The sequence below is a fragment of the Streptomyces sp. NPDC001410 genome (assembly GCF_042895235.1).
Lineage (GTDB): Bacteria > Actinomycetota > Actinomycetes > Streptomycetales > Streptomycetaceae > Streptomyces.
Map to the genome: position 1 here is coordinate 57,672 of NZ_JBIAWE010000010.1, position 113,007 is coordinate 170,678.

Here is a 113,007-nt window from a genome sequence, read left to right on the forward strand (position 1 = left end):
GGGCCCGCTTGTACGACCGCACGCCGTCGATCTTGATGGCGCTGACCTTGGACGGCACCTGCATGATGTCGCCGGTCAGCTTGGCGATGCCGGCGTCGATGGCGTCCCGGGTCACCTTGGACGCGTCGGTGGAGGAGGTGATGTCCCCCTCGGCGTCGTCGGTGAGCGTGTTCTGGCCCAGGCGGATGGTGCCCAGGTATTCCTTCTCGGTGAGGGCGAGGTGCCCGAGGAGCTTGGTGGCGCGCTCCACACCGAGGACGAGGACGCCGGTCGCCATCGGGTCGAGGGTGCCGGCGTGGCCGACGCGGCGGGTGCGTGCGATGCCGCGCATCTTGGCGACCACGTCGTGCGAAGTGAAGCCCGACGGCTTGTCGACGATGACAAGGCCGTCGGGCGTGGTGTGCTTCTGGGTCATTCCGCGGCGTCGCCGTCCGTCTCGGCGCTCTCGTCCTCGGCCGGCTTGCGGTACGGGTCGGCGCCGCCCGCGTACGCCGCGCCCGCGGAGGCCTCACGGACCTTCGCGTCGGACTGCCGTGCCTTGTCGAGGAGGTCCTCGATGGTCCGGGCGGTGTCCGGAAGGGCGTCCGCGACGAAGGTGAGGGTCGGCGTGAACTTCACGCCCGCCGCGCGGCCGACCTCGGAGCGCAGGATGCCCTTGGCGCTCTCCAGGCCGGCGGCCGCGGCCTGCCGCTCCTCGTCGTCCCCGTAGACCGTGTAGAAGACGGTCGCCTCCCGCAGGTCACCCGTGACCCGGGTGTCCGTGATGGTGACGTGCGAGCCGAGCCGCGGGTCCTTGATCCCGCGCTGCAGCTTCTGGGCCACCACCTCCCGGATGAGGTCCGCCAGCCTTTTCGCCCGCGCGTTGTCGGCCACTGGTCCGTCTCCCGTTCTTTCTTCTTGTTGCGTTCTGTGGTCAGTCGTCGTCGCCGTGGAGGCGCCGCCGCACGGACAGCAGCTCCACTTCGGGGCGGCCGGCGACCAGCCGTTCGCACCGGTCCAGTACGTCGGTGAGGTGCGCCGCGTCGCCGGAGACCATGGCCAGGCCGATGATCGCTCGCCGGTGGAGGTCCATGTGGTCCACCTCGGCCGCGCTCACCGCGTACTTCCGCTGGAGTTCGGCGACGATCGGGCGGACGACGGAGCGCTTCTCCTTCAGCGAGTGGACGTCGCCGAGGAGGAGGTCGAAGGACAGAGTCCCCACGTACATGTGTGTAGCCGGTTCACCCGCCGGTACGGGATCGATGGCCCCGGGTCCGTGTGGCCGGGGACATCAAGAACGGTACCCCGTTCCTGCCGGAGGCTCGACGGGGTTTTACCGCACCCTGGACTGCGCTCGGAGCCCGGGAACGGCGCGCTGGCCGACAGGACCGGGGTCCCGTCGGCCAGCGCGAACCGTGGGCGTTACGCCCGCGGCTTCTCCCGCATCTCGTACGTCGCGATGACGTCGTCGACCTTGATGTCGTTGAAGTTTCCGAGGTTGATACCACCCTCGTAGCCTTCGCGGATCTCGGTGACGTCGTCCTTGAAGCGACGCAGGCCCTCGATGTTGAGGTTCTCCGCGACCACCTTGCCGTCGCGGATGAGGCGGGCCTTGGTGTTGCGGCGCACCTCGCCGGAGCGGATGAGGACACCGGCGATGTTGCCCAGCTTGGACGACTTGAAGACCTCGCGGATCTCCGCCGTACCGAGCTCGACCTCCTCGTACTCCGGCTTGAGCATGCCCTTGAGGGCCGCCTCGATCTCCTCGATCGCCTGGTAGATGACCGAGTAGTACCGGACGTCCACACCCTCGCGCTCGGCCATCTGCGCCGCGCGGCCGGCCGCACGGACGTTGAAGCCGATCACGATGGCGTCGGAGCCCATCGCCAGGTCGATGTCGGACTCCGTGACCGCACCGACGCCGCGGTGCAGGACGCGGATGTCGACCTCTTCGCCGACGTCCAGCTGGAGCAGGGAGGACTCGAGGGCCTCGACGGAACCGGAAGCGTCACCCTTGATGATCAGGTTCAGCTGCTGGATCTCGCCGGCCTTGAGCACCTTGTCCAGGTCCTCGAGGGACACGCGGCGCGTGCGCTTCGCGAAGGCCGCGTTGCGCTCACGGGCGGCGCGCTTCTCCGCGATCTGGCGGGCCGTACGGTCCTCCTCGACCACGAGGAAGTTGTCGCCGGCACCCGGGACGTTGGTCAGACCCAGGACCTGGACCGGCGTCGACGGGCCCGCCTCGGCGACGTTGTTGCCGTTGTCGTCGAGCATGGCGCGGACTCGGCCGTAGGCGTCGCCCACGACCATCGTGTCGCCGACCCGCAGCGTGCCTCGCTGGACGAGGACCGTCGCCACGGCACCACGGCCGCGGTCGAGACGGGACTCGATCGAGATGCCCTGCGCGTCCTGGGCCGGGTTGGCCCGCAGGTCGAGCGAGGCGTCCGCGGTGAGGACCACGGCCTCCAGCAGCGAGTCGATGTGCAGACCCTGCTTGGCGGAGATGTCGACGAACATCGTGTCGCCGCCGTACTCCTCGGCCACCAGGCCGTACTCGGTCAGCTGACCGCGCACCTTGGTCGGGTCGGCACCCTCGACGTCGATCTTGTTGACCGCGACGACGATCGGGACGTCGGCCGCCTTGGCGTGGTTGAGCGCCTCGACCGTCTGCGGCATGACGCCGTCGTTGGCCGCGACGACCAGGATCGCGATGTCGGTCGACTTCGCACCACGGGCACGCATGGCGGTGAACGCCTCGTGACCCGGGGTGTCGATGAAGGTGATCTTGCGCTCTTCGTCGTTGACCTCGGTCGAGACCTGGTAGGCACCGATGTGCTGGGTGATGCCGCCGGCCTCGCCCGCGATGACGTTCGTCTTGCGGATGGCGTCGAGCAGTCGGGTCTTACCGTGGTCGACGTGACCCATGACGGTGACGACCGGCGGACGAACCACCAGGTCCTCCTCGTCGCCCTCGTCCTCGCCGAACTCGATGTCGAAGGACTCGAGCAGCTCGCGGTCCTCTTCCTCCGGGCTGACGATCTGAACCTCGTAGTTCATCTCGCCGGCGAGGAGCTGCAGCGTCTCGTCGGAGACGGACTGCGTAGCCGTGACCATCTCGCCGAGGTTCATCATGACCGCGACGAGGGACGCCGGGTTGGCGTTGATCTTCTCCGCGAAGTCGGTGAGCGACGCGCCGCGGGAGAGACGGATGGTCTCGCCGTTGCCGCGCGGCAGCATCACGCCGCCGACGCTCGGGGCCTGCATGGCCTCGTACTCCTGGCGACGCTGCCGCTTCGACTTGCGACCGCGACGCGCGGGACCACCAGGACGACCGAAGGCGCCCTGCGTGCCACCGCGGCCACCGGGACCGCCGGGACGGCCACCGAAGCCGGGACGGCCACCGCCGCCACCGCCGGGACCACCGGGACCACCGGGACGACCGGCGAAGCCGCCGCCACCACCGGGAGCACCGGGGCGACCGGCGAAGCCGCCGCCACCGCCACCGGGACGACCGGCGAAGCCGCCGCCACCCGGACGACCGCCACCGCCACCGGGACGCCCACCGCCACCGGGACCGCGACCGCCGGGGCCACCGCCACCGGGACGCGGGCCGGCAGCGGGACGCTGCGGCATCATGCCGGGGTTCGGGCGCGGACCGGCCGGGCCGGGACGCGGACCACCCTGCGGACGGGGCATACCGGACGGCGACGGACGGGAACCGCCCGGAGCCTGCGGACGCGGACCGCCACCCTGGGCACCGGGACCCTGCGGACGGGGACCGGCGCCGGGAGCACCGGGACCGCCATGGCCGCCAGGACGAGGTCCGCCCTGCGGGCGCGGGGCCTGCGGACGAGCCATGCCGGTGGAGCCACCGGAGGTGAAGGGGTTGTTACCCGGGCGCGGACCGGACGGACGGGCACCGGGACGCGGGGCCTGGCCACCTGCACGCGGGGCACCCTGACCCGGACGGGCCTGGCCCTGGCCGGGACCGGCCGGACGACCGCCGGGCTTCGGGGCACCGGGACGGGCGCCGGGACGCGGACCCTGCGCGGCCGGAGCCTGCGCGGCCGGAGCGGCCGGCGGAGCGGTGAACTCCGGGGCGGCCGGGGCCGGACGCGGCGCGGGCTTCGGACCCGGAACCGGACGCGGGCCCGGGGCCGGCGAGGGGGTCAGGGGGGCCGACGGAGTCGCGGCCACCGCCGGAGCAGCGGGCTGCGGTGCCGTCGGAGGCTTGGGGGCCGCCGGCTTCGGGGCAGCCGGACGGGCCGCCTGCGCCGGAGAGGGCGCGGCGGGCTTGGGGGCGGCCTTGCGCGGGGCGGGCTTGCCGGCGGACTTGCCGGAGCCGCCCTGGAAGGCGTCGGTCAGCTTACGTACAACGGGCGCTTCGATGGTGGAAGACGCCGAACGGACGAATTCACCGAGTTCCTGGAGCTTGGCCATGACGACCTTGCTCTCAACGCCGAACTCCTTGGCGAGTTCGTAGACCCGGACCTTAGCCACTTCGCTCCTTTGAGGTCCGGGTTGAAGCCGGACCGTCGTTAGTTCATGGGCGTACTCATCGCGTACTCATCGAGTGCTCATCGCAATCTCGACCTGCTTTCGACTCGCGAGGTACCGGGCCGCACGGGGGGTTCCGCACGGCTCGCTTTCCTACTGTGTTGCCTGCTCAGCAACTGTCTGTCTGCTCGATGTACTGACGCAACGCCTTTATGTCGAGCGGCCCGGGGACGCGTAGCGCCCGAGGGAACGCCCGGCGGCGCACCGCCTGGTCGAGACAGACCGGGTCGGGGTGCAGATACGCACCCCGGCCGGGCAGCGTACCGCGAGGATCGGGAACGCACTGTTCCTGTTCCGCCACGGTCCGCAGCAGATCGTCCTTGGCCGCTCGCTGCCTGCACCCCACACAGGTGCGCTCAGGGCATGCGCGGGCTCGCGTCCGGCCAGACACTGCTAAGTCTACCTCCCCGCACCGACCTCACCCCTTCGGGGGAAAAGTCGAACAGTTGCTTGCTACAGGCTGACGTGATCTCAGCGACAGACGGCCGAGATCTATTCCCCGGGACGCTCCCCGGCCTGCTCGGTGTCCGGACGGATGTCGATCCGCCAGCCGGTGAGCCGGGCCGCGAGCCGGGCGTTCTGTCCTTCCTTGCCGATCGCCAGCGACAGCTGGTAGTCCGGCACGGTCACCCGGGCGGAGCGGGAGGCCATGTCGACGACCTCCACCTTGCTCACCCGAGCGGGTGACAGGGCGTTCGCCACCATCTCGGCCGGGTCGTCCGACCAGTCGACGATGTCGATCTTCTCGCCGTTCAGCTCGCCCATCACGTTGCGCACCCGGCCGCCCATGGGGCCGATGCAGGCACCCTTGGCGTTCAGACCCGAACGGGTGGACCGTACGGCGATCTTGGTGCGGTGACCGGCCTCACGGGCGATGGCCGCGATCTCGACCGACCCGTCGGCGATCTCCGGCACCTCCAGGGCGAAGAGCTTCTTCACCAGGTTGGGGTGCGTACGGGAGAGGGTCACGGACGGGCCGCGCACACCCTTGGCCACCCGTACGACGTACGAGCGCAGCCGCATGCCGTGCGGGTACGTCTCGCCGGGCACCTGCTCCTGCACCGGCAGGATGGCCTCCAGCTTGCCGATGTCCACGAGCACGTTCTTCGGGTCGCGGCCCTGCTGGACCACTCCGGTGACGATGTCGCCCTCGCGCCCCGCGTACTCGCCGAGCGTGGCGTCGTCCTCGGCGTCACGCAGCCGCTGCAGGATCACCTGCTTGGCGGTGGTGGCGGCGATCCGCCCGAAGCCCGAGGGGGTGTCGTCGAACTCGCGCGGCTCCTGCCCCTCCTCCAGGTCCTCGGGATCCTCCTTCGCCCACACGGTCACATGCCCGGTCTCCCGGTTGAGCTCCACGCGCGCGTGCCGGCGGCTTCCCTCGGTGCGGTGGTAGGCGATGAGGAGGGCCGACTCGATCGCCTCGACCAGCAGGTCGAAGGAGATCTCCTTCTCCCGAACCAAGCCCCGCAGGGCGCTCATGTCGATGTCCACGGCTACGCCTCCTCCTCTTCCTTCATGTCCTTCTTGTCCTTGCGGTTGAACTCGACCTGAACGCGCGCCTTGGCGATCTCCGGGAAGCCGAGCCGACGGGTGGTCGCCTTGCGGCCCTTCACCCCGGGCACCTCGACGTCGAGACCGTCCTCGTCGGCCTTCAGGATCCGGGCGACCAGCTCGCCGCCCTCGGTCAGCTGGAACTTCACGAGCCGGTCGGTGGCGCGCACGAAGTGCCGGTACTCGGTGAGCGGGCGCTCCGCGCCGGGGGTTCCGACCTCCAGGTCGTACGCGGCGTCGCCCATCGCGTTGGTCTCGTCGAGCTTCGCCGAGAGCGCGCGGCTCACATCGGCGATGGCGTCCAGATCCGCTCCGTCGTCGGAGTCGACGACCACGCGCAGCACCCGCTTGCGTCCGACGGAGTCCACGGCGATCTCCTCGAGATCCAGCCCCTGGGAGGTGACGAGCGGTTCCAGAAGCTCTCGCAGCCTCTCGCTCTGGGTGGTGCTCATCCGGGTGACTCCTCGGCCGCGTGTGCTGTTGTGGGATGGGTCGCGTGTCTGGTCAAAGGGTATCCGGTCGAGGGGAGTGTTGCCGTCCACCTGTGTACGCGCGGTGCCGGTGAGTGGTGTGCGCGGGGTGCGCGGGTACCGTGATCACGGGCGTGCCGCCCTTCGGCTGTCTTCCTTTCGTAGTTATTCCTTTCGTAGTCTCCTTTCGTACGAGTTCCCCGAGGACGTCTGCAGTGCCGTACCCCCCGCCGCCGCGCACCCCCTCGGGGCCGCGCAGAAGGACCCTTTTCGCTTCGGCCGCCGGGGCCGCCCTGCTCGTGGGCTGTTCGGCCGATCCGGACTCCGGGGGCGGTGGCGACACTCCCTCGGCGACCGAACGGGCACGCGCGCGTGCGGCCAAGGACAGCGCGGGGCTGCTGGCGCGCTACGACGCCGTCCTCGCCGCCCATCCGGCGCTGGCCGAGCGACTGCGCCCGCTGCGCGCCGAAGTCGCGGCGCACGCGAAGGCGTTCGGTGGCACCACGGCCACCGGGTCACCCTCCCCCACGGCCACCGGATCCCCTTCCCCGGCGGCCTCCACGGCGACGCCTCAGGCCGTGCCGGCCACCGAGAAGGACGCCCTCGCCGATCTCGCCGCCGCCGAGCGCGACCTCGCCGACCGGCGGACCAAGGCCCTGCTGGACGTGCCGGGCGAACTGGCCCGGCTGATGGCGTCGGTGGCGGCGGCCGGGGCGGCCCACGCGTACCTGCTGACCGAGGGGGCCAGGTGAGCGACGAGACCCGCAAGGCCGAACTGACCGCGCTGCAGGCGGCACTGGCCGCGGAGCACGCGGCGGTGTACGGCTACGGCGTCGTCGGCGGGCGGATCGACCAGCGGCGGCGGACCGACGCACGGGCGGCGTACGACGCGCACCGGGCCCGCCGGGACGCGCTGGTGCGAGAGGTGCGCGACCTGGGCACCCAGCCGGTCGCCGCGAGCGCCGCGTACGCGCTGCCGTTCCAGGTGCCGGACGCGGCCGCCGCGGTGCGGCTGGCCGCCGAGTTGGAGGAGCGGGTGGCCGGGGTGTACGCGGACCTGGTGCGGGCGGCGACCGGCGCGCGGCGCGCCTCGGCGGCCGCGGCGCTGCGCGAGGCAGCGGTGCGGGCGGTGCGCTGGAGCGGGGAGAGCGTAGCCTTCCCTGGGCTCGCCGAGCGGGCCGGTGACGAATCAGGTGCGGCCGGACCCCGTACCTCGGCGTCCCCGACGACGTGATCGTGTAGCCGCCCCTACGGCAGGCCCAGGAGGAAGGGAACAACTCGCGCATGGCTTTCGAACCGCCCCAGCGGCTGGTGCGGGCGCTCGGTGAGACGGCACCGGCCGGGGACGACTGGCTGACGCGGCTGCCCGGGGCGGCCGAACGGGCGGTCGCCCGGCGCGAGTTGACCGTGGAGCGGGTCCAGGTGCCCGGCGGGCGCAGCAGCCTGGTGGTGCTGGTCCGGCGGACGGACGACAGCCCGGCGGTACTGAAGCTGGCCCCGCCCCGGGCCCGCCCCGAGAGCGAGCGGGCGGCGCTGGCGCACTGGGCCGGCCTGGGCGCCGTACAGCTCCTGGAGACGGACACCGAGGACGCCGCCGAGGGGGTACTGCTGCTGGAGCGGCTGCACCCGGACGTGTCGGTGCGGTCGCTGCCGGAGGCGAAGGCGCTGCTGGAGGCGGCGGGGACGCTGCGGCGGCTGTGGGTGGAGCCACCCATCGGCGACACGGCCCACGCGTTCGAGACGGTGGCCGAGCGGACGGGACGGCAGGCGGAGGCGATGCGGGCGACTGCGTCCGCGTTCGCCGAAGTGGCGGACCTGGTCGACGCCGCTGTGGGTGCGCGCGAGGAGTTGTCGGCGTCCGCGCCTGAACATCGGCTGCTGCACGGCACGTTTCGGCAGAGCAAGGTGCTCGCCGGGGAGCGGATGCCGTGGCTGGCCGTGGGGCCGGATCCGGTCGTCGGTGAGTGTGCGTTCGATCTGGCCCGGCTGGTGCGGGATCGGGTGGAGGATCTGATCGCGACGCCGTCGGGGGCGGCGACCACTCGGCGGCGGATCAAGCGGCTTGCCGAGTCGCTGGATGTGGATCTGGAGCGGCTGCGGGGGTGGACGTTGTTCCGGGCCGTGGAGTCGGGCGTTCGCGCGCTTCGGGTTGGCCGGCCGAAGGATGCGGAGCTGTTGTTGGAGTTTGCGGGTTGGCTTTAGCGGGTTGGGTTGAGGGGGTGGCGCGGGTCATTGAGTCACCTGCGGCCCGGTGGGGGCTGGTCGCGCCCACGCGGCGGAGCCGCACATCAGACACCGCCCCGCGCCCCTGGGGTGTTGAACTGGCCCTCCTTCTGAGGGCAGGCCGGTGCGTGGGTCGACGATGTCGTACGAGCCCTGCTCGGGCGGTGGGCCGACCGGTCCCGTGACGTCCTGCACGCGGATCCGCCAACCGTCGGCCGGTGCCTCGCCTCGCCTCGCCTCGCCCGCGACGGCGGTGTCCCACCGAGGCTCACCAGCACCCCGCAGCCCGCCGCACGCGCCAGTGTGGCCGCGGCCCGGTCGGCCGCCCATGCAGCGTGAGCGCGGCCGCGGCGTTCGCCGTCCAGCGGGCTCCGCTGCGGACCGCTGCCGCGGCGCCCCGTTCCCTGGTGTCCATGGCCGTTCCCCTCCCGTGGTGATCGTGACGCTGTGTCACGTCCCACGGTCGGGGAACGGCCTGAGAGAACCCTGTTTCCCTTACTGCGCCGTCAGGCGGGCGATGGCGTCCTCGACGGACAGCTCCTCGCGCTCACCCGTCTTGCGGTCCTTCAGCTCCAGCACGCCCTCGCCGGAGCGGCGGCCGGCCACCAGGATCTGCGGTACGCCGATCAGCTCGGCGTCGGTGAACTTCACGCCCGGGGAGACCCCGGCCCGGTCGTCCACCAGGACGCGGACGCCCGCGGCGGCCAGCTTGTCGGCGACGTCGAGCGCCAGCTCGGTCTGCAGGGCCTTGCCGGCGGCGACGACGTGCACGTCGGCCGGGGCGACCTCCTTGGGCCAGCACAGGCCCTTGTCGTCGGCGGTCTGCTCGGCGAGCGCGGCGACGGCGCGGGAGACGCCGATGCCGTAGGAGCCCATGGTGACGCGGACCGGCTTGCCGTTCTGGCCGAGGACGTCGAGCTTGAGGGCGTCGGCGTACTTGCGGCCCAGCTGGAAGATGTGGCCGATCTCGATGGCGCGGTCCAGCTTCAGGCCGGTGCCGCACTTCGGGCAGGGATCGCCCTCCAGGACCACGACGACGTCCACGTACTCGTCGACCTCGAAGTCACGGCCGGCGACGACGTTCTTGGCGTGCGTGTTCTCCTTGTTGGCGCCGGTGATCCAGGCGGTGCCGGGGGCCACGCGCGGGTCGGCGACGTACTTGACCTTCTCGCCCAGGCCCTGCGGGCCGACGTAGCCACGGACCAGGTCCGGGCGGCCCGAGAAGTCCGCCTCGGTGACCATCTCGACGACCGCCGGGGCGAAGTGCTCCTCGACCTTGCCCAGGTCGACCTCGCGGTCACCGGGCACGCCCACGGCGACGATCTCGCCGTCCACCTTGACCAGCAGGTTCTTCAGCGTGGCGGAGGCCGGGACGCCGAGGGAGGCGGCCAGCGTCTCGATGGTCGGGGTGTCGGGGGTGGGGATCTCCTCCGGCGCGGGCACGGCCGAGCCGTCCACCGGCTTGAGCTCGTAGCTGATCGCCTCGGTGTTGGCGGCGAAGTCGCAGTTCGGGCAGTCCGCGAAGGTGTCCTCGCCGGCCTCGGCCGGGGCCAGGAACTCCTCGGACTTGGAGCCGCCCATCGCGCCGGCGGTGGCGGCGACGATGCGGTAGTCGAGGCCGAGGCGCTCGAAGGTGCGCCGGTAGGCCTCGCGGTGCAGGGCGTAGGACTTGCCGAGGCCCTCGTCGTCCAGGTCGAAGGAGTAGGAGTCCTTCATCTGGAACTCACGACCGCGCAGGATGCCGGCGCGGGGGCGGGCCTCGTCACGGAACTTGGTCTGGATCTGGTACAGGATCACCGGCAGGTCCTTGTAGGACGTGCACTGGTCCTTGACCAGCAGGGTGAAGATCTCCTCGTGGGTGGGGCCGAGGAGGTAGTCGCCGCCCTTGCGGTCCTTGAGCCGGAACAGCTCCTGGCCGTACTCGTCCCAGCGGCCGGTCGCCTCGTACGGCTCCCGGGGCAGCAGCGCGGGGAGCAGCACCTCCTGGGCGCCGATCGCGTCCATCTCCTCACGGACGATCCGCTCCACGTTGGAGAAGACCTTCTTGCCGAGGGGCAGCCAGCTCCAGATGCCGGCGGCGGTGCGACGGACGTAGCCCGCACGGACGAGGAGCTTGTGGCTGAGGACCTCGGCGTCCGCCGGGTCGTCGCGCAGCGTCTTCGCCATCAACTGGGACATGCGCTGGACCGGTGCGTTCGCCATGGTTCTCGTACTCCTGCCGGGTAAGGGTGATGGCATAGGAGGTTAGCCGGGCTGCCTGTTCCGGTGGAAATCGGTTAACGCCGACGCAGTGGCAGAGGGGCGCCCATCACGGCGTACGGCCGGGGGGCGCTCGGGAAGTGGACCTGCCGGGCGAGGTCGACGTAGCCGAGGGAGTGGTAGAGGCCGCGGGCCGGGCTGTCGGTGTCGATCGCGGAGAGGATCGAGCGGGGTTCGGCGGCGCCGTCGGTGATGGTGGTGATCAGACGGCGGCCGATGCCGCGGTTCTGGTGGTCGGGGTGCACGTGCAGCTCGGTGATGACGAAGGAGTCGTCCAGCCAGAGGTCGTTGTGCTGGGCGCGGAGATAGGGCTCCACGACCGTGGACCACCAGTGGGTGCGGGAGTTGGGCATGCCGTAGACGAAGCCGACGAGCAGTCCGCCGACGGTCGCACCTAGGGCTCTGGCACCCGGGTACTGCATGTGGCGCTGGACGATCTGGCGGCGTACGGCGACCTCGTCCGGGCCGAGTCCGAAGGCGACGGCTTGGACGGCGAGGGCCTCGTCGACGTGCGCCGAGAGGTCCAGGGGGCCGATCACGAGGTCCATGCGGGGAGCGTACAGGGGGCGCCCCTGGGGCGGCCGCCCCCTCGGTTGTCTCAGAAGAGAACGCTCATGAAGGCGCCGACCTCCTGGAAGCCCACGCGCCGGTAGGTCCGCCTCGCCGCCGTGTTGAAGTCGTTGACGTAGAGGCTCACCACCGGAGCCACGTCGGCCAGCGCGTAGCGCAGGACGGCTGCCATGCCGGGTGCCGCGAGGCCCCGGCCGCGGTACTCGGGTGCCACCCACACGCCCTGGATCTGGCAGGCCTGGGACGTCGCCGCACCGATCTCCGCCTTGAAGACGACCTTGCCGTGTTCGTCGAGGCGGGCGAAGGAGCGGCCGGAGCCGACCAGTTCGGCGACCCGGGCCTGGTAGAGCAGGCCGCCGTCGCCGGCCAGCGGCGAGACGCCGACCTCCTCGGTGAACATCGCCACGCACGCCGGCATGATCGTCTCCATCTCGTCCTTGCGGATGCGGCGGACGTAGGGATCCGGGGCGATGTCGGCGGGCATGCGGTCGGTGACCATCAGGGGCTGGTGGGCGCGGACCTCGCGGGCCGGGCCCCAGTGCGGTTCGAGCAGGCGCCACAGCTGGGCGGTGGATTCGGCGGGCCCGACGATCGAGGAGCAGCGGCGGCCGGCCCTGCGGGCGCGGTCGGCGAAGGCGCGGACGGCGCGCGGGGAGGCGCAGATCGGGACCAGGTTGGCGCCCGCGTAGCACAGGGACGTGAGCATGCCGTCCTCGTACCAGCCCCACATCTCGCCGCCGAGGCGCCAGGGGTCGAGCCCGGCGATCTGCACCCGGGACGTCACGAAGGCGTTCGCGACCGGCTCACGGTCGAGGACGGCGAGCGCGGCATCCAGGTCGCTCGGTTCGAGGACCCGGGAGGTCGTCTGGGTCAACACGCGCGGGGCCTCACACTGGGGTCTGCTGATCTCCGCACTGTACCTGCCGAATTTGTGCCGCGCCGCCCCGTCGAGCCGGGCCCTGTGCTACGAACGGCGCATGATCTTGACAGCCGAACGTGCCGACGCCCGCAGCCGCCCCGAGGAGCAGCTCGCGGAACTGTTCAGTGAGGGATTTCCGCAGTTCATCACGGCCGATCGGCTGGTGAAGGAGTACATCGGCCGGGTGCGGGAGTTCTTCGCGGCCCTGGATCTGATGCTCGTGGACGAGGACGGGGTACCGGTCGCCGCCGGGTGGGGTGTGCCGGTGCGGTGGGACGGGCGGGTCGACGGGCTGCCCTCGGGATACACGGACGCGCTGGTGCGGGCCGTGGAGGGGCGGGAGCAGGGCGTCGAGCCGGACACGCTGGTGATCTGCGGGGCCGTCGTCACCCCGTCGCTGAAGGGGCGCGGGCTGGCGGGCCGGACACTGACAGCGCTGCGGGAGACGGCCCGGGAGGCGGGGCTGGGCCGGGTGATCGCGCCGGTGCGGCGGACGACGAAGGCGCGGTATCCGGTGACGCCCGTCGAGACGTTCATGCGGTGGCGGCGGCCCGACGGTGCCGCACTCGACCCATGGATACGGACGCACGAGCGTCTCGGTGCCGAGATCCTGGCGGCGGCGCCACAGTCGCAGACGATGACCGGCACGGTCGCCGAGTGGGAGGGCTGGACGGGCCTCGCCCTCCCGGAGTCCGGTGCGTACGTGATCCCGGACGGGCTGAGCCTGCTGCATGTCGACCGGGATACGGACGAGGGCGTGTACCGGGAGCCCAACGTCTGGATGCGCCACTGCTGAGAAGGCGGCGGGGCGATCGGCCTCGCAGGAGGCCGACCGCCGAAGCGGTACCGCGTCAGCCCGCGACCGAGACGGACGGCTCGCCGGACGCGATGCCCTCCGCCTCCATCTGCTCGGCGAGCTTCATGGCCTCCTCGATGAGGGTCTCCACGATCTTGGACTCGGGGACGGTCTTGATGACCTCGCCCTTGACGAAGATCTGGCCCTTGCCGTTGCCGGAGGCGACGCCGAGGTCGGCCTCGCGGGCCTCGCCGGGGCCATTGACGACACAGCCCATGACGGCGACGCGCAGCGGGACCTCCATGCCGGTCAGGCCGGCGGTGACCTCTTCGGCGAGCTTGTAGACGTCGACCTGGGCGCGGCCGCAGGACGGGCAGGAGACGATCTCCAGGCCGCGCTGCTTGAGGTTCAGGGACTCCAGGATCTGGAGGCCGACCTTGACCTCCTCGGCGGGCGGCGCCGACAGGGACACGCGGATGGTGTCGCCGATGCCCTGGCTGAGCAGTGCGCCGAAGGCGACCGCGGACTTGATCGTGCCCTGGAAGGCCGGGCCCGCCTCGGTGACGCCCAGGTGGAGCGGGTAGTCGCACTGCTCGGCGAGCTGGCGGTAGGCCTCGATCATCACGACCGGGTCGTTGTGCTTGACCGAGATCTTGATGTCGCGGAAGTCGTGCTCCTCGAAGAGGGAAGCCTCCCACAGGGCGCTCTCGACCAGGGCCTCGGGGGTCGCCTTGCCGTACTTCTGGAGCAGGCGGCGGTCCAGGGAGCCGGCGTTGACGCCGATGCGGATCGGGGTGCCGTGCTCCTTGGCGGCCTTGGCGATCTCCTTGACCTTGTCGTCGAACTGCTTGATGTTGCCGGGGTTGACGCGGACGGCGGCGCAGCCGGCCTCGATCGCCGCGAACACGTACTTCGGCTGGAAGTGGATGTCGGCGATGACCGGGATCTGCGACTTCCTGGCGATGGTCGCGAGGGCGTCGGCGTCGTCCTGGGTGGGGCAGGCGACGCGGACGATCTGGCAGCCGGACGCGGTCAGCTCGGCGATCTGCTGGAGGGTGGCGCCGATGTCGGACGTACGGGTCGTGGTCATCGACTGGACCGAGACGGGCGCGTCTCCGCCGACCGCCACGGATCCGACCTGGATCTGCCGGCTCTTCCGGCGCTCGGCGAGCTTGGTCGGAACGGACGGCATGCCGAGAGAAATCGCAGTCATCTGCTGTGCAACCCCAAGTCGTGGATCAAGGTCCGGTCCCGTGAACGGCGGGCTCCAGGCTTCGAGATTACGGCACGGGCCCCGGGCCGAGCACATCCCACCCGGCAAACCCACTCATTGGAAGGCGGCCCGGAACACAAGGCCCCGGGCCGCCTCGAACGTCGGATGGCTACGAGATTTTCACGGGGTTAACCACGTCCGCGATCAGCACCAGGACGGTGAAGCAGACGAAGATCCCGGCCACCACGTACGCCACCGGCATCAGCTTGGCCACGTCGAACGGGCCGGGGTCCGGGCGGCGCAGCACCCGGGCCACGCTCTTCCTGAGGGACTCCCACAGGGCGCCCGCGATGTGCCCGCCGTCGAGCGGAAGCAGCGGGAGCATGTTGAACAGGAACAGGGAGAGGTTGAACCCGGCGACCACGAAGACGGCCATGGCCAGCTGCTGCGAGGCCGGGATGTCCAGCGTGGCGATCTCGCCGGTGACCCGGGCCGCGCCGACGATGCCCATCGGGGAGTCCGGCTCGCGCGGGCCGTTGCCGAAGGCCGCGTCCCACAGGGCCGGGATCTTGCCGGGCAGGGCGACGAGGGAGTCGACGGCGTCACCGACCCGGTCGGTCATCCAGGTCACGGACTGGCCGAAGTCCTGCTTGACGACACCCTGGGCCGGGCTGAAGCCGAGGAAGCCGGCCTTGACGTACTCACCCTGGACGTAGGCGCCACTGGAGTCCTTCTTGGCGACCTGGTTGGTGGCGATCTTCGCGTGCAGGGTCAGCTCCTGGCCCTTGCGGTCGACGACGATCGCGACGTCCTTGCCGGCGCTGTCGCGGATGAGGTCGGACAGCGTGTTCCACTCCTCGGTCGGCTTGCCGTCGAAGGAGACGATCTTGTCGCCGTTCTTCACGCCGGCGGCCTGGGCCGGGGAGGCCGGGTCGGACTTCTTGCAGGTGTCGCGGTGCTGGCTCTGCGCGATGACGCAGGGCGAGACGGACTCGACGGTGGTGGTCTCCTGCTGGATGCCGAAACCCATCAGCACGGTCAGGAACAGGCCGATCGCGAGGATCAGGTTCATGAACGGGCCCGCGAACATGACGATGACGCGCTTCCACGGCTTGCGCGTGTAGAACATGCGCGTCTCGTCACCCGGCTTGATCTCCTCGAAGGCCGCCGAGCGGGCGTCCTCGATCATGCTGCGCCACGGGGAGGTGGAGCGGGCGGAGACCCGGCCGGACTCGTCGGGCGGGAACATGCCGATCATGCGGATGTAGCCGCCGAGCGGGATGGCCTTGATGCCGTACTCGGTCTCGCCCTTGTGCCGCGACCAGATGGTCGGGCCGAAGCCGACCATGTACTGCGGGACGCGGATGCCGAAGAGCTTGGCCGTGGACAGGTGCCCCAGCTCGTGCCAGGCGATCGAGACCAGCAGGCCGACCACGAAGACCACTATGCCGAGGATGAACATCAAGGTCGTCATGCACGCGCCTCCGCGGTCCGGTCTGTCAGTTCGCGCGCCCGGGCCCGTGCCCAGGTCTCCGCTTCGAGGACGTCCGACACGGTGAGTGAGGTTCCCGTGACCGGGGTGCCGTGCTCCTCGACCACCCGGGTGACGGTCTCCATGATGCCGTTGAAGGGCAGTGCGCCGGTGCGGAAGGCCTCGACACACTCCTCGTTGGCCGCATTGAACACCGCCGGGGCGGTCCCCGCGAGCTGCCCCACGTGTCGGGCGAGGTTCACCGAGGGGAAGGCCTCGTTGTCCAGCGGGAAGAACTCCCAGGTGGAGGCCTTGCTCCAGTCGAAGGCGGGCGCCGCGTCGGGAACGCGTTCGGGCCAGCCCAGACCGATGGCGATCGGCCCTCGCATGTCGGGGGGCGTCGCCTGGGCGACCGTGGATCCGTCGGTGAACTCGACCATCGAGTGAACATACGACTGGGGATGCACGACGACCTCAATGCGGTCGAAGGGAATGTCGTAGAGCAGGTGCGCCTCGATGACTTCCAGGCCCTTGTTGACGAGGGTCGCGGAGTTGATCGTGATCACCGGGCCCATGGCCCAGGTGGGGTGCGCGAGGGCGTCCTCGACGGTGACGTTCGCCAGCTCGGCCTTGGTGCGGCCGCGGAAGGGGCCGCCGGAGGCGGTGACGACCAGCTTGCGCACGTCGGCGCGGGTGCCGGAGGCGAGGGCCTGGAAGAGCGCGGCGTGCTCGGAGTCGACCGGGATGATCTGCCCGGGCTTGGCGAGGGCCTTGACCAGCGGGCCGCCGACGATCAGCGACTCCTTGTTGGCGAGCGCGAGGGTGCGGCCCGCCTCCAGGGCGGCCAGGGTGGGCGCGAGGCCGATGGACCCGGTGATGCCGTTGAGCACGGTGTGGCAGTCGGAGGCGGCGACCTGGGTGGCCGCGTCCGGTCCGGCGAGGATCTCGGGGAGCGGCTCCCCGGCGCCGTACCGCTCGGTCAGCGCCTCGCGCAGGGCCGGTACGGCGTCCTCGCGGGCGACCGCCACGGTCCGTACCCGCAGCCGGTGCGCCTGCTCGGCGAGCAGGGCCGTGCGGGCGCCGTTCGCGGAGAGAGCGGTGACCCGGAAGCGGTCGGGGTGGCGCAGCACGAGGTCGATGGCCTGGGTTCCGATGGACCCGGTGGAGCCGAGGATCACCACGTCCTTCGGGCCGTCTCCCGCGAGGGGGTCGTACACGAGGTGCGGGTCGGCGAGGGGTGCGGGACTGGCGGGACTGTCGGTCATCCCCCCATTGTGGCCGCTGGCCGCGGGCGATCGGACAGGGCATCCCTCGGGCGGGTGCGTTGACAGCTTTCGTTGCCGGATGGGGTGGTTCTCCGTTTGTGAAGTCGGAGTGAAGATCGTGTGATAACACTTCAGTCGGGCCGGTGGTCAGCCGGTCCAGGTACGACTTCGCGGACGACATCCTTGGGGGGATCTCTTCATGCGTACTGTGCGCATACGCGCCGCCCTGCCCGCCCTCGCGGGCGCGGCCCTGCTCACCGGAACCCTGCTCAGCACCCCGGCCCAGGCGGCCGGCGGCGTGCACATCCATCACGTCTGGTTCGACAGCCCGGGCCCGGACAACCGCTCCAACACGAGCCTCAACGCCGAGTGGGTGCAGATCAAGAACAGCGGCAGTTCCGCGGTCTCGCTCAAGGGCTGGATCCTGAAGGACGCCTCGAACCACAAGTACGTCTTCCCGAACGTCAAGATCGGCGCCGGGAAGTACATGAAGATCCACACCGGCAGCGGCTCGGACACCGCGTCGAACAAGTACCAGGACCGCCGTGCCTACGTCTGGAACAACGACAAGGACACGGCCACGCTGACCAAGGCGAGCGGCACCAAGGTCGACTCCTGCTCCTGGACGACGCGGGATCCGAGCGACAAGTACTGCTGAGCTACGCGCCGTACGGGCGGCGCGCGTTCTCACGGGTGGAGGGTCCGGGGGTCGCGTCGGCGATCCACGGGCCCTCGCCCGAGGGGTCGACGATCCCTTCCTCCAGCCACTCGTAGGCCCCGCCGAGCACGCCCTTGACCACCTTGCGGTCGAGGTCGTCGGTGTTGGCCCACAGCCGGTTGAAGAGTTCCTCGACACGGAGGCGGGACTGGCGGCAGAAGGCGTCGGCGAGCTGGTAGGCCTCGCGGCCGTGCTCGCCCTCGCCGCGCAGCCGCTCGGCGCGCACACAGGCCGCGCTCATCGCGAACAGCTCCGCGCCGATGTCCACGATCCGGCCGAGGAAGCCCTGCTTGGTCTCCATCCGGCCCTGCCAGCGGGACATGGCGTAGAAGGTGGAGCGGGCCAGCTTGCGGGCGTGCCGCTCGACGTAGCGCAGATGGCCGGAGAGATCCGTCTCACGCTTGAACTCGTGGTACGAGGAGGGCAGTTGACCGGGTCCGGCGACCAGCTTCGGCAGCCACTTGGCGTAGAAGACGCCCGCGCCCACGCCCGCCCGCGCCTTGTCCGACAGGGACTTGTCGGGGTCGATGAGGTCACCGGCGACCGAGAGGTGGGCGTCCACGGCCTCGCGGGCGATGAGCAGGTGCATGATCTCCGTCGAGCCCTCGAAGATCCGGTTGATGCGCAGGTCGCGCAGGATCTGCTCGGCCGGGACGGAGCGCTCTCCGCGCTCCTTGAGGGACTCGGCCGTCTCGTAGCCGCGGCCGCCGCGGATCTGGACCAGTTCGTCGGCCATCAGCCAGGCCATCTCGGAGCCGTAGAGCTTGGCGAGGGCGGCCTCGATGCGGATGTCGTTGCGGTCCTCGTCGGCCATCTGCGAGGACAGGTCGAGGACCGCCTCCAGGGCGAAGGTCGTGGCCGCGATGAAACTGATCTTGGAGCCGACGGCCTCGTGCAGCGCGACGGGCTTGCCCCACTGCTCGCGCTCGGCGGCCCACTCGCGGGCGATCTTCAGGCACCACTTGCCGGCGCCTGCGCACATCGCGGGCAGCGACAGCCGGCCGGTGTTGAGGGTGGTGAGCGCGATCTTCAGGCCCGCGCCCTCGGGGCCGATGCGGCTGGCGGCCGGGACCCGGACCTGGTGGAAGCGGGTGACGCCGTTCTCGATGCCGCGCAGACCCATGAAGGCGTTGCGGTTCTCCACGGTGACGCCTTCGGCGGTCGCCTCCACCACGAAGGCGGTGATGCCGCCCTTGTGCCCCTCGGACTTCGGCACCCGCGCCATGACGACCAGCAGGTCGGCGACCACCCCGTTGGTGGTCCACAGCTTCACCCCGTCGAGGACGTAGTCGTCCCCGTCCGGGACGGCCGTCGTCGCGAGGCGGGCCGGGTCGGAGCCGACGTCCGGCTCGGTGAGCAGGAAGGCGGAGATGTCGGTGCGGGCGCAGCGGGGCAGGAAGGCGTCCTTCTGCTCCTGGGTGCCGAAGAGCTTCAGCGGCTGGGGTACGCCGATCGACTGGTGGGCGGAGAGCAGGGCGCCGACCGCGGGGCTCGCGGAGCCGACCAGCGCGAGGGCCTTGTTGTAGTACAGCTGGGTGAGGCCGAGACCGCCGTACTTGGGGTCGATCTTCATGCCTAGCGCGCCGAGTTCCTTCAGCCCGGCGACGACCTCGTCGGGGATGCGTGCCTCGCGCTCGATGCGGGCCGAGTCGATCGTCGTCTCGCAGAAGACGCGCAGCTTGGCGAGGAACTCCTCGCCGCGGCGCACGCTCTCGGGCTCCGGGAGCGGATGGGGATGGATGAGGTCGAGCCGGAAGCGCCCGAGGAACAGTTCCTTGGCGAAGCTGGGCTTGCGCCAGTCCTGTTCCCGGGCGGCCTCCGCCACCTGGCGTGCCTCGCGCTCAGTGACGGTCTTGCGTTGGGTGGTGAAGGCGGACATGAGGCTCACCTCGCCGCAATAGGGATGTTGAGGACCGATCCTTACCGACCAGTGCTACTGGATCGTTGGTACCCGAATCCGGCCGACCCCACCAGTCCTCGCGCGCCGCTCGGTCGACGCCGGCGGGCGGGTTCAGCCGATGTCGACCGAGTACGACTTCGTGTCCAGCCGCCCGGAGCCCTTGAACACCTCGGTTCCGGCCTCGATCCCGGAGAGGTACTTGTCGTTGCTCAGCAGCTTGCGCCGAACGAGTGCCTGGGTGAAGTCGTCCAGGTTCAGCGTGGCACTCGTGGTGTTGGTACGGCGAACGAAGGAGTAGACCTTCCAGCCGGTAGATGTCCCACATGGCGCCGTCGAGGCTGACGCTGCCGTACTTGGTGCCGAGCGGGCCCGCGCCGCCCTGCCGGTCGAGCCAGATCATGACCTCGTCGGTGGGCTGGTCGGGCCAGTCCGCGCTGCCCTTGGCGTGCAGCCACAGGTCGTAGGCGACGTTCATCGTTCCGGGGTTCGAGCTGAGCGCGAAGCTCCACTTGGCGGTGATCTTCTTGCGGTCGCCGACCCGGACCGGCAGCCCGGTGCTCGCCCGGTCCGTCTTCCAGCCCCAGTGCCGGCCGAGGACCGTGCCGGCGTAGGACTTCACGTCGGAGTCCTTGCCCTTGCTGCTGTTGGCCCAGGTGTAGTCCGTGCCCCAGGAGATCGTCGAGCCGCTCCGGGAGTTGTCCCAGACGCACTGGGTGCCGGTGCCCTTGTCCTGGCCCCACAGGTTGTTGTTGACGTAGTACTTGCCGAGCGTGACGGTGTCGAAGGCCGTGCACTTCTTGCTCGACTCGCCGGCCTGCGCCATGGTGACGCCTGCGGCGGCGGCCAGGGCGACGGAGGCGGCGACAAGCGTCTTCGCCTTCTTCGACAGGCGCGGTCTGCGGTGTTGCATCGAGGGTCCTTCCGGGGGACGGTTCGTCTGCCGCCTCCCTGTGGTCGCCGGCCCGCCGAAAGGTTGCCGAACCCTTGGCTTCGGAATTGGTGTCGAAGCGCTTCGACAGCCTATGGACACCCACCTCCGCTGAAGCTACTGTCAATACACCCTCACTCGCCCTTGTCAGCAATGCGCAATGTCGAAGCGCTTCACAAAGCTTGGAGAGCTGGATGGTCACCCTTGCCGAGGTCGCCCAGCACGCCGGAGTCTCGGCGAGCACGGTGAGCTATGTCCTCAGCGGCAAGCGGTCCATCTCCGCCACCACCCGGCAGCGGGTCGAGCAGAGCATCCGCGAGCTCGGCTACCACCCCAACGCGGGCGCGCGCGCCCTGGCGAGCAACCGGTCGAACATCATCGCGCTGATGATCCCGCTGCGCACCGACATGTACGTGCCGGTGATGATGGAGATCGCCATCGCGGTGGCCACCACGGCCCGCACCCACGGGTACGACGTCCTGCTGCTCACCGGCGAGGAGGGCCCCGACGCGGTGCGCCGGGTCACCGGCAGCGGTCTCGCCGACGCGATGATCCTGATGGACGTCGAGCTGGAGGACGAGCGGCTGCCGCTGCTGCGGGAGACCGACCAGCCCTCGGTGCTGATCGGACTGCCCGCCGACACCATCGGTCTGACCTGCGTGGATCTGGACTGGAGTGCGACGGGCGCGCTGTGCGTGGAGCATCTGGCAGGGCTCGGGCACCGTGACATCGCTGTCATCGGCGAGGCCCCGGCCGTCTACGAGCGGCACACCGGCTTCGCCGAGCGCACCCTCGACGGGCTGCGCTCCCGCGCCCGCGAGACGGGCGTGCGGGTGCTGCACCGCCCGTGCGAGGGCGGGTACGACGCGATGGCCCTGACCCTGGCCCGGATCCTCGACGAGCGCCCGGGCACCACCGGGTTCGTCGTGCAGAACGAGTCCGCGGTGGAGCCGCTGCTCGCGCTGCTGCGCCAGCAGGGGCGGGCCGTGCCCGAGGACGTGTCCGTGGTCGCGATCTGCCCGGACCAGGTGGCGGTGCAGGCCTCGGTGCGGCTGACCTCGGTCGCCGTACCCGCGCAGGAGATGGGCCGGCACGCCGTGGAGCACCTGGTGGCCAAGCTGGACGGGCGGGGCGGCGACGAGGTCGTGCTGATCGCGCCCGAGCTGACGGTACGGGCGAGTTCGGGACCGGCGCCCGCCGCGTCCTGACGTAGCTGCTCCCGGTGCCCCGGACGTCCGGGGCACACCTCTGCCTGCTGTCCCTGTCTGCACTCCTCTCTTCAGGAGCATGCCGTGAATCAGCCTGCCGGAATTCAGCCCAAGGTCAGCCTCGCGCAGTCCTCCCCCACCGTCGGCACCTTCCGTGAGCGGGACGGGGCGCTGGAGTGGAGCGGCCGTCAGGAGACGGTGCGGATCGAGCCGTGGGGTCCGGACGCGGTCCGGGTGCGCGCCCGGCTCGGCGGCCCGCTCCTGGACGGGCTGCCGGGCGCACTGCTGGACGCCCCGCCGGCCACCGAGAGCACCGTCAAGGTCACCGAGGAACAGGGGCTGTTGACGGTCGGCACACTCACCGTCGAGGTGAGCGCCGAGGGGCTGATCCGCTTCCTTCGCACCGACGACCGCTCGGAGCTGCTCGCGGAGGAGCGCGCCCACTTCTGGTGGCCCGGCTCGCGCCTGTACACGGCCGTCGGCAACGGCCACCACCGGCTGGAGCAGCGCTTCGCCGCCTACGAGGGCGAGAAGCTGTACGGCCTGGGCCAGCACCAGCACGGCCGGCTGGACCAGAAGGGCCTGGTGCTGGACCTGGTGCAGCGCAACGCCGAGGTGAGCGTCCCGGTGCTGGTCTCCAGCCGGGGTTACACCCTGCTGTGGAACAACCCGGCGATCGGCCGGGTGGAGCTGGCGGCCAACGGCACCCGCTGGGTGGCCGACTCGGCCCGGCAGCTCGACTACTGGATCACCGCGGGCACCCCGGCCGACGGACAGCGCGCCTACAGCGCGGCGACCGGGCGTTCGCCGATGCTGCCTCAGTGGGCGGCGGGTTTCTGGCAGTGCAAGCTGCGCTACCGCACCCAGGACGAACTCCTGGAGGTGGCGCGGGAGTACAGGCGTCGGGGCCTGCCCCTCTCCGCGATCGTCTGCGACTTCTTCCACTGGACCCACCTCGGCGAGTGGAAGTTCGACCCGAAGGAGTGGCCCGACCCGGCCGCGATGGTCCGCGAGCTGGACGAGCTGGGCGTCAAGCTGGTCGTGTCCGTGTGGCCGTCGGTGTCGCCGCTGTCCGAGAACCACCCGCTGATGGAGCAGCGCGGCTGGTTCATCGGCACCCAGTACGGCCCGATGGCGCACGCCGACTGGCCGGACAAGGAGGTCGCCTCGACCGTCCAGGTGGCCTTCTACGACGCCACGAACCCCGAGGCGCGGGAGTTCGTGTGGTCCCGCGTCCGCGACAACTACCTCGCCCCGTACGGCATCACGGCCTTCTGGCTGGACGCCTGCGAGCCGGAGCTGAAGCCGGGCTTCCCGGAGAACCTGCGCTACTGGGCGGGCCCGGGTCTGGAGGTCGGCAACCTCTACCCACGGGAGAACGCCCGCACCTTCCACGAGGGTCTGCTGGCGGCCGGCGAGACGGACGTGGTCACGCTGAACCGCTCGGCATGGGCGGGCAGTCAGCGCTACGGCGCCGCCCTGTGGTCCGGTGACATCGGCACCGACTTCGCGACCCTGCGCCGCCAGATCGCGGCCGGCCTCAACACGGCGCTCTCCGGCATCCCCTGGTGGAACACCGACATCGGCGGCTTCCACGGCGGCGACCCGGACGACCCGGCGTACCGCGAGGTCATGATCCGCTGGTTCCAGTTCGGCGCGCTGTCCCCGCTGATGCGTCTGCACGGCTTCCGCGACCCGGGCATGCCGCTGGGCCCGGACATGACCGGCGGCCCGAACGAGGTGTGGTCGTACGGCGAGGAGGCCGGCACGATCCTGGAGAAGTACCTGCGGCTGCGCGAGCGCCTGAAGCCGTATGTGCTCCAGGTGATGCGGGAGGCCCACGAGGAGGGCCTGCCGGTGCTGCGCCCGCTGTTCCTGGAGTTCCCCGACGACCAGGCGGCCTGGTCCGTCGACGACGCCTACCTCTTCGGCCGCGATCTGCTGGTCGCCCCGGTGCTGACGGCGGGCGCCACGGCCCGGACGGCGTACCTGCCGGCGGGCGCGCGCTGGACGGACGCGTGGACGGGTGAGACGTACGAGGGTGGTACGGCCGTGACGGTGGACGCCCCGCTGGACCGCATCCCGCTGTTCCTGCGGGACGGCGCTCAGCTGCCGATCACCGGCTGAGCGCACGAGAAGGGCCGGTCCCATCCGGGACCGGCCCCCTGCACGCCGCTGAGCCGCTGCTGACGCCGTAGCTGTTGGTGGTCATCTTCTCGGCCGTGAAAGGCCGAGTCGTCCGCTCGGCGGTTCACACCTCGTCGCGCTCCTCGGCTGCCGCCGGCCGCGGCATCAAGGTCGCATCCGCCCTGACGGGCGCGGGACCGGTGACAAGGCCCCACACCGGGAGGACACTTGTTGCCATGGGTGTCCCTTCCATGGGTGGGGGGAGTTTCCTCGGTTACCGCGCCTCCAGGGTGAGGACGCGGTCTTCTCCGGCGACGAGGTCGAGCGGCTGCGCGCCGGAGGAAGTCCGCAGTTCGACGCGGTGGGTGCGGCCGGGCCGCACGACGGCTCGGGCACCGTCGGGGGTCCAGCCGATGTCGATCTCCGCGCCGAACCGGGTGCGCACGCCCCGCAGTTCGCCCCGGGGGCAGCCGTTCGGGACGGCCGGCAGCAGGACGAGCCGGTCCGGGGTGGACTGCACGAGCGTCTCGATCAGCACGGCGGGGAGGGTGTGCGCGGCGTCCGCGTTGTAGACGTCCCGGTTCGGGTAGTGGGCGCTCATCAGGGAGGCGTGGAAGAAGTCGCCCTCCAGGACCTGACGCAGGGCGTGCGCGACCCGGTCGGCGTCCCGCAGCCGGGCCGCGATCAGGGCGTGGTGGAGATGGCCGTGGGCCGAGTGGTTCTCCGCGCCGCGCAGTTCGAGGGCGCGGTGGGCGGCTGCGGCCAGGTCCGGGGTGTCGTAGGGGGTGATCTCGTCCAGGGGCCAGACGCCGTAGAGATGGCTGAGGTGGCGGTGGTCGTAGGTGTCGTCCAGACCGGGCCAGGCCCATTCGGCGAGGGCGCCGTCGGCGTTGATCCGCTGCGGGGGCAGACGGCCAGCCAACTCCCGCCATTTATCTGCCCGTTCAGGGTGGTAGCGGGCGGCGGTCAGCAGGGCGTGCCGGGCGGCGGAGAGGTCCATGGCCGCGTTGAGCACGCCCCAGCCGGCGTTCGCGGGCCGGTTCTCGGGCGAGTAGGACGGGACGACGACGAGGTGGCCGTCGGCGTCGGTGCGGGTGAGGAAGTCCTCGTAGAACGCGGCGATCTCGGCGAGGACGGCGGCCGTGCGCGGATCCTGCGCGCCGCGGGTCTCGTCGTGGTCGACCAGCGGTTTGAGCAACCAGTCGGCGCCGGCCGTCCACAGGTGCAGCGGGTACTCGCGGCTGAAGTGGTACGACAAGCCGGACTCTCCGTCGCTGTGGGCGGGCGCGACGACGCCCCGCGTGCCGAAGACCGAGCGGGCGTTGTCCTGCCAGTCCGGGAGCTGACGGTGGATCAATGAGGCATGCGCTTCGGTCACTTCGGGGAGGGCGGACGCCGCTGCGGAGGCGATCTGTAGGTTCAGGTTGGCGTCGTTGGTGAACGCCCCGGACCAGGCCGTGTTCCAGTCGCCGGTCCACAGGCCGGTCAGGCGCGGCGGGCACAGACCGCTGCTGGAGAGCAGGTGGTAGCGGCCGGCGGCGAAGAGCCGCTCCAGCAGGGCGGTGCTGTGCGGGTGCTTCAGCAGCTCCGAGCCGGGCAGGGCGCGATCGGCCGGGTCGCCGCCCAGGTCGAGGGTGACCCGCTGGTAGGCGCTGCGGTGGCGGTCCAGGTGGCGGCCGAGGAGAGCGTCGTACGTCCCCTCACGGCTCCCGAGGAGCGCGCGCAGCTCCCGGCCCTCGGCGACTACGTCCAGGTCGCCGGTGTGGCGGCGCACCCGGGTCAGCAGCAGCACCGAGCGGGCGCCGGTGACGCGGACGCCCGGCGGGACCAGTTCGGCGGTGCCGCCGAAAACGGCGGCCAGGGTCACGCCGGTGTAGGCGCGGTCGCTGTCCGGGTAGCGGGCGCGCAGGCTCAGCAGGGCGCCCTCGGGGGTGAGGAGCGCGCCGTGGCCGACGCCGAGGCCGGCCGGGGCGCCGGGGAGCCGGTGGTCCAGCGAGACGACCAGGTCGCCCGCCATGACCTCCTGCACGATCACGTCGTCGGCGCGGGAGACGAAGACGCGGCTGTTCCAGTCGGCGCAGGCGGCCGTGGCCTCGCCGGTGGTGAAGTCGAGGGCCCGGCGGTAACCGCGCACGCTGCCGGCGGGCCTGCTCACCCGTATCTGGAAGGCCGGGTGGAACGGCTGTACCCACTGGAGCGGGCGGCCGTCGGTGAAGCTCCCGGCCGCGGTGAGGTCTCCCGCGAGCAACCGGACCTGGAGGGCGGGAAGTTCGGCGGCGAGGCGGGGCGGCCGGGCGCGTTCGCCTCCGTTGGGGCGGACCAGGGTGTGCTGGGTGACGATGACCCGGTCATTGTTCGGATCACCGAACACAAGGGCGCCGTGGTGGCCGTTGCCGCTCAGGAAGGCGTCCTCCCAGCGGGCGGCGGGGGCCGGTTCCCAGGTGCCGTGGACGGGGACGTGGCTCATGACCGCAGCACCGCCACGCCGTAGCGGCCGAGGGTGACCTCGCCGGTGACGGTTGTGTCGCCGAGCAGCTCGTGGTGGGTGCCCGGGACCTCGACGGCGACCGGCTCACGCCCGTGGTTGAGCAGGAACAGCAGCTCGCCCCGGCGCACCGCCTCGACTCCCGCCGGGAGCCCGTCGAGCACCGGGCGCACGCCCGCCTCGGCCGCGATCCGGGCGAGCAGCGCGCGCAGTGCGTCCGGTTCGGGGAGCGTGGAGACGTACCAGGCGCGCCCCCTGCGCAGCACGGCGGGCAGTCCGTCCAGCTCGCCGCCCTTGTACGGCACCGTCTCGGCGGCACCGGGTTCCGGTTCGATCTCCTCCGACCACAGGGTGCCGCGGAAGCCGTCGCACTCCACCGTCTCCCCCGCCTCCAGCGGCCACCACTCGTGCAGCGTGCGGATGCCGAACAGCTCGCGCAGCCGGGCGTCCATCCCGCCGGGCCTGACCCGGTCTTCCTCGTCGGCGACGCCGGTGAGGAAGCCGGAGACCAGGGTGCCGCCGGCGCTGACGTAGGCGAGGAGGTTGGCGATCGTGGTGTCGGTGAGGAGGTAGAGCTGGGGGATCACGACGAGCCGGTAGCGGGACAGGTCGTGCTCCGGGTGGGCGAAGTCGGTGCCGAGGTGGGACTCCCACAGGGCTCGGTGCCAGGCGTGCAGCACGTCCGGCAACTCGACCTCGGTGGACAGCCGGCCCTCGTGGGCACCGGCCCACCAGGAGTGCCAGTCGTGCAGGATCGCGATCTCGGCGCCGCTGTGCCGCCCGGCCACCTGGGGTCCGATCCGGGCGAGTTCGGTGCCGAGCTGTCTGACCTCCTGATACGTACGGCCCTGCTCCCCCGCGTGGCTGACCATCCCGGAGTGGAACTTCTCGGCGCCCTGCCGGGACTGGCGCCACTGGAAGTAGCAGACGGCGTCGGCGCCCCGGGCGACGGCCTGGAAGGACCAGAGCCGGTTGAGACCGCGCGGCTTGGGGTGGTTCACACCACGCCAGTTGACGGGTCCGGCCGCCTGCTCCATGAGCATCCAGGGGCCGCGCGCCTGCGAGCGGGTGAGGTCGTGCACCAGGGCCCCGCGCTGGGCGCCGAGCGGGTCGCGCGGATCGGGATAGAGGTCGACGGAGACGACGTCCTCCTCCGCCGCCCAGCGCCAGGCGTCCTGCCCGCACCACAGCGGCATGAAGTTGCTGGTCACCGGGATGTGCGGGCTGTGCCGGCGGACGATGTCCCGCTCGGCGGTGAAGCACTCCAGCAGCATGTCGGAGGTGAAGCGGCGGAAGTCCAGCACCTGGCCCGGGTTGTGCAGGTAGTGCGCGTGACGCGGGGGCAGGATGCCGTCCCAGGTGTCGTACCCCTGGCTCCAGAAGGCCGTGCCCCAGGCGGAGTTGAGGGCGTCGAGGGTGCCGTACCTCTCCCGCAGCCAGCGGCGGAAGGCGGCGGCCGCCTCGTCGCCGTAGTCGAAGGTGCAGTACTCGTTGTTGATGTGCCACATCGTGAGGGCGGGGTGGGCGGCATAGCGGGCGGCCAGGTCCTCGGTGACGGCGGCGGCGTACCGGCGGTAGGTGGCGCTGGAGTGCGAGAAGTGCTGGCGCCCGCCCCACCACTCGATCCGCCCGTCGGCGTCCCGGGGCAGGGTGTCCGGGTGCAGCCGGCCGAGCCAGGGCGGCGGGGAGCAGGTCGGGGTGGCGAGGACGACGCCGATGCCGTTGTCGTGCATCAGGTCCATCAGCCGGTCCAGCCAGCCGAACTCCCTTCGCCCCGGCTCGGGTTCGAGCTTCGACCAGGAGAAGACGCCGAGGGTCACCGAGTTGACGCCGGCGTCCCGCATCAGTCGGACATCCTCCTGCCAGGTCTCCTCAGGCCACTGCTCCGGGTTGTAGTCGCCACCGAAGAGAACGCGGCCGCGGGTGGCGTCGGCAAGGGTCGGCTTCATGCGGGCTCCCCGTACCGGATGCCCGCCCAGGAACGGTGGAAGAGGATGCCGGTGACGAAGCCGGTACCGCTCACCCCTTCACCGCCCCCGTAAGCATCCCCTTCTTGAAGTGCCTCTGGACGAACGGCGACAGCACGGCCACCGGCAGCAGCGCCAGCACCATCACCGCCATCTGAACGGCCAGCGGCGACAGTTGACCGGTGTTGATCTGCGTGGCAAGACCCACCGGACGTTCCTGCTTCTGCACCAGCTGGATCATGACGTTCTGCAGCGGCATCATCTTCTGGTCGGTGAGATAGATCGACGCGTTGAACCAGGCACTCCAGTACCCGACCGCGTAGAACAGGGTGATGACCGCGAGCACCGCCCGGGAGAGCGGCAGCACGATCTGCCACAGGATCCGCCAGTCCCCCGCCCCGTCGATCCGCGCGCTGTCGATGAGTTCGGACGAGACGCCCATGAAGAACCCACGCAGCACCAGGATGTTGAAGACGCTCACGGCACTGGGCAGGATCAGCGCCAGGTAGGTGTCGGTGAGGCCGAGCGCCTGCACCAGCAGGTACGTCGGGATCAGGCCCGCGCCGAAGAACATCGTGGCCAGCAGGGTCAGCAGGATCCAGCGGTGTCCCAGTGAGCCCCGGCGCGAGAGGCCGTAGGCACACAGCACGGACACCGCCATGCTGAACAGCGTGCCCACCAGCGTCACCCCGAGGCTGACCAGGGCGGCCCGCTGCACCTGCCCGCCGCCGAGGAGTTCCCGGTAGGCGACGAAGGTGATGCCCTTCGGGATCACCACCAGGCCGCCCGTCTCGTCGATGACCTTCTTCGGGGACAGGCTGGTGACGATCACGATCCACAGCGGGAAGAGGATCGCGAAGCAGGCGATGCCGAGGACCAGCCCCTTCCCGGCCAGCCCGGCCTTCGCCGGCTCCTCCTCCCACGCCGGCCGCGGCGGCGCTGCCCATCTGCTCGGCTTCTCCCCCGCCACCGGCGCCCGGTCGACCACGGCACTCACTTCTCGTACACCCCCTGCTCGCCCATGAGGTGGGCCACCTTGTTCGCCACGAGGACGAGGGTCAGTCCGACGACGCCCTTGATCAGGCCGGCCGCCGCCGCATAGCTGAAGTCCTGGTTGCGGATGCCGTTCCACCACACGTAGGTGTCCAGCACCTCGGAGGCGTCCGGCCCCACCGCCTGCCGCTGGAGCAGGAACTGCTCGAAGCCGACGCTGAGGGCGTCGCCGACGCGCAGCACCAGCAGCAGGGCGATCACCGGGCGCAGGGCGGGCAGCGTGATGTGCCACATGCGGCGCCAGCGTCCCGCGCCGTCCATGGCGGCGGCCTCGTACAGGTCGGCGGAGACGGCGGCGAGGGCCGCGAGGAAGACGATGATGCCCCAGCCCGCGTCCTTCCAGACCATCTGGGCGGTCACCAGGTACTTGAAGACCGAGGGGTCGGTCATGATGTCGAACCCGGAGTGCCCGTGCTGCCGCAGGGTCTGCGCGATGACGCCGGCGCCGCCGAAGATCTGCTGGAAGACGGTGACGACCAGCACCCACGAGAAGAAGTGCGGCAGATACATGACCGCCTGGGCGACCGCGCGGACCCGGGGCCTGATCACGCTGTTGATGAGCAGCGCCAGCGCGATCGGGATCGGGAAGTACAGCACCAGCTGGAGGAAGAACAGGACGAACGTGTTCTGCACCGCGTGCCAGAACTCCGAGTCCTCAAAGACCCGCTGGAACTGGTCCAGGCCCACCCAGGGGCTCTGGAACATGGCGACGAAGCCGTTGTCGCTGAGGTAGGGGTCGTAGTCCTGGAAGGCGACCACGTTGCCGAGGATCGGGACGTAGTTGAAGACCAGGAGCAGGAGGAGGACCGGCAGCGTCATGAGGATGAGCGTGCGGTCGCGCCGGAACCTGATCCTCAGGCCGAGCCTGCCGCCGTGCCCCCGGCGTCCGGTGACGCGGGACGCCGGCGGTGCCGTGTTCGCCTCGGCCTTGCTGCGGGGAACCGTGCTGGTCACTTCGCCGAGCCGGTGTCGTCGAGCAGCTTGCGGTACCAGTTGCGCAGGTCGTCGCCGCCCTGCTTCTTCCAGTCGGACACCGCCTGCTGCACGTCGCCGACCTTCTTGCGGCCGCGCACGACGTCGTCCTCCAACTGCTCGAAGTTGTCGGCCAGGTTGGACCAGCGGCTGGGCTCGGTGATCGTGAAGCCGTAGAAGGAGGACTTCTTGGTGAAGGCGCCCATGCGCTGCTGCCACTCGACCATGCCGCGGGTGACCTCGGGGAAGTCGGGGTGGGCGACGAAGGGGGCCGGGTCGCCGGTGTAGTCGAAGGCGCCGACGACCTCGTTGACCCCCTGGGTGGTCTTGTTGGGCACCCCCTTCTTGAGGGTGAAGTCGGTGTTCTGCGCGCCGTAGTTGGTGAGCAGCCACTCCTTGGTGCCGTACGGGGAGGCGCAGAAGTTCGCGATCGCGAGGAAGTCCTTGATCTGCTGCTTGGAGGCCTTCTTGCTGATGAACGTGAAGATGTTCGAGGGCTGGACCGCCCACAGCAGCGGGTTGCCGCCGTCGTGGGTGAAGATGTCCATCGCGGCCATCTCGAAGTCGGCCTTCTGGGTGCGCTGTTCGGAGGTCTTGCCGTACCAGTCGGACAGGTCCTGGTTGTAGACGAGGAGCTTGCCGGCGGTGAACCGGTTGCTCGCCGGGTTGGCGGTCTTGCCGGCCTTGTCGTCGGGGTGCACGACGCCCGCGGCGAACAGCTTGCGCGCCCACTCCAGGGCTTCCAGGTACTCCTCGGTCTCGACCCGGTTGATCAGCTTGCCGTCCTTCAGGTTCCACCACAGCGCCTTGTCGCTTCCGTTGAGGACACCGAAGGCGTTGAACGCGGTCCACTTCATGTCGGAGCAGGCCCACACCCCGCCCTTGGCGTCGGTGGCCTCCTTCGCCCAGGCGAGGAACTCGTCGGTGCTCTTCGGGAGTTGCCAGCCCTTCTTGGCGAAGACGTCCTTGCGGTAGAAGGGGGCGATGTTGGTGACGTAGGAGCCGGGCATCGGGATCGCGCGGAGTTGGCCGCCGAAGATGGCGCGCTGCCAGGCGTCGGTGGGGACGGCCGCGAGGTTCGGGTAGTCCTTGACCTTGTCGCCGGACAGGTAGGGGCCGAGGTCGGCGAACTTGGCGTTGATGGCGCTGGGTATCTTGCCCATGAGGTTCCAGCCGGGGACGACCACGACGTCCGGGATGTCGCTGGAGGCGAGTACGGCGCCCAGCTTCTCGTCGTAGGTGTTGCCGTCCTGGTTCTGCCAGGTGACGTCGACGCCGATGGCCTCGTTCATGGCCTTGTAGTACGGGTTGCCGTTGTCCGGCGGGGTGCCCCACAGCGGGGCCATGATCTTCAGCTTGCCGCCGCTGCCGAGCTTCTTCTGGACCGAGGTCTTCAGCTGGTCCATGGCGACGGCCCGGGTGAAGCCGGCCGCCGAGCCGTTCTTCGCCGGGATGTCCGGGGCCACCACACTGGAGGCGACGTACGCCGGGAGGATCTTCTGTGCCGCCTTGCCCGAGGTGGTGCCCTCCTTGCGGCCCTCCTGATCGCCGCCGCAGGCGGTGAGCAGCGGCATCCCTCCGGTCACCGCCGCGGCGGCGACCGCGGTGGAGGCGAGGAAGCTTCTCCGGCTGGGGGAGCTTCTCCGGCTGGGCGCGGAGGATGCGGAGGCGGCGTTCGGCGTCATTGCGTCAACCCTTCATGGCGCACCAGGACACCCGGCGGTGGGCCGTCGGCTGCGGTGTCTCGAGTGGATCTGGCTGAGCTGAAGCGTTCGCTGTGCGGGGCGGCGAGTCGAAGCGCTTCGATGTTGCTGCGAGGTTAAGTGAACACCTGGGGGCGCACAAGGGTCGTCCCCAAGATTCCTCCGATGTGCCAGGCGGCTCGCAGAGCGTCCATCCCCCTTGACCTGTAGGTGAGATGTCCGGCCTGTTTCGGCACAGCGCCTTGACATCTGACGGGTCGCCGAATGAGCATCGAAGCGCTTCGAAAGCTTCACGCCGTTCCATCTCGTTCCATCGCAAGGGGAACCGCCCGTGACCGATCACCCGCCGACCACGCCGCCCTTCCGCGATCCGCAGCTGCCGATCGAAAAGCGCATCGACGACCTGCTGGCGCGGCTCACCCCGGACGAGAAGGTCTCCTTCCTGCACCAGTTCGCGCCCGCCGTCGAACGTCTGGGCATCGCCGCGTTCCGCACCGGCCAGGAGGCGCTGCACGGGGTGGCCTGGATGGGCCCGGCGACGGTGTTCCCGCAGGCCGTGGGCCTCGGCGCGACCTGGAACCCGGACCTCGTACGGCGGGTCGGAGAGGCGGTGTCCCGGGAGGTCCGGGCGATGCGCGCCCACGACGAGCGGGTCGGTCTCAACGTCTGGTCCCCGACGGTCAACCTGCTGCGCCACCCCCTGTGGGGCCGCAACGAGGAGGGCTACTCCGAGGACCCGAAGCTCACTTCGGCCATCGCCACGGCGTACACGCACGGTCTGCGCGGCGACCACCCGACGTACTGGCGCACCGCCCCCGTCCTCAAGCACTGGCTGGCCCACAACAACGAGACGGACCGGGCCACTTCGTCCGCGTCGGTCCGCCCGCGCGTGCTGCACGAGTACGACCTGCGCGCCTTCAGGGAGACGGTCGAGGCGGGCGCGGTGGCCGGGGTGATGCCCGCCTACAACCTGGTCAACGGCCGCCCCAACCACGTCTCCCCGTACCTGCGCGCCCAGCTGCGCGCCTGGACCGAGGAGGACCTGCTGGTCTGCTCGGACGCGGGCGCGCCCTCCAACCTGGTCGACGCCGAGCACTACTTCGACACCCACGAGGAGGCGACCGCGGCCGCCCTGCTGGCCGGCGTGGACAGCTTCACCGACCACGGCACGGACGCCACGCAGATCACCGCACGGGCCAGGGGCGCCCTCGCGCAGGGCCTGTTGACGGAGGCGGACATCGACACCGCGGTCCGCCGCCAGCTCTCGGTGCGTTTCCGCCTCGGCGAGTTCGACCCGCACTACGACCCCCACCGGGGCACCGGCGAATTCGACACCCCGGCCCACCGCGCCCTCGCCCAGGAGGCCGCCGAACAGGCCGTGGTCCTCCTGAAGAACGACGACGATCTGCTGCCCCTCGCACCGGACACCCGCATCGCCGTGGTCGGCCTGCTCGCCGACGAGTGCAAGCTCGACTGGTACAGCGGCAGCCTCCTGCACCGGTCCACCCCCCTGGAGGGCCTCTACGAGCGTTTCGGCGCGGAGCGGGTGGAGTTCGCGGAGGGCGTGGACCGCGTCCGCCTGCGCACCACCGCCGGTGCCTTCCTCCAGGTGCCGCCCACGGACGCCCCCGACGAGGCGCGCGGCTCCGCGGGCGCCCTCGACCCGGCCCTGCTGTCCGGCCGCACCGACCTGCCCCCGCTCACCACGGACGCCACCGGCACCGAGTTCGCGCTGGTCGACTGGGGCGAGGGCGTGCTGACTCTGCGCGCGCCCGACGGCCGCTATCTGTCCGTCGCCGAGGACGGCCGGGTCCGCGCCTCGGCGGACCAGCCCGGCGGCTGGGTGGTCCAGGAGACGTTCCACCTGGAACCGCACCAGAACGGTCACCTCCTCACGCATCTGGGCACGGGTCGCCATGTCTCAGTCGCCGCCGACGGCGTGAAGGTTGCCGAGACCGGTGACGTCTTCGAGGTGATCACGGTCGAGCGGGGTGAGGTGGCGGTGGCCCGGGCGGCCGAGCGGGCGGACGTGGTCCTCGTGATCGCGGGCAACGACCCGCACATCAACGGCCGCGAGACCGAGGACCGTACGACCCTGGGCCTCCCCGCCCACCAGCAGCGGCTGCTGCGCGCCGCACGCGCCGCGAACCCGCGCACGGCACTGGTCCTGACGTCGGCGTACCCCTACGCGGTGGAGACGTCCCGGCTGCCGGCCGTCGTCTGGACCGCACACGGCGGCCAGGCCGCGGGCACGGCCCTGGCGCGGGTGCTGGCCGGTGACGTCTCCCCCGCGGGCCGCCTCCCGCAGACCTGGTACGCGTCCGACGCCGACCTGCCGGACCTGCTCGACTACGACGTGATCGGCGGCCGGCAGACCTACCTCTACTTCGAGGGCACCCCGCTGTTCCCCTTCGGCCACGGCCTGTCGTACGCGTCCTTCGCCTACGCCGACCTGTCGGCCCAGGTGCAGGACGGCACGGTCCATGTCTCCTGCACGCTCACGAACACGGGCGACCGCACGGCCGACGAGGTCGCCCAGCTCTACACCCGGGCGGTGGACCCGTCCGTGACCCGGCCGCGCCGCGAGCTGCACGCCCACCGCCGGGTGACGCTCGCACCCGGCGAGCGGACGGAACTCCGCTTCGAAGTCCCGCTGTCCGCCTTCGAGTTCTGGGATGTGGCACGCGGCGGATGGCGCCTGGAAGGGGGCCCGTACGACCTTCTGCTCGGCGCGTCCAGCGAGGACGTCCGCCTGCGCGCGACCGTCGCCCTGGACGGCGAGCCCCCGGCACCCCGCTCGGTCGTCCGACGGGGCCTGGAGGCGGCGGACTTCGACGAGCAGTCCGGCATCGTGATCGTCGACCGTACGAGGGCGGCGGGCGACGCGGTGACCCCGGCGGAGGGCGGCACGGCCGAACTGGTCTACCGGGCCTGCGACTTCGGCGACGGCGTGAGCGAGGTGACGGCTCAACTGGCGGGCGAGGGCGTCCTGGAGCTGTCCCTGGACGGCGGCCCGCCGCTGGCCGCCCTGACCCTCTCCGTCCCCACCGCGGACGCCTACACCTACACCACCCTGGGCGCCGGAATCGTCACCGAGGGCGTGCACGACGTCCACCTCAGGCTGCGCGGCCCACTGCGGCTCGCGCAGGTCGGCTTCTCCGGTTGAGGGTCCGGAGAATCCCGACACCAGGAAGGGGCCCGGCACCGGAAGGCAGCGATGCCGGGCCCCTTCTCGCACGCCGCAGGACCTAGTGCGTCAACGCGCCCCAGGTCTGCGGGCCGACGACACCGTCGACCGTGAGGGCCAGGCGGCGCTGGAACTCGCGGACCCGACCGTCCGTGACGGGACCGAAGACCCCGTCGACCGCGAGCCGGTGGAGGTCCGGCACATGGCCGTTCAGCAGCCGCTGGAGCTTGCGGACCGCCGGACCGTGGGAGCCGCTCTTCAGCACGGGCGTCCCGGCCGCGGCCTCCTGCGCCTGTTCGCCGCCGGTGAGCATGCCCCAGGTCTGCGGGCCCACGACACCGTCGACGACGACCTCGACCCGGCGCTGGTACTCACGAACCCTGCCGTCCGTGACGGGACCGAACACCCCGTCGACCGCGAGGGAAGGCAGGTCGGGCACATGGGCGTTGAGCAGCCGCTGGAGCTTCTCCACCGCCGGGCCCCGGGCGCCCGTGCTCAGTGTGGGCGTGCCGATCGCGTCGCCGGACGGGGCGACGGCCACGGGCTGGACGTCCAGGTACAGCCCGTACACCCCGGGATCCCCCGCGGCGTCCGTGCCGCTGAGGACGATCACGTCGGTGAACTGCAGCGTGCGCGGGTCGTCGGGCCGCTGGAGGGTCTTGCGCCGGGTGTCGGCGTCCAGCAGCCGGTCCTTGGGCAGGAAGGCGGCCGACGGGTTGTACACGTCGTTGCCGATTCCCAGGATGTCGTCGGCGACGACGTCGACCAGGGCGCCGGACAGGAGATCGATCAGCGGCTCGGCCGCGGCGCCGGCGCCGTCGGTGAAGGCGGCGAGCGCCGTGGTCGCCGCCTCGGCGACCGCGTCCGAGACGACCTGCTTCTCCTTCTCCACGTCACCGGAGTCGTATTCGACCAGGGTGGCGGAGACACTGATGTCCTGGGCGGGCCCGGAGTACAACAGGCGCTGCGCGCTGAAGATGCGCTCGTTCGGCGGCCCGAACTCCAGCGTCCCGCTGTCCGGGAACTTCACCACCGGTTGCGGATCCATTCCGGTGATCAGCTGGATCGTGCCGTAGATCTCGTCTTCCTTCTCCTGCCGGATACGGCACTCCAGCCCTGTCCACACGACTCTCACGTCGGTCATGGCTATCGGATCCCTGAACTCAGGGCCGGCGGCGCGGCTTCACCCCGGCGGGCCGTGACTGGCCGGCCTGCGGAACGCCCCTCACTCAAATGTAAGCGCTGCGGCACCCCGTGTCCTGCGCAGTGCGCCGCCTCGGGGTACACCGGCCCGCCGTGCCCAAACCGGTGTGGCCGCAAGGTGGTTGGGGGTGGGTGGGTGTCCGGTCTCAGCTGTACGGCTCGACGAGGAAGGTGACGACCGACGTCAGCGCAGTGCGGCCTCGCCCGTCCGGACGGCGCGCAGGGCGCGCTCGACGGTCGCCCGGTTCTCGCCAACGGGCGCCACGTAGTCGATGACGTCGCGGGCCGCGTCCTCGCCGAGCGTTCGGGTGATCACCCACGTGGCGAGATACTGCGACGCCAGGCAGCCGCCCGCCGTGGCGATGTTCCCCTCGGCGTGGAACGGCTCGTCCAGCACGGTGACGTCGCAGGCCTCGACGAAGGGGCGGCTCCTGCGGTCCGTGCAGGCGGGCATGCCGTCCAGCAGGCCGAGCCGGGCGAGCACCAGCGCGCCGGAGCACTGCGCGCCGATCAGCTGTCGCGCGGGGTCGAGCGGCAGCCGGGAGATCAGCCGGTCGTCGGCGACCACGTCCCGCGTCTTCACGCCGCTGCCGATCAGCACGACGCCGGCTTCGGTGACGAATTCCATCGGGCGCTGTCCGGTCACCTCGACGCCGTTCATGGACGTCACCACCGGCGTCGGTGTCGTGATGAAGGCTTCGAGGCCGTCCTTGCGGCACCGGTTGATCAGCGCGGAGGCGATGAAGCTGTCGAGCTCGTTGAATCCGTCAAAGGTGACCACGGCTACCTGCATGGCGTCTCCTCGCAGTACGGCACGGGAGGCGCAGTCTCTCAGGCGCGCCGGATCCGGGTCGCGGGCCAATCGGCGACCTGTGGCCCGCGGACAGACGAACGGCCCGGGTGGTGAACCCGGGCCGTCGGCAGGGCAGCACAAGCCCCGTCGCAGGTGCGTCAGCTGTGGTGGCTCGCCTCGGCGAGGGCGGTCACGAAGCGGAGGGCGTCCACGGTGCCCACGCCGGTGGCCATGTCGTAGCCCTTGACGGCCTTGTAGCCGGTGACACCCTCGTAGCTGTTGTCGGTGCCGTCGTTGACGTCGACCACGCCGGTGTTCCTGAGCTTGGCCAGCTTGTACAGCGCCGCGTTGATGTTGCCGAGCCGGTGGCCCGCCGCCTGGTCGGCGAGGGCGACGATGCCCGAGAAGAGCGGGCTGGCCTCGCTGGTGCCGCCGGTGACGTCCCAGCCGGTGGCGGTCGGGTCGTAGCTGGAGTAGATCCAGGCGCCGCCGTTGACCGCGGCGGCCATCGACACGTCCGGCGTGCCGCGGCGGGTGCCGACGATGCTCTTCACGCCGTCCTGGAAGCCCGGGCGGGAGAAGACGTGCGACTGGCCGCCGCCGCCCGCGCCGTAGTCGTTGTAGACGCTGTCCGGCTTGACGCGCTCACCCTTGTCGTTCAGGTGGAGCTGGGTGCCGCCGATGGAGGTGACCAACGGGTCCGAGGACGGCCAGGAGTTGACCCGCTTGTCGTAGTAGTGCTTGCCGTCCGCCTTCATGTCGGTGGCACCGCCGTCGCCGGAGGAGGCGAGGACGGTCACGTGCTTCCGGTTCGCGGCCTGGAAGGCGTAGCGCAGCTTCTTGATGCTGGAGAAGTCGCCCCGGTCGAAGCCGGGGAACGTGTTCTCCGTGGCGCCGAAGCTCTGGGTGACGACGTCGCCGACACCCTGGTCGATCAGGTGCTTCTCGGCGGACATCATCTCCGGGAGACCGGTGGTGCCCTCGGTCTCGGAGACGGCCGTCTCCACCAGGACGATCTTGGCGCCGGGCGCCACGGCGTGAGCCATCTCGACGTCCAGGGTGGTCTCGCCGGCCCACCCGGTCATCTCGGAGTTCTTGGGGTCGAAGGCGGGCACGTGACCCCACTTGACGACCTTGACCTTGGTGCTGGGCAGGCCGAACTGCCTGCTGTAGACGTCCAGGTCGTGCTGGACCGTCGGAGAGCCGAACGAGTCCACGATGACGATGGTGCGCCCCTTGCCCGTGATGCCCTTGCGGTACAGCGGGTTGAGGTTGTACGCGGTGCGGTACTGCAGCGGGTTGTAGCAGTTGATGTGCCACTTGGCCTGGCACTGCGCGCTCGGGAGCGGGCTGGCCACGCCATGGACCAGGGTGTGCCCTGCGATGGCCGGAACCGCCTTGGTGTGCGGTACGGCGGCGGGCGCGGCGGTGGTGACGCCGGCCTGCGAGGTGGTCGCCAGCGCGGCGGCGACGAGGGCAGCGGTGGCGGCCGCGGAAGTCGCGACGCCGCGCCCGGTACGGGCTATGTGCATGAATTCCCCTGAGTGGTCCGTGAGTCGGACGAAGTGGTCGACTCGCATCCCATCGAGTGGGTCATGCACAGAACAAGACTATTGAACGGACGATGCCGAATCCTTTACCCGGCAATAGGAACGGCGATAGGAACGCCAAAAGGAACGGCCGCAGCCCCCGCACAGTGGGCTGCGGCCGTTCCGTCCGACCTGTCCGTGGCAGGTCAGAGCGCGAGACCGGTGAGAACCAGAACGCGCTCGTATGTGTAGTCCTCCATCGCGAACTTCACGCCCTCGCGACCCACACCGGACTGCTTGGCACCGCCGTACGGCATCTGGTCGGCGCGGTAGGACGGGACGTCGCCGATGACCACGCCGCCGACCTCCAGCGCACGGTGGGCGCGGAAGGCGACCTGGAGGTCACGGGTGAACACGCCCGCCTGGAGGCCGTACTTGGAGGAGTTGACGGCGGCGAAGGCCTCGGCCTCGCCGTCCACCTTCTGCACGGTGAGGACCGGCCCGAAGACCTCCTCGCACGCGATCGTGGTGTCCGCCGGTACGTCGGTGAGGACGGTCGGCGCGTACGCGGCGCCGTCGCGGTCGCCGCCCGTGAGGAGGGTGGCGCCGGCCTCGACGGCCTCCTTCACCCAGGACTCCACGCGCTTGGCCGCGTCCTCGCTGACCAGCGGGCCGACGTCGGTCTTGGCATCGGTCGGGTCACCGGTGACCTGGGCCTCGACGGCGGCGACGATGCGCGGCAGCAGCCGGTCGTAGACGGAGGCGTCCGCGATCACGCGCTGCACGGAGATGCAGGACTGGCCGCCCTGGTAGTTCGAGAAGGTCGCGATGCGGGTGGCGGCCCAGTCGAGGTCGGCGTCGCTCGCGTAGTCGCCGAGGACGACGGCCGCGGCGTTGCCGCCCAGCTCCAGCGTGAGGTGCTTGCGCGGCACCGAGTCCATGATCGCGTAGCCGACCTTGTCGGAGCCGGTGAAGGAGATGACCGGGAGGCGCTCGTCCTGGACGAGGGCGGGCATCTTGTCGTTGGCGACCGGGAGGACCGACCAGGAGCCGGCGGGCAGGTCGGTCTCGGCGAGCAGCTCACCGAGGATCAGGCCGGACAGGGGCGTGGCCGGAGCCGGCTTCAGGATGATCGGCGCGCCGACGGCGATGGCCGGGGCGACCTTGTGGGCGCACAGGTTCAGCGGGAAGTTGAACGGCGCGATGCCGAGGACGACGCCCTTCGGGAAGCGGCGGGTGAGGCCGAGGCGACCCTGGCCGCCGGCGTCGGTGTCCAGCCGCTGGGCCTCGCCGCCGTTGAACCGCCGGGCCTCCTCGGCCGCGAAGCGGAACACGGACACGGCGCGGCCGACCTCGCCGCGGGCCCACTTGATCGGCTTGCCGTTCTCGGCGGAGATCAGCTGGGCGATCTCCTCGGTGCGCTCGACCAGGCGCTTGCTGACGTGGTCGAGGGCGGCGGCGCGGACGTGCGCCGGGGTGGCGGCGAACTCGTCCCGCACGGCGTACGCGGCGGCCACGGCCTCCTCGACCTGGGCGTCGGTCGGCACGCTGACCGTGCCGACGAGACGGCCGTCCCACGGGGAGGTGACGTCGAAGGTGTCCTCGCCGGTGACCTGGCGGCCGGCGAGCCAGAAGGCGTGGGTGGCCCCCACATTCATTTCCTGGGGCATATGAGTTCCCGGCCCTTCCGCGATGGGGGTGTGCGTGTTCTTTCGTGCTCCACGGTAGGGCGGAGGCGGGCGGGGGTCGCTTGTCCGAGTCGTACTGGTGGGTGGTGGGGATACTCCGGTTTGGCGTGGTGGGGGCTGGAGGGGCTGTGTTTGCTTCGCCTCTCAGCCCACCGAGTCGGGTGGTCGGTGGGCATGGGCCGGGGGTCCAGGGGACGGAGCTCCCTGGTGCGACTACGGCTACTCCGGTGACGTCGCCTTCAGGGCGAGCCACAGCTCCATCCGGACGTCGGGGTCGTCCAGAGAGCGGCCCAGGATCTCCTCGACCCTCCGCATCCGGTACCGCAACGTATGCCGGTGCACCCCGAGATCCGCCGCCGCCGCGTCCCACTGACCGTGCCGGGACAGCCACGCCCGCAGCGAGGCGACCAGATCCCCCCGCCCCGTCGCATCGTGCTCGTGCAGCGCCCGCAGCAACCCGTCCGCGAACGCCTTGACCGCATCGTCCGCCAGCAACGGCAGCACGGACCCCGTAGCCAGCTGCTCATGCTCCACCAGCACCCGCCCCCGCCGCCGCGCGACGGACAGCGCCTGCTCGGCCTGCTTGTAGGCGGCCGCCGCGGCGATCGGTCCGACCGGGGCCGACAGGCCGACGACCAGCTCCGCCTCGTCCCCGGCCGCCTGCTCGGGCACGGCCCGCCCCGCCTCCAGCGCCGCCGCGTACGCCGCGCACGCGGCCACCGCCGCACCCCCGTCCGCGGCCAGCACCACCAGCCGCTCCCCCTCGGGCACGACCAGCACGGCCTCCCCGGCGCGCGCGGCCGCCGACTCCACGGCCTCCACGATCTCGCCCAGCGCGTCGGCGTCCGCCTCCGTGTGCGCCCGCACGGCCGTGCCGGACGCCGACTCGGCGACGATCATCCGGAAGGGCGCGTCAAGGAGCCCGCCGTACAGGTCACCGGCGACGGCCCGGGCATGGTCCGGCTCCCCGGCCAGCAGCATCCGCAGTACGGCCGCGCCGACCCGCTGCTCGGCCGCGTGCAGCGAGCGGGACCGTTCGGTGGTGAGGGTGAGCAGCGCGATCGCGGAGTGGACGGCGTACCGCTCGGCGGTGCCGAGGGCGGCGGCCGTACCCACGGCGAGCGCGGCGCGCGGGCGCCGGCCCGTGCCCAGGGAGTGCAGCTCCACCCGGTCCTCGTTGTCGGGACCGCCGACCACCGAGGAGGCCGGGGCGGACCGCTCCCGCAGCCGTTCGACGTCCGCGGTGAGCCGGCCGGCCCGGCGGCCCGCCCACTCGGGTGCGGTGGCGACGACGGCGCCCGAGGCGTCGTACAGCGCCGCCCACCCGTCGACCTGTGTGGCGAGCGCGCCGAGCAGCCCCTCGGGGCCGGCGTTCAGCGCCTGCTTGGTCAGCTCCCGCTGGGCGGCGAAGCCCGCCGTGACGGCCCGGTACTGGTCGGCGGCGATCGCGGCGGAGACTGCCTTGCTGATGGCGAGGAAGGGGGTGCGGCGGGGCACCTCCAGCAGCGGCAGCCCCTCCTCCTCGGCGGCGTCGACGAGGGCCTTGGGGATCTCGTCGTAGTTCACCCCGACCGCGAAACCGAGCCCTACGACGCCCGCGCCGACCAGCCGCTTCACATACCGCCGCATCGCCTCCGGATCCTCCGCGTCCAGCTTGAGCGCGGTGATCAGCAGCAGCTCGCCGCCCTCCATGTAGGGCACGGGGTCGGCCAGCTCGCTCACATGCGCCCAGCGGACGGGCACGTCGAGCCGGTCCTCGCCCGCGCGCACGGTCAGCTTGAGTGCGGAGTGGTGGACGAGCGAGGCGAGGGTCGGGGGCATGAGGCCTTCAGGGAGGGGAGAACCGGGACAGCGGGTGGGGAGATCCGGTGATCACTGTGATCAATTGGCCGCCGCGTATGAACAGCCTATGCCGATTCTGCCGTACCGTACGGTCCCCGGGTGCCGCCTTTCCTCTTCCCTCAGCCCCGCAGATCCACCAGCAACGGCGGAGCGTGCTCTCCCTGCACGGTGGTCAGCGACAGCACCGCATGCCCCGGCGGCACCCCGTGCGCCAGCTCGGAGGCCGACCAGCGCTCGCGCTCCACCTGGCGGACGGTGACGGCCCGGGCGGTGGGTGCCTGCCCGGTGATGACCCGGCGCAGCATGTGCACGGCCTTGCCGGCCGGGGTCTCGGCGATGATCTGCCGGTCGGTGACGTCCCGGGTCTCGGTCCACTCCTTGCCCCACACCTCGGCGAAGTCCTGACCGTCCCAGGGGGTGAGCCCGGACAGCGCCATCCGGCAGCCGGTGGCGCCGAGCAGCGGTCCGCGCAGCGGCCGCGGTACGTCGTCCAGGGTGCGCAGCGTCAGCACGGTGCCCGCGTGGGCGGAGCGCAGCCGCTGGATGCCGCGCACGGACTCCGGGGTGATCACGCCGGAGGCGTCGTCGAGCAGCAGGCAGGCGAAGAGCGAGCGATCCTCCCGTACCGTCACGCTCGCCGTGAACTGGGCGAGGACCAGCCGGGCGAGGATCCGGGAGGCGTCGGCGTGCCCGCGCTGGGGCAGGTCGATGCGGACCCGGACCGGGTGGTCGAGGGCCGTGAGGGAGAACGGCCGGGACTGCCCGGAGGTGTCGAAGAAGGCGGCGAAGGCGGGCCGGTCGAGCAGCGCGATCCGGTCGGCGAGCACCGCGCCGACATCACCCGGGTGGGCCATCTGCCGCTCCCGCGCGTCCAGTTCCCTGAGCAGCGACTCCTGCCCGGTGTCGGTCAGCGCCTTGCGCAGTGCGGCGAGCGGGCCGGGCGTGCCGTCGAGGAGCTGGCGCAGCTCGGGGACCGAGGGGAAGCGGTCGTGGACGGCGCGGAAGGGGCCGAGCAGCTGGGCGAGGACGGTGGTGGAGCGGCGGCTGTCGCCTCCGGGGTGCGGGTCGGCGAGGTCCCCGACGAGGGCCTCGGCGAGTATGGCGGCGGCCTCGTCCGGGTCGGTGGTGCCGCCGTACAGGTCGAGGTCGTAGACGGATTCGGGGTGCCCGATCCGTACGACGACGTCGTACGCCTCGGCCGGGCCGAGCCCCGCGCCCGCCGCGCCGACGGCCACGACGGCGGCCCGTCCGGCGAGGGCGTGCAGGCACAGCGACTCGGCGAGCGGTCGGATGACCGCGCCGGTCTTGCCGGAGCCGGCCGGGCCGACGGCGAGCAACGAGGTGCCGAGCAGCTCGGGGCCGAGGGCGAGTCCGGAGCCGCGGTAGTGGTACGGGTTGCGGGGGTCGTCGGCGGTGGTGCCGAGCCGTACCTGCCCGGTGAGCAGGTCGTGCCGGGCCTGGCGGGCGGGCAGGTCGCGCTCGCCGGAGGGGTGCAGACAGGCGGCCGAGCCGTCCTTGAGCACGGCGCCCGTGAAGGAGGCGAGCGTGTGCGTGCCGGACCGTACGCCCTGCCAGGCCCGGCTGATCCGGGCGTGGTCGACGTCCCGCATGAGCCCGGCCTTCGCCTCGGCGGCCAGCCGCTCGGCGGCCTCATGGGCTCCGGCGTGCCGCAGCTGGGGCCATTCGGCGGGGTCCTGCTCGGGGGCGGGCGCGGGCTCGGCGGCGGGTACGGCCTCCCGCCAGGCGGGCGGGCCGAAGCGGCGCCAGACCTCGCCCCAGCGGCCGAGGCGGCCGACGACGAGCATGATGCCCACGGCGATGAGGGTGTAGTACGAGTACCAGAGGAGCGCGTTGCCGACCTGGTCGTTGCTCTGGCGCCAGGAGTCCGGGGTGAACAGTTCCAGGGGCAGCACCCACCAGCCCCCGAGGTAGCCGTTCCACAGCAGGGACCACACCAGCCAGCCCACGAGGAAGGCGATCAGTGCGCCGCTCAGCAGCTGCCGGGTCGGGATCCGCTCGGGCTCCTGTTCGGGCCGGGGCCGGTACCCGAACCGCCACACGCCCGGCGCCGCCTCCGGCCGGGACGCCCGCAGCCAGGCCAGGAAGGCCGAGCCGTCCGGCCTGGGCGGAACCCCGGGTGGCCCCGCGGGCATGGGCGGCACGGCGGAACCCTCCCGGGGCACCGCCGGGCGCGGCACAGGATTCGCATGCGTACCACGCGCGTCCCGCGTCCCGTCGCTCTCCATCGCCCTTGCCCCCTGACCAGCCGTTCCGTCCACCATCAGCGAGCCAATCTAACGCCCCGACAAAGGGAGTTCACCGTTTACGCGGCCGAGAGGACGCACCGATCGGGCGCGCCCCTCCCCCAGTGCTATGTCCACGACGGACAACCAATCTTCCCGACAACGCCCACATGGAGCATGCCCACCCTCCACTTCCGGCCCTAGCCTGCGAAGAAAGAGACAAGCGTCCGAAAAACGCACCGTCCGGTACCGCCCGGGAACACCCGGTACGCAAGATCATCAGGGAGCCCTCATGACCGCACTTCCGCAGGAGCGCCGCGTCGTCACCGCCATCCCCGGCCCGAAGTCGCAGGAGCTGCAGGCCCGCCGCCTCGCCGCGGTCGCGCAGGGCGTGGGCTCCGTGCTGCCCGTGTTCACGACGCGCGTGGACGGCGGCATCATCGAGGACGTCGACGGCAACCGTCTGATCGACTTCGGTTCCGGCATCGCCGTGACCTCGGTCGGCGGCTCCGCCGAGGCCGTCGTACGCCGCGCGAGCGCCCAGCTGGCCGACTTCACCCACACCTGTTTCATGGTCACGCCGTACGAGGGCTACGTGGCCGTCGCCGAGGCGCTGGCCGAGCTCACGCCGGGTGACCACGCCAAGAAGTCCGCGCTGTTCAACTCGGGCGCCGAGGCCGTCGAGAACGCCGTCAAGATCGCCCGCGCGTACACCAAGCGCCAGGCCGTCGTCGTCTTCGACCACGGCTACCACGGCCGTACCAACCTGACGATGGCGCTGACGGCCAAGAACATGCCGTACAAGCACGGCTTCGGCCCGTTCGCGCCCGAGGTCTACCGCGTCCCCGTCGCGTACGGCTACCGCTGGCTGACCGGCCCGGAGAACTGTGGCCCGGAGGCCGCGAAGCAGGCCATCGACCAGATCACCAAGCAGATCGGCGCCGACAACGTGGCCGCGATCATCATCGAGCCGGTGCTCGGTGAGGGCGGCTTCATCGAGCCGGCCAAGGGCTTCCTGCCCGCGATCAGCCAGTTCGCCAACGACAACGGCATCGTCTTCGTCGCGGACGAGATCCAGTCCGGCTTCTGCCGCACCGGCCAGTGGTTCGCCTGCGAGGACGAGGGCATCGTCCCGGACCTGATCACCACCGCCAAGGGCATCGCCGGCGGTCTGCCGCTGGCCGCCGTCACCGGCCGCGCCGAGATCATGGACGCCGCGCACGCGGGTGGCCTCGGTGGCACCTACGGCGGCAACCCGGTGGCCTGCGCCGGTGCGCTCGGCGCCATCGAGACGATGAAGGAGCTGGACCTCAACGCCAAGGCGAAGAACATCGAGGCGATCATGAAGGCGCGCCTCACCGCCATGGCCGAGAAGTTCGACATCATCGGCGACGTCCGTGGCCGTGGCGCCATGATCGCCATCGAGCTGGTCAAGGACCGCGCCACCAAGGAGCCGAACCCGGAGGCGACCGCCGCCCTCGCCAAGGCCTGCCACCAGGAGGGCCTGCTGGTCCTCACCTGTGGCACCTACGGCAACGTGCTGCGCTTCCTGCCCCCGCTGGTGATCGGCGAGGACCTCCTGAACGAGGGTCTCGACATCATCGAGCAGGCGTTCGCGCGCATCTGAGCGGCTTGTTCGCACCTCTGAAGGGCGCCTACGGCAGGCCGTGTGAAGAAGGTGTGCGGGGTGGATGGCGGGACGCGATTCCGTCTGCCCAAGCGCCTCGGGCTGCCGTAGGTTCTACCCAGATGAGAGATACACCCCGCCCACAGGGGACTGTGGGCGATCTCAGGCCGAGGCCTCCCCAGCTTCGACCTGGTCGTGCCCTCGCGCACACAACCGGGGCCTGACGGCTCCGGGATCTCCTCACCGATCGGACGGTCGCCGCCCCAAACCCCCCGGGGCGCGCGACGTCCCGATCCGGACGGCCGCTTCGGAACCACCCCCCCTGTTCCGGAGCGGCCGACCTCCTTCCTCCCCCGCCGGGTCTGCGAAGCTGGGCCGCGTGTCGACGTCACCGGATCCGCGCCCGAAGTACGCGCTCCTGGCCCTGCCCACGCTCCTGCTCGCCCTGATCGTCTGGCAGGTCGTCGCCCACGGCCCGCTCCTGCGCCTCGACGCGCGGTTGAGCCGGCAGCTCGTCCACCCGGACCGGTTCTCCGAACTCCTCTCCGATCTCGGCGACATCCAGGTCGCCGTCCCGGTTCTCGTCCTCGCCCTGGCGTACTCCGCCTGGCGCGGCCGCGCGACGGGTGCGGACCGCTGGTGGCTGCCGCCCGCCGCGACGGCCGTACTGATGGCGCTGGTCCCGGCGTTCGTCGTCCCGCTGAAGGACTGGACCGCCCGGCCGGGGACCCCGCTGATGCCCCCGGGGGTCGGCTACTTCCCCTCCGGTCATACGGCGACCGCGGCGATCGGGTACGGTTCCGCGACCCTGCTCCTGCTCCCCTGGCTGGGCTCGCCCGCCGCCCGCCGGGCGCTCGTCGGCGTCTGCGCGGCCCTCGTGCTCGGCGTCTCCTACGGCCTGGTCCGCCGGGGCTGGCACTGGCCGCTGGACGTGGTGGCCGGCTGGTGCCTGAGCACGGTGCTGCTGACCACCCTGTCCTTCGTGGTCAGCCGAAGTAGGCGTCGAAGTTCTTCTGGAACTCCCAGTTGGAGTAGCGGTCCCAGTTCACCGACCATGTCATCAAACCCCGAAGAGCGGGCCAGGTCCCGTGGGTCGGATACGAGCCGCAGTTCGTCTTCTTCGTCAGGCAGTCCAGGATCTTGGTGACCTCGGACGGGGCCACGTACCCGTTGCCCGCGTTCGTCGACGCCGGCATGCCGATCGCCACCTGGTCCGGGCGCAGCGGCGGGAAGACGTTGTTCGCGTCGCCCGCGACCGGGAAGCCGGCGAGCAGCATGTCGGTCATGGCGATGTGGAAGTCGGCGCCGCCCATGGAGTGGTACTGGTTGTCGAGGCCCATGATCGGGCCGGAGTTGTAGTCCTGGACGTGCAGCAGCGTGAGGTCGTCCCGGAGTGCGTAGATCACCGGGAGGTACGCCCCGCATCGCGGGTCCTGGCCGCCCCACTTTCCGGTGCCGTAGTACTGGTAGCCCATCTGGACGAAGAAGGTCTCCGGGGCCATCGTCAGCACGAACTTCGAGCCGTACCTGGCCTTCAGGGTCTTCAGGGCCGAGATGAGGTTGACGATCACGGGCGTGGTCGGATTCTTGAAGTCCGTGTCGTTCGCGTTCAGGGACAGCGAGTGGCCCTCGAAGTCGATGTCCAGGCCGTCGAGGCCGTAGGTGTCGATGATGTTCGAGACCGAGGAGACGAAGGCGTCGCGGGCCGCCGTGGTCGTCAGCTGGACCTGGCCGTTCTGGCCGCCGATCGAGATCAGCACCTTCTTGCCGGCCGCCTGCTTGGCCTTGATCGCCGCCTTGAAGTCGGCGTCGCTCTCGACGTTCGGGCACTCGGTGACCGGGCAGCGGTTGAAGCGGATGTCACCGGAGCCGGCCGAGGTGGGCTCGCCGAACGCGAGGTCGATGACGTCCCAGCTGTCGGGTACGTCGGCCATGCGCATGTAGCCGGAGCCGTTCGCGAAACTGGCGTGAAGGTAGCCGACCAGGGCGTGCGCGGGCAGGTCGGTCGAGCCGCCGCCGGTGCCTGCCGTGGTCGTCGCGGTCACCGCGGCGGACTTGGCGGACTCGCCCGCGTCGTTGCTCGCGGTGACCTGGAAGCTGTACGCCGTCGAGGGCGCGAGTCCGGTGACGGTGGCCGAAGTGCCGCTCGCCGTCTGGACCTTGACCCCGTCGCGGTAGACGGCGTAACTCGTGGCGCCGGGCGCCGCCGACCAGGACAGGGCGACGGAGGAGGAGGTGACCGTGCCGGTTCTGAGGCCAGTGGGGGCAGCGGGTGGCTGTCCGGTGCTCGCGCCCGGGCCGACCAGGGAGATGTCGTCGGCGTAGTAGGCGCCGGTGCCGTACCAGCCGTGGGTGTAGAGGGTGACCTTCGTCGTGGCGGCACCGGTGGTGAAAGTGGTGGTCAGCTTCTGCCAGTCGGGGGCGGACTGGGTCCAGGTGGAGACGTCGGTGGTGCCGGTGCCGTTCGCGCCGAGGTAGACGTAGGAGCCGCGGACGTAACCGGACAGCGTGTACTGGGCGTTCGGCTGGACGGTCACCGTCTGCGCGCACTGGGCGTTGTCGCTGCCGGCCGGGGTCGCCTGCAACGCGGAACTCCCGCTGTGCACAGGTGAGGTGACCGTCGTTGCGGCCGTGCAGGTCCAGCCGTCGAGGCCGGACTCGAAGCCGCCGTTCCTCGCGAGGTCGGCGTCGGCCGCACGGGCGGCCGACGAGAGCGCGGTGATCCCGGGTACGGCCAGCAGTGCGGCCGTGAGCAGGGCGAGGACGGATCTGGGGCGTCTGGCGCGTCGGGCGCGGTCCACAAGGGCCTCCGGTGAAGGGGGAGTTGGAGGGGTGGAGCGCACTCAACTTGGTCCAGACCAATCCTCTTGTCAAGGTGTCCGGGTGTTACCCCTCCCCCTGGCCAGCCCGGCCGCCGCTTCATGCATCGCCAGTTCCAGCAGCGCCGGGTCGGTCAGCGTGCCGGAGCCGTCCGGCGGTACCAGCCAGCGCACGCCCTGTGTCGCCCGGCCCGGGTACGGCACGACGATCCAGGTACCGGCTCCGGCGGTACGGATGCCGGTGCCGAGCCAGCGGGCCGCGGTGCCCGGCGGCACGAAGAAGCCGACCCGGTTGTCACCGAAGGCGACCAGGACCGGGCCGGGTCGATCGAGCACCCGGGTGAGCACATCGAGCGTGGGACAGCCGAGTTCACCCGGCAGGACCAGCACGTCCCAGGCCTTGCCGGCGGGCAGCAGCGCGATCCCGAGAGGGTTGCGCTCCCATTCCCAGCGACAGGCCTCGGGGTCCGGTGCGACGGATGCCAGCCACTCGACCGCCGTCTTCGCCCCTGTCATGAGGAGGCCTCCCTCTCTCTCGTGGACGCCTTCGCGTCACGAGGGAGAGGGAGGCCCGACGGCGATCATTACGCGGATTCCGACTCCGCTCTGGAGTGACCTGGGTCACATTCTCTGAGGCGTCATCCCTCGGCCGGGGCGACGTCACCGGCACCGGGGTCAACACCGGGATCCGGCTGCGGCTGGTCCTGCTGAGGCTGGTCCTGCGGGGCCTGGTCCTGCTGAGGCTCGTCCTGCGGGGCCTGGTCTTGCTGAGGCTGGTCCTGCGGGGCCTGATCCTGCGGGGCCTGATCTTCCTCCGTCTGCCCCTGCTGCTGATCCTGCTGCGGCTGCTCGTCCTCCGCCTGGCCCGGCTGCTGGTCCTGCTGAGGCTGGTCCTGCGGGGCCTGGTCCTGCTGAGGCTGGTCCTGCTGAGGCTGGTCCTGCGGGGCCTGGTCCTGCTGAGGCTGGTCCTGCGGGGCCTGGTCCTGCTGCGGCTGGTCCTGCTGAGTCGTGTCGGTCTTGTCGGTGTCCTTGTTCTCGTCCTTCTTCTCGTCCTTCTTCTCGTCCTTCTTCTCGTCCTTCCGCTCGTCCCTCTTCTCCGACTCGGCCTTGTCCCAGTCCGACTTTCCGGGCTCCTTCTTCCAGTGGTCCTGGTCGTGCACGTCCCAGTGGTGGTCGTGGGGGTGGTGCCAGAAGTAGTGGAAGTTGTCGTAGGAGTCCCAGAAGTAGTACCGGCGATGCTCGACCAGCACGAAGAAGCAGTTGTGGTGGTCGTCCCAGTAGAACTTGTGGTTGTCGACCCAGCAGTAGAACTTGTGGTGCTTCTTCCAGTGGGACTTGTGGTGCTTGTCCCAGCAGTAGAGCTTGTGCCCGCCGTGCTCCTGGACGCCCTTGCCGACCGTCGGCGCCTGCGGCATCGGGGCCGCCGTGGCGGTCGCGGCGGGCAGGACGGCACCTCCGGCGACGGCCGCGGCCGAGGCGATCGCCGCCGCGAGGCCCATACGGCGCTTGGAACGGAAATCGTCGTTCTTGCGGATGACGCGAGTCATGATTCTCTCCTGCTCCTGCTGAAAGGGATCCGCGCTTCTCGGTGCGCACTTCCAGTAGGCGGGAATCGCCCCGCAGGGTCACGCTCCGAGAATTCGGGACTTGACGCAGGAGAGAATCACGCGTAAAAGCCGGGCTCAGCTGTCGAAGCCCAGCCCCAGTCGATCCATCGTCCGCAGCCACAGGTTGCGGCGGCCGCCGTGCGCGTCCGCGCGGGCCAGCGACCACTTCGTCAGGGCGATACCGGTCCAGGCGAAGGGCTCCGGCGGGAACGGCAGCGGCTTCCTGCGGACCATCTCCAGCTCGGTCCGCTCGGTGCGCTCCCCGTCCAGCAGGTCCAGCATCACGTCGGCGCCGAAGCGGGTGGCGCCGACGCCGAGGCCGGTGTAGCCCGCCGCGTACGCCACCTTCCCCTGGTGGGCCGTGCCGAAGAACGCCGAGAAGCGGGAGCAGGTGTCGATCGCGCCGCCCCAGGCGTGGCTGAAGCGGACGCCCTCCAGCTGCGGGAAGCAGGAGAAGAAGTGCCCCGCGAGCTTGGCGTACGTCTCCGGACGGTCGTCGTACTCGGCGCGCACCCGGCCGCCGTAGTGGTGGATCGCGTCGTAGCCGCCCCACAGGATCCGGTTGTCGGCGGACAGCCGGAAGTAGTGGAACTGGTTCGCCGAGTCCCCGAGGCCCTGGCGGTTCTTCCAGCCGATCGAGGCCAACTGGTCGGCACTCAGCGGCTCGGTCATCAGCGCGTAGTCGTAGACCGGGACGGTGTACGAGCGCACGCGCCGCAGCAGGCTCGGGAAGATGTTCGTGCCGAGCGCGACCCTGCGGGCCCGGACGGAGCCGTACGGCGTGCGTACGGCCATGCCGGCGCCGTACTGCTTCAGGGAGAGGGCGGGCGTGTGCTCGTACACGCGCACCCCCAGCCTGACGCACGCCTGCTTCAGGCCCCAGGCCAGCTTGGCCGGGTGCAGCATGGCCACGCCCCGGCGGTCCCACAGGCCGGCCTCGAAGGTGGGCGAGTTGACCTGCTCGCGCACGGCGTCGGTGTCGAGGAACTCGATGCCGTCGGCGAGGCCCTTCTCCGCCAGCTCCCGGTGCCAGTCGCGCAGCTCCCAGGCCTGGTAGGTCTCGGTGGCCACGTCGATCTCGCCGGTGCGCTCGAAGTCGCAGTCGATGCCGTGCCGGGCGACCGCAGCCTCGATCTCGTCGAGGTTGCGCCGGCCCAGCTCCTCCAGCCGGTTGATCTCGTCCGGCCAGCGGGCCAGACCGTTGGGCAGGCCGTGCGTGAGGGAGGCGGCGCAGAAGCCGCCGTTGCGGCCGGAGGCGGCCCAGCCCACCTCGCGGCCTTCCAGCAGCACCACATCGCGTTGCGGGTCGCGCTCCTTGGCGTTGAGCGCCGTCCACAGTCCGCTGTAGCCGCCGCCGACGACCAGCAGGTCGCAGGTCTCGGTGCCGGTGAGGGCGGGCGCGGGGTGTGGCTTGCCGGGGTCTTCCAGCCAGTACGGGACCGGCTGGGCTTCGGAAAGAGAGGAGATCCAGTTGTGTTTACCACGACTCATGGCGCTTGGGGCCATGATTTCAACTCCCTACAGGGCTTTACGCCTTTTGCTTACGGCGGTTGGTGACGAGCATCGAGACCAGGACGAACAGCACGGCGACGAGGAACATGGCCGTACCGATGACGTTGATCTGAACGGGGGTTCCGCGCTGCGCCGAACCCCACACGAACATGGGGAAGGTGACGGTCGAGCCGGCGTTGAAATTGGTGATGATGAAATCGTCGAAGGAGAGCGCGAAGGACAGCAGCGCGCCCGCGGCGATTCCGGGTGCCGCGATCGGCAGGGTGACCCGCAGGAAGGTCTGCGCCGGGCCGGCGTACAGGTCCCGGGCGGCCTCCTCCAGACGCGGGTCCATCGACATCACACGCGCCTTGACCGCGGTGACGACGAAGCTGAGGCAGAACATGATGTGCGCGATCAGGATCGTCATGAAGCCGAGCTGGGCGCCCATGTTGAGGAACAGGGTGAGCAGCGAGGCCGCCATGACGACCTCGGGCATCGCCATCGGCAGGAAGATCAGCGAGTTGACGGCGCCGCGGGCGCGGAAGCGGTAGCGGACCAGCGCGAAGGCGATCATCGTGCCGAGGACCGAGGCGCCGATCGTCGCCCATACGGCGATCTGGAGGCTGATGGACAGCGAGCCGCACATGTCGGCGACGCCGCACGGGTCCTTCCAGGCGTCCGTGGAGAACTGCTGCCACTCGTAGTTGAAGCGCCCCTTCGGCTTGTTGAAGGAGAACACCGTCACGATGATGTTCGGCAGCAGCAGATAGGAGAGCGTCAGCAGTCCCGCGATGACGACGAGATGGCGCTTGAGCCAGGTGACGAAGGGCATTTAGACCAGATCCTCCGTCCCGGAGCGGCGGATGTAGACCGTGACCATGAACAGGATCGCGGCCATGAGGATGAAGGACAGGGCGGCCGCCGTCGGATAGTCCAGAATGCGCAGGAACTGCGTCTGGATGACGTTGCCGATCATGCGGGTGTCGGTCGAGCCGAGGAGTTCGGCGTTGACGTAGTCACCGGCCGCCGGGATGAAGGTCAGCAGCGTGCCGGAGACCACGCCCGGCATCGACAGTGGGAAGGTCACCTTGCGGAAGGTGGTCCACGGCTTGGCGTACAGGTCGCCGGCCGCCTCGTGCAGTCGCCCGTCGATCCGCTCCAGCGAGGTGTAGAGCGGAAGGATCATGAACGGCAGGAAGTTGTACGTCAGACCGCACACCACCGCGAGTGGCGTGGCGAGGACGCGGTCGCCGGCCGTCCAGCCGAGGAAACTGGTGAGGTCCAGGATGTGCAGCGAGTTCAGGGTGTGCACGACCGGGCCGTTGTCCGCGAGGATCGTCTTCCAGGCCAGGGTCCGGATCAGGAAGCTGGTGAAGAACGGCGCGATCACCAGGATCATGATCAGGTTGCGCCAGCGGCCCGCGCGGAAGGCGATCAGATACGCCAGCGGGTAGCCGAGCAGCAGGCACAGGACGGTCGCCGCGGCCGCGTAGAACACGGACCGCAGGAACTGCGGCCAGTACTCGGCCAGGGCGTCCCAGTAGGTCGCGAAGTGCCAGGTGACCTTGTAGCCCTCCTCCAGGGAGCCCGTCTGCACGGACGTGGAGGCCTGGTAGATCATCGGCAGCGCGAAGAAGACGACCAGCCACAGGATGCCGGGCAGCAGCAGCCAGTAGGGCGTGAACCGGCCGCGCTTGCGCGGCGCCTGCTTCGCCGGCTCGGCGGGAGCGAGAGGCGGGGGTGCCTCGGTGAGGGTCGACATGTCTATGCGGCCTCTTCCTCGACGGTCTCCACGCCGGCGTCGATGTCCTGGGCCGCGTCCAGGCCGAAGGTGTGGGCCGGGCTCCAGTGCAGGACGACGTCGGCACCGGGGACGAGCCGGCCGTCGCGCTCGACGTTCTGGACGTAGACCGCGAACTCGTCGCAGACCGGGGTGTCGATCACGTACTGCGTGGAGACGCCGATGAAGCTGGCGTCGGCGATCTTGCCGGTGACGCGGTTGCGGCCCTCGGGTATGGAGCCGGCGTCGTCGGCGTGGGTGAGCGCGATCTTCTCGGGGCGGATGCCGACCAGCACCTTGCCGCCGGTCGTCGTCCGCGCGGAACAGCGCGCCTCGGGCAGCACCAGCTTGCCGCCGCCCGCCTTCAGCACGATGTCGTCGCCGTTCTTCGTGTCGACCTCGGCCTCGATCAGGTTCGAGGTGCCGAGGAAGTTCGCGACGAAGGTGGTCTGCGGGTTCTCGTACAGGTCGTCGGGCGAGCCGAGCTGCTCGACGCGGCCCGCGTTCATCACGGCGACCGTGTCGGCCATGGTCATGGCCTCCTCCTGGTCGTGCGTGACGTGGATGAAGGTGATGCCGACCTCGGTCTGGATGCGCTTGAGCTCCAGCTGCATCTGGCGGCGCAGCTTCAGGTCGAGGGCGCCGAGCGGCTCGTCGAGGAGGAGCACCTTCGGGTGGTTGATCAGCGCCCGGGCCACCGCGACGCGCTGCTGCTGGCCACCGGAGAGCTGGTGCGGCTTCTTGCGCGCCTGCTCGCCGAGCTGGACAAGATCCAGCATCTCCTCCACCTGCTTCTTCACGCTCTTGATGCCGCGCCGACGCAGACCGAAGGCGACGTTCTCGAAGATGTCCAGGTGCGGGAAGAGGGCGTAGGACTGGAAGACCGTGTTGACCGGCCGTTTGTACGGCGGCAGGTGGGTGACCTCCTGGTCACCGAGGTACACGGTGCCGCTGGTCGGCTCCTCCAGGCCCGCGATCATGCGCAGGGTGGTCGTCTTGCCGCAGCCGGAGGCGCCGAGCAGGGCGAAGAAGGAGCCCTGCGGCACGGTCAGGTCCAGCGGGTGTACGGCGGTGAAGGAGCCGTAGGTCTTGCCGATACCAGTGAGGCGGACGTCGCCGCTGCTGTCTGTCGTCTTCATCGTCGTCACGCCCCTGTGAGCTTCGCGAACTTCTCTTCGTAGGCCGTCTCTTCCTTCTGGCTCAGGGAGCGGAAGGCGTGGGACTTCGCCTGCATGGCCTTGTCGGGAACGATCAGCGGGTTGTTCGCCGCATCCTTGTCGATCTTCGCAAGGTAGGGCTTCACCCCGTCGACCGGAGTCACATAGTTGATGTAGGCGGCGAGCGCGGCGGCCTGCTCGGGCTCGTAGTAGAAGTCGATCAGCCGCTCGGCGTTCGTCTTGTGACGTGCCTTGTTGGGGACGCACATGTTGTCGGTCGACGTCATGTAGCCGCTGTCTGGGATGATGAAGTCCACGTCGGGGCTGTCCGCCTTGAGCTGGACGACGTCGCCGGCCCAGGCGACGCAGGCCGCGAAGTCGCCCTTGGTCAGGTCGGACGTGTAGTCGTTGCCGGTGAAGCGGCGGATCTGGCCCTTGTCGACGGCCTTCTGCAGCCGGGCGATCACCGCGTCGAAGTCGTCGTCGGTGAAGTTCGCCGGGTCCTTGCCCATGTCGAGCAGGGTCATGCCGATGCTGTCGCGCATCTCCGAGAGGAAGCCGACACGGCCCTTGAGCTTCGGGTTGTCGAGCAGGTCGGAGATCGACTTCACCTCGATGCCGTCGAGCGCCTTCTTGTTGTAGGCGATGACCGTCGAGATGCCCTGCCAGGGGTACGAGTACGCCCGTCCCGGGTCCCAGTCGGGGTTGCGGAACTGGGCCGACAGGTTGCTGTAGGCGTGCGGCAGGTTGGACGGGTCCAGTTTCTGGACCCAGCCGAGGCGGATCAGCCGGGCCGCCAGCCAGTCGGTGAGGACGATGATGTCGCGGCCGGTGTCCTGGCCCGCGGCGAGCTGCGGCTTGATCTTGCCGAAGAACTCGTTGTTGTCGTTGATGTCCTCGGTGTACTTGACCGCGATGCCGGTCCGCTTGCGGAAGGTGTCGAGCGTCGGGTGGTTCTTGCCCTTGTCGTCGACGTCGATGTACTCGGTCCAGTTGGAGAAGTTGACGACCTTCTCCTTGGCCGAGTGGTCCTGTGCGGACGTGCCGCCCTGCGTCTTGCCCGCCGCGGGGATCCCGCAGGCGCTCAGCGCCCCGAGTCCGCCGACCGTGAGCGCGCCGCCCGCGGAGGCGCGCAGCAGCGACCGGCGGGTCATCGCCGCCCGGCCGTTACGCAGGCTGCGCCGCATGGCGGCCACTTGGGCCGGGGTCAGGCGTTCGGGCTCGTACTGCTCCATGCGCGTGGTGCCCTTTCGGGAGGGATCGGCCTGGTCACTGGCCTGGTCTTCTCTAGCGGTCCCCGAAGATGGTGCGGTGCCAGTCCTTCCTCGCCACCGCGGTGTTGTCGAACATTACGTGCTTGACCTGCGTGTACTCCTCGAATGAGTACGCAGACATGTCCTTGCCGAAGCCGGACGCCTTGTAGCCGCCGTGCGGCATCTCACTGATGATCGGGATGTGGTCGTTGATCCACACACAGCCCGCCTTGATCTCGCGGGTGGCGCGGTTCGCCCGGTAGACGTTGCTGCTCCAGGCGGAGGCGGCGAGGCCGTACGGGGTGTCGTTGGCCAGCCGGATTCCCTCATCATCGCTGTCGAACGGCAGTACGACCAAGACCGGACCGAAGATCTCGGACTGGACGATCTCGCTGTCCTGGGTCGCGTCGGCGACGAGGGTGGGCCGGTAGTAGGCGCCGTCCTTGAGGTCCCCCTGCGGGGCCTCGCCCCCGGCCACCACGCGCGCGTAGGCACGCGCCCGGTCCACGAAGCCGGCGACCCGGTCGCGCTGGGTGTGCGAGATGAGGGGGCCGAGGTCGGTGCCGGGAGCGAACGGGTCCCCGAGCCGTACGGTCTCCATCAGCGCGGCCGTCTGCTCCACGAAGGCCTCGTAGAGCGGTCGCTGCACGTACGCGCGCGTGGCGGCCGTGCAGTCCTGCCCGGTGTTGATGAGCGCGCCCGCGACGGCGCCGTTGACGGCGGCCTCCAGGTCGGCGTCGTCGAAGACCACGAAGGGAGCCTTGCCGCCCAGCTCCAGGTGGAGGCGCTTGACGGTGGCGGTGGCGATCTCGGCGACCCGCTTGCCGACGGCGGTGGACCCGGTGAAGGAGGTCATGGCCACGTCGGGATGCCCGACGAGGTGCTCACCGGCCTCCTTGCCGGCGCCCGTGACGATGTTGATGACGCCGTCCGGGATGCCCGCGTCCGTGGCGGCCTGGGCGAACATCAGCGAGGTCAGCGGGGTCAGCTCGGCGGGCTTGAGCACGATGGTGTTGCCCGCGGCGATCGCCGGAAGGATCTTCCAGGCGGCCATCTGGAGGGGGTAGTTCCAGGGCGCGATCGACCCGACGACACCGATGGGCTCGCGCCGGATGTACGACGTGTGGTCGCCCGAGTACTCACCGGCCGACTGCCCCTGCAGATGCCGGGCAGCGCCCGCGAAGAACGCGATGTTGTCGATGGTCCCGGGTACGTCGAACTCGCGGGTCAGCTTCAGCGGCTTGCCGCACTGCAGGGACTCGGCACGCGCGAAGTCCTCGGCACGCTCCGCGAGCACGGCGGCGAACCGGTGCAGGGCGTCGGAGCGCTCGCCCGGGGTGGTGGCGGCCCAGCCCGGGAACGCCTCACGCGCGGCGGCCACGGCGGCGTCGACGTCGTCGGTGCCGGCCAGTTCGTAGGTGTACACCTCCTCGCCGGTGGCGGGGTCGACCACGGCGTGGGTACGGCCCGAGGTGCCCTTCGTCAGGCGGCCCGCGATGAACTGCGCGCCGTCCGCGAAGCGCTCCTCGGCCGGAAATCGTTCCGGGGTGGCGGTGCCCGGGTTGTGCATGTCGCTCTCCTCCGCCGTTTGCCCTGTCCCGGGGGGTGGGTGGCGTAGCTCCAGCTCGATTTGAGTGCCGATCCTGACAGAGCAATAGGACTCCAACAAGTGATTCCGTTGTTGAATTTTGGTTACGCGACGGAATCTGTCGGCCGAGGTGTCGAGTCGGAACGGAAAAGGGCGGACGGAGTGTCAGTGGTGCGTGCCACACTCGCGTGCATGGGGAAGATCGACGGGGTGGAAGCCCTGATCAGGGAAGTCAGGGCAGGGGCCCGCATCAAGTACCTCCAGTTCTGGGGGCACCGTCCGCGGCCGGACGGCCGGCTCGGGGCGAGCTGCCTCAGCCAGTGGTGGCCGTCACCCTTCGTGGTGGACGGTGTGGAATACGCGACGGCCGAGCACTGGATGATGGCCGGCAAGGCGCGGCTGTTCGGCGACGAGGAGGCGGAGCGCCGGGTGCTGGCCGCGGGGCATCCCGCCGAGGCCAAGAAGGCGGGACGGCTGGTCCGCGACTTCGACGAGGCGATATGGGAGCGGGAGCGCTTCCGGATCGTGGTCGAGGGCAGCGTCCACAAGTTCGGGTCGGACGAAGACCTCCGGGCGTTCCTGCTGAACACCGGCGACCGCGTCCTGGTGGAGGCGAGCCCCGTGGACCGCGTATGGGGCATCGGCCTCGCCGCGGACGACGAGGCGGCCTCGGACCCCGAGCGCTGGCGCGGGCCGAACCTGCTGGGCTTCGCGCTGATGGAGGCACGGGAGCGGCTGACGGGGGCGTGACCCTGCGGGGCTTCGGCGGGGGGTGAGGGGGCCGGGGCGGCGGAGCGGTCGTCGGGCGGTCAGCGGTCGTAGACCGCGATGAGGAACGCGAAGAAGCCCAGTACCAGGACGATGCCGGCGGCACCGCAGATGATCCCGGCCAGGGCCACGCCGGGGTTGGTGGCCTCGCCCCGGCGGGCCTTGCCGCGGCCCAGGGCGCCGAGGACCACGGCCAGGACACCCATCACCAGGGCCAGCGGCCACGCGCAGAACCCGACCGTCGCCAGGATGCCCAGCACCAGGGAGGCCGTGCCCATGCCGTTGTTCGGCTGCGGCTGCAGGCCCGGCCAGCCGTAGCCGCCCGCCGCGGGGTAGGACGGGATGCCTGGTCCGCCGTAGCCCGGCTGCGGCTGCTGGGCCGGGTAGCCGTACGGCAGCTGTCCGGGGCCGTCGGGGGACAGGGGCGGCGGGGGTACGGGGGCCGTCTCCTGGGGCTGGTGCGGGGATGCCATGGGCGGCCCGTACGGGTTGCCGGGGGCGGCCGGAGAGGCGTAGGGGGTCGCCGGGTGGCCGGCCGAGGGGGCAGCAGCGGGCGGAGCGAACGGGTTCGCCGGGGGTGCGAACGGGTTCACCGGGGCGCCACCGGGCGGCACGGCGGCCGGGGGTGCGAAGGGGTTCGCCGGGGCTCCGGCGGGCGGCGCGGAGGCCGGAGGGGCGTACGGATCGGCCGGGCTGGCCCACGCCGGGGGGACCGCGTCTGCAGGGGCGTCCGGGGTGGGGAGGGAGGCGATCGTCTGCTGGTCGTGGACCGAGGGGTGCGGTGGCTGTGCCGGGGTTCCCGGCGCACCGAAGAAGACCGTGTCACCGGCTCCCTGCCCGCTCACCGGAGAAGCGGACGGACCTGTGCTCACGGGCTGCGCCGCTCCCGGCTGCGCATCGGCAGGCTCCGCTTCCGCCGCCCGCCCGGGCGCCTCTCGCTCCCCGCTCCCCTTGTTCAGGGAAACCCGAGGCGACTCGGCCCCGTCCCCGGCGCCGTGCTCTTGTGGCGTCGGCTGTGGCACCTCGTCGGACATCGCTCGGGCCCCCCTGTGATCGTCGTCCCATCATGTTACGGCGCGGGTCCGGCAGCCGCGGGGCGGGGCCTACGATGATCCCGATTCATCGATCAGCCGATCACCCGCGCCCGGACGACAGACCTCGCTCCGCGGGCGCCGTTCCCGGGGAGGAACCCTTGACCGACCGCGATCTGCACGCCTTCATCGCCGGACTGCCCAAGGCCGAACTGCACGTGCACCACGTCGGCTCCGCCTCCCCCCGCATCGTCTCGGAACTGGCCGCCCGCCACCCCGACTCCAAGGTCCCCACCGACCCCGAGGCGCTGGTCGACTACTTCACGTTCACGGACTTCGCGCACTTCATCGACGTGTACCTGTCCGTCGTGGACCTGATCCGCACCCCGGAGGACGTCAGGCTGCTGACCTTCGAGGTGGCCCGCGACCTGGCCCGCCAGCAGGTGCGCTACGCCGAGCTGACCATCACCCCGTTCTCCTCGACCCGGCGCGGCATCGACGAGCTGGCCTTCATGGCCGCGATCGAGGACGCGCGCAAGGCGGCCGAGGCCGAGTTCGGCACCGTGCTGCGCTGGTGCTTCGACATCCCCGGCGAGGCCGGTCTGCGGTCCGCCGAGGAGACCGCCCGCCTCGCCACCGACGACCGGATCCGCCCGGAGGGCCTGGTGTCGTTCGGGCTCGGCGGGCCCGAGATCGGTGTGCCCCGGCCGCAGTTCAAGCCGTTCTTCGACCAGGCCATCGCCGCCGGCCTGCACTCCGTCCCGCACGCCGGGGAGACCACCGGCCCGGAGACGGTGTGGGACGCGCTGACCGAGCTGCGCGCCGAGCGGATCGGGCACGGCACCAGCTCGGCGCAGGACCCCGAGCTGCTGGCCCACCTCGCCGAGCACCGCATCGCGCTGGAGGTCTGCCCGACCTCCAACATCGCCACCCGCGCGGTCCGCACCCTGGACGAGCACCCGCTCAAGGAGTTCGCCCGGGCCGGCGTGCTGGTCACGATCAACTCCGACGACCCGCCGATGTTCGGCACCGACCTCAACAACGAGTACGCGGTGGCCGCCCGCCTCCTCGACCTCGACGAGCGGGGCCTCGCCGACCTCGCGAAGAACGCCGTGGAGGCGTCCTTCCTGGACGCGGCGGGCAAGGCCCGGATCGCGGCGGAGATCGACACGTACACCACCACGTGGCTCGCCCCCTGATCCCTGCGCGGTGACCGTCGCGCGATGGTCACAATGGGGGCCATGCAGACCGTGACCGCCGTGGCCCACCGCGGCGCCCCCTACCACTTCCGCGAGAACACCCTCGACTCGCTGCGTTCCGCGCTCGACCTGGGCGCGGACGCGGTCGAGATCGACGTACGCCTCACCCGCGACGGCGTCCCCGTGCTGCTGCACGACGAGACGCTGAAGCGGCTGTGGGAGCACGACCGCCCCCTGCGCTCGCTGTCGGCGGACGAGGTGCGCGGGCTCACGGCGGACGGGGTGCCGACACTGGCGCAGGCGCTGGCAGCGACCGGTGACAGCCGGGTGATGCTGGACCTGTGCGGGCGGGTCGACCGCCGGACCGTGCGGCAGGTGATGGACGTGGTCCGGCAGAGCGGGGCCCGGGAGCGCGTGTACTACTGCGCGCACGCCGAGGCCATGCTCGCCGTCCGCGCCGCCGACCCGGCTGCCGAGATCGCCCTGACCTGGACGACCCTGGCCCCGCCCCGGCCGGCGCTGCTGGAGGTGGTGCGCCCGCGCTGGCTCAACTACCGCTTCTCCCTGGTCGACCGGGACCTCGCGGCCCGCGTCCACCGCGACGGACACCTGCTGTCCGTGTGGACCCCGGACACCCGCCGCTCCATGCGCCGTCTCCTCGACCTGGGCGTCGACTCCATCACCACGAACCGCGTCGACGCCCTGCACGCCCTGCGCAACGGCGGCTACACGCGCGAGCGCTGAGGGACCGTCGCCGGGTCCGTGGGGGTGGAGCGGGTGACGTACTGCGGGACGGGTGCCGAGTCCAAGCCGTCGTCGCGGACCAGGCCGTAGCGGATGGCGCCCTGCGCGGGGCCGGTGATGACGTCCTGGTGCACCGCCTGCCAGCTGGACGGGAAGACGATGAGGCCGTAGTCGCAGCCGCGTTCGTCCTGGGTGAGGGCGACCGTGCCGTCCAGGTAGAAGTACTCGTTCTGCCACATCTGCTGGGTCCCGGCGGGCAGCACCGCGTAGCCGATGGTGGGGCCGCCCATGCCGGTGGCGTAGCCGTCGGGGCTGCCGGTGAGGGGGTCGTCCATCCGGCGGCCGCCGCCCGAGGCGACGTGGAACAGCTTGCCCCGCAGCCCGGTCCAGGCCGGCATGACCAGCGCGCCGGGCCGGGATTTGGGCGAGATCTGCCAGCGGACCTGGACATAGCCCCGGCCGCTGAGCGTGACGCTCTCCCCGCGGTGCTGCATCACGGCCTTGGCGCCGCCGGTGCTGGTGATGCCGGTCTCGGGCCGGTGGGGCAGGGCGGCCGGGGGCGTGTCCGGGCCGGGTGCCCGGTCGACGCCGTCGACGACCGTGCCGTAGACCGCCTTCCGCCCGGTCGGTGAGGGTGTGGGTGAGGGCGAGGCCGACCGGGGCGGGGAGGCCGAGGTGACGGACGGCCGGACGGCCGTGCGATCCGCGGTGGGCGTGGGTGCCGTGCGTGCGGGGGGTGCGTCGGGGGTGTGTACGGCGACGTAGGCGCCGCCCGCGACGAGCGTAGCGCCGGCCGTCACGGCCACGGCGGGCTTGGCCAGGACGCCCAGCACCTTCGCGGACCAGCCGGCGCCGGTGGCCGCGGCCGCCGTCTTGCCGCCGAACGCCAGCGGCAGGGTGAACCCGGCCGGTACCGGTACCAGGGCGATCCCGACGATGAGCCGCTCGGCCGGTACGACGGGTTCGCGGGCGTCGCCGCAGTAGCCGCAGCCCCGGATGTGCCGGGCCAGCCGCTTGCGCCACACCGAGTCGGGCCGGCCGTGCCAGCGGACGGTCACTTCGCGCAGTTCGGGGCAGGCGCCGGCGAGGGCCCGGACGATGCCCCGGGAGGTCTCCAGACGCTCCTTCAACCGCTGGACGCGGACGGCGGCGTGCTGCCTGCTGATGCCGACGGCGGCCGCCAGCTCGCGCCGGGTCAGCTCGCCGGCCACCTCCAGCCACCACAGCGACAGCAGCTGCCGGTCCTCGGCGTCCAGCCAGCGCGCGGCCTCCGCGACCTCGCGCCGCTGTCCCTCCAGCTGGAGCCGCAGCACGGAGAGTTCGGCGAAGTCGGCGGTGTCCTGCGGGGCGTCCTCGGCCTGCATCCGAGCCTTGCCGCGGCGCGCCCGGTCCCGTATCTGCCGCATGGCGATGGCGATGAGCCAGGACCGGAAGCTGTCCGGGTCGCGGAGGGTGCCGAGGTTGTCGACGGCGCGGAGCATGGTCTCCTGGACGACGTCGTCGACGTCGGCGTGGCCGTTCAGGGCGCGGCCGACGACGTTGTAGACCAGCGGCAGCCAGCCCGCCAGCAGCTCCTCCAGAGCCCGCCGGTCACCGGCCTGCGCGGCCGCCACGGTGGCGCGCCACTTTCGCCCGTCCAGCTCCGCCCTCGTGCCCGCGTTCATGCCCGCACCCTCTCAGCCGGGACCGGGCCGCCTGCAATGTCGGGGATCACACCGTGGAGACGCAGCGGGCGGCCGGTGGATAACACTTTTTGCGGCGCTCCAGGGAGCTGCCCCTGAGGGACGACCCTGACAACACCCCCGGATTTCCCTTCGGTTGGCCGGGGGCCGGTCAGGGTCGGCGCCCTCCTCGGCGACGATCCGGTGGGCGCCACGGGGCCCGAGGATGATCACGAACCCCAAGACACGAGCCCCAAGAGACGATCTCCTCAAGGAGCATCCGCATGCGTCTGCGCAGCCGCAGCACCGTCATCGCCGCCTCCCTCGCCCTGGCCCTCGCCGCCGGCCCGCTGGTGGCGCCCGCCTTCGCCGCGCCGGCCACGGTGACCGCGCGAACGACGAAGCCGGTCCCGGATCCCGGGGCCCTGGAGGCCGCGCTCGCCGGGCTGCCCGACGCCGACGCGACCGCCGCGCTCGTCCGGGTCGGCGGCACCGACGGCACCTGGCGGGGCAGCGCGGGCGTGCACGATCTGGCGAGCGGGCGGGCGGCGGACCCGAACGCCCGGTTCCGGGCCGGTTCCACGACGAAGGTGGTGACGGCGGCGACCGTGCTGAAGCTGGCGGCCGAGGGCCGGGTCGACCTGGACACGCCCGTCCAGCACTACCTGCCCGGGCTGCTCACCCCGGCCTTCAAGCCCATCTCCGTACGGCAGTTGCTGAACCACACCAGCGGCATCAAGGCGGGCGACGGCTGGGGCGACGCCTTCGCGGACCAGTACGCCCACCGCTTCGACACGATCACCCCGGAACAGGTGGTGGCCTCGGCGGTGGCGAAGGGGCCGGAGTTCGACCCCGGTGACCAGCAGGACTACCTGAACATCAACTACACGATCCTCGGGATGCTGATCGAGAAGGTGACGGGACACTCGTACGAGCACGAGGCGTACCGGCTGGTGCTGCGCCCGGCCGGTATGCACCACACCTGCTTCCCCGGCTCCGACCCCGTGCTCCACGGCCCGCACAACCACGGCTACCAGCTGGTGAAGGACGCCGACGGGACCACGCGGTTCGTGGACGTCAGCGACTGGAACCAGGCCGACCGCTGGGCGGCGGGCGACATGATCTCCACGACCGCCGACCTGGAGCGGCTGATCACGGCACTGTTCCAGGGCCGGATCGTGCGCGAGCCGCAGCTGCAGGAGATGTTCACGGTGCCGGCGAACATCACCGGCGCCACCTACAGCGCCGGTCTCCAGCGGTTCGAGTACAAGAAGACGGTGTACTGGCTCAAGTCCGGCGCCCGCTACGGATACAGCACGGCGATCGCCGCCACCCAGAACCTGAGCCGTACCCTCGTCTACTCGGTCGGCTCCACGGACGCCAAGGGCGAGTCGGCGAACCCGGTCGCCCAGCGCATCGTCATGGCCACCCTCAAGCAGCAGCCGGAGCGCTGAGCGCCTCAAGCCGCTTGATCTTCTGCCGTACGACATACAGCGGGACGACTCCGAACACCCCGAACGACATGTCGATCAGTGACCACCAGAAGGGGATTCCCCGGATCGGTCCGCAGATCAGGGCGAGCGGGATGATCCCCGCGCAGGCGATCATCCCGAACTCCACGACCCAGATGTTGCGGACCGGGTCGCGGTAGGGCCCGTAGAAGGCGACCGCGATGACGAGGTGCGCGAACGCCAGCCAGTCCGTGCCGTACAGCACGAAGGGGTACTTGGCGTCGACGGCGTCGAGCCCGTCCCGCACCCGCGAGATCCACTCCATGAACCCCGGCAGCAGCTCGGGCACGGACAGCGCCCGCAACCCGCTCTCCGTCCACCGGAGTTCGTGCACCAGCGGAAAGGCGGTGGCCCCGCTGAGCACAAGACACACGACGAAGGTGACCAACCAGACGCGAATGCCCTTCAGCAGGGCGGCTCTGTCGCTCATGCCAGGAGCGTACGCCTGCATTTGAACACGTTCAAAACTGCCCCCGGGGTATGTGTCAGATCCGGGCCTCTCGGCACTGGTGGACCGGCCGTTCCCGTGGTGTGCTGGAAGTGGCGGGAAGGACCCCTTGAAGACGCGGGGAAGCGGCTCGCGGCCGTGCACCGCGCAATCAGGATCCGCGAGAAGTGGATGGAGCCCTTCCCGCTCTTCATGGCGTCTCCCCCCCACCTCTCAGGGCCGCCGGCGTGGGCCGAAGGGCCCGGGGTCGGGTCCGGGCGGCCCGTGGTGCGGGGATCCCGGGTGGCACAGGGTGGGGTCAGACGCCACGAAGGGAGCTCGTCCGATGACGTCGGCCACGACCACCATGAACGCGGCCCTCCCCGCCGAACACCGTGAACGGCTGATGCGGGTCGCCCGTGAGGTGTCCTTCGCGGCCGGGACACGGCTGTTCGAGGAGGGCAGGCGCGCCGACCACTTCTGGATCGTGCGGACCGGCAGCGTGGCGCTCGACCTGCGGGTGCCCGGCCGCCGTCCCGCCGTCATCGAGTCGCTCGGGCACGGCGAACTGGTCGGCTGGTCCTGGCACTTCCCGCCGTACATCTGGCACCTGGGCGCGGAAGCGACGAGCCCGGTGCGGGCCTGGGAGTTCGACGCCGAGACGGTCCGGGAGATGTGCGCCGCCGATCCCGGGTTCGGGCGGGCGGTCGCGGTCTGGGTGGGCCGGGTGGCGGCTCAGCGCCTGCCCGCCTCCCGGGTCCGGCTGCTCGACCTCTACGCCCCGTACGGCAACGGTGGCCTGGTGTGACACCCGGTTCCGGGACGGTCGCCGCGGCAGTCACCCCCTGCTCTCGCTGACCCTGCTCTCGCTGAAGCCCGTCAGCGCGCAGCGCACGTCGACCACGCCCGGCACCGATCGCGCGAGCAGGATCGCGAGCGGTACGAGAACGGTGTCCTGGACCCGGCCGGTGAGCGTGACCACACCGTCGTGCACCTCGACCCGTACGGGTGCCGTCCGGGTACCGAAGAGCCGGGTGACGACCTCGCGGCCGACGTCCTCGGCGATGTCCTCGTCGTCCCGCAGGAACACCGTCAGCAGGTCGGAGCGGCTGACGATGCCCTTGAGGGCGCCTTCGTCGTCGACGACCGGCAGCCGCTTGACCCCGCTGCGGGCCATGACGCGCGCGGCTTGGGCGAGGGTCGCGTCCGGCGCCACGGTGACGGCCGGAGCGGTCATCAGCTCCTGCGCCGTCACCCCGTCCGCCTTGCGCAGGTCGGCGGGGTGCCGCTGCCCGTACCGGCCCGGGTCGCCCTCGCGGTACTCCTCCTTCGGCAGCAGGTCGGCCTCAGAGACCACGCCGACGACGCGTCCACCGCCGTCCAGCACCGGAAGGGCGCTCACGCGCCACTCCCGCATGGTCCGCACGATCTCCTTGAAGGCCGCTCCCGTGCGCAGGGCGACGACCGTGCGGGTCATCACGTCGTTCACGACGGTCGGAGTGCCGTACATGGCGTCCTCCAGGGTGCTCGGTCGGATTCCGTCCCGCGGCACCTCAAGCGTGCGGCCACGGACCCGGCTGTCGCATGGGCCGAGTGGTCCCACCCGGGGCCGGATTCAGCCGACCGCAGGCCCGCCGCCTACCGGGCGGGCCGGCAGCGGCACCCGCCACTCCAGCATGGCGCCGCCGCCCTCGGGGCTGGACACGACGAGGTGTCCGCCCAGCCGTTCCGCCCGCTCGGCCATGTTGCGCAGCCCGCTGCGGCGACCGCCGGGCGGGATGCCCACGCCGTTGTCCGCGACCGTCAGGAACACCTCGTGGCCGTCGGTCTTCAGGGCGACCTGGGCCCGGTCGGCGTGGGCGTGCCGGGCGATGTTGGTGAGAGCCTCGGAGAGCACGGCCACGACATGGTCGGCGACCTCGCGCGGCACGTCCGTGTCCAGCAGGCCTTCCATGCGCACGCTCGGGGCGAAGCCGAGCAGCGGGGCGGCCTCCCCCGCCGCGCGGACGACCCTGGCCCGCAGTCCGCTCCCGGCACCGCCCTCGCGCGCCCGCAGCCCGAAGATCGTCGACCGGATGATCTTGATGGTCTCGTCGAGGTCGTCGACGGCCCGCAGGACCCGCTCGGAGGCTTCCGGGTGCTCGATGAAACGGTTCGCGCTCTGCAGCGTCATACCGGTGGCGAACAGCCGCTGGATGGCCAGGTCGTGCAGGTCCCGGGCGATCCGGTCGCGGTCCTCCAGCACCGCGATCTGCTCGGCGTCCTGCCGCCGTTCGGCCAGCTCCATCGCGATCGCGGCCTGCGCGGCGAACCCCCGCAGCGTCTCGGTCTCGTTCTCCGAGAACGCCAGGCGGCCGGCCTCGCGCACCAGCAGGACCACACCCCGGGCACCGCCCTCCACCGTGCCGATGGGGACCGCGACCGCGGGGCCGAGTCCGGTGAACCGCGGGGCTTCCCCGGAGATCCGCGCGTCCTGGGTGACGTCGTCGGTGGCGACCGGAGCGAGGGTGGAGTACGCCAGTCCCATCAGGCTGTCGTGCAGCGGCAGCACCAGTCCCCGGTGCTCCTCCGCGTCCACTCCGACCGCGATCTCCACGGCGAGCGACTCGGTGTCCTCCATCGGCAGCGCGACCGCCGCGAGGGCCGAGTGCGTGATCTCCCGGGCGCGCTCGGCGATCAGGTTCAGGGCCTCGGAGCGTCCGCTGCCCGACAGCAGGCTGTGCGTGATCTCCGCGTTCGCCCGCAGCCAGCGCTCCCGCAGCCGCGAGTCCTCGTACAGGCGCGCGTTGTCGATGGCCACGCCGGCCGCCACGGCCAGCGTCGACAGCACCGACTCGTCCTCTTCGTCGAACTCCGCGCCGCCCCGCTTCTCGGTCAGGTACAGGTTGCCGAACACCTGGTCGCGGACCCGGATCGGGACGCCGAGGAAGCTGCTCATCGGGGGGTGGTTCGGCGGGAAGCCGTACGAGGCCGAGTGCGCGGAGAGCTTCGCGAGCCGGAGCGGCTCCGGGTGCCGGATCAGCTCGCCGAGGATGCCGTGGCCCGCCGGATGCGGCCCTATCGCGGCGATCTGCTGCTCGGTGACGCCCACCGTGTAAAAGCCGGACAGCCGTGTGTGGTCCGGTCCGATGACGCCGAGGGCGGCGTACTCCGCGTCCACGAGCGCCGCGGCCGCCGCCACGATGGAGTGCAGGACCTGCTCCAGGTCCAGCTCCCGGCCGACGGCGAGCACCGCCTCCAGCAGGCTGTGCACCCGGTCCCGGGTGCCGCGGGCCGCGTCGATCCGGGCCTGCAGCTCCTCCAGCAGCTCGTCGAGCTTCAGCTGCGGCAGTCGTACACGGGGCCCCTCGGGACTTGCCACCACGTTCCTCCAGGTCACCTGGGCCGGCACACCCGGACCTCCGGGTCCCCACCACCGTATCCGGCATCGGCCGGTCGTCTTCGGCCGACCGCCACCTGAGGACCTCCGGTCCCTCGACGGGGACCGATCGGCACTGGCCCCGGCGCCGGCGCACGGGCGACATTGGACACAGGAGCGGCACCGATCCCCCGCGGTGTCGCTCCGCCCGCATCACGTGCCGACGCCGATGCCGAGGCGGAGGCGGAGAGAAATGAGAAGCGAACGACGCACCCCACGAAGAAGTCCCGCCATGATCACTGACAAGGACCCGGCGTCGCACCGGCGCGTCGACCTCGACCGCGCCGAGGCCCTGCGGCTGCTGGGCAGCGTGTCCCTGGGAAGGGTCGTCTTCACCCGGCAGGCCCTGCCCACCGTCCGCCCGGTCAACCACGTCCTGGACGGCGGCGACATCGTCATCCGCACCCAGGAGGGCGCGGCCCTGACCTCCCAGGCCCGGCAGGCCGAGAGCCCCGGAGTCGTCGTCGCCTACGAGGCCGACGCCATCGACCCGGACACCCACCTCGGCTGGAGCGTGGTGGTCACGGGGTATGCGCAGGTGGTGACCGATGCGGACGAACTGGCCCGTATCCGGGGGCTGTTGCAGCCATGGGCGGCCCTGCCGGGGATGGACCACGCGGTGCGGATCCACCCCGATCTGGTCACGGGCATCCTGCTGACCGCGCGGGGCGACGCGCCGCAGGCCTGCTGACCGCGCGGGAGCACGGTGGAAGGCGACGCGCGTACGGTCGTACCCGCGTCGCCTTCCGCCGTACCGCCCCCTCCTCCTCACCCGGTGATCACGCGGTGATCCGGCGTCCGGTCACGGTGAACGGATCGATGCGCACCCACAGGCTGCGGGAGCCGCCGGCCCAGGGCGTGCTGTAGGCACGCTCCGTGAGCCGACGCACCTCCTGGGGGTCCGTGACCGCCTGCGCGGGGCCGCGGACCAGGACGCTCCAGCCCTGGCTGAACGCGTCGTCGATACGGTCGACCTCGAAGGCCACCTGGCAGCCCATGGCCAGGGCCGGCGTAGCCCCGCGTTCGGTCCGGAAGACGATCGCACCGTCCACGACGCTGTAGTTGACGGGCACGATCACCGGACCGGAGGCCGTGGTGATCGCGAGCCGCCCCACCCCGTGCGTCGCCAGCAGGGCCCGGCACTCGCCGGTGCGCAGCCTGGTGAACTTCGGTGCGGGCCCGGCGTGTCCGATACCGGGTGGCAGGTCGACGGTGCCGCCGGTGAGTTCGGCGACGGTCGTCTCCAGGGCCTTGGCCAGGATCATCAGCACGCCCGTGCCCGGCACGGCCCCGGGGTGCTCTTCCAAGTACCTGAGATAGCTGGCCGCCATCCCGGCACGCGCCGCCGTCTCCCCCCGGCTCAGGCCGAGTTGGATCCGTCGGGCGGCGAGCCTGCGGCCCAGGTCGCCCAGTGGCGCCTCCGTCGCCGTGTTCGCCCTCGTCTGCTCGTTCATGCTCATGACTTCTCCTCCTCGGGGCCGGCGGAGTCAGCCGTGCGCGACCACGGCGACGGGAGCGTCGACGTGGTGCAGGACGGCGTGGGTGACATGGCCGATGTGGGCGCCGAGCCGGCTGGTGCGGATGCGCCGGCCGACGACGACCAGGGAGGCGTCGCGGGAGGCCGCGACCAGGACCGGTGCGGCATTGCCGGCCCGGCTCGCCTCGGTCACTTCCACGTCCGGGAACTTGTGCCGCCAGGGGCGCACCACCTCGGTCAGGACGTCGGCCTCGCTCCGCGCGATCGATCCCCGCAGGTCGTAGCCGGCGGACAGGGCGTACGGCTCGGAGGGCGGCGGGTTCCAGGCGTGCACGATGCGCATCGGGGCCTTGCGGCGCGCGGCGGCGTCGAAGGCGAACTCGAGCAGTGTCTCGTCGGGGTCCCTGGTGTCGAGGCCGAGAACGACGGGCCGGAAGGGTGCCGCGGCCGAGGGCACGCCCGCCGGGTCCATCCGGTGCTCGTCGGCGGCCTGCTCGCCGGCCCTGACCAGCACCACGGGGCGTTCGACCCGGGCGATGACGGGCAGGCTGACCGAGCCGGTCATGAACCCGCCGAGCCCGCCGAGGCCCCGCGAGCCGAGCACCAGCAGCTCAGCGGCCTCCGCCGCCTCGCACAGCACGTCGGCCGGCATCCCGGTGCGCTGCTCGGCGGTCACGTCGAGACCGGGGTGGCGCAGCCGGATGCCCTCGGCGGACTCACGCGGAACCCGCTCGGTCCAGTACGGGTGGGTCTCCCATCCCAGCAGCTGCGCCTGGCCGATCAGCTCGGGCGCGGGCTCCCAGACATGGACGATCTTCAGAGGCAGGCCCCTCAGCACTGCTTCACGGGCCGCCCATTCCGCTGCGGCCCGGCTCTCGGGCGAGCCGTCGAGACCTACCGTGACCGGTCGGGTCATGCTCTCCACCTCCAGGGGCGAGGAATCACTTCCACCACGTCCACCGTCCTGCGTGCGGTGCCGCCGGAAGCAGGGGCCACTCGTCCCCGGCCGGGACCGACCGGCCCTGGAAGCGGGGGGCAGGCAGCCGCGAGGGTGATGGGGGGCGAGGGGCGCCCGTACGCCTCGCGTCGACTGGTGCCCCGGTGGATCCTGAGGGCGGACGGCGGAGGTCTACGCATGGCCAATGGACGGGCCGGGCGGGTTCCGGGGCTGCGCGGTCCCGTGCCCGGGCCCGGCGCACTCCTCGCCCGCCTGCGCAGCCGGCTCCGGGGCGACCTGCCCGCGGGCATGACGGTGGCCGCGTACCTCGTACCGCAGTGCATGGCGTACGCGGGCGTGGCCGGTCTGCCCCCGGTCACCGGACTCTGGGCGATCCTCCCGGCGCTCGGCGCCTACGCGCTGCTCGGCTCCTCACGCCTGCTGTCGGTCGGCCCGGAGTCCACGACGGCCCTGATGACGGCCACGGTAGTGGGCCCCCTGGCCGCCGGCGACCCGAGCCGCTACGCCTCGCTGGCGGCCGCCCTCGCCGTCACGGTCGGACTGCTGTGCCTGGCGGCCCGGGCGATCCGGCTGGGCTTCCTCGCGGACCTGCTCTCCCGCCCGGTCCTGGTCGGCTACCTCGCGGGCGTGGCCCTGATCATGGCGGTGGACCAGTTGCCCAGGCTCACCGGCGTGCGGACGAGCGGCACGGAGTTCTTCCCCCAGCTGTGGTCCTTCTTCACTCGTCTGGCAGACGCCCACCTGGCGACCGTGGCCCTCTCCGCCGCCGTACTGGTGTTCCTCTTCGCCGTCGCCCGCTTCTTCCCGGCGCTCCCCGGACCGCTGCTCGCCGTGGTCCTCGCCACGGTGGCCGTCGTGGTCTTCGACCTGGACGGCCGCTACGGCGTCGCGGTGATCGGCACCGTGCCCTCCGGCCTTCCGGACCTCGCGCTGCCGGATCTCTCCGAGGTGCCGGGCCTGGTGCTGCCCGCATTCGGTGTGCTGCTGGTCGCGTACACCGACATGGTCCTCACCGCGCGGGCGTTCGCGGACCGCAGCGACCAGAACGTGCTCGACGCCGACCGGGAGTTCCTCGCCCTGGGCGCCACCAACCTCGGCGCCGGTGTGCTGCACGGCTTCCCGGTCAGCAGCAGCGCCAGCCGTACGGCGCTCGCGTCCTCCGCGGGCGCCCGCAGCCAGCTGTACTCGCTGATCGCGGGGGCGGCGGTGCTGGCCGTCCTGCTGTTCCTCAGCCCCTTCCTGTCCCGCATGCCCTCCGCCGTGCTCGGCGCGCTCGTCGTCTACGCCGCCGCCCACATGATCGACCTCGCGGGCTTCCGCCGGCTCGCCTCCTTCCGGCGCCGCGAGCTGTTCCTCGCCCTGGGCTGCCTGGCGGGCGTGCTCGCCCTGGACATCCTGTACGGGGTGCTCGTGGCCGTCGGCCTGTCGATCGCCGAACTGCTGACCCGGGTGGCCCGGCCCCACGACGCGGTCGAGGGCCTGGTCCCCGGAGTGGCCGGCATGCACGACGTCGACGACTACCCGGAAGCGCGCACGGTCCCCGGTCTGCTCGTGTACCGCTATGACTCGCCCCTGTTCTTCGCCAACGCGGAGGACTTCCGGCGCCGGGCGCTGCAAGCCGTGGACGAACAGACCGAACCCGTCCGATGGTTCCTCCTCAACACCGAGGCCAACGTGGAGGTCGACATCACGGCCCTGGACGCCGTGGAGGACCTGCGCCAGGAGCTGACGGGCCGAGGCATCGTCTTCGCCCTCGCCCGGGTCAAACAGGACCTGCTGGACAAACTCAAGTCGTACGGCCTCGCGGAGTCCGTCGGCGCCGACCGCATCTTCCCGACGCTGCCCACGGCAGTGGCCGCGTACCGGGACTGGAGCCGCTCCCACTGAGCGAGTAGGGCCGGTCGGCCCTGGTGCGTACGGCGCCGACGGGCGATGATCGACCTCGGGGGCAGTCTTCAGGCTGCCCTGACCGGGGAACGAGGGGTCGTGATGACCGAGGAACGCACCTTCACCGAGCAGCACCCGATCCGGGTGTTCCTGCTGGACGACCACGAGGTCGTACGACGCGGCCTGGCCGACCTGCTCGACGCCGAGCCGGACATCTCCGTGGTCGGCGACGCGGACACCGCCGAGCACGCCCTCACCCGCGGCCCGGCGCTGCGCCCGCACGTCGCCGTGCTCGACGTCCGCCTGCCCGACGGTGACGGCATCTCGGTCTGCCGTGAGCTGCGCAGCCGGATGCCGGAACTGGCCTGCCTGATGCTGACCTCCTTCGACGACGAGGACGCCCTGCTCGACGCGATCATGGCCGGGGCGTCCGGGTACGTTCTCAAGCAGATCAAGGGCTCCGACCTGGTGGCGGCGGTCCGCACGGTCGCCTCGGGCCAGTCGTTGCTGGACCCCGCGACGACCGCCCGCCTCATGCGGTCCCTGCGAGCCGGCCCCGCCGAGACCCCCGCACTGCCCCCCGAGCTGGCGAGCCTCTCCCCGCGCGAACGCGACATCCTCGCCCTGATCGGCGACGGCCTGACCAACCGCGAGATCGGCAACAAGCTGTACCTGTCCGAGAAGACCGTCAAGAACCACATCTCCCGCCTGCTGGCCAAGCTGGGCGTACAGCGCAGGGTCCAGGCAGCGGTCCTGGCCTCACACCTCGAACAGAACGGCGACCAGGCCTGACGGCCCGCACCGCCGGGTCCGGCCTGACGCCGGTCGCCGCAAGTACGGCGTGTGCTGCTCGCTCTCCGGCAGCGAGGGCGCCTTCGATGTGTCCGGCACGGTCGGTCGCCGTCTCGGTCGACGCCCAGTGCAGTCGCCCTTCCAGCGCGGGCCGCCGATAGAGCGTGTGGCCGAAGAGCCGCGCGAGCTGTGCGCCGACCCGCCAGAAGACGGAGGGGTACTGGGCGACGACCTACTCGATACTGATCGGACACCACTGAGAGGGAAGAGGAACGACCCATGGCCGAGCAGGACGAGCGATTCGATGTCGTCGTACTCGGAGCCGGGCCCGGCGGCTATGTCGCCGCCGTCCGGGCCGCCCAGCTGGGCAAACGCGTCGCCGTCGTCGAGGAGAAGTACTGGGGCGGCGTCTGTCTGAACGTGGGCTGCATCCCCACCAAGGCCCTCCTGCGCAACGCCGAACTCGCCCACATCTTCACTCGCGAGGCCAAGACCTTCGGCATCAAGGTCGACGGCCAGGTCTCCTTCGACTACGGCGAGGCCTACCGCCGCAGCCGCAAGGTCGCCGACGGCCGCGTCAGGGGCGTCCACTACCTGATGAAGAAGAACAAGATCACCGAGTACGACGGCCGCGGCACCTTCCTCGACCCGCACACCCTCCAGGTCACCGGCTACGACGGCGAGACCCGCACCCTCGGCTTCGACCACTGCATCATCGCCACCGGCGCCACCCCCAAACTGCTCCCCGGCACGAAACGCAGCACGCGCGTCGTGACCTTCGAGGAACAGATCCTCGCCGAGGATCTGCCGCAGTCGATCGTCATCGCCGGGGCCGGCGCCATCGGCATCGAGTTCGCGTACGTCCTGCACAACTACGGCGTGAAGGTCACGGTCGTCGAGTTCCTGGACCGCATCGCCCCGCTGGAGGACGCGGAGGTCTCCGCCGAACTCGCCCGCCAGTACCGCAAGCTGGGCATCGACGTCCTCACCTCCACCCGCGTCGACGCCATCGACGACTCCGGGCCCCAGGTCCGCGTCACCGTCACCGGCAAGGACGGCACGCCGCAGATCCTGGAGGCCGACAAGGTCCTCCAGGCGATCGGCTTCGCCCCCAACGTGACCGGCTACGGCCTGGAGAACACCGGCGTACGCGTCACCGACCGCGGCGCCATCGACGTCGACGGCCGCTGCCGCACCTCCGTCCCGCACCTCTACGCCATCGGCGACGTCACCGCGAAGCTGATGCTCGCGCACGCCGCCGAGGCCATGGGCGTGATCGCCGCCGAGACGATCGCCGACGCCGAGACCATGGAACTCGACTACGCGATGATCCCCCGCGCCACCTACTGCCGGCCGCAGATCGCCAGCTTCGGCTACACCGAGGCCCAGGCCCGCGACCTCGGCCACGACGTCAAGGTCGCCAAGTTCCCCTTCACCGCCAACGGCAAGTCCAACGGCCTCGGCGACACCACCGGCTTCGTCAAGCTCATCAGCGACGCCAGGTACGGCGAGTTGATCGGCGGCCACCTGATCGGCCCCGACGTCACCGAACTCCTCCCGGAACTCACCCTGGCCCAGCAGTGGGACCTCACCGTCCACGAGGTCGCCCGCAACGTCCACGCCCACCCCACCCTGGGCGAGGCCGTCAAGGAGGCCGTACACGGCCTGGCCGGCCACATGATCAACATGTGAGCCACCGCCAGAGCCACGCTACGGTCCTACGCCGCTTGGCGTCGCACCCGCACACCTCGGGGTCATCTCCTTTAATGGTTGGGCAGCACGAGGCCGAACCGGCCTACCGGGCAGAGGACTTCGTCGCAGACGGAGCACTGCGGGACGTCTGCGTCCTCGACACCACGATCGACGACTGGCGGCGCATCTTCGACGGGCTGCGCGCGGTCCCGGGGCACCACGTCCTTACCTGGACGCTCTCCGGCATGACGGAGAGCGGCGCCCTGGACGCCGCTGCCGTGTGGTCCCGACTCGAGCAGGATCCGGAGGAATCGGCGAGCCTGGCCATCGACGTCGACGGTGTGTGGTTCACCTGCTACTTCTTCGACATCGAAGAGATCGAGTTCACCTTCGACCCCTCCGTCGTGGTCGACAAAGCAACCTTCGCACCCGTCCGCACCTTTGTGACCTGGCTGGGAACGGCGACGGGCCGGGAAGTCATCGTAACGATGGAAGGCACCGACCACGCTGCCATGCCTGCCCTGATCCGGTGGCGGCCGTGAGGTTCGTCAAGACCGACTGGGATACCGCACTGCACGGTTTCGGGTCCGATCCGGCGGGCCGAATCCAAACCTTGAGAAGAGGATGACCGTGAACCGGTAGGAAAGAGCTACATACCGTGATCACTGTGCAGTTCACTGTACGGCCCGGCCAGGGCGACGCCAGCGGGTTCGATATGGGTGACATGGTCGTCGCCGGTAACTTGGGCACGGCCGATTCGGCCGGCCAGGTCCCCGATCAGGGCATGATGATCTACCTTTCGGTCGTCCAGCTGCTGGACAGCCTGGGCGGCTTTCTCCGAGGCGACGCCTGCGTGCTCCGCTTCACCGGTGCCGACACCTCGTTCGGTCTTGTCGTGAGACGGACCAAAGACGGTCTGTCGGTCGCTGACAAGAACGGTGTCATCGCTCGGACGACGGCTCCGGAACTCACCTCCGCCTTGCTGCGTGCGGCGGAGGACCTGAGTCTGGGGCGTGCCCTTCCCCCGGAAGACCCGGTCGCCTCCGACTGGGAAGCTGCCCTCGCCGCGTTCCGCCCCCTCGTATCGGGAAAGCAGGGGTGACACATCGGGAAGTCCCCAGACCTACAACCCCACGATCTGGTTCCACCGCTTCGCAAACTCCACCCGCTCCTCGGAGGTGATGTCCCGGGCGATGGCCAGCCGCTTGCGCATGGTGCTGTCCGGAAAGATCAGGGGGTTGTCGGCCAGGGCCGCGGTGTCCTTGTCCTTGGACGCCGCCAGCACATCCCTGGCCGAGGGGACCGGGCAGACGTAGTTGACCCATGCGGCGAGCTTCGCGGCGACCTCGGGGTCGTAGTAGTAGTCGACCAGGCGCTCGGCGTTGGTCTTGTGGCGGGCCCGGTTGGGGATCATCAGGGAGTCCGACCACAGCTCGGCGCCCTCTTCGGGGACGAGGAAGCGGATGTCGGGGTTGTCCGCCTGGAGCTGGATGACGTCGCCCGAGTAGGCCTGGCAGGCGAGGACGTCGCCGCTGACCAGGTCCTTGGTGTAGTCGTTGCCGGTGAAGCGGCGGATCTGGCCCCGGTGGACCTCGCGCTCCACCTGGTCGCAGACCCGGTGGAAGTCGTCCGCGGTCCACTTGGTGACGTCCACGCCGTTGCCCTGCATCAGCAGCGCGAACGACTCGTCCAGGCCGGAGAGCAGGGTCACGCGGCCCTTGAGGTCGCTCGCCCAGAGGTCCGAGACATGGCGTATCTCGCGGCCGAGCTTGCGGCGGTTGTACGCGATGCCGGTGATGCCGGACTGCCACGGCACGGTGAACCTGCGGCCCGGGTCGAAGGCCGGTGAGCGCAGGAGCGGATCCAGGTACTTCGCCACGTTGGGCTGGTGGGCGCGGTCCATCCGCTGCACCCAGCCCAGGCGGACGAAGCGCGCGCACATCCAGTCGCTGATGACGATCAGGTCGCGGCCGGTCGACTGGTGGTTCATCAGCGCGGGGCTGATCTTGCCGAAGAACTCGTCGTTGTCGTTGATCTCCTCGACGTAGTCGACGGAGATGCCGGTGCGCGTCCCGAAGGCCTCCAGGGTGGGCCGCTTGTTGGGGTTGTCGTCATCGGTGTCGATGTACAGCGGCCAGTTCGCCCAGGTCAGCTTCTTGTCGGTGGCGGACACGTCGGTCACGGCACGGTCGCCGGGCTCGACGTAGGCGGCGGGTACCCCGCAGCCGGCCAGGGCGCCGAGCGCGGCGGTGCCGCCGAGCGCGCGCAGCAGGGAACGGCGGGAGACGGGACGCGGAAGCAAGGATGTCCGGGGCACCAAGGCAGGATGCCGTGAGGCCCCGCCCACGGACAATCGACGCTGCGTCGATCGCACCGGGCGGGACCCGACACCTTGTCGATCAGTGCCGTAAGAGCGAGCGGCGCCTACGGCGAAAGGGCGCGGCCCCGGACGGGGAGGTGAACCCGTCCGGGGCCGCGCGCCGGGTGTGTCAGCTGTCCAGCGACGTCATCACGTGCTTGATCCGCGTGTAGTCCTCGAAGCCGTACGCCGACAGGTCCTTGCCGTAGCCGGACTTCTTGAAGCCGCCGTGGGGCATCTCGGCGACCAGCGGGATGTGGGTGTTGATCCACACGCAGCCGAAGTCGAGCTTCTTGGACATGCGCATCGCGCGGCCGTGGTCCTTGGTCCACACCGAGGAGGCGAGGGCGTACTCGACGCCGTTGGCCCACTCGACGGCCTGGTCCTCGTCGGTGAAGGACTGGACGGTGATGACCGGGCCGAAGACCTCGTTCTGGACGATCTCGTCGTCCTGCTTCAGGCCGGAGACGACGGTCGGGGCGTAGAAGTAGCCCTTGTCGCCGACCTGGTGGCCGCCCGCCTCGACCTTGGCGTGGGCAGGCAGGCGCTCGATGAAGCCGGAGACCTGCTTGAGCTGGTTGGGGTTGTTCAGCGGGCCGAAGAGGACGTCCTCGTCGTCCGGCTGACCGGTCTTGGTCTCGGCCGCGGCCTTCGCCAGCGCGGCGACGAACTCGTCGTGGATGGACTCCTGGACGAGGACGCGGGTCGCGGCCGTGCAGTCCTGGCCTGCGTTGAAGAAGCCCGCCACCGAGATGTCCTCGACGGCCTTGGCGATGTCGGTGTCCTCGAAGACGACGACCGGGGCCTTGCCGCCCAGCTCCAGGTGGACCCGCTTGAGGTCCTTGGAGGCGGACTCGGCGACGGACATGCCGGCGCGTACGGAGCCGGTGATGGAGGCCATCGCCGGGGTGCCGTGCTCGACCATCGCGCGGCCGGTGTCACGGTCGCCGCAGATGACGTTGAAGACGCCCTTGGGCAGGATCGAGCCCATGATCTCGGCGATCAGGACGGTCGAGGCGGGGGTGGTGTCCGAGGGCTTCAGGACGACCGTGTTGCCCGCGGCGATGGCCGGGGCGAACTTCCACACCGCCATCATCATCGGGTAGTTCCACGGCGCGACCTGCGCGCAGACGCCGACCGGCTCGCGGCGGATGATCGAGGTCATCCCGTCCATGTACTCGCCGGCCGAGCGGCCCTCGAGCAGCCGGGCCGCACCCGCGAAGAAGCGGATCTGGTCGACCATCGGCGGGATCTCCTCGGAGCGGGTCAGCCCGGTCGGCTTGCCCGTGTTCTCCACCTCGGCCGCGATCAGCTCCTCGGCACGCTCCTCGAACGCGTCCGCGATCTTCAGGAGAGCCTTCTGTCGCTCGGCGGGGGTCGTGTCGCGCCAGGCCGGGAAGGCCGCGGCGGCGGCCGCCATGGCGGCGTCCACGTCCGCCTGTCCGGACAGCGGAGCGGTGGCGTACGCCTCGCCCGTCGCGGGGTTGACCACTTCGGTGGTCCGTCCGTCGGCGGCGTCCCGGAACTCACCGTCGATGTAGTTGCGCAGACGACGCAGCTCGGTGCTCACTGCCGGCCTCCTGGTCTGGTTCAAGCTGTCCGATCACTGAGACACCCACCCTAGTCGTCGCCCCCACGTTTTCAACACCCCCACCGCGGCCGCTTCTGCGAAATCCGCAAGACTTGGACCCGCAAACAACGAATTTCATCGCTACGGCCTTGCGAAACCGTCGAGACGTCGTGCACAGTGAGGTCGTGGCCAGTCGAAGCGCAGACCAGAGGGACTCGTCCCGCGAGTCCAGGAACGGCAACAGTCCCCAGCTGGACGCCGTCTCCCTCGCCATCATTCAGCAGCTCCAGGAGGACGGCCGCCGGCCGTACGCCGCGATCGGCAAGGCCGTGGGCCTGTCCGAGGCGGCCGTGCGCCAGCGCGTCCAGAAGCTGCTGGACCAGGGCGTGATGCAGATCGTCGCCGTCACGGACCCGCTCACCGTGGGCTTCCGCAGGCAGGCGATGGTCGGGATCAACGTCGAGGGCGATGTCGAGTCGATCGCGGACGCGCTGACCGGCATGTCGGAAGTCGAGTACGTGGTGATGACCGCGGGCTCGTTCGACATCCTCGCCGAGATCGTCTGCGAGGACGACGACCACCTGCTGGACGTCATCAACAAACGCATCCGGGCCCTGCCCGGGGTGCGCTCCACCGAAAGCTTCGTCTATCTGAAGCTGAAGAAGCAGACCTACATGTGGGGAACCCGATAACCGTGACCCAGAAGGACCTCAGCCGCACCGCGTACGACCACCTGTGGATGCACTTCACCCGCATGTCCTCGTACGAGAACTCCCCCGTCCCGACCATCGTCCGGGGCGAGGGCACCTACATCTACGACGACAAGGGCAAGCGCTACCTCGACGGTCTCGCCGGTCTGTTCGTGGTCCAGGCCGGTCACGGCCGCACGGAACTCGCCGAGACCGCGTTCAAGCAGGCCCAGGAGCTGGCGTTCTTCCCGGTGTGGTCCTACGCCCACCCGAAGGCCGTGGAGCTGGCCGAGCGCATCGCCGACTACGCCCCGGGCGACCTGAACAAGGTCTTCTTCACCACCGGCGGCGGCGAGGCGGTCGAGACCGCCTGGAAGCTCGCCAAGCAGTACTTCAAGCTCACCGGCAAGCCGACCAAGTACAAGGTCATCTCCCGCGCGGTCGCCTACCACGGCACCCCGCAGGGCGCCCTGTCCATCACCGGCCTGCCGGGTCTGAAGGCCCCCTTCGAGCCGCTGGTGCCGGGCGCGCACAAGGTCCCGAACACCAACATCTACCGCGCCCCGATCCACGGCGACGACCCCGAGGCCTTCGGCCGCTGGGCCGCCGACCAGATCGAGCAGGAGATCCTCTTCGAGGGCCCCGACACCGTCGCCGCGGTCTTCCTGGAGCCGGTGCAGAACGCCGGCGGCTGCTTCCCGCCCCCGCCCGGCTACTTCCAGCGCGTGCGCGAGATCTGCGACAAGTACGACGTGCTGCTCGTGTCGGACGAGGTCATCTGCGCCTTCGGCCGCCTGGGCACGATGTTCGCCTGCGACAAGTTCGGCTACGTCCCGGACATGATCACCTGCGCCAAGGGCATGACCTCGGGCTACTCCCCGATCGGCGCCTGCGTGGTCTCCGACCGCATCGCCGAGCCGTTCTACAAGGGCGACAACACCTTCCTGCACGGCTACACCTTCGGCGGCCACCCCGTGTCGGCCGCGGTGGGCCTGGCGAACCTGGACCTGTTCGAGCGCGAGGGCCTCAACCAGCACGTCCTCGACAACGAGTCCGCGTTCCTCTCCACGCTGCAGAAGCTGCACGACCTGCCGATCGTCGGCGACGTCCGCGGCAACGGCTTCTTCTACGGCATCGAGCTGGTGAAGGACAAGCACACCAAGGAGTCCTTCAACGAGGAGGAGACCGAGCGCGTCCTGTACGGCTTCCTCTCCAAGGCGCTGTTCGAGAACGGCCTGTACTGCCGCGCCGACGACCGTGGTGACCCGGTCGTCCAGCTCGCCCCGCCGCTGATCTCCAACCAGGAGACCTTCGACGAGATCGAGCAGATCCTGCGGGCCACCCTCACGGAGGCGTGGACCAAGCTCTGATCATCCGGCTGGATGATCAACGCCGGCCCCGGTGCCGTCCGTTCGAGTGAGAACGGCGGCCCGGGGCCGTGTGCTGTCCGGCCTCCCGGTACCGGCTGCCTAGGTTTCCAGTGACCGATCGGCCCAGCCTTCGTTCCCCCGGACGGGGGACGGAGCAAGGGAACAACGGATCAGAACCGAGGTGTACGCACATGGAGGCCCCGCCGGACAACGACGTGCTGTGGGCACGCTCCCTGCACTTCACGCACCGCGACGGCTCGCCCGGCCTGGCCGGTGTCTCGTTCGCGGTGCGGCAGGGCGAGATCCTCGCCGTCAGCGGCCCGCGCGGCAGCGGCAAGACCACGCTCCTCCGGTGCCTGTCCGGTCTGGTGCGGGCGCAGCAGGGCGAGGTCTGGTTCAACAGCGTGCCCATGCACACGCTGGGGCCGATGGCCCGTGAGCGGCTGCGCCGCGACCGCTTCGGCTGGATCGACCCGTCCCCCGTGCTCGTACCGGAGCTGAACGTCTGGGAGAACGCCGCCCTCCCGCTGATGCTGCGCGGCACCAGCCGCCGCCGGGCCAAGGTGGCCGCGCTGGAGTGGCTGGAGCGGCTGGACGTCGGCGACCGGGCCCGCAGGCGCCCGCACGAGCTGCAGCAGGCGGAGCGCCAGCGCGTGTGCATCGCCCGCGCGCTCGCCCCCGGGCCCACGATCCTCTTCGCGGACGAGCCGACGGCCCCGCTGCACCGCGCCGACCGCGCCCATGTGCTGCGCACGCTCACCACGGCGGCCCGCTCGCACGGCATCACCGTCGTGCTGGCCACGCACGACTCCGACACCGCGGCCCTCGCCGACCGCGCGCTCTCCCTGCTGGACGGGCGCCGCGTGAAGACCGTGCACCTGCCGGACACCCCGGAGACGGAAGGCCGGGCCGCGTGCTCGCTCTCCGCCTGACCCGCGCGGCCCGGCCCGCCGTCCAGCTGCGCCGCCTGCTGGTCGCCGCCGCCTCGGGGGGCACCGGCTTCCTGCTGCTCGGTGCCCTGGGCTACGCGCTGGGCCACCCGCAGACCCCGGGCGCGGCCGTGCTGCGCCTGGTCTGGTGCCTGGTCCCGCTCGCCGCCACCGTGTACTTCGCGCTCGCGGTGGCCCGCACGGACCCCGGCACCCGACCTCGGCAGGGCCTGTCGGCCGTCGGCCTCGGCCCGGCCCAGCTGATGGCGATCTCGGCGCTGACGACGGCCCTGTCCGCCGCCCTGGGCTCCATGCTTGCGCTGCTGGTCTTCCTGCATCTGCGCGGCGATCTGACGGGCATGCCCTTCGACGGCGCGCCGGCCCAGTTCCTGGCCGCGGACCAGCCCCTCCCGCTGCCGGCGGCCCTGACCCTGCTGGCTCTGGTCCCGGTGTTCGCCTCGACGACGGTGGCCGTCGCGCTGCGCCCCCGGGACCCGCGCCGACCCGCCAAGGCCACCCGCGCCTTCGGCCACTTCGGTGCGTACGGCCACTCGGCACCGCGGGAGACGTTCGGGGCGTACGGGAGGTTCGGGGCGCGGTTGCTCGCTCCCGCGGGGTCGCGCGGCGCCGCCGGAAGGACGGAGACCGCCCAGCAGGCTCTGCCCGAGGCCACTTCCCCTGGGGGCGCCGATTCCGAGGTGCCGGATCAGGACGACGCCGACCAGGCCGGCATCCCCGCCACCCTCCCGCCGCCCCGCGAAGCCCCCGTCGGCCTCCCCTGGGGCATCGCCACCATCGCCGCGGGCCTCGCCGTGCAGGCCTACGCCGGCCGCACCACTCCCGCCCCCGACCTCACCGACCTGCCGGTCGAGGCCTTCACCGTGCTGGTCGGCTGGGTCCTGACCGCCCTCGGGCTCGTCCTCGCCTCCCCCGGCCTCACCCACCTGTGCGGGCGGGTCCTGCAGTCCGTCCGTCCGGGAGCCCTCAGACTGCTGGCCGGCCGGGTCCTGATGGCGGAGGCCACCCGGATCGGCCGCCCCCTCGGCGTGGTGTGCGCGGTGGCGTCCGCCGCCTACGCCCTGACCGTCCTGTACGACGGCCCCGCCCCCTCCTTCGGCCCCCTGACGACCCTCGGCGCGCTCGTGGTCACCGGCAGCACGGTGGCGACGCTGCTGACGGCGGCCACCGAGGCCCGCCAGTGCCGCGCCGACACCATCGCCGCGCTGCTGCGTCTCGGCGCACCCGCCGCGATGCTGCGCGGCGCCGCCGCCCTACGCGCGGCCGCGCTGCTCGCCGTGTTCGGCCCGCTCACCCTCGTGATCGCCAACCTGGCGGCGCTGCCGATGGCCCACTGAGCGCCGGACGAGACGGTCCCCGAAAAATCTCCCGAGAAAAATCTCCGGTCGCCGATGAGTTCCGCGGCGGCCCGGCGTCTGACCCAGCGAACGGCAGCAAGCGCACGGACCCGAGGGAGAGACCCCCATGTACCAGCAGATGATCTTCGTGAACCTGGCCACCGCCGACGTCGAGGCGTCCAAGAAGTTCTTCACCGCGCTCGGCTACACGATCAACCCCCAGTTCAGCAGCGACGACTGCACCTGCGTCGTGATCAGCGACACGATCGTCGCGATGCTGCTCAGCAAGCAGCACTACGCCACCTTCACGAAGAAGGAGATCGTCGACTCGACGACGTCCAGCGAGGTGCTGGTGTGTCTGAGCGCCGAGAGCCGCGAGAAGGTCGACGAGCTGGTGGACAAGGCGATCGCTGCGGGCGGGAAGCCCAGCGGCGAGACGCAGGACCACGGCTTCATGTACGGCCGCGCCTTCGACGACCTCGACGGCCACACCTGGGAGGTCATGTGGATGGACCCGGCAGCGGTTCAGGGCTGACCCGGTCCGTTCGCACAGACGTGCCTAGCATGGGCGGGTGCATCCGACACCCGCCCAGCCGTTCGACGGCTCCCACGACCGCGAGATCGAGTCCCTGGCCGAGTTCGACGAGGTCGTCGCCGAGCACGGCTCGCTGGCCCACCACCGCGTCCAGGCCGTCGATCTGACGGACCGTACGAAGACTCTGCTCACCCTCGACACCACGGGCGCCGTCTTTCTCGGCTGCCCGATGGACCCCGAGGCGGCCGCCCACGTCCGCTCGTCCGGCGCCCTGGTGTTCCCACCGGTCCCGGGGCTTCCCTTCGACCCGTACCGCGGCTTCGCCTACTCACCCGAGGAGTTGTTCGAGTCGCTGGAGGAGGGCTACGAGGCGACGCCGGACGCGCGGGCCTACGCCTGGTTCCAGCGCACCAAGGCCGACGGTGACGTCTTCGCCTCCATGCTGCGCGCGATCCACGACGACGCCGTCTCCGACGCCCTGGACGAACTCCTCGCCGGCGCCCGGGTGGTGGGCGTCATGGGCGGCCACGCGATGGCCCGCGGCACGGCCGCGTACGCCGGTGCCGCCCGGCTGGGCCGGGAGCTGGCGCGCGCCGGGTTCACGGTCGCCACCGGCGGCGGCCCCGGCGCGATGGAGGCGGCCAACCTCGGCGCCTACGCCGCCCCCTTCGCCGACGGCATGCTGGAGGAGGCGCTCCGCGTCCTCGCCGAGGCACCCTCGTTCCGGCCGTCCGTCACCGACTGGGCCCGAGCCGCCTTCGAGGTGCGCGAACGCTGGCCCGGCGGCGGGGAGTCGGTGGGCATCCCCACCTGGTTCTACGGCCACGAGCCGCCGAACGCCTTTGCCGCGCACATAGCCAAGTACTTCGCCAACGCCACCCGCGAGGACGGACTGCTGGCCCGCTCCACCGCCGGGGTGGTGTTCCTGCCGGGCGCCGCCGGCACCGTACAGGAGATCTTCGACAACGCGACGCCGAACTACTACGAGTCGCGGGGCGAGCCCACGCCCATGGTGCTGGTGAACGAGGAGCACTGGACGCGGGAGCTGCCGACCTGGCCGCTGCTGCAGTCGCTGGCGCGGGGGCGGTCCATGGAGTCCCGTATCGCCCTCGTTGACCGGATCGAGCAGGCTCCCGAGGTGTTGAAACGTCTCTGCAGTTAATAAGCAGGCAAAGCCAACGGCCGCCACAGGCATATGCATTGACACTCTTATGGAGCGCTTATAAACCTGTGAGCCTCCTGGGGGTGCTGGGGCATCACCTCATCCGTCGTCCCATCTCCCCCTCAACCCCCCGCAGTTCTGCACTCTGTAAAGGACAAACGTTGTCCATAACCCGCCGTAGCGCACGCCGTTCCGTGCGCATCCTGGGTGTTGCCTCCGCCTCCGCCGCGCTGGCCCTCGGTGTCGCCGGCCAGGCGCTCGCCTGCAACATCACCGAGTTCTCCGCCGAAGCCCAGTGCGACGGCAACAAGGGCGTCATCGTCGTCACCGACAAGGACCCCTCCGGTACCCCGGCCACGATCACCGTCTTCTCGAAGAACGCCGCCGGTGTCGAGAAGCAGGTCGGCGAGCCGCAGGACATCAAGGGCTCCGCCAAGGGCACCACGGTGAGCTTCCAGGAGAAGTGGAAGCCCAACGCCACCTACCGCATCCACGTCAAGGCCGGCGACCAGGTCGACGAGGACATCAAGCCGGACCTGGTGACCCCGTCGACGGCCTGCAAGAAGGAGGAGTCCCAGACTCCGACGCCGCCGGCCACCCCGAAGCCGAAGCCGAAGCCGTCGGCGTCCGCCTCCACCCCGACTCCGTCGGCCTCCGAGAGCAGCTCCGCCCCGGCGGGCGCGCCGAGCAACGCGCCGTCCCCGGCGGCCGCTGACTCGAACCTCGCCGAGACCGGTGCCAGCTCCAACACCGGTCTGATCGCCGGTGTCGCGGGCGCCCTGGTCGTCGTCGGCGGTGGCGCGGTCTACTTCGGCATGCGCCGCCGTGGGGCGGGCAGCGGCCGCTGACGCCTCACTTCGCACATCACCGCGGCCCGTCCCCGATCCCCAGGGGGCGGGCCGCGGTCGTGCTCAGCCGAAGGTGGCCCGCTGGAGCCAGAACTCCAGCGCCTCGCGTTCGCCGAGCACCTCCAGGCCGGGGGCGTCCAGCGGCAGCCGCCGGTAGAACGCGAGCAGCACCGAGGTGAGCGGGCCGCGCAGGGCGACGGTGGCCTTTTCGTGGCCGCGCCGCCAGCGGATGCCGTCCGCGCCGAACTCCGCCAGCCACTCGGCGTTCAGGGCGGGGTCGGCATCCGTGGCGTGCAGGTGGATGGTGCGGGTGGGCCCGTCCAGGCGGAAGGCCTCTTCCTGGCCGCGGATCTGCTGGAAGAACAGGGCGATGTCCAGCCACTCGTCGAGCGCGTCGGCGGCGATCTCGGGCGCCAGCTCGTAGGGCACTTGGGCGGTGAGCGTCGCGTCGGCGCGGTGGACGGTGATCTCGTGGGTCATGCGGCGGGCCCAGAAGCCGGAGGTCGCGTTCCCCTGCCAGCTCCACACCTCGGTGTCCGGCCCGGCCTCGCGCAGCGCGCCGACGACCAGCTCACCGGTCTCCGCCAGCCACTTGTCCAAGGCCGCCGCATCGCCCCGCTCCTCGGGTCCGCCGGCGAGCGGGATCCGCTCCCACGGGATGTTCTCCTGCGCCCGGCTGCGCACCAGGGCGTCCACCCAGCGCAGGGCGCCGCCCATATGACGTACGAGGTCCTCCAGCGACCAGTCCGGGCAGGTCGGCACGGTGGTGGCGAGGTCCGTACCGGAGGACAGCACGGCCCTCAACTGCCCCACCTGGTGAGCGATTTCGTCGCAGTAACGGTCATGTGCGAGCAAAGTCATGCCCCTCACCCTAGGGGTGAGGTGATCAACCGAGCACCACGATTTCGGCCGCGTCGAACGCGACCCCCAGCTCGGCCCCGGGCTCCGGCGCGTCCCGGAGTGCGCAGGCCGCCTCCAGGCGCGGGCCGCCGTCCCGGGGCAGGAGGTGGACGGCCACGTGGGTGCCCTTGAAGGTGCGGGCGGTCACCGTGCACGGCAGGCCCTCGTCGGCCGCGACGAGCCGTACGCCGGCGGGCCGGACCAGCAGCGGGCGGTTGCCCCGGGGCGAGCCGTCGGGCACGGGCAGCTTGCCCCACGGGGTGTCCGCCGCCGTGTCGCCGACGGTCGCCGGAACCACGTTGTCGAAGCCGAGGAAGCGGGCCACGAACTCGTCCGCGGGCCGCTGCCAGACCTCCAGCGGCGTCCCTGACTGGGCGATCCGCCCGTCCCGCATCACCACCACCCGGTCGGCCAGCGCGAAGGCCTCGCCCTGGTCGTGGGTGACGGCGAGCACGGTCGTACCCAACCGGCCGAACAATTCCCGGAGTTCGACCACCAGCCGTTCGCGCAGGGAGCGGTCGAGCTGCCCCAGGGGTTCGTCCAGCATGAGCAGCCGGGGCCGGGGTGCGAGCGCGCGGGCGAGGGCCACGCGCTGCTGCTCGCCGCCGGACAGTCCGGCGACGGCCCGCCCGGCGGCGCCCGGCAGCCCGACCAGCTCCAGCAACTGCCCGACCTCGGCGTCCCGTCCGCCCCTCGGCACGCCGTGCATCCGCAGCCCGAAGGCCACGTTGCCGCCGACGTCCCGCTGCGGGAAGAGCTGGTGGTCCTGGAACATCAGCCCGACGCCCCGCCGGTGTGCGGGCACGCCCGCCTGGTCCCGGCCGTCGAGCAGCACCCGGCCAAAGTCCAGGGGCTGGAGTCCGGCCACCGCCCTGAGCAGCGTCGACTTCCCGCTGCCGCTGGGTCCGAGCACGCACACCACCTCGTGCTCGGCGACGTCGAGGTCGACCGCGTCGAGCACGGGCCGCCCGCCGAGGCGCACGGTCGCGTCCGCAAGGCTCAGCAGCATCAGAACTCCCCCGTCCGGTCGGTGCGCAGCCGCTCCAGGACCAGCAGGGCCGCCGCGCACACCACCATCAGAATCGTCGACAGGGCCATCGCCTGCCCGTAGTTGAGGTCTCCGGGCCGGCTCAGCAGCCGGGCCACGGCGACCGGGAGCGTCGGATTGTCGGGCCGGGCGATGAACACGGTCGCCCCGAACTCGCCGAGGGACACGGCGAACGCGAACCCGGCCGCGATCAGCAGCGCCCGCCGCACGAGCGGCAGGTCGACCTCGCGCCACACCCGCCAGGGCGAGGCCCCGAGCACGGCCGCCGCCTCCCTGAGCCGGCCGTCCACCGCCCGCAGCACGGGCAGCATGGTCCGTACGACGAAGGGGGCGCCCACCAGCGCCTGCGCGAGCGGGACGAGGATCCAGGACTGCCTGAGGTCCAGCGGGGGCCTGTCCAGTGAGATGAGGAAGCCGAAGCCGACGGTCACGGCGGAGACGCCGAGGGGCAGCATGAGCAGCGCGTCGAAGCCGCGCACCAGCCGTCCGGCGTCCCTGCGGGCCAGCGCGGCGGCGGCGAGTCCGCCGATCAGCACGGCGACGGCGGTGGCGGCGACGGCGTACTCGAGGGAGGTCCACACGGCGTGCAGCGGCGCCACGAGGAAGGTGCCGCCGTCGGCGTCGGTGAGCGCCCGGTAGTAGCCGAAGCCCGGCGCGTCCAGGGAGCGCTGCACGAGCACGGCGAGCGGCAGGACCAGCAGCAGGGCGACGGTGACCAGGACCCCGGCGAGCAGCGCCCACTGCCCGGCGCCGCGCGGCCGGCGGGCGGTCACCTTCGGGTCGACGAGCCGCAGGGCGGTCTCCCGGCGCCGCACCGTCCAGGCGTGCACGGCGAGGATCGCGCCCACCGCGACGAACTGGACGAGGGTGAGAACGGCGGCCGTGGACAGGTCGAAGACCTCTGAGGTCTGGCGGTAGATCTCCACTTCGAGGGTGGAGAAGGTGGGCCCGCCGAGGATCTGCACCACGCCGAAGGAGGTGAAGGTGAACAGGAAGACCATCAGCGCGGCGGCGGCCACGGCGGGTGCGAGGGCGGGCAGCGTCACCTTCCGCCAGGCCCGCAGCGGGGACGCGCCGAGCATCCGGGCGGCCTGTTCCTGCCGGGGGTCGAGCTGGGCCCACAGTCCGCCGACCGTGCGGACGACGACCGCGTAGTTGAAGAAGACGTGCGCCAGCAGGATCGCCCACACGGTGGTGTCGAGCCGTACGCCCCACAGGCCGTCGAGGAGCCCGCCGCGGCCGACGAGCGCGAGGAACGCCGTACCGACGACGACGGTCGGCAGCACGAACGGGACCGTGACGACGGCCCGCAGCAGCTGTCTGCCCGGGAAGTCCAGGCGGGCGAAGGCATAGGCGGCGGGCAGGGCGAGCAGCAGGGTGAGCGCGGTGGAGGCGAGCGCCTGCCAGGTGGTGAACCACAGCACGTGCCGGATGTCCGGCTGGGTGACGACGTCCGCCATCCGCCCGAACTGCCAGGCGCCGTCCACCTTCAGCCCGCGCGCGACGATCGCGGCGACGGGCCAGGCGAAGAAGACGGCGAAGAACGCGACGGGCAGGGCCATGAGCCCCAGCCGCGCCGCGTTCCCGCGCGTTCGCCCCTCGGCTACTTCAGTACGAGCGACGTCCACGACTTGACCCACTGGTCGCGGTTGGCGGCGATCTTGCCGGGGGCCATGGTCTCCGGGTCCTTGGCGGCCGGCCCGTACTTCGTGAAGTCGTCGGGCACCGCGGCACCCTGCACCACCGGGTACACGAACATGTTCAGCGGCATGTCCTGCTGGAACTCCTTGGAGAGCAGGAAGTCGATGAACGCCTTGGCACCCTTGGTGTTCTTCGCGTTGCTCAGCAGCCCGGCGAACTCGATCTGCCGGAAGCAGGTGCCGGTCGCGACGCCGGTCGGGGCGGTGCTGGGCCGCTTCTTGGCGTAGATCACCTCGGCGGGCGGGGAGGAGGCGTACGACACCACGAGCGGCCGGTCGCCGCCCGCCTTCCTGCCCTCGGACGAGCCGGAGAACTCCTGGCGGTAGGCCTGCTCCCAACCGTCGACGACCTTGACGCCGTTGGCCTTGAGCTTCTTCCAGTAGTCCTGCCAGCCGTTGTCGCCGTACTGCGCGGCGCTGCCGAGCAGGAAGCCGAGGCCGGGCGAGGAGGTGGCCGCGTTCTCGGTGACGAGGAGGTTCTTGTACGCGGGCTTGGCGAGGTCGGCGAAGGTCTGCGGCGGGGTCAGCTTGTGCTCGCTGAAGTAGGCCTTGTCGTAGTTGACGCAGATGTCGCCGTAGTCGACGGGCGTGACCCGGTGCTTGTCCTTGTCGAGCTGGTAGTCGGCGCCGACGGTGCCGAGGCCCTTCGCCTCGTAGGACTGGAACAGCCCGTTGTCGAGAGCCCGGGACAGCAGGGTGTTGTCGACGCCGAAGAAGACGTCGCCCTGCGGGTTGTCCTTGGTCAGGATCGCCTTGTTGACGGCCTGACCGGCGTCGCCATTGGGCAGTACCCGGACCTTGTAGCCGGACTGCTTCTCGAAGTCCTTGAGCACGCTCTTGGAGACGAACCACGAGTCGTGGCTGACCAGGGTCACGGTCTTGGAGTCGTCCCTGGCGCCCTTGGTGTCCGTCGATCCGCACGCGGACAAGGTGAGCAGGCCGAGGCCGACCGCCGCGGCCACGAGGGTCTTGGTGTGCACGTGAGTGTCCTCCTGGGGGTTGGCCAGGAAGAACGCGGCCCTGCCCGGTCCTTCTGAGAAGAACCCGGGCAGGGCGCAACAGCATGAGTGGTGACCGAACTTCCTACCCAGAATGACCTGGGCGAGGTTCAGAGGGTCTGCGGCCCGCTTGCCGCACTCTCAGCGCTGTGGCGCTCCCCTGTCGGAATATGAAGATGTGATGAGACGTGGATGAGACGTAATCGAACGCAGCCAGATTACCGCTCGGTGGCGGCGAGCTGACCACACGCCCCGTCGATCTCCTGCCCGCGCGTATCCCGGATGGTGACCGGCACACCGTGGGCGGCGATCGCCTCCACGAACGCCTTCTCGTCCTCGGGCCGCGAGGCGGTCCACTTGGACCCCGGCGTCGGGTTCAGCGGAATCAGGTTGACGTGCACGGGCTTGCCCCTGAGCAGCCGCCCGAGCCGGTCACCACGCCAGGCCTGGTCGTTGATGTCGCGGATGAGCGCGTACTCGATCGACAGCCGGCGCCCGGACCTCTCGACGTACTCGAACCCGGCGTCCAGCACCTCGCGCACCTTCCACCGCGTGTTCACGGGGACGAGGGTGTCGCGCAGCTCGTCGTCGGGGGCGTGCAGGGAGATCGCGAGCCGGCACTTGAAGCCCTCGTCGGCGAACCGGTGGATGGCGGGCACGAGCCCGACCGTCGAGACGGTGATCCCTCGCTGCGAGAGCCCGAGCCCGTCCGGCGCGGGATCGGTCAGCGCGCGGATGGCCCCCACGACCCGGTTGTAGTTGGCGAGCGGCTCGCCCATGCCCATGAAGACGATGTTGGAAAGCCGCGCAGGCCCACCGGGCACGTCACCGTCCCGCAGAGCCCGCATGCCATCGACGATCTGATGGACGATCTCGGCGGTGGACAGATTCCGGTCGAGCCCCGCCTGCCCGGTGGCACAGAAGGGGCAGTTCATCCCGCACCCGGCCTGCGAGCTGATGCACATGGTCACCCGGTCCGGGTACCGCATCAGCACCGACTCCACGAGCGTGCCGTCGAACAGCCGCCACAGCGTCTTGCGGGTCGTCCCCTGGTCGGTCGACAGATGCCGGACGACGGTCATCAGGTCCGGGAACAGCGCCTCGCGCAGCTTGTCCCGCGAACCGGCCGGGATGTCGGTCCACTGCTCGGGGTCGTGCGCGTACCGCGCGAAGTAGTGCTGCGAGAGCTGCTTGGCACGAAACGGCTTCTCACCGACCTCGGCCACCGCCTCCTTGCGCTGGGCGGGCGTGAGGTCGGCAAGGTGCCGCGGCGGCTTCTTGGCTCCGCGCGGGGCTACGAAAGTGAGTTCTCCGGGCTTAGGCATGGCGCTACCAGTGTCGCAGATCAACTCCGGCAGCCCAGGCCAGAGCGGGGTGGGGGTGGTCACCCGCAGGTGTTCTCTGTCAACTTTGGTCGGCCGCGTACGGCCCAGAGACGGCCCAGACCCCACCTGGCTGATGCATCCCGGGCATCTCTACAGCCTCGGGACGGGCAACAAGTGTTGCGCTACTGTGGCGCGGTGAATCGCGAGTTGCCTGTGATCAGTCTCTTCTCCGGTGCAGGTGGCCTGGACTGCGCCGTTGAGCGCTGCGCCGAGCCGCCACTAACCCATGACGGCAGCGGGTCACCACTGCGTGTTGCCGTGGCAACGGACTACGACGAGACAGCTCTGCAAACACTTGCCCTGAACTTCCCTCACACCAAGACGTTGTGCGGGGACATTCAGACCACACCAACTCAAGAGATTTTGGAAGCGGGCGGGCTACAGCGTGGCGATGCCACCCTGCTTATTGGCGGACCTCCGTGCACGCCGTTCAGCAAGTCTGGTTTCTGGATCGAAGAGAAGCGAAACAGCGCCGACCCAAACGCCTCGCTACTTGATGAATATGTCCGTGTCGTTCGCGAGAGTAAGCCTGAAGCGTTCATTCTAGAGAACGTTCAAGGCCTTACCTACAAGACACACAAAGCCCAGTTCGATCGCCTCATCGAGGGGCTGAGAGACGCGGGTTACAACCCTTCCTACAAGATTCTCCTTGCCGCCGAGTACGGCGTCCCTCAACTCCGCCGTAGGGTTTTCGTCGTAGGACGCAGGGATGGGAAGAAATTCCACTTCCCTGAGTCTACGCACTCAGGCGAGTCAGAACGTGATCGCGTCATTGACCATTCGAAGATCCCATTCGTGGGACTAAGGCAGGCCTTTCAGGGACTCCCTAAAGAGCCCATCGATTTGAGCGATATCGTGGAAGGCACGTATGCCGACCTAGCTGCCGAAGTGCCCCCGGGCCAGAATTACCTGTGGCACACCGAGCGCTACGACGGACGCAATGTCTTTAAGTGGCGGAGTCGGTACTGGACCTTTCTTCTGCGCGCCGAACCCGACCGCCCTTCCACAACACTTCAAGCACAGCCGGGCCCTTGGGTTGGCCCCTTCCATTGGGAGAATACCCGGAACGAAAAGGGCGAATCCCGTGCTCGCCGTTTCACTGTTTCCGAGATGAAGCGCATCATGACTTTCCCTGACGAGTTCAAATTCGCAGGAGGCCGACGCGATATGCAAAGGCAGATCGGCAATGCCGTCCCAGTGGAACTCGGGAAGGTCGTCGTTCGCGCCCTGATGGAGCAGATGGGGTACGTGCAGCCCGCGCTTGACGGGAAAGAGCAGGCCTACAATGAGCAACTTTCACTGATCTAGCGTTTCCCAGGGGTGGGGTAAATGGGGATCCGAATCGACAAGAGAACAGCCGATCATGTATTGAGGGCAGCATTCGCCAAGGCCACGGATGGGAGCGACCTCCCAGAGTACTGGATTCATCTCGCGCGCACTCTGCGTGAGGTGAGGGCTCCTCGTACTTACACGCCAGCCTTGTGTGTCGCCCTGCTGGCGAGAGCGTGCAACGATGGCGTCGATCCGCTATCCATCAAAGAAGAGTATAGCGATCGCACATACTCCCACAGGACTTTGGCACATGGTGTTCTGGTGCCCCTGTCCGTGGAATTGGGCTTCGATCTCAAAGCCACCGGGCGTGAGCCACTCAATAACCAGCCGTTCTTCCGTTACGATCACATCTCCGAGATCGAGCGCATTCTGCCAAGTGCTCGCCCATATTTTGAGCGCCTCCAATCCGCCTTGCAGATGGTAGACACCAAGGGATATACACGTCAGCAGGCTCGATCCGCCCTGGCTGCTGTCCTGACGGTATGCATCGAAGCGAACCGTAAGAAGCAGCGGGTCGTGAGCGGAAGCGCAATCGTCGAAGCGAGCCTGATCGCTCAGACGGAAGTCTTCGTAACATCGGGTGCCGACATACCGAGAAAGCTTCAGGCTTGCGTAGCCGCTGCGCTCGACATGACGTATCCCGAAGTGGCCTCGCGGAGACTAAACGACCCTTCAAGAGATTTTCCTGGGGACGTCCACGCACTTCGCAAGGACGGATCGCCGCTGCTCGCCGTAGAGGTGCGCGGAAAGCCAGTTACCCCCGAAGAGCTTGAGCAATTCGTCCGCAGTGTCACCGACGCGGGCATACCTCGGTCGGCTCTCGTTGTTCACGCCGTTGGCCACAAGTCCCTATTGCTGAACGAAACGACAGCCATAAGACTTGAACAGAAATACGGCCGAGTGGTGAAGATCAGCGAGAGCGTTTCGTCCTTCATGCGAGATCTCTTCGTTTGGTCGAGTCACGACACACTCGAAATCCTATCCTCCTTCCCGGATAGCATGTACAAGCGCATGTCGGAAATTGAAGTCGCTCAACAGGAATTGGATCGCTGGGCGAACCTATTCCCCGACGAAGGATAGATATTCCCCGCGTTGCGCGCTAAGCTTGCCCACCGAGGTCGGCGGAACGGCTTTGGGCTGGAGCTGCTTTGGCGCGAGTGATCAGGGCCCATTACGCTAGCCCGCGAATCGGGCAGGCTTGTGGACCTGCCCGTTAGTGCCCGATTTTGGGCCCTGATCTTCGAGGCTCGCGCCAAAGTGGCTGCCTAAAGCCGTGGAGCCGACCGCCCCAGCCACGACGGTGTTCTGACCTCGGCGGGACCGTCTCACCCTTACCCCGGCCTGGTCTTCGCCCCCTTGTGGGCGCGGACGGGCGACGGCGCGCGGCCCCGGTGACGAAGGCAAGGAGGGGCGGCGCGGCGGCGACCGGCCGGCGCCGCCGCGCTGTGCGCGGCACCTCCGATCTGTGATCGGACTGCTTGCAGTTCAGGAGGCCGGGAGCAACGGCGAGCGAAGCGAGCCCTTGATAATGTAGGGAAACTCCCACCGCGAGGCTTTGGGCGCCTAGAGGACAGCACTCCGCTCGGCCAAGTTGCGCAGCGACTCGGGGATGCGCGGGTCCGAGAGTTGGATCAAATCGCGGATGACCTCGCGGGCCAAGTGGTGGTCGTGGATCTGCTCGGGAGCTAGGGCTTCGGCCTCCAGGAGTGCGGCTGTGGCCTCGCCGACGTGTCGCCGCTGCGCGTGTGCTCGCGCCACGTCAAGCAGGAAACGCGACTGCCGCTCGGGTGAGAGACCAGATGCGTCAACGTGCTGGGCCACCTCTAGGGCAAGCCCCGCATCTCCCAACTCCACTGCGGTACTCACGGCGTGGATCTCGACGTTCGTCGGCCCGAACTCCGTATCGAAGTCGTTGCGATCCGCACCCAACCGCGCTGCGATTGCTCGCGCTCGATCGATGTGTTCATGGGTCCGGCCTCGGTTGCCCTCCCTCGCGTTGATCACTGCGAGTACGAGGTTCATGGCACCGAACAACGACAGCTCTTCCGGCGGGCACGCCGAGGCCTCTGTCCTCGGACCCATGACGGCTACAGCAGATTGCGCTGCCTGCTCGGCTTGGTCCATGTGCTGCTGACGCATGAAGGCGTGCGCCATTCGGAACAGACTCGCGACGACTTCCAACGGCTGCCCTGCAAGTTCGGCTGCCTGTAGCGCTCGGTCGGCTGCGATCCACGCTGCATCTGCCTGATCTTGCCGAGTGAAGCTGGCTGCGGCCACCTGGTAGGCCTTGGCGCGTAGGGCATGGAGTTCTACGCGTTCGCCCGCCGGCGCATGACGAACTGCGGCTTCGATGCTCGGGAGAAGCTTGGCAAGCTGATCACTCAGTGCTGCGTAGCTCGATGCGTGTACGAGAGTCCACGCCTCTTCTACTTTGTGGCGGAAGTCGGCGAGCGAAGGCGTCGGTTCGGCCAGCGGTTGCTGGAAGAGACTGCCCAACGCGGGGTGACCGGTAAGGGCTACCCGTAGTCCGTCTAGGTCGTTGCTCTTCGTCTGCTCCTCTGGCTCAGCTTCCTCTACTGGAGCAGCGGCATCCGGCCGTAGGTCGCGCACGGGCACGTTGAGCGCATCAGCGAGAGCTTGAAGGACCGACAGTCGTTCGACGGGTTGTACGCCTCTTTCGACCTGCGACACCCAGCTTTCGGAGCGCCCCATCGCGGCGGCAAGGTCACTCTGTGACATGCCTTCGGCGCGGCGCAGCTCCTTGACCCTCTGTCCGACGGTCTTGCTGTCGGAAGTGGTCACTTCTCGACTCCGTCGGGGTACTTGCCGGCGTACGGCTGGAGGCGGTCAACCTCAGTCTTCTCAACGTACTTGGAGCGTTCGGCCAGGAAGTGGCGCGTGTGAGGCTGACGCTCGTGCTCCTCGAAGGCAGCACGATCGGCGTACAGCTCGAAGAAGACCCGCTCATTGGGTGCGCCCTCGACCTCGTGGCACGCATAGACCAGTGTGCCCGGTTCGTGCGCCTGGATCCCTGCGGCGGTCTCTCGGATCAGTGCGTCAAACGCTTCGCCTGCCCCGTCACGCAGCGTGAAGCGGACAAACAGCCCATAGTTGGCCATTCCTGCCTCCTTCTCGTCGCAATTAGTGTCGCAGACTCGGAGTTCCCCTACTAGTCGCAGTTTTTCTGTTGACTCGCAGTTTTTCTGTGAGTAGCTTCGATGGTGTCGCAACAACAAGCTGCCCCGGTCTGCGTGCCATCCGCCAAGATCACAACGCAGCCCGGGGCTCATCCCAAAGGGAGACTCCATCATGCGTCAGATCCCTGTCGACACGAACGGCGCGACCCTGATGGTCGCTCAGCCCCCGCAGACGAAGATGCGCGACAAGCGCAACGGCGTCATCGCCACCGACACCGACACCGGCCACACGCTCGTGACCGTGGACGTGCTGTTCGTGATGAACGGCAGTGCGGAGGTCATCACGGTGACCGTGGCGGAGCCGGACATCTCCGGTGAGCTGGCCATGGGCACTCCGATCGCCCTGACCGGGCTGGTCGCCCGGCCGTGGGAGAACGAGTTCAACGGCCAGAAGCGGCACGGGATCAGCTTCCGTGCGGTCGCCGTCACCTCGCTCGCCGCCGGCGCCTCGCAGCCGAAGGCGGCCTGACCATGACCTGGTTAACGGTCGCCCTGGTGCTGGTCGTCGCCGCTGCGGGTCTCCTGCGGTGGCGGCGCCCCGCCTGGTACTGGCTCACTTTCGGTGTCGTCCTGGCGAGTCTGCGGGTCCTGTTCCGATACGCGTCGGTGATGGACGCCTGCAGGCTGACGGTCCCGCCCTCGCGCTGGCGCCTGGCCCTGGCTCGGGCCACCAACCGACCGGTCCCCGGGCCCCGTGCTCCGCGCATCCTGCGCCTGCGACCGACCCGGACCGGCCTGGTGCTGCGGCTCAAGCTCCGTCCTGGTCAGGACGCGTTCGACGTGGCGGCTTCGTGTGATCGGCTGCGGCACTCGTTCGCCATGTTCGGTGTCACGTCGCGGGAACTGCGCTCCAGCGTGGTCGAAGTGCGGATGACCGGTTATGACGTGCTCAAGCGGGTGCAGATGCCGGCCAAGACCGACACACGCCCGATGCGGGTCCCGGTCGCTTTGCGTGAAGACGGAGCCGTGCACTACCGCGACTACCGCGCGGTCCCACATGCGCTCACGCTCGGCGCCACGGAGTCCGGCAAGTCCGTCTATCAGCGCAACCTCGTGGCCGCACTCGCCCCGCATCGGGTCGCCTTGGTCGGCATCGACTGCAAACAGGGTGTGGAGCTGTTCCCGCTAGCCCGCCGGTTCTCCGCGCTGGCCGACAACCAGGACACCGCCGCCGAACTGCTCGATGCCCTGGTATCCCACATGCAGGACGTCTACCAGGTCATCCGCGCTGAACAGCGCATCACTGCTGATGTGCCGGATGCCGAGATAGCCGCCGACATCTGGGACCTGCCCGAAGACCTCCGCCCGGTGCCGATCGTGGTCCTGGTCGATGAGGTCGCCGAACTCGCCGTGTTCGCCAACAAGGAGGAAGAGAAGCGCCGGGACCGGATCATCACCGCGCTCGCTCGGCTCGCCCAGCTCGGCCGCGCCGCCGGCATCTACCTGGAAATCTGTGGTCAGCGCTTCGGCTCCGAACTCGGCAAGGGCATCACCATGCTCCGCGCCCAGCTCACCGGCCGCACGGCCCATCGCGTCAACGACGAGTCCTCGGCGAACATGGCCTTCGGCGACATCGCCCCGGACGCCGTCCTCGCCGCGATCCAGATCCCCACCGACATGCCCGGCGTCGCCATCACCGGCGACTCGACCGGTGGATGGGCCCGTATCCGCGCCCCGCACACCTCGCTCCGCCAGGCCGTGAACACCTGCAACCGGTACGCCGACATCACGCCGGACCTGCCCGCCCTGGCGCCCTTCCGGCCCTTGCCCGGCGTTCCGAAGCCTGTCGACGCGTCGGCTGTCGAGTCCATCCCGGCTACTGCCTGATCCCTCCCGCTCCACGGTGGCGCGACCGCATCGCGTCAGGTCCCTACCCGAGCCATGCCCGAAGAAGGGAGATCGCCTGCCATGTGCCCCGACTGCGAGGACTTCACCCGCACCGTGGTCATGCTCGGCGACCTGGCCTTGTACGCCGACAGGATCGGCGCTGACCAGGACTTCATCGACACCGTCGGCCCGTGCCTGGCCGCGTCGCTGCCCGAGCCGCCGCCCGGCACCCTCCCGCCCGGCTACGACCCGAACGATGGCCCCGAGTACCCCGGCGAGGGGTGGTGACCGTGCCGACCACGAAGAAGCCCGCCTCCCGCCGCAAGCCCCAGCCGAAGCCGTGCCCCGACTGCAACGGCACCGGCGAGATCACCGAAACCGTCCGAGTTGGCGCCCGTAAGGGCCGTGCCACCGACGACCGGCAGACCGGCCTGTGCCTGACCTGCTGGGGATCCGGCCAAGCCACCACCGACTGAACCCCTGCCGGGGCTAGGCGGCCGGACTCGATCCCCGCCCCGCCCCTGGCCCAACCCGCAAAGGGAGGTGACGACATGACCCGCTCGATCCGCCCGGACGCCGTCCTCGTACAGGCCGTGATCGCCGGCGCTCTGTCCTTCGCCCACCTTCACGACCTGGCCGCCGCCGCCGGACAGTCCGGATGGAAGGCATGGGCCTACCCGATCAGCGTCGACCTGCTCTTGGTCGCCGCCTGGCGTCGGCTGCGCAACAGCGGCCCGTCCCGGCTGGCCTGGTGCTGGTTCCTGATCGCGCTGTTCGCCTCGCTCGGCGCCAACGTCGCCACCGCCGGCTTCCTCGACCTGGCCAACCCGCCCGCGCTGCTCCGCCTCGGCATCGCCGGATGGCCCGCGCTCGCCTTCCTCGGCGGCACCCTGCTCGCCCACTCGGCCGATGACCCGGCACCAGTAGCGGCGGCTCCTGTCCCGGCCACTGATCCGGCTCCTGAGTCCGACGCCGAACCGGAGTCCGTTCCGGAGCCGGTAGCCGCCGCCGACGACACCCCGGCGCTACCCGCCGCCGACCCGGCCCCCGCCCCTGCTCCCGAGGTGGCGGTACCGGCTCCGCTGGTCGCTCACGCGCGCAAGGTCGCCGCCGACCACCAGGCCCGTACCGGCTCCCCGATCGACACCGACACCCTTCGCGCCCGCCTCAGCGTCCCCGCGCCCATGGCCGACGCCATCGCCGCCCAACTCGCCTGACAGACAAGGAGTTCAGCCATGCCCATGCGCGACTTCTTCCACTCCGTGATGCAGATCGGCCCGGTGCAGATCGGCACCCACCGCGACCGCCACGGCCAGACCAAGCACGCCGCCGTGTGCACCTCCGACGACTGCGGCTGGTCCGCCGACTACTCCAGCCAGTCCGCCGCCCAGCTCGCCGCCCGCACCCACCGCTGCAAGGTCCGCTAGGAGGCTCCCCGTGCAGGTCCCCCTCTGGTTCGCGCTCCTCGTCGTCGGCTACCTCGGCGTCAAGCTCATCCGCCCGCCGGCCTGGCTCATCGCCGTGCTCCTGCTCGGCGGCTTCCTCCTCGCCGACAGCGTCCTCGCCCCCGCCATCAACGGCCTGATCAAGTAACCCCATCGGAAGGGAGTCCCACCATGCTCCGCCCGAAGGTGCCGTCGGGGTGGCGGGTGCCGGTGATCGAGAATGTGGAAGAGGCAGCCCCGGAGCTGCGCAACCCGGCCACCCTGTGCGCGGCGGTCTTCGGGATGCACACGTACCGGCATCGGCTGTTCGAGACCGGCGGCGGCTACACCTTCACCCCGCCCCGCCACCGCCCGCACACCGCGCCCCTGACCAAGATGGGTCGCCCCCGCGCTGCTGGGCACTTCGCCCACTACGTCGGGAACTTCTCCGGCGTCCAGGAAGCCCGCGACGACATGCGGGTGCCGTGGATGAACCGCGACGGCATCCGCGAGTGCGTCCCGCCCGCCTACACCGAATACATCGGCACCGCGGTGTACGCCTCCCTGCTGGAGGTCGCTGCGTGACCGACACCGCGACCTTCGCGGGCCTGGACCCGGTCACCCTGGGGGACCTCCTCCGGGTGGCCGGGCTCGCTGGCTTCGACCGCTGGCAGGACCAGATCAAGCGCACCGGCGGCTGCGCCGACCCGATCCACCTGCGTGGCTGGGTTGTCCGCAAGGACAAGGTGACCGGGGAGACCCTGCACCGCTACAGCACCGAGAACGAGCCCGGCGGACGGCTCCGTGTCGCCTGCGGTAACCGCCGGGCCTCCCGCTGCCCCGCCTGCGCCTGGACCTACGCCGGGGACACCTACCACCTGATCCGCGCCGGACTCGCCGGCGACCCGGACAAGGACATCCCCAGCACCGTCCGCGACCACCCCCGGGTGTTCGCCACCTTCACCGCCCCCTCGTTCGGCCCGGTCCACAACCGGCCCGACCATGGCGCCTGCCGCTGCGGCACCCGCCACCCCGCCGACGACTCCGCCCTCGGTACAGCGCTTGACCCGAGCACGTACGACTACGCCGGCGCCGTGCTCTTCAACAACCACGCCGGTGAGCTGTGGATGCGCACCATCAACCGGCTCCGCCGCGAGATCGCCAAGCGGGCCGGGCTGACACAGCGCGAACTCGCCGAGACCTGCCGACTGTCCTACGGCAAGGTCGCCGAGTTCCAAAAGCGCGGCGCCGTCCACTTCCATGCTGTGATCCGCCTCGACGGTCCCGACGGAGCCGACTCCGCCCCGCCGTCCTGGGCCACCACCGACCTGCTCACCGACGCCATCCGCGCCGCCACCGCACACCCGTACAGCAGCGTCAGTGTCCCCGCCGCCGGCGACCCAACCCGCCCGCACCTTCCAGTGGGGCCGACAGCTCGACGTACGGCCCATCAAGGCGTTCGGTGACGGCTCCGACCTCACCGAACAGGCGGTCGCCTCCTACGTGGCCAAGTACGCCACCAAGGCGGCCGAGAACACCGGCACACTCGACCGGCGCATCGGTGAACTCGCCGAACTCGACCGCCACGGCGTCCCCGACCACGCCCGGCGCCTGATCACCGCGTGCCGCGACCTGGATGAGCTGTACCCGGACCGGCGCCTGTCGGCTTGGGCTCACATGCTCGGCTTCCGCGGGCACTTCTCGTCCAAGTCCCGCCGCTACTCGACCACGCTCGGCGCCCTCCGCCAGACACGCGCCGACTACCGCGCAGCACAGGAACGCGCCGCCCTCGGTCTGGACGACGTCGAGCCGGACACCGTCCTCGTCCTCGCCGACTGGCAGTACGCCGGCCACGGCCACACCCCCGGCGAATCCATCCTCGCCGCCACCATCCGGCGGGACCTCGAACTCAACCGCGAAACCGCACGCGAAGCCCTGCGAGACCAACTCACCGACGAAGGGAACTGCTGACCATGGCCTCAGAGCTGCCGAACCGGTTACTGACTCCTGAGGACCTGGTCGAAATGTTCGAACTGCCCAGCGTCGAGACGGTCTACCAGTGGCGCAGGAAGCACACAGGGCCGCGCGGATTCCGGGTCGGCCGACACCTGCGCTTCGACCCGCGTGACGTGCGTGCCTGGGTGGACTCCCAGCTCGGTGAGGCTGCCTGATGGCTGGCCATATCCAAGATCGCTGGTACAAGACCGAGACCGGCCCGGATGGCAAGCCTCTCAGGGTCAAGACTGAGCGATACGGCACCGGCATGCGCTACCGCGCTCGATACATCGGGCCCGACGGCACCGAGAAGTCCAAGAGCTTCCCGGATCGGCAGAAACGCCTCGCTGAGCAGTGGCTGATCGACATTGCCTCGGACATGTCGCGCGGTCAGTACATCGACCCTCGCGCAGCTCGGATCACCTTCAAGAGCTACGCCGAGAAGTGGCTCAAGACGCACGGCATCGACCCGGCCAGTCAGGTTGTGATCGAGCAGCGGTTGCGCCTGCACGCGTTCCGGCTGGTCGGCTCTCGGCCGCTGGATTCGTTCCGCCCGGAACACATCCGTGGACTGGTGAGCGCGCTGGAGCAGGACCCGGCCGTGAGCGGCGGCTATGCGCGGAACATCTACGGCGACGTGCGGGCCGTACTCAGTGCGGCGGTTGACGACGGGCTGTTGCCCCGCAACCCGTGCTCCGCGAACTCCGTGCGCCCGCCGGCCGCCGAGCAACGCCGTGTTATGCCGTGGCTGCCTGCCCAGGTTCAGGCGGTCCGTGCAGCACTCCCTCAGCGCTACCGGACCGTGGTGGACGTGGGTGCCGGGTGCGGGCTCCGTCAGGGCGAGATCGTGGGACTGGCTGAGGATGCACTCGACTTCGACGGCGGCATCATTCGGGTGGTCCGGCAGGTGAAGCTGATTCGGGGCAAGGCCGTGTTCGCTCCTCCGAAGTGCAACAAGGAGCGGGACGTACCGCTGCCGCCGTCGGTGGCTGAGGCCCTGCGGGTCCACATGGACGCCTTCAAGCCGGTTGAGATCACGTTGCCCTGGCGCAAGCCGGACGGCCCGAAGGTGTCTGCTCGCCTCTTGTTCACGAACACCGCGAGCGGGCTCGTCTGGCGGAGCAACTTCAACATCCAGGAGTGGAAGCCCGCGCTGGCGGCGGCTGGTCTGATCGCGGAAGCCGGTGAAGACGGCAAGTACGATTCGGCTCGCGAGCACGGCATGCACGCGCTGAGGCACTTCTACGCCTCGGTGCTGCTGGACGCCGGCGAAAGCATCAAGGCCGTGAGTGAGTACCTGGGGCACTCCGACCCTGGGTTGACGCTGCGGGTGTACGCGCACCTGATGCCGTCGAGCCAGGAGCGTACGAGGAAAGCCGTGGATCGGGTGCTTCTCGCGGCCCCACGTGAGCCTGACGGCCCAGAGACGGCCCAGTGACCCACACCCGGCCCCCTATCCGCGCCGAATGCGCTGTTAGGGGGCTCATTGCTGCCCAACTACTGCCAGTTCTCCGGGCTTAGGCATGGCTGTACCAGTGTCGCAGATCCAATTGGGTGACCTGCGGCTGTCGCTCGCTACGACTGTCGTTGTCAGTCGTCACTGGTCGCCACCGATCGTCACCGATCGTCACTGAGCGGCTTCGGAAGGCCCGCACTTCCTCAGGCCACCATCGTCACGGTACGTGCGCCGCTCACAGGGCCGCTCACGGAGTGGCCCTCGGCTTGCAGCTCGAACCAGATGGTCTTGCCCGTCCCTGTCTCGATGCTGCCCCAGGCATCGGCGAGCAGGTCGAGGAGTTCGGTGCCGCGGCCGCCTTCCGCATCCGGGTCGACCGCGGTGTGTACGGGACCGGAGGGCTCGGTGTCCTCGACCTCGCACAGCAGGCGGGAGTCACGCAGCCGCAGGTTGAGCCTGAGCGGGCCGCGCGTGTGCCGCAGGGCGTTGGTGACCAGTTCGCTGACCAGCAGCTCGGCGGTGTCGGCCAGGTCGTCCAGCGCCCAGTCGCTCAGTTGCGCGGTCACCAGACGCCGGGCTCGGCGCGCCGAGGTCAGTTCCCGCCGCAGGGGCCAGGAAGCGTCCCAGGCGGTGGCGCGGCCGCGCGGCGCATCCAGCGGTCGCAGCGGCGCGAGCGTGCGGGACCAGAGGGCCCACTGCCTGGCGAGCCACGAGGATGCAGTGGCATGAGAGGACCGATCTCCCCGGCGAGAGCCGATGGCGTGGCCGATGGCCTGGATGACCATGAGATCTGTCCTTTCTGGGCAGGTGGCGGAGGGTCCGCCAGTGAATGTGCCTGGCGTGGGCCAGGAGCTGCATGTAGCAGTCGCTACACCTAAAATATACACGAAGCGGTTGCTACGGTAAAGACCTACCCAAAAGTGCGATAACGGACAGAGGGAAGTCGTAGCCCTCACGCCCCAAGGAGCCTGCATGCCTCGCCCGCCCGATCCGGCCAAGCGGCGCGACCTTCTCGACCGGGTCCGCGAGTACGTGATGCGCAACGGCCTCGCGGACCTGTCCCTGCGCCCGCTGGCCAAGGCCCTGGGCACCAGCGACCGCATGCTCCTGTACTACTTCGGCAGCAAGGAACGGATGATCGCCGAGGCCCTCGCCATCTACGAGCGCCGGCCCCTCCTGCGCACCCGCAAGGTACTGAAGACCTTCGGCACGCCCACGAGCCCTGCCGGCCTGCGCCGCTTCATGGAGGAGGTGTGGCAGCAATTCAGAGACCCCGATGTACGCGCCGCTCTCCCTCTCTATCTCGAGATCATGAGCGCCAGCGTGCTTCACCCGGACCGCTACGGGCCCGTCATGCGCGACATCGTCACCGAATGGACGGCCCTGCTCACCTCCGTCTTCCGCGACCTCGGCATGGGCCAGGAGCGAGCCCGTACCCAGGCCACCCTCCTGGCCGACGCCACCCTCGGCCTCTTGATCGCCCCGCTGGCGGACGGCCACTGGGCCCACGCCGACAAGGCCTTCCGCGCCCTCCTCGACAGCCTGGAACCCGGATGGCACGCCTCGGGGGTGAAGAAGAACGGCAGGTGACCCGTCGTCATCTGTCGTCGTCGGTCACCCTTGAGCGACGACCTCCGTAGGAGGCGACCAACGCATCCGCCACGATCGCCGCATCTGCCTCTGCAACATCTGCCGGGTATTCCGGCAGCAGATCGTCCCAGACCGGCATCCATGATCCGTACAGCTGGGCCTGTCCCTCGGGCCGGGCGAAGAACCAGATGTGCAGGTGCGCGCCTCCGTCTCCGATGCGGTAGACGTGGGCTCGCGAAATGTACGGCAGGGCCTGCACGTGGCGGACGATGTGAGTGGACAACACCCCCAGTTCGGCTGCCAGTTCATCGGGCAGGTCAGCCATGTCATAGTGCTCACGCGGATGCAGCATCAGCACCAGCGGCACACCGACTCCCGAGATCCGGGCGAGCCGCCAACTGTCGTTGAACCAGATCCCTTCGTCCCGGTCGCGGCACGCCCCGCAGTCCGACGGGTCCTCGCCATGTCGCGCAGGCTCGGGCAGGACCGGAGGCCGCAGCGGCGCGACGCGCAGTCCGTCCGGTTCGAACGGGCTGATGTCCCACCCTGTCATCCGCGCCAGCGGGAGCCGACGTTCATCATCCGCAGCGGCAAGTGCGTGTTCGTAGAACTCATCAGGTCGCAAGGCCATGATCCGAAGATTAGTTCGGGGTGCCGGAAACCCGCTTGGCCGGGGTCATGGGGCTCCCTACTCTGGCCGCATGCCTGCCGCCAAGACCTCGTACGTCTGTCTGTCCTGCCGGGTGTCGTACAAGCAGCGCTACGACCCGTGGCGGGAGCGGACCTGCCCACGCTGTGCGGGTGCGCTGATGTACGCGGGCTCGGCCTTCGCGGCGCCCCCGAAGCGGGACAGAGCCGCCTGGCGGATGCTCACCGTGCTGTTGAACGCGGGCGTCGGTTTCCACAAGAGCTGCTGCGGTGGGCCGGGCTACCGGCCGCGGACGCTGCGCGAGGTGCGGGAGCGGATGGCGTACGCCCGCCGTACCGGGGAGCCGGCCACGACGGCGCTGCGCCGGGTCGATCTGCCGTGACGAGTCTGGACGCCCTGGTCCGGGCCGTGTCCCCGCCGGCCGACCCGGTCGACGCCCGCGGGGACTGGGCCGAGGCGGAGGCGCGGCTCGGGGTGCGGTTGCCCGGTGACTACAAGCAGCTGGTCGAGACGTACGGGTGGGGTGAGTTCTGCGACTACCTGTACCTGCGCACGCCCTTCGGTACGAGCCCGTACAACCGCCTGGAGCGGCACGACGGTCTGCTGGTCTGGGGTGCCACGATGGACGCCGACCGGCTGTGCTGGCGTACCGAGGGGGACCCGGAGGACTGGCCGGTGGTGGTGCGGGGCCGGAGCATCGGGCGGGAGGAGTTCGCGCCGGGTGCGGCCGGGTTCGTCGAGGGGTGGGTGACGGGGCGGGTGCGCTCCACCGTCCTGGCCGACATGGAGCCCGGCCTGGCGCCCTGGTTCAACCCCTTCCGGCTCCGGCTGCACCGGTGTCTACGGCTGTCCGAGGGGCCGCGGCCGTATGCCGAACGGCTGCGGATACTCCGGGACGTGCTGGCGCCGACCCTGGACCGGGGATCGTGGCAGTCCGACGACGGTGCGCACGGCGAGGACCACTTCGCTACCGCCGACACGGACTGGCACCTCATCTACGCCCGCTCGCGCCCGCACCAGATCCGCGTCTCCTTCCTGCCCGCAGACCACGCGACGGCCCGCGACCGTCTCTTCGCCGCCGTACGCCTCATGGGCTGCACGGTCCTGGAGATCACCACGGCCGACGGCCTGCCGCTGCCGGACTGGAGCGCAGGCGACGCCTAGGCACTGTGCTCAAGTCCGGGCAACGCGGCGGTCGGTGGGCCAGTCGCCGCAGGGTCGTCCCCCGTTCCCCCGTGGGGGAGATCAGGCGCGCGGGTGGGCGTCGTACAGGGTCGTGCAGTGATTGCCGGCCTGCAGCGTCGTCCAGTGCCACTTCAGCTTGTCGCGGGTCTGCGGGCCGTACACGCCATCGGCGTCGAGGCCGAGGCTCCTCTGGACGCGGGCAAGGGCGGCCGCCGTCTTCGGGCCGAACTTGCCGTCGATCTCGCCGAGGTCCTGGCCGTAGCAGTAGTTCAGGGTGTCCTGGAGGTAGTACACCTGCATGCCGCTGGCGCCGGAGCGGAGGGTGCAGAAGTTGGTGCCGCCGGTGCCGATCGTGGGGATCTTCGCGTAGTAGTCGCCGCTGAAGTACGTCGTGTAGGCCGTGCAGCCGGCGATGGAGGCCTGCGCGGCCGGGCTGACGGTGAACATGCCGGCGGTGATCGCGGCGGCTGCGCCGAGCGTGGCGAGCGTGCGCTTGAGCTTCATGGTGGGTCGTCCCCCAGGGTGCGGTCGGATGCGAGCGGAAGCGCTCGGAAGCGAACGGATGTGGGCGGTCGGCGAGTTGCCGTCCGACGCCGAGAACCTAGCAACGGTCCGGCACCCCGGATTCCGCCTCCCACGGGGCGTCCCGAGCCCGGCCGGCGTCCCGGGAAGGGCCGGTGGGATGACCACGGTGGAGGGCCGTGCGCCGGTCGGAGGGGCCCCGACCGTCCCGCGCAACGCCTCGCGCCCGGTCTGTCCCGCGGCGTCCCAGACACGTCCCACGGACGTCCCGACGTACGTCCCGACCCGCGTCCCGGCACGATCAGGCGTTGGCCGGGAGGATCCTCAGGCAGTGCCTAGGCGGCGGTGTGCTCCAGCCGCTCCTTGAGCAGCCGCTCGTTGCGCGGAAGCTCCTTGCGCAGCTGAGGCCGTACGACGAGGGGCAGCAGGACCTTGCCGATCCCCCGGCCCTCGAAGTCGAGGTCCATGGTCACGCGGGTACGGCCCTCGGAGAGCGGGATGACCTCGCCGTGGACGCTGCCCCGGACGGGTCCGTCGATGCCGCGCATGCCCCAGGTGTGCGGCGGTTCGAACTCGGTGACCTCCATGGTCATCGGGACCTCCCGGCGGCCGACGTGCCGGGTGACCCGGATATGGGAGCCGACTCCGAACGGGCCCTCGTCCAGCTGCTCGACCGAGACCGCACTCGCCTGCCACTCGGGCAGATGGGAGACGTCGCTGAGGTAGGCCCAGACATCACCGGGGCTCCGGTCGACGTCGATCTCCTCGTGGAAGGCGGACATGGCGCCCTCCTTTCCCTTTCCCTTGCGTCCGATCCCTTATATTCCGAATATACGAAATCGACCCACTCGGGTGTGTGTACGACGACGGGCCCCGTCCTGTGTTCAGGACGAGGCCCGGAAGCCGTGGCGAGCAAGGCTCACGCGGAGCCGACGAACAACACCAACAGCAGCCACACCACCGGGGCGGTCGGCAGCAGGGAGTCCAGGCGGTCCATGATGCCGCCGTGCCCGGGGAGCAAGGTGCCCATGTCCTTGATGCCCAGGTCACGCTTGATCATGGACTCGCCGAGGTCGCCCAGGGTGGCGCTGGCTGCGACCGCGAGGCCCAGCAGCAGGCCCTGCCACCAGCTGCCGTCGTCGATCAGGAACTGCATGCACAGCGCGCCCGCGACCATGGCGAACAGCACCGCGCCGAGCAGGCCCTCACGGGTCTTGCCGGGGCTGATGCGCGGGGCGAGCTTGTTCTTGCCGAAGCGCCAGCCGACCGCGTACGCGCCGGTGTCGCTGACGACCGTCAGGAGCAGGAAGGTCAGAACGCGCCAGGGGCCGTCGTCGGCGGTGAGCATCATGGCGACGAACGTCGCCAGGAACGGCACGTAGAACGCGGCGAAGACGCCGGCCGTGACGTCCTTGAGATAGCCTTCCGGTGGCTCGGTCATCCGCCAGACCAGGACGGCCAGCGCCGTCAGGGCCATGGCGACCCAGGCGCCCTCGGCACCCCGCACATACCCGGCGACCACCATCGCCGCACCGCCGAGCGCGAGCGGCACGAGCGGCGCCTTGATGGCCTTGCGCTCCTGCAGCCTGCTGGTCAGCTCCCACAGACCCACGACCACGGCGACCGCGACCACACCGACGAACACGGCCTTGTAGATGAACAAGGACGCGATGATCACCACACCGAGCCCGACGCCGACCCCTATGGCCGCGCTCAGGTCACGGCCCGCGCTCTTCTTCTGCGGCGCGGGCGCCGGCTGCGGGGCGTCGGGCATGGGCTCCGGATTCTGCGTGTCGTGTTCGAACGTGTTGCTGTGGGACGTGTTGCCGTGGAACGTGTCGCCGTGGAACGCGCTGTCTTGGAACGTCTCGTCTCGGAACAAGGGGCCGTTCAGGCGAGCGGCCCCCCGATCGTCGTCCTGGTCTCCGCCATACGCGGGTACGTCGGGCACGATGGGCATGGGGCGAGTGTGCTGCGCCTCAGGCGCATCGTACGCGGGACCCGCCGGGGCAGCCCCCTGGACAGGCCCACCTGCGGTGGGCCCCCAGTACCCGGCCTGCCCCGCCGTCGGCGGCGCCCCCCAGGAAGAGTCGCTCATCAGACTTCGAGCAGCTCCGCTTCCTTGTGCTTCAGGAGCTCGTCCACCTGAGCCACGTACTTGTGGGTGGTGTCGTCCAGCTCCTTCTCCGCACGGCGGCCCTCGTCCTCACCGATGTCGCCGTCCTTGACCGCCTTGTCGAGGGCGTCCTTGGCCTTGCGGCGCACGGAGCGGATGGAGACCCGGGAGTCCTCGGCCTTGGCCTTGGCGACCTTGATGTAGTCGCGGCGACGCTCCTCGGTGAGCTCCGGGAACACCACACGGATGATGTTGCCGTCGTTGCTCGGGTTGACGCCCAGGTCGGAGTCGCGGATCGCCTGCTCGATGTTGCGCAGGGCGCTCTTGTCGAACGGGGTCACGACCGCCATGCGCGGCTCCGGCACGGAGAACGAGGCCAGCTGGTTGATCGGCGTCAGCGCGCCGTAGTAGTCGGCCACGATCTTGTTGAACATCGCCGGGTGCGCACGGCCCGTGCGGATCGCGGCGAAGTCCTCCTTGGCGACCACGACGGCCTTCTCCATCTTCTCCTCGGCCTCGAGGAGGGTCTCTTCGATCACCACTTGCTCCTGCGTGTCTTGAGTAAGGCCCGGCTGCGGTTCCTCGTCGGGGCGGCGGCCGGCTGCGTCGCGTCTTCTTCCTGCACGGTTCCCGACCGGCAGGACATTGTCCATCCCCCGGCCAGGGTGCGTCCCGTCCGTCCCCCGGACAGGTGTCGTACCCCGGGTGACGGGGGTGTGCCGGTCAGGCCCGGCTGCCCTGGTCACCCACCAGCGTGCCGATCTTCTCACCCTTGACGGCCCGCGCGATATTGCCCTCCGCGAGCAGCTCGAACACGAGGATCGGCAGCTTGTTGTCGCGGCACAGCGTGATGGCGGTGGCGTCGGCGACCTTGAGGTCGCGGGTGATGACCTCGCCGTAGCCGAGGGCGTCGAACTTGACGGCGTCGGGGTTGGTCTTGGGGTCGGAGTCGTAGACCCCGTCCACACCGTTCTTGCCCATGAGCAGCGCCTCGGCGTCGATCTCCAGGGCGCGCTGGGCGGCGGTGGTGTCGGTGGAGAAGTACGGCATGCCCATACCGGCGCCGAAGATGACCACGCGGCCCTTCTCCAGGTGACGCACGGCGCGCAGCGGGATGTACGGCTCGGCGACCTGGCCCATCGTGATGGCGGTCTGCACCCGGCTGTCGATGCCCTCCTTCTCCAGGAAGTCCTGGAGGGCGAGGCAGTTCATCACGGTGCCGAGCATGCCCATGTAGTCGGAGCGGGCGCGGTCCATGCCGCGCTGCTGCAGTTCGGCGCCGCGGAAGAAGTTGCCGCCGCCGATGACGACCGCGATCTCGGCGCCGTCCCGGACGACGGCGGCGATCTCACGTGCGATCTTGTGTACCACGTCCGGGTCCACGCCCAGGCCCCCGCCACCGGAGAAGGCCTCTCCGGACAGCTTCAGCAGAAACCGGCCGCGTACTTTGCCGTCGTCGCTCTTCTGGGCCTTGGTGGTCATGGAGATCCCGCCTCTTTCACGTGTTGCACATACGAAGAAGGCCATTGCCGGTGGGGTCGCTTTTCGCTCCCATGCGCGGCAATGGCCTCCTCGTCAGATCTGCTGCCGTCCGCCACGTGCCTGGGTGTGGCGGTGTGCGCGGACGACTGCTGTCGACCCTATCGAGAATTCTCCTCGGGTCGCGGGTCGATCGCGGTACGGACTCAGATGCCGACCTTGATGCGCGTGAAGCGCTTCAGGGTGACACCGGCCTCGTCCAGTACCTTCTGGACCGACTTCTTGTTGTCCAGCGCGTACGGCTGGCCGAGCAGCGTGGCGTCCTTGAAGAAGCCGCCCAGGCGACCCTCGACGATCTTGGCGATCGCGGCCTCGGGCTTGCCCTCGGCGCGGGTGGTCTCCTCGGCGATGCGGCGCTCGGACTCGACGACCTCGGCCGGGACGTCCTCCTTGGAGAGGTACTTCGGCGCGAAGGCGGCGATGTGCTGGGCGACGCCCTTGGCGATCTCGGCGTTCGGCTTGTCGAGCTCGACCAGGACACCGATCTGCGGGGGCAGGTCGGGCATGGTGCGGTGCATGTAAGCGAGCACGAAGCCGTCGGCGAACTGCGCGAAGCGGTCCAGGACGATCTTCTCGCCGAGGTTGGCGTTGGCCTCGTCCACGAACGCCTGAACGGTCTTGCCGGCCTCGATCTCGGAGGCGAGCAGGGCCTCGAGGTCGGCCGGGGAGGTCTTGGCGACGTGCTCGGCGATCGCCGTGGCGACGGCCTGGAACTTGTCGCCCTTGGCGACGAAGTCCGTCTCGCACTTCAGCTCGACGAGGACGCCGGAGGAGTTGTCGTCGGCGATGATGGAGACCACGGCGCCGTTCTCGGCGGAGCGGCCCTCGCGCTTGGCGACGCCCTTCTGGCCCTTGATACGCAGCGCTTCGACGGCCTTCTCGACGTTGCCCTCGGCCTCGTCCAGCGCCTTCTTGCAGTCCATCATGCCGGCGCCGGTGAGCTCACGGAGCTTCTTGACGTCGGCGGCGGTGTAGTTCGCCATGAGTCTGTGAGTCTTTCTCGAAGTCTTGGGAGATCGGAGATCGGTACGGTCTGCGATCCACATGTGAACGCGGATCGCGGACTACGCGCCGACCTACGGGTGAACAGCGGGGGCGGAGTTCATGTCACCGCCCCCGCCGTCGACGCTGACGTCAGGCCTGCTCGCCCTCGGCGGCAGGAGCCTCGGCCGCGGGGGCCTCGGCAGCGGGGGCCTCGGCAGCCTCGGCGGCCGGAGCCTCGTCCTTCTTCTCACCCTCGAGCAGGTCGCGCTCCCACTCGGCGAGCGGCTCGCCGGCGGCCTTCTCACCCTTGTCGCCAGTGGCGACGCCGGAGCGGGCGATGAGGCCCTCGGCGACGGCGTCGGCGATCACACGGGTGAGCAGGGTGACGGAGCGGATCGCGTCGTCGTTGCCCGGGATCTTGTAGTCGACCTCGTCGGGGTCGCAGTTGGTGTCGAGGATGGCGACGACCGGGATGTTGAGCTTCCGGGCCTCGCCGACCGCGATGTGCTCCTTCTTGGTGTCCACGATCCAGACGGCGCTGGGCACCTTCTGCATCTCGCGGATACCACCGAGGGTCTTCTCCAGCTTGGCCTTCTCACGCGAGAGGACCAGGAGCTCCTTCTTGGTCAGACCC

At 70.3% G+C, this 113,007-nt stretch carries 101 protein-coding genes, 4 pseudogenes and 1 riboswitch (2 of these 106 running past the window's edge); of the genes and pseudogenes, 44 read left to right on the forward strand and 61 right to left on the reverse strand.

What is annotated here, in order from left to right:
* The 7 genes from truB to rimP form a co-directional block, all read right to left on the reverse strand.
* Positions 1-415: the beginning of a tRNA pseudouridine(55) synthase TruB gene (truB, locus tag ACFY3C_RS22735; protein ID WP_389182583.1), read on the reverse strand. The gene continues 491 nt to the left of window position 1, outside the view; 415 of the gene's 906 nt are visible here — the first part of the coding sequence; its start codon is at positions 413-415; the stop codon falls past the left edge of the window.
* Positions 412-873, reverse strand: a complete 462-nt coding sequence (gene rbfA, locus ACFY3C_RS22740; RefSeq protein WP_386576392.1) for a 30S ribosome-binding factor RbfA — start codon at positions 871-873, stop codon at positions 412-414. Before rbfA ends, truB begins: the two co-directional genes overlap by 4 nt.
* A 40-nt stretch (positions 874-913) precedes the next feature.
* A complete protein-coding gene (locus ACFY3C_RS22745; RefSeq protein ID WP_386576393.1) occupies positions 914-1,207 on the reverse strand; it encodes a DUF503 domain-containing protein in 294 nt (97 codons plus the stop codon).
* 194 nt (positions 1,208-1,401) lie between these two features.
* Positions 1,402-4,479 (reverse strand): translation initiation factor IF-2, encoded by a 3,078-nt coding sequence (infB, locus tag ACFY3C_RS22750; RefSeq protein ID WP_386576394.1) that lies wholly within the window; start codon positions 4,477-4,479, stop codon positions 1,402-1,404.
* A 166-nt stretch (positions 4,480-4,645) separates the two neighbouring features.
* A complete protein-coding gene (locus tag ACFY3C_RS22755) occupies positions 4,646-4,927 on the reverse strand; it encodes a YlxR family protein (RefSeq protein WP_386576395.1) in 282 nt (93 codons plus the stop codon).
* A 101-nt stretch (positions 4,928-5,028) separates the two neighbouring features.
* Entirely contained in the window at positions 5,029-6,027 is a 999-nt protein-coding gene (gene nusA / locus ACFY3C_RS22760; RefSeq protein ID WP_145885528.1) for a transcription termination factor NusA, read from the reverse strand.
* 2 nt (positions 6,028-6,029) lie between these two features.
* Positions 6,030-6,539: a ribosome maturation factor RimP gene (gene rimP, locus ACFY3C_RS22765; protein ID WP_390772027.1), complete on the reverse strand. Its 510-nt coding sequence runs from the start codon at positions 6,537-6,539 to the stop codon at positions 6,030-6,032.
* Between the two features lie 233 nt (positions 6,540-6,772).
* Between rimP and ACFY3C_RS22770 the strand changes: the two genes are divergently transcribed.
* The 3 genes from ACFY3C_RS22770 to ACFY3C_RS22780 are packed head-to-tail and all read left to right on the forward strand — an operon-like array spanning position 6,773 to position 8,759.
* Positions 6,773-7,309: a hypothetical protein gene (locus ACFY3C_RS22770; protein ID WP_390772028.1), complete on the forward strand. Its 537-nt coding sequence runs from the start codon at positions 6,773-6,775 to the stop codon at positions 7,307-7,309.
* Positions 7,306-7,791, forward strand: coding sequence for a ferritin-like domain-containing protein (locus tag ACFY3C_RS22775; RefSeq protein ID WP_386576399.1), 486 nt, complete (start codon positions 7,306-7,308; stop codon positions 7,789-7,791). Before ACFY3C_RS22770 ends, ACFY3C_RS22775 begins: the two co-directional genes overlap by 4 nt.
* 50 nt (positions 7,792-7,841) lie before the next feature.
* Positions 7,842-8,759 (forward strand): aminoglycoside phosphotransferase family protein, encoded by a 918-nt coding sequence (locus ACFY3C_RS22780; RefSeq protein WP_386576400.1) that lies wholly within the window; start codon positions 7,842-7,844, stop codon positions 8,757-8,759.
* 516 nt (positions 8,760-9,275) lie between these two features.
* On the opposite strand, the gene ACFY3C_RS22785 is transcribed toward ACFY3C_RS22780, so the two are convergent.
* The 3 genes from ACFY3C_RS22785 to ACFY3C_RS22795 all read right to left on the reverse strand — a co-directional run bounded on the left by ACFY3C_RS22785 (position 9,276) and on the right by ACFY3C_RS22795 (position 12,486).
* Positions 9,276-10,982: a proline--tRNA ligase gene (locus tag ACFY3C_RS22785; protein ID WP_390772029.1), complete on the reverse strand. Its 1,707-nt coding sequence runs from the start codon at positions 10,980-10,982 to the stop codon at positions 9,276-9,278.
* Positions 10,983-11,056: 74 nt separating this feature from the next.
* Positions 11,057-11,587 (reverse strand): GNAT family N-acetyltransferase, encoded by a 531-nt coding sequence (locus ACFY3C_RS22790; protein WP_386576402.1) that lies wholly within the window; start codon positions 11,585-11,587, stop codon positions 11,057-11,059.
* Between the two features lie 50 nt (positions 11,588-11,637).
* On the reverse strand, positions 11,638-12,486 hold the full coding sequence (locus tag ACFY3C_RS22795; protein WP_390772030.1) for a GNAT family N-acetyltransferase: 849 nt from the start codon (positions 12,484-12,486) through the stop codon (positions 11,638-11,640).
* A gap of 100 nt (positions 12,487-12,586) precedes the next feature.
* On the opposite strand from ACFY3C_RS22795, the gene ACFY3C_RS22800 reads away from it, so the two are divergent.
* Positions 12,587-13,324: a GNAT family N-acetyltransferase gene (locus ACFY3C_RS22800; RefSeq protein ID WP_390772031.1), complete on the forward strand. Its 738-nt coding sequence runs from the start codon at positions 12,587-12,589 to the stop codon at positions 13,322-13,324.
* Between the two features lie 55 nt (positions 13,325-13,379).
* On the opposite strand, the gene ispG is transcribed toward ACFY3C_RS22800, so the two are convergent.
* The 3 genes from ispG to dxr form a co-directional block, all read right to left on the reverse strand.
* On the reverse strand, positions 13,380-14,537 hold the full coding sequence (gene ispG / locus ACFY3C_RS22805; RefSeq protein ID WP_386576405.1) for a flavodoxin-dependent (E)-4-hydroxy-3-methylbut-2-enyl-diphosphate synthase: 1,158 nt from the start codon (positions 14,535-14,537) through the stop codon (positions 13,380-13,382).
* Between the two features lie 169 nt (positions 14,538-14,706).
* A complete protein-coding gene (locus ACFY3C_RS22810) occupies positions 14,707-16,011 on the reverse strand; it encodes a M50 family metallopeptidase (protein ID WP_390772032.1) in 1,305 nt (434 codons plus the stop codon).
* Positions 16,008-17,273, reverse strand: a complete 1,266-nt coding sequence (dxr, locus tag ACFY3C_RS22815; RefSeq protein ID WP_390772033.1) for a 1-deoxy-D-xylulose-5-phosphate reductoisomerase — start codon at positions 17,271-17,273, stop codon at positions 16,008-16,010. The genes ACFY3C_RS22810 and dxr overlap by 4 nt, the downstream gene beginning before the upstream one ends.
* Before the next feature lie 199 nt (positions 17,274-17,472).
* On the opposite strand from dxr, the gene ACFY3C_RS22820 reads away from it, so the two are divergent.
* Positions 17,473-17,931, forward strand: a complete 459-nt coding sequence (locus tag ACFY3C_RS22820) for a lamin tail domain-containing protein (protein ID WP_386576407.1) — start codon at positions 17,473-17,475, stop codon at positions 17,929-17,931.
* Position 17,932: 1 nt separating this feature from the next.
* Here ACFY3C_RS22820 and ACFY3C_RS22825 read toward each other — a convergent pair whose 3' ends face one another.
* Positions 17,933-19,870: an acyl-CoA dehydrogenase family protein gene (locus ACFY3C_RS22825; RefSeq protein WP_390772034.1), complete on the reverse strand. Its 1,938-nt coding sequence runs from the start codon at positions 19,868-19,870 to the stop codon at positions 17,933-17,935.
* A gap of 132 nt (positions 19,871-20,002) precedes the next feature.
* Positions 20,003-20,801: pseudogene (locus tag ACFY3C_RS22830) on the reverse strand (endo-1,4-beta-glucanase).
* 212 nt (positions 20,802-21,013) lie between these two features.
* Between ACFY3C_RS22830 and ACFY3C_RS22835 the strand changes: the two are divergent.
* Positions 21,014-22,027 (forward strand): LacI family DNA-binding transcriptional regulator, encoded by a 1,014-nt coding sequence (locus ACFY3C_RS22835; RefSeq protein WP_390772035.1) that lies wholly within the window; start codon positions 21,014-21,016, stop codon positions 22,025-22,027.
* Positions 22,028-22,111: 84 nt separating this feature from the next.
* Entirely contained in the window at positions 22,112-24,154 is a 2,043-nt protein-coding gene (locus ACFY3C_RS22840) for a TIM-barrel domain-containing protein (RefSeq protein ID WP_390772036.1), read from the forward strand.
* A gap of 274 nt (positions 24,155-24,428) precedes the next feature.
* Here ACFY3C_RS22840 and ACFY3C_RS22845 read toward each other — a convergent pair whose 3' ends face one another.
* From ACFY3C_RS22845 to ACFY3C_RS22865, 5 genes are all read right to left on the reverse strand, one after another.
* The gene (locus ACFY3C_RS22845; RefSeq protein WP_390772037.1) at positions 24,429-26,621 is read right to left on the reverse strand and encodes a glycoside hydrolase N-terminal domain-containing protein; all 2,193 of its coding nucleotides are present in this window, start codon (positions 26,619-26,621) and stop codon (positions 24,429-24,431) included.
* Positions 26,618-28,588 (reverse strand): beta-galactosidase, encoded by a 1,971-nt coding sequence (locus ACFY3C_RS22850; RefSeq protein WP_390772038.1) that lies wholly within the window; start codon positions 28,586-28,588, stop codon positions 26,618-26,620. Before ACFY3C_RS22850 ends, ACFY3C_RS22845 begins: the two co-directional genes overlap by 4 nt.
* 70 nt (positions 28,589-28,658) lie before the next feature.
* On the reverse strand, positions 28,659-29,603 hold the full coding sequence (locus ACFY3C_RS22855; protein WP_390772039.1) for a carbohydrate ABC transporter permease: 945 nt from the start codon (positions 29,601-29,603) through the stop codon (positions 28,659-28,661).
* Entirely contained in the window at positions 29,600-30,613 is a 1,014-nt protein-coding gene (locus ACFY3C_RS22860; protein WP_390772040.1) for an ABC transporter permease, read from the reverse strand. The genes ACFY3C_RS22855 and ACFY3C_RS22860 overlap by 4 nt, the downstream gene beginning before the upstream one ends.
* Positions 30,610-32,316, reverse strand: a complete 1,707-nt coding sequence (locus ACFY3C_RS22865; RefSeq protein WP_390772041.1) for an extracellular solute-binding protein — start codon at positions 32,314-32,316, stop codon at positions 30,610-30,612. Before ACFY3C_RS22865 ends, ACFY3C_RS22860 begins: the two co-directional genes overlap by 4 nt.
* 349 nt (positions 32,317-32,665) lie before the next feature.
* On the opposite strand from ACFY3C_RS22865, the gene ACFY3C_RS22870 reads away from it, so the two are divergent.
* The gene (locus tag ACFY3C_RS22870; RefSeq protein WP_390772042.1) at positions 32,666-35,500 is read left to right on the forward strand and encodes a glycoside hydrolase family 3 C-terminal domain-containing protein; all 2,835 of its coding nucleotides are present in this window, start codon (positions 32,666-32,668) and stop codon (positions 35,498-35,500) included.
* A gap of 82 nt (positions 35,501-35,582) precedes the next feature.
* Here the strand turns inward: ACFY3C_RS22870 and ACFY3C_RS22875 are convergent, their stop codons facing one another.
* The 6 genes from ACFY3C_RS22875 to ACFY3C_RS22900 form a co-directional block, all read right to left on the reverse strand.
* Entirely contained in the window at positions 35,583-36,665 is a 1,083-nt protein-coding gene (locus tag ACFY3C_RS22875; RefSeq protein WP_390772043.1) for a peptidoglycan-binding protein, read from the reverse strand.
* 243 nt (positions 36,666-36,908) lie between these two features.
* On the reverse strand, positions 36,909-37,517 hold the full coding sequence (locus ACFY3C_RS22880) for an AraC family transcriptional regulator (protein ID WP_386576419.1): 609 nt from the start codon (positions 37,515-37,517) through the stop codon (positions 36,909-36,911).
* Positions 37,518-37,675: 158 nt separating this feature from the next.
* A complete protein-coding gene (locus ACFY3C_RS22885; RefSeq protein WP_390772044.1) occupies positions 37,676-39,049 on the reverse strand; it encodes a S8 family serine peptidase in 1,374 nt (457 codons plus the stop codon).
* 203 nt (positions 39,050-39,252) lie between these two features.
* Positions 39,253-40,698, reverse strand: coding sequence for an aldehyde dehydrogenase family protein (locus ACFY3C_RS22890; protein WP_390772045.1), 1,446 nt, complete (start codon positions 40,696-40,698; stop codon positions 39,253-39,255).
* A 255-nt stretch (positions 40,699-40,953) separates the two neighbouring features.
* Positions 40,954-42,555: a PucR family transcriptional regulator gene (locus ACFY3C_RS22895; protein ID WP_390772046.1), complete on the reverse strand. Its 1,602-nt coding sequence runs from the start codon at positions 42,553-42,555 to the stop codon at positions 40,954-40,956.
* Positions 42,556-42,695: 140 nt separating this feature from the next.
* Positions 42,696-44,822, reverse strand: coding sequence for an ATP-binding protein (locus tag ACFY3C_RS22900; RefSeq protein ID WP_390772047.1), 2,127 nt, complete (start codon positions 44,820-44,822; stop codon positions 42,696-42,698).
* A 289-nt stretch (positions 44,823-45,111) separates the two neighbouring features.
* Between ACFY3C_RS22900 and gabT the strand changes: the two genes are divergently transcribed.
* Both gabT and ACFY3C_RS22910 read left to right on the forward strand, forming a co-directional pair.
* Entirely contained in the window at positions 45,112-46,446 is a 1,335-nt protein-coding gene (gene gabT, locus ACFY3C_RS22905; protein WP_390772048.1) for a 4-aminobutyrate--2-oxoglutarate transaminase, read from the forward strand.
* A gap of 736 nt (positions 46,447-47,182) precedes the next feature.
* A pseudogene (locus tag ACFY3C_RS22910) lies at positions 47,183-47,380 on the forward strand (phosphatase PAP2 family protein); the annotation flags it as partial.
* 52 nt (positions 47,381-47,432) lie between these two features.
* On the opposite strand, the gene ACFY3C_RS22915 reads toward ACFY3C_RS22910, so the two are convergent.
* The 9 genes from ACFY3C_RS22915 to ACFY3C_RS22955 all read right to left on the reverse strand — a co-directional run bounded on the left by ACFY3C_RS22915 (position 47,433) and on the right by ACFY3C_RS22955 (position 58,126).
* The gene (locus ACFY3C_RS22915; protein WP_390772049.1) at positions 47,433-49,247 is read right to left on the reverse strand and encodes a chitinase; all 1,815 of its coding nucleotides are present in this window, start codon (positions 49,245-49,247) and stop codon (positions 47,433-47,435) included.
* Positions 49,248-49,316: 69 nt separating this feature from the next.
* Entirely contained in the window at positions 49,317-49,781 is a 465-nt protein-coding gene (locus tag ACFY3C_RS22920; protein ID WP_390772050.1) for a hypothetical protein, read from the reverse strand.
* A 122-nt stretch (positions 49,782-49,903) separates the two neighbouring features.
* Positions 49,904-50,812, reverse strand: coding sequence for a hypothetical protein (locus ACFY3C_RS22925; RefSeq protein ID WP_390772051.1), 909 nt, complete (start codon positions 50,810-50,812; stop codon positions 49,904-49,906).
* Positions 50,813-50,947: 135 nt separating this feature from the next.
* The gene (locus ACFY3C_RS22930) at positions 50,948-52,378 is read right to left on the reverse strand and encodes an NAD(P)/FAD-dependent oxidoreductase (RefSeq protein WP_390772052.1); all 1,431 of its coding nucleotides are present in this window, start codon (positions 52,376-52,378) and stop codon (positions 50,948-50,950) included.
* A gap of 22 nt (positions 52,379-52,400) precedes the next feature.
* Positions 52,401-53,198 (reverse strand): ABC transporter permease, encoded by a 798-nt coding sequence (locus ACFY3C_RS22935; RefSeq protein ID WP_386576429.1) that lies wholly within the window; start codon positions 53,196-53,198, stop codon positions 52,401-52,403.
* On the reverse strand, positions 53,199-54,128 hold the full coding sequence (locus ACFY3C_RS22940) for an ABC transporter permease (protein WP_386576430.1): 930 nt from the start codon (positions 54,126-54,128) through the stop codon (positions 53,199-53,201).
* A gap of 2 nt (positions 54,129-54,130) precedes the next feature.
* Positions 54,131-55,294, reverse strand: coding sequence for an ABC transporter ATP-binding protein (locus ACFY3C_RS22945; RefSeq protein WP_390772053.1), 1,164 nt, complete (start codon positions 55,292-55,294; stop codon positions 54,131-54,133).
* Entirely contained in the window at positions 55,291-56,538 is a 1,248-nt protein-coding gene (locus ACFY3C_RS22950) for a PotD/PotF family extracellular solute-binding protein (protein ID WP_390772054.1), read from the reverse strand. Before ACFY3C_RS22950 ends, ACFY3C_RS22945 begins: the two co-directional genes overlap by 4 nt.
* Positions 56,539-56,590: 52 nt before the next feature.
* Complete coding sequence (locus tag ACFY3C_RS22955; RefSeq protein WP_386576433.1) at positions 56,591-58,126, reverse strand: gamma-aminobutyraldehyde dehydrogenase; 1,536 nt, start codon at positions 58,124-58,126, stop codon at positions 56,591-56,593.
* A 210-nt stretch (positions 58,127-58,336) separates the two neighbouring features.
* On the opposite strand from ACFY3C_RS22955, the gene ACFY3C_RS22960 reads away from it, so the two are divergent.
* Positions 58,337-58,894, forward strand: a complete 558-nt coding sequence (locus tag ACFY3C_RS22960; RefSeq protein ID WP_386576434.1) for an NADAR family protein — start codon at positions 58,337-58,339, stop codon at positions 58,892-58,894.
* A 59-nt stretch (positions 58,895-58,953) separates the two neighbouring features.
* Here ACFY3C_RS22960 and ACFY3C_RS22965 read toward each other — a convergent pair whose 3' ends face one another.
* Positions 58,954-59,757 carry a DUF4190 domain-containing protein gene (locus tag ACFY3C_RS22965; RefSeq protein WP_386576435.1) on the reverse strand — a complete coding sequence of 268 codons (804 nt, stop codon included), beginning with the start codon at positions 59,755-59,757 and terminating at the stop codon, positions 58,954-58,956.
* A 263-nt stretch (positions 59,758-60,020) separates the two neighbouring features.
* On the opposite strand from ACFY3C_RS22965, the gene ACFY3C_RS22970 reads away from it, so the two are divergent.
* Together ACFY3C_RS22970 and ACFY3C_RS22975 are read left to right on the forward strand one after the other, a co-directional pair.
* Complete coding sequence (locus ACFY3C_RS22970; RefSeq protein ID WP_386576436.1) at positions 60,021-61,142, forward strand: adenosine deaminase; 1,122 nt, start codon at positions 60,021-60,023, stop codon at positions 61,140-61,142.
* Positions 61,143-61,184: 42 nt separating this feature from the next.
* Positions 61,185-61,886, forward strand: coding sequence for a glycerophosphodiester phosphodiesterase (locus tag ACFY3C_RS22975; RefSeq protein WP_390772055.1), 702 nt, complete (start codon positions 61,185-61,187; stop codon positions 61,884-61,886).
* On the opposite strand, the gene ACFY3C_RS22980 is transcribed toward ACFY3C_RS22975, so the two are convergent.
* The gene (locus tag ACFY3C_RS22980; protein WP_390772056.1) at positions 61,868-63,550 is read right to left on the reverse strand and encodes an RNA polymerase sigma factor; all 1,683 of its coding nucleotides are present in this window, start codon (positions 63,548-63,550) and stop codon (positions 61,868-61,870) included. The genes ACFY3C_RS22975 and ACFY3C_RS22980 overlap by 19 nt on opposite strands.
* A 281-nt stretch (positions 63,551-63,831) precedes the next feature.
* On the opposite strand from ACFY3C_RS22980, the gene ACFY3C_RS22985 reads away from it, so the two are divergent.
* Complete coding sequence (locus ACFY3C_RS22985; protein ID WP_390772057.1) at positions 63,832-65,001, forward strand: serine hydrolase domain-containing protein; 1,170 nt, start codon at positions 63,832-63,834, stop codon at positions 64,999-65,001.
* Here the strand turns inward: ACFY3C_RS22985 and ACFY3C_RS22990 are convergent.
* Entirely contained in the window at positions 64,979-65,488 is a 510-nt protein-coding gene (locus tag ACFY3C_RS22990; protein ID WP_390772058.1) for a hypothetical protein, read from the reverse strand. The two genes, ACFY3C_RS22985 and ACFY3C_RS22990, sit on opposite strands and share 23 nt — an antisense overlap.
* A gap of 343 nt (positions 65,489-65,831) precedes the next feature.
* Between ACFY3C_RS22990 and ACFY3C_RS22995 the strand changes: the two genes are divergently transcribed.
* The gene (locus tag ACFY3C_RS22995) at positions 65,832-66,293 is read left to right on the forward strand and encodes a cyclic nucleotide-binding domain-containing protein (RefSeq protein ID WP_390772059.1); all 462 of its coding nucleotides are present in this window, start codon (positions 65,832-65,834) and stop codon (positions 66,291-66,293) included.
* A gap of 30 nt (positions 66,294-66,323) precedes the next feature.
* On the opposite strand, the gene ACFY3C_RS23000 is transcribed toward ACFY3C_RS22995, so the two are convergent.
* Both ACFY3C_RS23000 and ACFY3C_RS23005 read right to left on the reverse strand, forming a co-directional pair.
* Positions 66,324-66,995: a CBS domain-containing protein gene (locus tag ACFY3C_RS23000; protein ID WP_389182473.1), complete on the reverse strand. Its 672-nt coding sequence runs from the start codon at positions 66,993-66,995 to the stop codon at positions 66,324-66,326.
* Between the two features lie 105 nt (positions 66,996-67,100).
* Entirely contained in the window at positions 67,101-68,846 is a 1,746-nt protein-coding gene (locus ACFY3C_RS23005) for a GAF domain-containing protein (protein WP_390772060.1), read from the reverse strand.
* Between the two features lie 289 nt (positions 68,847-69,135).
* Here ACFY3C_RS23005 and ACFY3C_RS23010 point away from each other — a divergent pair, with 289 nt between their 5' ends.
* Positions 69,136-69,594 (forward strand): pyridoxamine 5'-phosphate oxidase family protein, encoded by a 459-nt coding sequence (locus tag ACFY3C_RS23010; protein ID WP_390772061.1) that lies wholly within the window; start codon positions 69,136-69,138, stop codon positions 69,592-69,594.
* Positions 69,595-69,682: 88 nt separating this feature from the next.
* Here ACFY3C_RS23010 and ACFY3C_RS23015 read toward each other — a convergent pair whose 3' ends face one another.
* Positions 69,683-70,357, reverse strand: coding sequence for a helix-turn-helix domain-containing protein (locus ACFY3C_RS23015; RefSeq protein WP_386576659.1), 675 nt, complete (start codon positions 70,355-70,357; stop codon positions 69,683-69,685).
* A gap of 33 nt (positions 70,358-70,390) precedes the next feature.
* Positions 70,391-71,296: a universal stress protein gene (locus tag ACFY3C_RS23020; protein WP_390772062.1), complete on the reverse strand. Its 906-nt coding sequence runs from the start codon at positions 71,294-71,296 to the stop codon at positions 70,391-70,393.
* A gap of 219 nt (positions 71,297-71,515) precedes the next feature.
* Between ACFY3C_RS23020 and ACFY3C_RS23025 the strand changes: the two genes are divergently transcribed.
* Both ACFY3C_RS23025 and ACFY3C_RS23030 read left to right on the forward strand, forming a co-directional pair.
* Complete coding sequence (locus ACFY3C_RS23025) at positions 71,516-73,225, forward strand: SulP family inorganic anion transporter (protein WP_390772063.1); 1,710 nt, start codon at positions 71,516-71,518, stop codon at positions 73,223-73,225.
* Positions 73,226-73,327: 102 nt separating this feature from the next.
* Complete coding sequence (locus ACFY3C_RS23030) at positions 73,328-74,017, forward strand: response regulator (RefSeq protein ID WP_386576446.1); 690 nt, start codon at positions 73,328-73,330, stop codon at positions 74,015-74,017.
* Here the strand turns inward: ACFY3C_RS23030 and ACFY3C_RS23035 are convergent.
* Positions 73,914-74,186, reverse strand: a pseudogene (locus tag ACFY3C_RS23035) (hypothetical protein); the annotation flags it as partial. The gene ACFY3C_RS23030 and the pseudogene ACFY3C_RS23035 sit on opposite strands and share 104 nt — an antisense overlap.
* A 110-nt stretch (positions 74,187-74,296) precedes the next feature.
* Between ACFY3C_RS23035 and lpdA the strand changes: the two are divergent.
* The 3 genes from lpdA (at position 74,297) to ACFY3C_RS23050 (ending at position 76,811) form a co-directional block, all read left to right on the forward strand.
* Entirely contained in the window at positions 74,297-75,709 is a 1,413-nt protein-coding gene (gene lpdA / locus ACFY3C_RS23040; protein WP_390772064.1) for a dihydrolipoyl dehydrogenase, read from the forward strand.
* A 74-nt stretch (positions 75,710-75,783) separates the two neighbouring features.
* Entirely contained in the window at positions 75,784-76,251 is a 468-nt protein-coding gene (locus ACFY3C_RS23045) for a hypothetical protein (protein WP_390772065.1), read from the forward strand.
* A 116-nt stretch (positions 76,252-76,367) separates the two neighbouring features.
* Positions 76,368-76,811 carry a hypothetical protein gene (locus tag ACFY3C_RS23050; protein ID WP_390772066.1) on the forward strand — a complete coding sequence of 148 codons (444 nt, stop codon included), beginning with the start codon at positions 76,368-76,370 and terminating at the stop codon, positions 76,809-76,811.
* 21 nt (positions 76,812-76,832) lie between these two features.
* On the opposite strand, the gene ACFY3C_RS23055 is transcribed toward ACFY3C_RS23050, so the two are convergent.
* Together ACFY3C_RS23055 and ACFY3C_RS23060 are read right to left on the reverse strand one after the other, a co-directional pair.
* A complete protein-coding gene (locus ACFY3C_RS23055; RefSeq protein WP_390772067.1) occupies positions 76,833-78,026 on the reverse strand; it encodes an extracellular solute-binding protein in 1,194 nt (397 codons plus the stop codon).
* A gap of 172 nt (positions 78,027-78,198) precedes the next feature.
* Entirely contained in the window at positions 78,199-79,638 is a 1,440-nt protein-coding gene (locus tag ACFY3C_RS23060) for a gamma-aminobutyraldehyde dehydrogenase (RefSeq protein WP_390772068.1), read from the reverse strand.
* A gap of 170 nt (positions 79,639-79,808) precedes the next feature.
* On the opposite strand from ACFY3C_RS23060, the gene ACFY3C_RS23065 reads away from it, so the two are divergent.
* The 7 genes from ACFY3C_RS23065 (at position 79,809) to ACFY3C_RS23095 (ending at position 86,526) form a co-directional block, all read left to right on the forward strand.
* Entirely contained in the window at positions 79,809-80,330 is a 522-nt protein-coding gene (locus ACFY3C_RS23065) for an Lrp/AsnC family transcriptional regulator (RefSeq protein WP_185149123.1), read from the forward strand.
* A 2-nt stretch (positions 80,331-80,332) separates the two neighbouring features.
* Positions 80,333-81,697 (forward strand): aspartate aminotransferase family protein, encoded by a 1,365-nt coding sequence (locus ACFY3C_RS23070; RefSeq protein ID WP_386576452.1) that lies wholly within the window; start codon positions 80,333-80,335, stop codon positions 81,695-81,697.
* 191 nt (positions 81,698-81,888) lie between these two features.
* On the forward strand, positions 81,889-82,629 hold the full coding sequence (locus ACFY3C_RS23075; protein WP_386576453.1) for an ABC transporter ATP-binding protein: 741 nt from the start codon (positions 81,889-81,891) through the stop codon (positions 82,627-82,629).
* Entirely contained in the window at positions 82,611-83,981 is a 1,371-nt protein-coding gene (locus tag ACFY3C_RS23080) for a hypothetical protein (RefSeq protein WP_390772069.1), read from the forward strand. The genes ACFY3C_RS23075 and ACFY3C_RS23080 overlap by 19 nt, the downstream gene beginning before the upstream one ends.
* Positions 83,982-84,108: 127 nt before the next feature.
* Complete coding sequence (locus tag ACFY3C_RS23085) at positions 84,109-84,516, forward strand: VOC family protein (RefSeq protein WP_386576455.1); 408 nt, start codon at positions 84,109-84,111, stop codon at positions 84,514-84,516.
* 37 nt (positions 84,517-84,553) lie between these two features.
* The gene (locus tag ACFY3C_RS23090) at positions 84,554-85,678 is read left to right on the forward strand and encodes an LOG family protein (RefSeq protein WP_390772070.1); all 1,125 of its coding nucleotides are present in this window, start codon (positions 84,554-84,556) and stop codon (positions 85,676-85,678) included.
* Positions 85,679-85,839: 161 nt separating this feature from the next.
* On the forward strand, positions 85,840-86,526 hold the full coding sequence (locus tag ACFY3C_RS23095; RefSeq protein ID WP_390772071.1) for an LAETG motif-containing sortase-dependent surface protein: 687 nt from the start codon (positions 85,840-85,842) through the stop codon (positions 86,524-86,526).
* A gap of 63 nt (positions 86,527-86,589) precedes the next feature.
* Here the strand turns inward: ACFY3C_RS23095 and ACFY3C_RS23100 are convergent, their stop codons facing one another.
* From ACFY3C_RS23100 to rlmN, 5 genes are all read right to left on the reverse strand, one after another.
* A complete protein-coding gene (locus ACFY3C_RS23100; protein ID WP_390772072.1) occupies positions 86,590-87,387 on the reverse strand; it encodes a maleylpyruvate isomerase family mycothiol-dependent enzyme in 798 nt (265 codons plus the stop codon).
* 25 nt (positions 87,388-87,412) lie between these two features.
* A complete protein-coding gene (locus tag ACFY3C_RS23105; protein ID WP_390772073.1) occupies positions 87,413-88,435 on the reverse strand; it encodes an ABC transporter ATP-binding protein in 1,023 nt (340 codons plus the stop codon).
* Entirely contained in the window at positions 88,435-90,036 is a 1,602-nt protein-coding gene (locus tag ACFY3C_RS23110; protein ID WP_390772074.1) for an ABC transporter permease, read from the reverse strand. The genes ACFY3C_RS23105 and ACFY3C_RS23110 overlap by 1 nt, the downstream gene beginning before the upstream one ends.
* A gap of 41 nt (positions 90,037-90,077) precedes the next feature.
* The gene (locus ACFY3C_RS23115; protein WP_390772075.1) at positions 90,078-91,154 is read right to left on the reverse strand and encodes a thiamine ABC transporter substrate binding subunit; all 1,077 of its coding nucleotides are present in this window, start codon (positions 91,152-91,154) and stop codon (positions 90,078-90,080) included.
* A gap of 82 nt (positions 91,155-91,236) precedes the next feature.
* Positions 91,237-91,344: riboswitch (TPP riboswitch) on the reverse strand.
* 46 nt (positions 91,345-91,390) lie between these two features.
* Complete coding sequence (gene rlmN, locus ACFY3C_RS23120) at positions 91,391-92,497, reverse strand: 23S rRNA (adenine(2503)-C(2))-methyltransferase RlmN (RefSeq protein WP_386576462.1); 1,107 nt, start codon at positions 92,495-92,497, stop codon at positions 91,391-91,393.
* Between the two features lie 195 nt (positions 92,498-92,692).
* Here rlmN and ACFY3C_RS23125 point away from each other — a divergent pair, with 195 nt between their 5' ends.
* Positions 92,693-93,865, forward strand: coding sequence for a DNA cytosine methyltransferase (locus tag ACFY3C_RS23125; protein WP_390772076.1), 1,173 nt, complete (start codon positions 92,693-92,695; stop codon positions 93,863-93,865).
* Positions 93,866-93,886: 21 nt separating this feature from the next.
* On the forward strand, positions 93,887-94,969 hold the full coding sequence (locus ACFY3C_RS23130) for a restriction endonuclease, SacI family (RefSeq protein ID WP_390772077.1): 1,083 nt from the start codon (positions 93,887-93,889) through the stop codon (positions 94,967-94,969).
* Positions 94,970-95,452: 483 nt separating this feature from the next.
* Here the strand turns inward: ACFY3C_RS23130 and ACFY3C_RS23135 are convergent, their stop codons facing one another.
* Together ACFY3C_RS23135 and ACFY3C_RS23140 are read right to left on the reverse strand one after the other, a co-directional pair.
* Complete coding sequence (locus ACFY3C_RS23135; RefSeq protein ID WP_390772078.1) at positions 95,453-96,691, reverse strand: helix-turn-helix domain-containing protein; 1,239 nt, start codon at positions 96,689-96,691, stop codon at positions 95,453-95,455.
* Positions 96,688-97,008: an antibiotic biosynthesis monooxygenase gene (locus ACFY3C_RS23140; RefSeq protein ID WP_351215727.1), complete on the reverse strand. Its 321-nt coding sequence runs from the start codon at positions 97,006-97,008 to the stop codon at positions 96,688-96,690. Before ACFY3C_RS23140 ends, ACFY3C_RS23135 begins: the two co-directional genes overlap by 4 nt.
* Positions 97,009-97,198: 190 nt before the next feature.
* Here ACFY3C_RS23140 and ACFY3C_RS23145 point away from each other — a divergent pair, with 190 nt between their 5' ends.
* From ACFY3C_RS23145 to ACFY3C_RS23195, 11 genes and pseudogenes are all read left to right on the forward strand, one after another.
* Positions 97,199-97,555 carry a hypothetical protein gene (locus tag ACFY3C_RS23145; RefSeq protein ID WP_385316626.1) on the forward strand — a complete coding sequence of 119 codons (357 nt, stop codon included), beginning with the start codon at positions 97,199-97,201 and terminating at the stop codon, positions 97,553-97,555.
* A gap of 2 nt (positions 97,556-97,557) precedes the next feature.
* Complete coding sequence (locus tag ACFY3C_RS23150) at positions 97,558-98,913, forward strand: FtsK/SpoIIIE domain-containing protein (protein ID WP_390772079.1); 1,356 nt, start codon at positions 97,558-97,560, stop codon at positions 98,911-98,913.
* An 81-nt stretch (positions 98,914-98,994) separates the two neighbouring features.
* The gene (locus ACFY3C_RS23155) at positions 98,995-99,201 is read left to right on the forward strand and encodes a hypothetical protein (protein WP_390772080.1); all 207 of its coding nucleotides are present in this window, start codon (positions 98,995-98,997) and stop codon (positions 99,199-99,201) included.
* A 2-nt stretch (positions 99,202-99,203) separates the two neighbouring features.
* Positions 99,204-99,389, forward strand: a complete 186-nt coding sequence (locus tag ACFY3C_RS23160; protein ID WP_390772081.1) for a hypothetical protein — start codon at positions 99,204-99,206, stop codon at positions 99,387-99,389.
* 75 nt (positions 99,390-99,464) lie between these two features.
* Positions 99,465-100,130: a DUF2637 domain-containing protein gene (locus ACFY3C_RS23165; protein ID WP_390772082.1), complete on the forward strand. Its 666-nt coding sequence runs from the start codon at positions 99,465-99,467 to the stop codon at positions 100,128-100,130.
* Positions 100,131-100,148: 18 nt separating this feature from the next.
* On the forward strand, positions 100,149-100,340 hold the full coding sequence (locus tag ACFY3C_RS23170) for a mobile element transfer protein (RefSeq protein WP_390772083.1): 192 nt from the start codon (positions 100,149-100,151) through the stop codon (positions 100,338-100,340).
* A 10-nt stretch (positions 100,341-100,350) separates the two neighbouring features.
* A complete protein-coding gene (locus tag ACFY3C_RS23175) occupies positions 100,351-100,506 on the forward strand; it encodes a hypothetical protein (protein ID WP_103838579.1) in 156 nt (51 codons plus the stop codon).
* A 23-nt stretch (positions 100,507-100,529) separates the two neighbouring features.
* Positions 100,530-100,922 carry a hypothetical protein gene (locus ACFY3C_RS23180; RefSeq protein WP_390772084.1) on the forward strand — a complete coding sequence of 131 codons (393 nt, stop codon included), beginning with the start codon at positions 100,530-100,532 and terminating at the stop codon, positions 100,920-100,922.
* A pseudogene (gene repSA, locus ACFY3C_RS23185) lies at positions 100,919-102,308 on the forward strand (replication initiator protein RepSA). The gene ACFY3C_RS23180 and the pseudogene repSA overlap by 4 nt, the downstream one beginning before the upstream one ends.
* Before the next feature lie 2 nt (positions 102,309-102,310).
* Positions 102,311-102,508, forward strand: coding sequence for a helix-turn-helix transcriptional regulator (locus tag ACFY3C_RS23190; protein ID WP_390772085.1), 198 nt, complete (start codon positions 102,311-102,313; stop codon positions 102,506-102,508).
* The gene (locus tag ACFY3C_RS23195) at positions 102,508-103,770 is read left to right on the forward strand and encodes a tyrosine-type recombinase/integrase (RefSeq protein ID WP_390772086.1); all 1,263 of its coding nucleotides are present in this window, start codon (positions 102,508-102,510) and stop codon (positions 103,768-103,770) included. Before ACFY3C_RS23190 ends, ACFY3C_RS23195 begins: the two co-directional genes overlap by 1 nt.
* 221 nt (positions 103,771-103,991) lie before the next feature.
* Here the strand turns inward: ACFY3C_RS23195 and ACFY3C_RS23200 are convergent, their stop codons facing one another.
* Positions 103,992-104,573, reverse strand: coding sequence for an ATP-binding protein (locus ACFY3C_RS23200; RefSeq protein WP_390772087.1), 582 nt, complete (start codon positions 104,571-104,573; stop codon positions 103,992-103,994).
* A gap of 187 nt (positions 104,574-104,760) precedes the next feature.
* Between ACFY3C_RS23200 and ACFY3C_RS23205 the strand changes: the two genes are divergently transcribed.
* A complete protein-coding gene (locus ACFY3C_RS23205; RefSeq protein ID WP_390772088.1) occupies positions 104,761-105,378 on the forward strand; it encodes a TetR/AcrR family transcriptional regulator in 618 nt (205 codons plus the stop codon).
* 7 nt (positions 105,379-105,385) lie between these two features.
* On the opposite strand, the gene ACFY3C_RS23210 is transcribed toward ACFY3C_RS23205, so the two are convergent.
* A complete protein-coding gene (locus ACFY3C_RS23210; RefSeq protein WP_386576465.1) occupies positions 105,386-106,009 on the reverse strand; it encodes a hypothetical protein in 624 nt (207 codons plus the stop codon).
* A gap of 70 nt (positions 106,010-106,079) precedes the next feature.
* Here ACFY3C_RS23210 and ACFY3C_RS23215 point away from each other — a divergent pair, with 70 nt between their 5' ends.
* Complete coding sequence (locus tag ACFY3C_RS23215; protein WP_390772089.1) at positions 106,080-106,409, forward strand: deoxyxylulose-5-phosphate synthase; 330 nt, start codon at positions 106,080-106,082, stop codon at positions 106,407-106,409.
* A complete protein-coding gene (locus ACFY3C_RS23220) occupies positions 106,406-107,191 on the forward strand; it encodes an SMI1/KNR4 family protein (RefSeq protein ID WP_386576467.1) in 786 nt (261 codons plus the stop codon). The genes ACFY3C_RS23215 and ACFY3C_RS23220 overlap by 4 nt, the downstream gene beginning before the upstream one ends.
* A gap of 81 nt (positions 107,192-107,272) precedes the next feature.
* On the opposite strand, the gene ACFY3C_RS23225 is transcribed toward ACFY3C_RS23220, so the two are convergent.
* The 7 genes from ACFY3C_RS23225 to rpsB all read right to left on the reverse strand — a co-directional run.
* Positions 107,273-107,716, reverse strand: coding sequence for a peptidoglycan-binding protein (locus tag ACFY3C_RS23225; RefSeq protein ID WP_386576468.1), 444 nt, complete (start codon positions 107,714-107,716; stop codon positions 107,273-107,275).
* Positions 107,717-108,069: 353 nt separating this feature from the next.
* Entirely contained in the window at positions 108,070-108,516 is a 447-nt protein-coding gene (locus ACFY3C_RS23230) for an SRPBCC family protein (RefSeq protein WP_386576469.1), read from the reverse strand.
* A 137-nt stretch (positions 108,517-108,653) separates the two neighbouring features.
* On the reverse strand, positions 108,654-109,832 hold the full coding sequence (locus ACFY3C_RS23235) for a phosphatidate cytidylyltransferase (RefSeq protein WP_390772090.1): 1,179 nt from the start codon (positions 109,830-109,832) through the stop codon (positions 108,654-108,656).
* A complete protein-coding gene (gene frr, locus ACFY3C_RS23240) occupies positions 109,832-110,389 on the reverse strand; it encodes a ribosome recycling factor (protein ID WP_097257182.1) in 558 nt (185 codons plus the stop codon). Before frr ends, ACFY3C_RS23235 begins: the two co-directional genes overlap by 1 nt.
* 184 nt (positions 110,390-110,573) lie before the next feature.
* The gene (pyrH, locus tag ACFY3C_RS23245) at positions 110,574-111,332 is read right to left on the reverse strand and encodes a UMP kinase (protein WP_067010707.1); all 759 of its coding nucleotides are present in this window, start codon (positions 111,330-111,332) and stop codon (positions 110,574-110,576) included.
* 203 nt (positions 111,333-111,535) lie between these two features.
* Positions 111,536-112,372 (reverse strand): translation elongation factor Ts, encoded by an 837-nt coding sequence (tsf, locus tag ACFY3C_RS23250; protein ID WP_386576471.1) that lies wholly within the window; start codon positions 112,370-112,372, stop codon positions 111,536-111,538.
* 151 nt (positions 112,373-112,523) lie between these two features.
* On the reverse strand, positions 112,524-113,007 hold the 3' portion of the coding sequence (gene rpsB / locus ACFY3C_RS23255) for a 30S ribosomal protein S2 (RefSeq protein ID WP_390772091.1). It continues 383 nt past the right edge of the window; 484 of the gene's 867 nt are visible here — the last part of the coding sequence; the start codon falls outside the window, past its right edge — the gene reads right to left on this strand; it ends in the stop codon at positions 112,524-112,526.

What these genes read in the sequence shown, in the direction of transcription:
- ACFY3C_RS22975 (WP_390772055.1), top strand. Translation starts at nt 61,185, where the DNA reads ATGCAGACCGTGACCGCCGTGGCCCACCGCGGCGCCCCCTACCACTTC.
- ACFY3C_RS23155 (WP_390772080.1), top strand. Translation starts at nt 98,995, where the DNA reads ATGTGCCCCGACTGCGAGGACTTCACCCGCACCGTGGTCATGCTCGGC.
- ACFY3C_RS23085 (WP_386576455.1), top strand. Translation starts at nt 84,109, where the DNA reads ATGTACCAGCAGATGATCTTCGTGAACCTGGCCACCGCCGACGTCGAG.
- pyrH (WP_067010707.1), bottom strand. Translation starts at nt 111,332, where the DNA reads ATGACCACCAAGGCCCAGAAGAGCGACGACGGCAAAGTACGCGGCCGG.
- rimP (WP_390772027.1), bottom strand. Translation starts at nt 6,539, where the DNA reads ATGAGCACCACCCAGAGCGAGAGGCTGCGAGAGCTTCTGGAACCGCTC.
- ACFY3C_RS22950 (WP_390772054.1), bottom strand. Translation starts at nt 56,538, where the DNA reads ATGGAGCAGTACGAGCCCGAACGCCTGACCCCGGCCCAAGTGGCCGCC.
- ACFY3C_RS22960 (WP_386576434.1), top strand. Translation starts at nt 58,337, where the DNA reads ATGGGGAAGATCGACGGGGTGGAAGCCCTGATCAGGGAAGTCAGGGCA.
- ACFY3C_RS23110 (WP_390772074.1), bottom strand. Translation starts at nt 90,036, where the DNA reads ATGGCCCTGCCCGTCGCGTTCTTCGCCGTCTTCTTCGCCTGGCCCGTC.
- ACFY3C_RS22780 (WP_386576400.1), top strand. Translation starts at nt 7,842, where the DNA reads ATGGCTTTCGAACCGCCCCAGCGGCTGGTGCGGGCGCTCGGTGAGACG.
- ACFY3C_RS22955 (WP_386576433.1), bottom strand. Translation starts at nt 58,126, where the DNA reads ATGCACAACCCGGGCACCGCCACCCCGGAACGATTTCCGGCCGAGGAG.
- ACFY3C_RS22875 (WP_390772043.1), bottom strand. Translation starts at nt 36,665, where the DNA reads ATGACCGACGTGAGAGTCGTGTGGACAGGGCTGGAGTGCCGTATCCGG.
- ACFY3C_RS22985 (WP_390772057.1), top strand. Translation starts at nt 63,832, where the DNA reads ATGCGTCTGCGCAGCCGCAGCACCGTCATCGCCGCCTCCCTCGCCCTG.
- ACFY3C_RS23165 (WP_390772082.1), top strand. Translation starts at nt 99,465, where the DNA reads ATGACCCGCTCGATCCGCCCGGACGCCGTCCTCGTACAGGCCGTGATC.
- ACFY3C_RS22790 (WP_386576402.1), bottom strand. Translation starts at nt 11,587, where the DNA reads ATGGACCTCGTGATCGGCCCCCTGGACCTCTCGGCGCACGTCGACGAG.
- ACFY3C_RS23230 (WP_386576469.1), bottom strand. Translation starts at nt 108,516, where the DNA reads ATGTCCGCCTTCCACGAGGAGATCGACGTCGACCGGAGCCCCGGTGAT.
- ACFY3C_RS23105 (WP_390772073.1), bottom strand. Translation starts at nt 88,435, where the DNA reads ATGCTGCTGAGCCTTGCGGACGCGACCGTGCGCCTCGGCGGGCGGCCC.
- ACFY3C_RS22800 (WP_390772031.1), top strand. Translation starts at nt 12,587, where the DNA reads ATGATCTTGACAGCCGAACGTGCCGACGCCCGCAGCCGCCCCGAGGAG.
- ACFY3C_RS23145 (WP_385316626.1), top strand. Translation starts at nt 97,199, where the DNA reads ATGCGTCAGATCCCTGTCGACACGAACGGCGCGACCCTGATGGTCGCT.
- ACFY3C_RS22850 (WP_390772038.1), bottom strand. Translation starts at nt 28,588, where the DNA reads ATGAAGCCGACCCTTGCCGACGCCACCCGCGGCCGCGTTCTCTTCGGT.
- ACFY3C_RS22880 (WP_386576419.1), bottom strand. Translation starts at nt 37,517, where the DNA reads ATGCAGGTAGCCGTGGTCACCTTTGACGGATTCAACGAGCTCGACAGC.
- rlmN (WP_386576462.1), bottom strand. Translation starts at nt 92,497, where the DNA reads ATGCCTAAGCCCGGAGAACTCACTTTCGTAGCCCCGCGCGGAGCCAAG.
- ACFY3C_RS22895 (WP_390772046.1), bottom strand. Translation starts at nt 42,555, where the DNA reads ATGCCCCCGACCCTCGCCTCGCTCGTCCACCACTCCGCACTCAAGCTG.
- ispG (WP_386576405.1), bottom strand. Translation starts at nt 14,537, where the DNA reads ATGACTGCGATTTCTCTCGGCATGCCGTCCGTTCCGACCAAGCTCGCC.
- ACFY3C_RS22980 (WP_390772056.1), bottom strand. Translation starts at nt 63,550, where the DNA reads ATGAACGCGGGCACGAGGGCGGAGCTGGACGGGCGAAAGTGGCGCGCC.
- ACFY3C_RS23010 (WP_390772061.1), top strand. Translation starts at nt 69,136, where the DNA reads ATGATCACTGACAAGGACCCGGCGTCGCACCGGCGCGTCGACCTCGAC.
- ACFY3C_RS22835 (WP_390772035.1), top strand. Translation starts at nt 21,014, where the DNA reads ATGGTCACCCTTGCCGAGGTCGCCCAGCACGCCGGAGTCTCGGCGAGC.
- ACFY3C_RS22920 (WP_390772050.1), bottom strand. Translation starts at nt 49,781, where the DNA reads ATGACAGGGGCGAAGACGGCGGTCGAGTGGCTGGCATCCGTCGCACCG.
- gabT (WP_390772048.1), top strand. Translation starts at nt 45,112, where the DNA reads ATGACCGCACTTCCGCAGGAGCGCCGCGTCGTCACCGCCATCCCCGGC.
- tsf (WP_386576471.1), bottom strand. Translation starts at nt 112,372, where the DNA reads ATGGCGAACTACACCGCCGCCGACGTCAAGAAGCTCCGTGAGCTCACC.
- ACFY3C_RS22900 (WP_390772047.1), bottom strand. Translation starts at nt 44,822, where the DNA reads ATGGAGAGCGACGGGACGCGGGACGCGCGTGGTACGCATGCGAATCCT.
- ACFY3C_RS23225 (WP_386576468.1), bottom strand. Translation starts at nt 107,716, where the DNA reads ATGAAGCTCAAGCGCACGCTCGCCACGCTCGGCGCAGCCGCCGCGATC.
- ACFY3C_RS22990 (WP_390772058.1), bottom strand. Translation starts at nt 65,488, where the DNA reads ATGAGCGACAGAGCCGCCCTGCTGAAGGGCATTCGCGTCTGGTTGGTC.
- ACFY3C_RS23020 (WP_390772062.1), bottom strand. Translation starts at nt 71,296, where the DNA reads ATGACCCGACCGGTCACGGTAGGTCTCGACGGCTCGCCCGAGAGCCGG.
- ACFY3C_RS23130 (WP_390772077.1), top strand. Translation starts at nt 93,887, where the DNA reads ATGGGGATCCGAATCGACAAGAGAACAGCCGATCATGTATTGAGGGCA.
- ACFY3C_RS22865 (WP_390772041.1), bottom strand. Translation starts at nt 32,316, where the DNA reads ATGACGCCGAACGCCGCCTCCGCATCCTCCGCGCCCAGCCGGAGAAGC.
- ACFY3C_RS23140 (WP_351215727.1), bottom strand. Translation starts at nt 97,008, where the DNA reads ATGGCCAACTATGGGCTGTTTGTCCGCTTCACGCTGCGTGACGGGGCA.
- ACFY3C_RS23030 (WP_386576446.1), top strand. Translation starts at nt 73,328, where the DNA reads ATGACCGAGGAACGCACCTTCACCGAGCAGCACCCGATCCGGGTGTTC.
- ACFY3C_RS22885 (WP_390772044.1), bottom strand. Translation starts at nt 39,049, where the DNA reads ATGCACATAGCCCGTACCGGGCGCGGCGTCGCGACTTCCGCGGCCGCC.
- ACFY3C_RS23210 (WP_386576465.1), bottom strand. Translation starts at nt 106,009, where the DNA reads ATGGCCTTGCGACCTGATGAGTTCTACGAACACGCACTTGCCGCTGCG.
- ACFY3C_RS22745 (WP_386576393.1), bottom strand. Translation starts at nt 1,207, where the DNA reads ATGTACGTGGGGACTCTGTCCTTCGACCTCCTCCTCGGCGACGTCCAC.
- ACFY3C_RS22825 (WP_390772034.1), bottom strand. Translation starts at nt 19,870, where the DNA reads ATGTCCGCCTTCACCACCCAACGCAAGACCGTCACTGAGCGCGAGGCA.
- ACFY3C_RS22930 (WP_390772052.1), bottom strand. Translation starts at nt 52,378, where the DNA reads ATGGCCCCAAGCGCCATGAGTCGTGGTAAACACAACTGGATCTCCTCT.
- ACFY3C_RS22995 (WP_390772059.1), top strand. Translation starts at nt 65,832, where the DNA reads ATGACGTCGGCCACGACCACCATGAACGCGGCCCTCCCCGCCGAACAC.
- ACFY3C_RS23100 (WP_390772072.1), bottom strand. Translation starts at nt 87,387, where the DNA reads ATGACTTTGCTCGCACATGACCGTTACTGCGACGAAATCGCTCACCAG.
- ACFY3C_RS22820 (WP_386576407.1), top strand. Translation starts at nt 17,473, where the DNA reads ATGCGTACTGTGCGCATACGCGCCGCCCTGCCCGCCCTCGCGGGCGCG.
- ACFY3C_RS23205 (WP_390772088.1), top strand. Translation starts at nt 104,761, where the DNA reads ATGCCTCGCCCGCCCGATCCGGCCAAGCGGCGCGACCTTCTCGACCGG.
- ACFY3C_RS22785 (WP_390772029.1), bottom strand. Translation starts at nt 10,982, where the DNA reads ATGGCGAACGCACCGGTCCAGCGCATGTCCCAGTTGATGGCGAAGACG.
- ACFY3C_RS22935 (WP_386576429.1), bottom strand. Translation starts at nt 53,198, where the DNA reads ATGCCCTTCGTCACCTGGCTCAAGCGCCATCTCGTCGTCATCGCGGGA.
- ACFY3C_RS23170 (WP_390772083.1), top strand. Translation starts at nt 100,149, where the DNA reads ATGCCCATGCGCGACTTCTTCCACTCCGTGATGCAGATCGGCCCGGTG.
- ACFY3C_RS23190 (WP_390772085.1), top strand. Translation starts at nt 102,311, where the DNA reads ATGGCCTCAGAGCTGCCGAACCGGTTACTGACTCCTGAGGACCTGGTC.
- ACFY3C_RS22940 (WP_386576430.1), bottom strand. Translation starts at nt 54,128, where the DNA reads ATGTCGACCCTCACCGAGGCACCCCCGCCTCTCGCTCCCGCCGAGCCG.
- ACFY3C_RS23215 (WP_390772089.1), top strand. Translation starts at nt 106,080, where the DNA reads ATGCCTGCCGCCAAGACCTCGTACGTCTGTCTGTCCTGCCGGGTGTCG.
- ACFY3C_RS23180 (WP_390772084.1), top strand. Translation starts at nt 100,530, where the DNA reads ATGCTCCGCCCGAAGGTGCCGTCGGGGTGGCGGGTGCCGGTGATCGAG.
- ACFY3C_RS23025 (WP_390772063.1), top strand. Translation starts at nt 71,516, where the DNA reads ATGGCCAATGGACGGGCCGGGCGGGTTCCGGGGCTGCGCGGTCCCGTG.
- ACFY3C_RS22810 (WP_390772032.1), bottom strand. Translation starts at nt 16,011, where the DNA reads ATGACGACCTTGATGTTCATCCTCGGCATAGTGGTCTTCGTGGTCGGC.
- lpdA (WP_390772064.1), top strand. Translation starts at nt 74,297, where the DNA reads ATGGCCGAGCAGGACGAGCGATTCGATGTCGTCGTACTCGGAGCCGGG.
- ACFY3C_RS23045 (WP_390772065.1), top strand. Translation starts at nt 75,784, where the DNA reads ATGGTTGGGCAGCACGAGGCCGAACCGGCCTACCGGGCAGAGGACTTC.
- ACFY3C_RS23000 (WP_389182473.1), bottom strand. Translation starts at nt 66,995, where the DNA reads ATGTACGGCACTCCGACCGTCGTGAACGACGTGATGACCCGCACGGTC.
- ACFY3C_RS23200 (WP_390772087.1), bottom strand. Translation starts at nt 104,573, where the DNA reads ATGGTCATCCAGGCCATCGGCCACGCCATCGGCTCTCGCCGGGGAGAT.
- ACFY3C_RS23150 (WP_390772079.1), top strand. Translation starts at nt 97,558, where the DNA reads ATGACCTGGTTAACGGTCGCCCTGGTGCTGGTCGTCGCCGCTGCGGGT.
- ACFY3C_RS23195 (WP_390772086.1), top strand. Translation starts at nt 102,508, where the DNA reads ATGGCTGGCCATATCCAAGATCGCTGGTACAAGACCGAGACCGGCCCG.
- ACFY3C_RS23235 (WP_390772090.1), bottom strand. Translation starts at nt 109,832, where the DNA reads ATGAGCGACTCTTCCTGGGGGGCGCCGCCGACGGCGGGGCAGGCCGGG.
- ACFY3C_RS23075 (WP_386576453.1), top strand. Translation starts at nt 81,889, where the DNA reads ATGGAGGCCCCGCCGGACAACGACGTGCTGTGGGCACGCTCCCTGCAC.
- ACFY3C_RS22925 (WP_390772051.1), bottom strand. Translation starts at nt 50,812, where the DNA reads ATGACTCGCGTCATCCGCAAGAACGACGATTTCCGTTCCAAGCGCCGT.
- dxr (WP_390772033.1), bottom strand. Translation starts at nt 17,273, where the DNA reads ATGACCGACAGTCCCGCCAGTCCCGCACCCCTCGCCGACCCGCACCTC.
- ACFY3C_RS23015 (WP_386576659.1), bottom strand. Translation starts at nt 70,357, where the DNA reads ATGAACGAGCAGACGAGGGCGAACACGGCGACGGAGGCGCCACTGGGC.
- ACFY3C_RS22970 (WP_386576436.1), top strand. Translation starts at nt 60,021, where the DNA reads ATGATCCCGATTCATCGATCAGCCGATCACCCGCGCCCGGACGACAGA.
- ACFY3C_RS22845 (WP_390772037.1), bottom strand. Translation starts at nt 26,621, where the DNA reads ATGAGCCACGTCCCCGTCCACGGCACCTGGGAACCGGCCCCCGCCGCC.